80 protein-coding genes and 1 riboswitch (1 of these 81 running past the window's edge) are annotated in these 84,818 nt (G+C 39.7%); of the genes, 49 read left to right on the top strand and 31 right to left on the bottom strand.

Translation table 11 applies throughout. The annotated features are described in order from the left end of the window. Positions 1-765: 765 nt before the first annotated feature. From GR929_RS07040 to GR929_RS07015, 6 genes are all read left to right on the top strand, one after another. Positions 766-1,539, top strand: a complete 774-nt coding sequence (locus tag GR929_RS07040; protein WP_159518232.1) for an RNA polymerase sigma factor — start codon at positions 766-768, stop codon at positions 1,537-1,539. 49 nt (positions 1,540-1,588) lie between these two features. After that, a complete protein-coding gene (locus GR929_RS07035; RefSeq protein ID WP_159518231.1) occupies positions 1,589-2,035 on the top strand; it encodes a hypothetical protein in 447 nt (148 codons plus the stop codon). A gap of 151 nt (positions 2,036-2,186) precedes the next feature. Continuing rightward, positions 2,187-2,870: a hypothetical protein gene (locus GR929_RS07030; protein ID WP_159518230.1), complete on the top strand. Its 684-nt coding sequence runs from the start codon at positions 2,187-2,189 to the stop codon at positions 2,868-2,870. Between the two features lie 230 nt (positions 2,871-3,100). Beyond that, positions 3,101-4,249, top strand: a complete 1,149-nt coding sequence (locus tag GR929_RS07025) for an epoxide hydrolase family protein (RefSeq protein ID WP_159518229.1) — start codon at positions 3,101-3,103, stop codon at positions 4,247-4,249. Positions 4,250-5,049: 800 nt separating this feature from the next. Beyond that, the gene (locus tag GR929_RS07020) at positions 5,050-5,472 is read left to right on the top strand and encodes a VOC family protein (RefSeq protein WP_159518228.1); all 423 of its coding nucleotides are present in this window, start codon (positions 5,050-5,052) and stop codon (positions 5,470-5,472) included. Between the two features lie 630 nt (positions 5,473-6,102). Continuing rightward, positions 6,103-6,651 (top strand): DUF2867 domain-containing protein, encoded by a 549-nt coding sequence (locus GR929_RS07015; RefSeq protein ID WP_159518227.1) that lies wholly within the window; start codon positions 6,103-6,105, stop codon positions 6,649-6,651. A 376-nt stretch (positions 6,652-7,027) separates the two neighbouring features. On the opposite strand, the gene GR929_RS07010 is transcribed toward GR929_RS07015, so the two are convergent. Further along, positions 7,028-8,377 (bottom strand): MATE family efflux transporter, encoded by a 1,350-nt coding sequence (locus GR929_RS07010; protein ID WP_159518226.1) that lies wholly within the window; start codon positions 8,375-8,377, stop codon positions 7,028-7,030. 107 nt (positions 8,378-8,484) lie between these two features. Here GR929_RS07010 and GR929_RS07005 point away from each other — a divergent pair, with 107 nt between their 5' ends. The 3 genes from GR929_RS07005 (at position 8,485) to GR929_RS06995 (ending at position 11,204) form a co-directional block, all read left to right on the top strand. Beyond that, positions 8,485-9,033: a HEAT repeat domain-containing protein gene (locus GR929_RS07005; protein ID WP_159518225.1), complete on the top strand. Its 549-nt coding sequence runs from the start codon at positions 8,485-8,487 to the stop codon at positions 9,031-9,033. A gap of 110 nt (positions 9,034-9,143) precedes the next feature. Continuing rightward, on the top strand, positions 9,144-10,115 hold the full coding sequence (locus tag GR929_RS07000; protein ID WP_159518224.1) for a hypothetical protein: 972 nt from the start codon (positions 9,144-9,146) through the stop codon (positions 10,113-10,115). 114 nt (positions 10,116-10,229) lie between these two features. Next, positions 10,230-11,204: a PorP/SprF family type IX secretion system membrane protein gene (locus GR929_RS06995; protein WP_159518223.1), complete on the top strand. Its 975-nt coding sequence runs from the start codon at positions 10,230-10,232 to the stop codon at positions 11,202-11,204. Here the strand turns inward: GR929_RS06995 and GR929_RS06990 are convergent. From GR929_RS06990 to GR929_RS06980, 3 genes are read right to left on the bottom strand one after another with little or no spacing between them, the layout of a single operon-like run. Then, a complete protein-coding gene (locus GR929_RS06990) occupies positions 11,201-14,380 on the bottom strand; it encodes a PKD domain-containing protein (protein ID WP_159518222.1) in 3,180 nt (1,059 codons plus the stop codon). The two genes, GR929_RS06995 and GR929_RS06990, sit on opposite strands and share 4 nt — an antisense overlap. Positions 14,381-14,394: 14 nt before the next feature. Next, positions 14,395-15,381, bottom strand: a complete 987-nt coding sequence (locus tag GR929_RS06985) for a dihydroorotate dehydrogenase-like protein (protein WP_159518221.1) — start codon at positions 15,379-15,381, stop codon at positions 14,395-14,397. 55 nt (positions 15,382-15,436) lie between these two features. Next, on the bottom strand, positions 15,437-16,108 hold the full coding sequence (locus GR929_RS06980) for a YggS family pyridoxal phosphate-dependent enzyme (RefSeq protein WP_159518220.1): 672 nt from the start codon (positions 16,106-16,108) through the stop codon (positions 15,437-15,439). A gap of 162 nt (positions 16,109-16,270) precedes the next feature. On the opposite strand from GR929_RS06980, the gene GR929_RS06975 reads away from it, so the two are divergent. The 3 genes from GR929_RS06975 to GR929_RS06965 all read left to right on the top strand — a co-directional run bounded on the left by GR929_RS06975 (position 16,271) and on the right by GR929_RS06965 (position 18,350). Beyond that, a complete protein-coding gene (locus tag GR929_RS06975) occupies positions 16,271-17,212 on the top strand; it encodes an aminodeoxychorismate synthase component I (RefSeq protein WP_201300925.1) in 942 nt (313 codons plus the stop codon). Further along, positions 17,205-17,807: an aminotransferase class IV gene (locus tag GR929_RS06970; RefSeq protein WP_159518218.1), complete on the top strand. Its 603-nt coding sequence runs from the start codon at positions 17,205-17,207 to the stop codon at positions 17,805-17,807. Before GR929_RS06975 ends, GR929_RS06970 begins: the two co-directional genes overlap by 8 nt. Before the next feature lie 189 nt (positions 17,808-17,996). Next, positions 17,997-18,350, top strand: coding sequence for a hypothetical protein (locus GR929_RS06965; RefSeq protein WP_159518217.1), 354 nt, complete (start codon positions 17,997-17,999; stop codon positions 18,348-18,350). 39 nt (positions 18,351-18,389) lie between these two features. On the opposite strand, the gene GR929_RS06960 is transcribed toward GR929_RS06965, so the two are convergent. Continuing rightward, positions 18,390-19,562 (bottom strand): App1 family protein, encoded by a 1,173-nt coding sequence (locus tag GR929_RS06960; protein WP_159518216.1) that lies wholly within the window; start codon positions 19,560-19,562, stop codon positions 18,390-18,392. A gap of 57 nt (positions 19,563-19,619) precedes the next feature. Here GR929_RS06960 and GR929_RS06955 point away from each other — a divergent pair, with 57 nt between their 5' ends. The 11 genes from GR929_RS06955 (at position 19,620) to GR929_RS06905 (ending at position 27,882) form a co-directional block, all read left to right on the top strand. Further along, positions 19,620-20,576, top strand: coding sequence for a diacylglycerol/lipid kinase family protein (locus tag GR929_RS06955; protein ID WP_159518215.1), 957 nt, complete (start codon positions 19,620-19,622; stop codon positions 20,574-20,576). Positions 20,577-20,680: 104 nt separating this feature from the next. Next, complete coding sequence (locus GR929_RS06950) at positions 20,681-21,556, top strand: YicC/YloC family endoribonuclease (RefSeq protein WP_159518214.1); 876 nt, start codon at positions 20,681-20,683, stop codon at positions 21,554-21,556. A gap of 40 nt (positions 21,557-21,596) precedes the next feature. Then, a complete protein-coding gene (gene gmk / locus GR929_RS06945; RefSeq protein ID WP_159518213.1) occupies positions 21,597-22,172 on the top strand; it encodes a guanylate kinase in 576 nt (191 codons plus the stop codon). Between the two features lie 2 nt (positions 22,173-22,174). Next, positions 22,175-22,747 (top strand): nicotinate (nicotinamide) nucleotide adenylyltransferase, encoded by a 573-nt coding sequence (gene nadD / locus GR929_RS06940; protein WP_159518212.1) that lies wholly within the window; start codon positions 22,175-22,177, stop codon positions 22,745-22,747. Positions 22,748-22,871: 124 nt separating this feature from the next. Further along, a riboswitch (molybdenum cofactor riboswitch) is annotated at positions 22,872-23,012 on the top strand. Between the two features lie 61 nt (positions 23,013-23,073). After that, positions 23,074-23,613 (top strand): hypothetical protein, encoded by a 540-nt coding sequence (locus GR929_RS06935; RefSeq protein WP_159518211.1) that lies wholly within the window; start codon positions 23,074-23,076, stop codon positions 23,611-23,613. Continuing rightward, positions 23,595-24,785 carry a molybdopterin molybdotransferase MoeA gene (locus GR929_RS06930; RefSeq protein ID WP_159518210.1) on the top strand — a complete coding sequence of 397 codons (1,191 nt, stop codon included), beginning with the start codon at positions 23,595-23,597 and terminating at the stop codon, positions 24,783-24,785. The genes GR929_RS06935 and GR929_RS06930 overlap by 19 nt, the downstream gene beginning before the upstream one ends. Continuing rightward, positions 24,769-25,566, top strand: a complete 798-nt coding sequence (locus tag GR929_RS06925; protein WP_159518209.1) for a GTP 3',8-cyclase MoaA — start codon at positions 24,769-24,771, stop codon at positions 25,564-25,566. The genes GR929_RS06930 and GR929_RS06925 overlap by 17 nt, the downstream gene beginning before the upstream one ends. A gap of 114 nt (positions 25,567-25,680) precedes the next feature. Next, positions 25,681-26,136: a cyclic pyranopterin monophosphate synthase MoaC gene (moaC, locus tag GR929_RS06920; RefSeq protein ID WP_159518208.1), complete on the top strand. Its 456-nt coding sequence runs from the start codon at positions 25,681-25,683 to the stop codon at positions 26,134-26,136. A 2-nt stretch (positions 26,137-26,138) separates the two neighbouring features. Continuing rightward, the gene (locus GR929_RS06915) at positions 26,139-27,083 is read left to right on the top strand and encodes an MOSC domain-containing protein (protein WP_159518207.1); all 945 of its coding nucleotides are present in this window, start codon (positions 26,139-26,141) and stop codon (positions 27,081-27,083) included. Positions 27,084-27,170: 87 nt separating this feature from the next. Further along, on the top strand, positions 27,171-27,683 hold the full coding sequence (locus tag GR929_RS06910; protein WP_159518206.1) for a LysM peptidoglycan-binding domain-containing protein: 513 nt from the start codon (positions 27,171-27,173) through the stop codon (positions 27,681-27,683). Positions 27,684-27,699: 16 nt separating this feature from the next. Continuing rightward, entirely contained in the window at positions 27,700-27,882 is a 183-nt protein-coding gene (locus GR929_RS06905) for a hypothetical protein (protein WP_159518205.1), read from the top strand. A gap of 69 nt (positions 27,883-27,951) precedes the next feature. Here the strand turns inward: GR929_RS06905 and GR929_RS06900 are convergent, their stop codons facing one another. Next, positions 27,952-29,175 carry a S8 family peptidase gene (locus tag GR929_RS06900; RefSeq protein WP_201300924.1) on the bottom strand — a complete coding sequence of 408 codons (1,224 nt, stop codon included), beginning with the start codon at positions 29,173-29,175 and terminating at the stop codon, positions 27,952-27,954. Between the two features lie 280 nt (positions 29,176-29,455). Here GR929_RS06900 and kdsA point away from each other — a divergent pair, with 280 nt between their 5' ends. Next, positions 29,456-30,262 (top strand): 3-deoxy-8-phosphooctulonate synthase, encoded by an 807-nt coding sequence (kdsA, locus tag GR929_RS06895; RefSeq protein ID WP_159518204.1) that lies wholly within the window; start codon positions 29,456-29,458, stop codon positions 30,260-30,262. Between the two features lie 23 nt (positions 30,263-30,285). Continuing rightward, positions 30,286-30,696 (top strand): Dabb family protein, encoded by a 411-nt coding sequence (locus tag GR929_RS06890; RefSeq protein ID WP_159518203.1) that lies wholly within the window; start codon positions 30,286-30,288, stop codon positions 30,694-30,696. Here GR929_RS06890 and GR929_RS06885 read toward each other — a convergent pair. From GR929_RS06885 to kduI, 4 genes are all read right to left on the bottom strand, one after another. After that, a complete protein-coding gene (locus GR929_RS06885; protein ID WP_159518202.1) occupies positions 30,693-31,979 on the bottom strand; it encodes a nucleoside recognition domain-containing protein in 1,287 nt (428 codons plus the stop codon). The two genes, GR929_RS06890 and GR929_RS06885, sit on opposite strands and share 4 nt — an antisense overlap. Positions 31,980-32,146: 167 nt before the next feature. After that, a complete protein-coding gene (locus GR929_RS06880; RefSeq protein WP_159518201.1) occupies positions 32,147-33,421 on the bottom strand; it encodes a DUF4861 domain-containing protein in 1,275 nt (424 codons plus the stop codon). Positions 33,422-33,519: 98 nt separating this feature from the next. Then, a complete protein-coding gene (locus GR929_RS06875; RefSeq protein ID WP_159518200.1) occupies positions 33,520-34,314 on the bottom strand; it encodes a gluconate 5-dehydrogenase in 795 nt (264 codons plus the stop codon). Between the two features lie 22 nt (positions 34,315-34,336). Then, positions 34,337-35,179: a 5-dehydro-4-deoxy-D-glucuronate isomerase gene (gene kduI / locus GR929_RS06870; protein ID WP_159518199.1), complete on the bottom strand. Its 843-nt coding sequence runs from the start codon at positions 35,177-35,179 to the stop codon at positions 34,337-34,339. A 370-nt stretch (positions 35,180-35,549) separates the two neighbouring features. On the opposite strand from kduI, the gene GR929_RS06865 reads away from it, so the two are divergent. Further along, a complete protein-coding gene (locus GR929_RS06865) occupies positions 35,550-36,575 on the top strand; it encodes a LacI family DNA-binding transcriptional regulator (protein ID WP_159518198.1) in 1,026 nt (341 codons plus the stop codon). Between the two features lie 149 nt (positions 36,576-36,724). Here GR929_RS06865 and GR929_RS06860 read toward each other — a convergent pair whose 3' ends face one another. From GR929_RS06860 to GR929_RS06845, 4 genes are all read right to left on the bottom strand, one after another. Then, entirely contained in the window at positions 36,725-38,911 is a 2,187-nt protein-coding gene (locus GR929_RS06860; RefSeq protein WP_159518197.1) for a RelA/SpoT family protein, read from the bottom strand. A 97-nt stretch (positions 38,912-39,008) separates the two neighbouring features. Then, a complete protein-coding gene (locus GR929_RS06855) occupies positions 39,009-39,521 on the bottom strand; it encodes a ferritin (RefSeq protein WP_159518196.1) in 513 nt (170 codons plus the stop codon). Between the two features lie 108 nt (positions 39,522-39,629). Then, entirely contained in the window at positions 39,630-40,232 is a 603-nt protein-coding gene (locus GR929_RS06850; RefSeq protein ID WP_159518195.1) for a hypothetical protein, read from the bottom strand. A 41-nt stretch (positions 40,233-40,273) separates the two neighbouring features. Continuing rightward, positions 40,274-41,377: a DNA polymerase III subunit gamma/tau gene (locus GR929_RS06845; protein WP_159518194.1), complete on the bottom strand. Its 1,104-nt coding sequence runs from the start codon at positions 41,375-41,377 to the stop codon at positions 40,274-40,276. 153 nt (positions 41,378-41,530) lie between these two features. On the opposite strand from GR929_RS06845, the gene GR929_RS06840 reads away from it, so the two are divergent. Further along, entirely contained in the window at positions 41,531-42,073 is a 543-nt protein-coding gene (locus GR929_RS06840; RefSeq protein WP_159518193.1) for a glutathione peroxidase, read from the top strand. Between the two features lie 131 nt (positions 42,074-42,204). Here the strand turns inward: GR929_RS06840 and GR929_RS06835 are convergent, their stop codons facing one another. Next, positions 42,205-43,518 (bottom strand): cryptochrome/photolyase family protein, encoded by a 1,314-nt coding sequence (locus tag GR929_RS06835; RefSeq protein ID WP_159518192.1) that lies wholly within the window; start codon positions 43,516-43,518, stop codon positions 42,205-42,207. A 224-nt stretch (positions 43,519-43,742) separates the two neighbouring features. On the opposite strand from GR929_RS06835, the gene GR929_RS06830 reads away from it, so the two are divergent. The 8 genes from GR929_RS06830 to GR929_RS06795 all read left to right on the top strand — a co-directional run bounded on the left by GR929_RS06830 (position 43,743) and on the right by GR929_RS06795 (position 49,785). Next, complete coding sequence (locus GR929_RS06830) at positions 43,743-44,765, top strand: threonine aldolase family protein (RefSeq protein ID WP_159518191.1); 1,023 nt, start codon at positions 43,743-43,745, stop codon at positions 44,763-44,765. Then, the gene (locus tag GR929_RS06825; RefSeq protein WP_159518190.1) at positions 44,766-45,497 is read left to right on the top strand and encodes a rhomboid family intramembrane serine protease; all 732 of its coding nucleotides are present in this window, start codon (positions 44,766-44,768) and stop codon (positions 45,495-45,497) included. A gap of 67 nt (positions 45,498-45,564) precedes the next feature. Beyond that, on the top strand, positions 45,565-46,539 hold the full coding sequence (gene nusB / locus GR929_RS06820) for a transcription antitermination factor NusB (protein WP_159518189.1): 975 nt from the start codon (positions 45,565-45,567) through the stop codon (positions 46,537-46,539). A 77-nt stretch (positions 46,540-46,616) separates the two neighbouring features. Beyond that, positions 46,617-47,051, top strand: a complete 435-nt coding sequence (locus GR929_RS06815; RefSeq protein ID WP_159518188.1) for a DUF1573 domain-containing protein — start codon at positions 46,617-46,619, stop codon at positions 47,049-47,051. A gap of 11 nt (positions 47,052-47,062) precedes the next feature. Then, positions 47,063-47,380, top strand: coding sequence for a preprotein translocase subunit YajC (yajC, locus tag GR929_RS06810; RefSeq protein ID WP_159518187.1), 318 nt, complete (start codon positions 47,063-47,065; stop codon positions 47,378-47,380). A 138-nt stretch (positions 47,381-47,518) separates the two neighbouring features. After that, positions 47,519-48,445 carry a CdaR family protein gene (locus GR929_RS06805; RefSeq protein ID WP_159518186.1) on the top strand — a complete coding sequence of 309 codons (927 nt, stop codon included), beginning with the start codon at positions 47,519-47,521 and terminating at the stop codon, positions 48,443-48,445. Between the two features lie 4 nt (positions 48,446-48,449). Beyond that, entirely contained in the window at positions 48,450-49,037 is a 588-nt protein-coding gene (gene coaE / locus GR929_RS06800; RefSeq protein WP_159518185.1) for a dephospho-CoA kinase, read from the top strand. Next, a complete protein-coding gene (locus GR929_RS06795) occupies positions 49,030-49,785 on the top strand; it encodes a TerB family tellurite resistance protein (RefSeq protein ID WP_159518184.1) in 756 nt (251 codons plus the stop codon). The genes coaE and GR929_RS06795 overlap by 8 nt, the downstream gene beginning before the upstream one ends. Positions 49,786-49,842: 57 nt before the next feature. Here the strand turns inward: GR929_RS06795 and GR929_RS06790 are convergent, their stop codons facing one another. The 6 genes from GR929_RS06790 to GR929_RS22070 form a co-directional block, all read right to left on the bottom strand. Continuing rightward, positions 49,843-50,226: a DUF3276 family protein gene (locus tag GR929_RS06790; protein WP_159518183.1), complete on the bottom strand. Its 384-nt coding sequence runs from the start codon at positions 50,224-50,226 to the stop codon at positions 49,843-49,845. Between the two features lie 118 nt (positions 50,227-50,344). Beyond that, positions 50,345-51,163: a M48 family metallopeptidase gene (locus tag GR929_RS06785; RefSeq protein WP_159518182.1), complete on the bottom strand. Its 819-nt coding sequence runs from the start codon at positions 51,161-51,163 to the stop codon at positions 50,345-50,347. A gap of 95 nt (positions 51,164-51,258) precedes the next feature. Then, positions 51,259-52,134, bottom strand: a complete 876-nt coding sequence (folD, locus tag GR929_RS06780) for a bifunctional methylenetetrahydrofolate dehydrogenase/methenyltetrahydrofolate cyclohydrolase FolD (protein ID WP_159518181.1) — start codon at positions 52,132-52,134, stop codon at positions 51,259-51,261. 110 nt (positions 52,135-52,244) lie between these two features. After that, a complete protein-coding gene (gene ffh, locus GR929_RS06775; protein WP_159518180.1) occupies positions 52,245-53,573 on the bottom strand; it encodes a signal recognition particle protein in 1,329 nt (442 codons plus the stop codon). Positions 53,574-54,018: 445 nt separating this feature from the next. After that, on the bottom strand, positions 54,019-55,812 hold the full coding sequence (gene argS, locus GR929_RS06770; protein WP_159518179.1) for an arginine--tRNA ligase: 1,794 nt from the start codon (positions 55,810-55,812) through the stop codon (positions 54,019-54,021). A gap of 122 nt (positions 55,813-55,934) precedes the next feature. Continuing rightward, positions 55,935-57,242: an OmpA family protein gene (locus GR929_RS22070; RefSeq protein WP_159518178.1), complete on the bottom strand. Its 1,308-nt coding sequence runs from the start codon at positions 57,240-57,242 to the stop codon at positions 55,935-55,937. A gap of 209 nt (positions 57,243-57,451) precedes the next feature. Between GR929_RS22070 and GR929_RS06760 the strand changes: the two genes are divergently transcribed. The 3 genes from GR929_RS06760 (at position 57,452) to GR929_RS06750 (ending at position 59,554) form a co-directional block, all read left to right on the top strand. Then, positions 57,452-57,991 (top strand): 3'-5' exonuclease, encoded by a 540-nt coding sequence (locus GR929_RS06760; protein ID WP_235934116.1) that lies wholly within the window; start codon positions 57,452-57,454, stop codon positions 57,989-57,991. A 109-nt stretch (positions 57,992-58,100) separates the two neighbouring features. After that, positions 58,101-58,550 carry a cupin domain-containing protein gene (locus tag GR929_RS06755; RefSeq protein WP_159518177.1) on the top strand — a complete coding sequence of 150 codons (450 nt, stop codon included), beginning with the start codon at positions 58,101-58,103 and terminating at the stop codon, positions 58,548-58,550. 8 nt (positions 58,551-58,558) lie between these two features. Continuing rightward, positions 58,559-59,554, top strand: a complete 996-nt coding sequence (locus GR929_RS06750; protein WP_159518176.1) for a Gfo/Idh/MocA family protein — start codon at positions 58,559-58,561, stop codon at positions 59,552-59,554. A 70-nt stretch (positions 59,555-59,624) separates the two neighbouring features. On the opposite strand, the gene rplT is transcribed toward GR929_RS06750, so the two are convergent. The 5 genes from rplT to GR929_RS06725 all read right to left on the bottom strand — a co-directional run bounded on the left by rplT (position 59,625) and on the right by GR929_RS06725 (position 64,071). Next, a complete protein-coding gene (gene rplT / locus GR929_RS06745) occupies positions 59,625-59,969 on the bottom strand; it encodes a 50S ribosomal protein L20 (RefSeq protein ID WP_159518175.1) in 345 nt (114 codons plus the stop codon). 102 nt (positions 59,970-60,071) lie between these two features. After that, positions 60,072-60,269 carry a 50S ribosomal protein L35 gene (gene rpmI / locus GR929_RS06740; RefSeq protein WP_159518174.1) on the bottom strand — a complete coding sequence of 66 codons (198 nt, stop codon included), beginning with the start codon at positions 60,267-60,269 and terminating at the stop codon, positions 60,072-60,074. Between the two features lie 25 nt (positions 60,270-60,294). Next, positions 60,295-60,816 carry a translation initiation factor IF-3 gene (gene infC, locus GR929_RS06735; RefSeq protein ID WP_159518173.1) on the bottom strand — a complete coding sequence of 174 codons (522 nt, stop codon included), beginning with the start codon at positions 60,814-60,816 and terminating at the stop codon, positions 60,295-60,297. 62 nt (positions 60,817-60,878) lie between these two features. Beyond that, positions 60,879-62,828 (bottom strand): threonine--tRNA ligase, encoded by a 1,950-nt coding sequence (thrS, locus tag GR929_RS06730; RefSeq protein ID WP_159518172.1) that lies wholly within the window; start codon positions 62,826-62,828, stop codon positions 60,879-60,881. Between the two features lie 157 nt (positions 62,829-62,985). Further along, entirely contained in the window at positions 62,986-64,071 is a 1,086-nt protein-coding gene (locus GR929_RS06725; RefSeq protein ID WP_159518171.1) for a DUF6588 family protein, read from the bottom strand. Between the two features lie 285 nt (positions 64,072-64,356). Between GR929_RS06725 and GR929_RS06720 the strand changes: the two genes are divergently transcribed. Next, positions 64,357-66,576 (top strand): S9 family peptidase, encoded by a 2,220-nt coding sequence (locus GR929_RS06720; protein ID WP_159518170.1) that lies wholly within the window; start codon positions 64,357-64,359, stop codon positions 66,574-66,576. 14 nt (positions 66,577-66,590) lie between these two features. Here the strand turns inward: GR929_RS06720 and GR929_RS06715 are convergent, their stop codons facing one another. Continuing rightward, positions 66,591-67,847: a class 1 isoprenoid biosynthesis enzyme gene (locus GR929_RS06715; protein WP_159518169.1), complete on the bottom strand. Its 1,257-nt coding sequence runs from the start codon at positions 67,845-67,847 to the stop codon at positions 66,591-66,593. 175 nt (positions 67,848-68,022) lie between these two features. Here GR929_RS06715 and GR929_RS06710 point away from each other — a divergent pair, with 175 nt between their 5' ends. Next, positions 68,023-68,670, top strand: a complete 648-nt coding sequence (locus GR929_RS06710) for a YkgJ family cysteine cluster protein (protein WP_159518168.1) — start codon at positions 68,023-68,025, stop codon at positions 68,668-68,670. A 24-nt stretch (positions 68,671-68,694) separates the two neighbouring features. On the opposite strand, the gene GR929_RS06705 is transcribed toward GR929_RS06710, so the two are convergent. Next, a complete protein-coding gene (locus GR929_RS06705) occupies positions 68,695-69,108 on the bottom strand; it encodes a hypothetical protein (RefSeq protein ID WP_159518167.1) in 414 nt (137 codons plus the stop codon). Between the two features lie 95 nt (positions 69,109-69,203). Between GR929_RS06705 and GR929_RS06700 the strand changes: the two genes are divergently transcribed. The 3 genes from GR929_RS06700 to GR929_RS06690 all read left to right on the top strand — a co-directional run bounded on the left by GR929_RS06700 (position 69,204) and on the right by GR929_RS06690 (position 74,598). Further along, a complete protein-coding gene (locus GR929_RS06700; protein ID WP_159518166.1) occupies positions 69,204-71,621 on the top strand; it encodes a TonB-dependent receptor in 2,418 nt (805 codons plus the stop codon). Between the two features lie 4 nt (positions 71,622-71,625). Beyond that, positions 71,626-72,408 (top strand): PhzF family phenazine biosynthesis protein, encoded by a 783-nt coding sequence (locus GR929_RS06695; RefSeq protein WP_159518165.1) that lies wholly within the window; start codon positions 71,626-71,628, stop codon positions 72,406-72,408. A 159-nt stretch (positions 72,409-72,567) separates the two neighbouring features. Continuing rightward, entirely contained in the window at positions 72,568-74,598 is a 2,031-nt protein-coding gene (locus tag GR929_RS06690) for a thioredoxin domain-containing protein (RefSeq protein ID WP_159518164.1), read from the top strand. Positions 74,599-74,602: 4 nt separating this feature from the next. Here GR929_RS06690 and GR929_RS06685 read toward each other — a convergent pair whose 3' ends face one another. Together GR929_RS06685 and GR929_RS06680 are read right to left on the bottom strand one after the other, a co-directional pair. Continuing rightward, positions 74,603-75,250 carry an MOSC domain-containing protein gene (locus GR929_RS06685; RefSeq protein ID WP_159518163.1) on the bottom strand — a complete coding sequence of 216 codons (648 nt, stop codon included), beginning with the start codon at positions 75,248-75,250 and terminating at the stop codon, positions 74,603-74,605. A gap of 37 nt (positions 75,251-75,287) precedes the next feature. Next, complete coding sequence (locus GR929_RS06680) at positions 75,288-75,488, bottom strand: YwbE family protein (protein ID WP_159518162.1); 201 nt, start codon at positions 75,486-75,488, stop codon at positions 75,288-75,290. Positions 75,489-75,666: 178 nt separating this feature from the next. On the opposite strand from GR929_RS06680, the gene GR929_RS06675 reads away from it, so the two are divergent. The 6 genes from GR929_RS06675 (at position 75,667) to GR929_RS06650 (ending at position 83,866) form a co-directional block, all read left to right on the top strand. Beyond that, positions 75,667-76,080 carry a hypothetical protein gene (locus tag GR929_RS06675; RefSeq protein WP_159518161.1) on the top strand — a complete coding sequence of 138 codons (414 nt, stop codon included), beginning with the start codon at positions 75,667-75,669 and terminating at the stop codon, positions 76,078-76,080. A 343-nt stretch (positions 76,081-76,423) separates the two neighbouring features. Then, positions 76,424-76,831, top strand: a complete 408-nt coding sequence (locus GR929_RS06670; protein WP_159518160.1) for a hypothetical protein — start codon at positions 76,424-76,426, stop codon at positions 76,829-76,831. Between the two features lie 156 nt (positions 76,832-76,987). Continuing rightward, complete coding sequence (locus tag GR929_RS06665) at positions 76,988-77,569, top strand: RNA polymerase sigma-70 factor (protein WP_159518159.1); 582 nt, start codon at positions 76,988-76,990, stop codon at positions 77,567-77,569. A 74-nt stretch (positions 77,570-77,643) separates the two neighbouring features. Beyond that, on the top strand, positions 77,644-78,663 hold the full coding sequence (locus GR929_RS06660; protein WP_159518158.1) for a FecR family protein: 1,020 nt from the start codon (positions 77,644-77,646) through the stop codon (positions 78,661-78,663). A 155-nt stretch (positions 78,664-78,818) separates the two neighbouring features. Then, positions 78,819-82,139, top strand: coding sequence for a TonB-dependent receptor (locus tag GR929_RS06655; RefSeq protein WP_159518157.1), 3,321 nt, complete (start codon positions 78,819-78,821; stop codon positions 82,137-82,139). Between the two features lie 11 nt (positions 82,140-82,150). After that, entirely contained in the window at positions 82,151-83,866 is a 1,716-nt protein-coding gene (locus GR929_RS06650; protein WP_159518156.1) for a RagB/SusD family nutrient uptake outer membrane protein, read from the top strand. 403 nt (positions 83,867-84,269) lie between these two features. Here GR929_RS06650 and GR929_RS06645 read toward each other — a convergent pair whose 3' ends face one another. After that, positions 84,270-84,818, bottom strand: the final stretch of a protein-coding gene (locus GR929_RS06645; protein ID WP_159518155.1) for a glycoside hydrolase family 43 protein. It continues 624 nt past the right edge of the window; 549 of the gene's 1,173 nt are visible here — the last part of the coding sequence; its start codon lies beyond the right edge, outside the window — the gene reads right to left on this strand; the stop codon is at positions 84,270-84,272.

The raw sequence follows: 84,818 nt of genomic DNA, 5'->3' as shown, positions 1-84,818 counted from the left end.
TATTAAACTATATAATAACAAAAGGCTTCATGTATCTTTAGGGTACAAAACACCTAACTCGGTGTTTCAAAACGTAGCTTAAAATAATGATTAACCTGTAGCCGTATTCTAGGACTAGACAAAAAACCTCTTTCCATGAAAGAATTATTTGGGTAGCTGGCTTTAATAAGAATGAAATATTGAAACCTCAATGGCTTAATTTTACTTTTCAGACAGACTGCCGTTATAAGCCATTCCCCACATAAGAACCTCCCTAATAGATTTGAAACTAAATTATCTATTCATACAGTTCTTATTAAATTCGGTTGCTAACGATAAAATTTGCAGCTTTTCTGAGCTTTTTAAGCATCTTGATTCGCGGGGAAGTATTATGAATAAAAAGATAGGTACGATAATTAACTAATTTTACCGTTAGTCAGAATTCCCCTTTTAAAGAGGAGTTTATTTTGATTATTGACTTTTAAAAAATAGTTTTGATAACGAGAATGAGCCAGTTCGAAGCTCGGTGTTTAAAATGGTGTAAAGGTTTAAAATCAACCCGGTCAGAATTCTGGAGCTGGGGACATTTTGGAAAATTGAATGGTGGAGCGAAGCTACCCCGTATACAATAATACCTAATAGAAATGTACAATGTTCCTGTTCTGGCAAATTTTCAATTTCTTGACAACACCCTTATCCTCAGCTTTTATGGGCAAGGGAATTTGTGTTCGAAAATTGATAAATCAGACAATATCCGTGGTTTTCGTTATATACAATTAGCATAGAATGAAACAACTTATTTCAAATATTGATATTTCGCAGATTTATCAGGATAATTTACCTGAACTTAAATCGTATCTATACCGACTGACTTGCAATGAAGAAATGACAAATGATATCTCCCAAGATACTTTTGTAAAAGCTTTGGAGAAACAACGTCAATATAACGGTGAATCAACTTTAAAAACATGGATATTCTCAATTGCAACAAATCTTGCAAAAGATTGGCTTAGAAAGAGAAATAGATGGTCAGAAACAGCACAGGATGATGCAAAAGCATTAGCACAATCTGATCCTGCTCATAGAACCATTTTTTTGAATATTAGTGAAAATTCTGAAAATGGAAAATTTGATTTCAAGGAACATATTAGCTTCTGTTTTACATGCATTTCTAAAACATTGGACATTGAAAAACAAGTTGTACTGATTTTAAAAGACATTTACGATTTTAAAGTCAATGAAATATCTTTAATCCTGGATACGCCAAAAGGAACTATAAAGCATTGGTTATACCGAGCAAGACAAAGTATGATTGAGATATTTGACCGGAGATGTGCTTTGATAAATAAAAACGGTGTTTGTTATCAATGCTCCGAATTGAATGGGCTTTTTAATCCCAAGCAGGAAAAGTTAAAAAATGTTTTTCCTAGGGAAGATAAGAGAAAACTTTATGTTTTACGTACAAAGCTTGTAAAAGAAATAAATCCATTATCTTCAAAAGGATCAGCAATAGAGGATTCAATAATGAAAGTGTTAAGAAAAGCAATTAATGATATATAGTTCGACCATTTTCAATTTCTTATTCGTCTAAGAATAAAAAAGAGATAATATGAAAAAGAAAATTAAAATTATTTACTCAGGACTGATTGCAGGTTTATTTAGTCAAGGAATTTTGGGAGCGTTATTTATGAGTCCCCCTGTTCAGAAAATATTGTATAATCCGAATTGGCAAAGTGAATTATTTCTTGAAATAACACCGACTAGAGAAATTTTCCCTTCGGTTGCTGGGTTAGTTGTATTAAGTATTGTACATAGCTGGCTTTTTAATCTTTTACAAAAGTCTATCCCAGGTCAAACTTGGATTAAAAAAGGACTGTTTTGGGGTTTTACTATTTGGATAATGTATTGGGTGTTTCAGGAATGGTTTGTATATCACACCTTGCTACAAGAGCCAATTTTGTTGACTTTTGTAGAATTGACTATTTTGTTATTTGGAAGTTTAATTGAAGGGTTGATTATTTCAAAATTCTTATTTGAAATTAACAAAGAAGAATAGGTTTAAATGGAGTAAATTGATAGGAATTAAAACGGCTTATAATAATTAAGCGTTCGAGCCGCACGCAACGCAGAGCTTGAACGCTTAATTATTGGCGGTAGTTTTAACGCAACTTAATGGGAATATTTATCATCTAACACAAAAAGAACCAATGAAAAAACATCTTCCTTTCTTGATTTTATTTCCTTTTCTTTTAGCAAGTTGCATTGACGATGGTGAAAATGACAAACTGCAAAGTAGTTGTGATTATATTGATTTTAAATACGACAACGGAGCTGAGGATTATTTGGGGGAATTATCAAATGATTATTTATTAATTGCCTGTGATACAACTTATACAGACAATGAAATTCAAGATTATATTTCTACGGAAAGCTACTTTGACCAAAATTACGACTACACAATTTACACTCAAGCAAATTACAAATACAAAGAAATTCCTTTAAAACTTAAATCTTCAAAAAACTGCGAGGAATTAACTTCAATAATTTCCGATTTACAGCAAAATAGTATAATCTCATATGCACATTACACTATTCAAACCGACAACTGCGAAAACTTAATTTGGGAGCCAATTGGAGATTTATGTGTAAATAGTTACAGTAGTCTTTTTTACGTCAAAGTATCTGATGAAACAGATTTAACAGACTTAAATAATGTTATTACAGAAACAAATACAGAACTGATTGAACAAAATGAATTTATGAAAAAATGGTTTACAATAAGAGCAACAAAAAATTCAAACGGAGACGCTCTAAAAATGGCAAACTATTTTTACGAAACGGGACTTTTTGAATCAAGTGAACCTGATATAACAAAATATCCTGTTGAATAAAAAACTACCGCTAATAAAGTACATATTGCAGGACGGGGTTTGGTGGTACGCCAACTGCGGATTCTCGTTTCACAGTTCCGTGTCCTTCGGACAGGAACGCTCTCCGAAATCCGCCCCGACAACATGTACCAACCGTTAGCGGTAATGGAAGGAAACGTCCGTAAATAAAGCGCTATCAATTTTGCTGGAATCAAAAACAATAGTAGAAAATAGATAAATTCAGGATTAATATGACACTTCAAAAATTTCTAATTCAAATACCGGATAGTGTATTGGAGGAACTTTCTTCCAAATTATCCAATACACGGTGGCCTAAACAACTAAAAGACTCAGACAGTGAAAGAGGAATGGAAAAGAACTATTTACAGTCTCTTGTTGATTATTGGCAGAATGGTTATGACTGGCGTGCTCAGGAAAAAGAGTTGAACAGTCATTCTCAATTTAAATGCAAAATTGACGGAATTAATATTCACTTTATCTGGGAAAAAGGAAAAGGGGAAAATCCGACACCAATCATTTTAACACATGGTTGGCCTGATAGTTTTCTTCGTTATAAAAAAATCATAAACAAGCTTACAGACCCTGCCCGTTTTGGAGGCAACCCAAACGATTCTTTCGATGTAATTATTCCATCTTTACCCGGATTTGGTTTCTCAGATAAGTCGGAACATAGTGGATATAATAATGCTTATGTAGCTGAATTATGGGTGAAACTGATGACTGAAAAATTAGGTTATACCAAATTTGCAGCAGCAGGTGGCGATATAGGTTCAGGTGTTACCCGTTATATGGCTCTAAATCATCCAAACTTATTAATTGGTATCCACCTGACAGACGTTGGTATTATTCGAGACCTTTTAATGGCACCTGATGAAAGCAAACTATCCAAGGAAGAAATGGCCTACAAAAAGACTGCTCAACAATGGATGGCTCAGGAAGCTGGCTATATATCTATTCAATCAACAAAACTACAAACATTATCCTACGGACTTTCGGACTCTCCGGTTGGTACAGCGGCATGGATTCTTGAAAAATTTCGTTCTTGGAGTGATTGCAAAGGTCAGCTTGAAAATTCGTATAGTAAAGATGAACTATTGACCAATGTAATGATTTACTGGTTAACGAATACACTAAGTTCTTCGGTGAATATATACTACGAAAATACACATTCTCTGCCTCCAATGGGTAAAATAGAGGTACCAACTGGTATTGCTTTATTTGCTCAAGATATTTTATTGCCTCCTAAAGAATGGACAATAAAGAATTTGAATGTAATCCATTGGGCAGAGATGCCTCGCGGAGGACATTTTACAGCAATGGAAGAGCCAGACTTGTTTGTTGAAGATATTTGTAAATTTTATCGACAATTGAAAGTTTAATTAACCACTACCGCTAATCGAGTAGGTGGATGACAGCCAAATGACTGCTTCACCTCTCGACACCAGCGTACGTAAGCGAGCTACGCTCCTTCCCTTCGCAATAGCTCGGGAACATATACGGCGGTTCGTTACGTATCAGCCTAAAGCTCTTTTCTCCTTTAGACCTTTGCTGTAGTTTAAGATAGGGCTGGAAAACTCGAGGTTTAAACCTCCCTCTCGAATTTTGAGCAACGTATCGTTCAGCCCTTCAGCTTTTTGGTGAGTCCTCTGCCTTTTCGGTGACGGCTCGTCCTGCTTCCTTCAGTGCTGACCTCACGGTCAACCACCTTGCAGCCTACTTACGGTTCGGGGCGTTACCCCCACCCGTAAGAGACTTACACCCTCTGGAATAATTTCATGCATAACCCTACTATTTAACACAAGAAAATTTGTATTTTCAACATTTATTCAGAGCTTTCAGTAAAGTGTGCACATGCTCATGCTGGGCACACATAAAGTGTAAATGTAATGCGGGTTTCAGCGGGCAATTCAACCGCAGCTCTTCGTTGCAACACCGCCAATTCGTCTTTGACGATTGGCGTAAAAAATGAAAATATGAATAAACGAATTGGCTCCGTGCGTAATTGAAAGTTCATCACTTTCAATCCCGCACTCCACTTACATAAACTGTCAGACTGTCTAAATACCTCTTTCCATGAAAGAATTATTTGGGTAGCTGGCTTTAATAAGAATGAAATATTGAAACCTCAATGGCTTAATTTTACTTTTCAGACAGACTGCCGTTGTGTGTAATTTGAAAAATGACAGATAAAGAGCATAAAATGGAAATTAATTTTTTAGACCATGTCGCAATTCGAGTTGCTGATATGGAAGCTTCTGCAGCTTGGTATGAAAAAGTGTTGGGACTGAAACGATATCAATTACCTGAATGGGGAGACTTTCCAATATTTTTACTTGCAGGAAAATCAGGAATCGCATTGTTTCCAGCCAATACAACTGACACTAAACTTGAACCAACTTCAAAAAATGTAAAGATTGACCATTTTGCATTTAATGTGACAAATGAAAATTTTGAAAAAGCTAAAAAAAGATATATCGAACTAAATTTGGAGTTTAATATTCAAGACCATCATTACTTTGATTCAATATACACAAAGGACATAGATGGACATACAGTTGAATTAACGACAATTAAAGTAGATGAACGAGAATTTTATAAATAAAAGCTATACACAATCGAATAGCCCGCCACGCTAGCAGGGAGAGGCTTTCACACCACTGTACGTAAGCGAGCTACGCTCCTTCCCTTCGCAATAGCTCGGGAACATATACGGCGGTTCGTTACGTATCAGCCTAAAGCTCTTTTCTCCTTTAGACCTTTGCTGTAGTTTAAGATAGGGATGGAAAACTCGAGGTTTAAACCTCCCTCTCGAATTTTGAGCAACGTATCGTTCAGCCCTTCAGCTTTTTGGTGAGTCCTCCGCCTTTTCGGTGACGGCTCATCCTGCTTCCTTCAGTGCTGACCTCACAGTCAACCACCTTGCAGCCTACTTACGGTTCGGGGCGTTACCCCCACCCGTAAGAGACTTACACCCTCTGGAATAATTTCATGCACAACCCTACTGTTTAACACAAGAAAATTTTTATTTTAAACATTTTTTCAGAGCTCAGTAAAGTGTGCACATGCTCATGCTGGGTACACACAAAATGTATAAGTAATGGCAGGCAAAGTACTTAATATCAAAGTTTGTAACCCCGTCAAACAGCTTAGCGGTTTGACGGGAAAGTGCTACACAATCGCCAACTTTGCATATGCGTGCCGTTGGCGGTCATTGCAAAAACATAAATAATAGATGATAATAAAACAGAACAAAATTCCCGATTATTCAATTCTGAAAAAGGATGAGAAATCATTCCACTATATTGATAGTTTTCAGAGTCAGAACTTAATTATCAGGCCTGATAATGATATAATTAGTATCGGAAAATTATTTCTAACCAGTGGTCCTAAATGGGCTGACAGTTTAATATTGATTAGGGATAAAGTTGTTGGTGTATTTGGATTGAAAACTTCTGAACAGCTGACTGATGAAGCAAGGAATCCTGATAATTTTAAATTCCAAGCGGGGGAACAACTCGACATTTTTAAAGTGTATGCAAAAACTGAAAATGAACTTGTTTTAGGCGATGACGACAAACACCTTAGTTTCAGCGTTTCATTATTACTTGACTGCAAAAATAATGACATAGAAAAAAAGAAAATAATGATAACAACAATGATTGAATACAAAAATATTTTTGGGAGAATTTATTTTTTGCCAGTTAAACCAATTCATCAGTTAATCGTAAAAAAGACACTGAAAAAAATGATTAAAAAGATAGAAAATGTAACTACCGAATGAGAACAAACAACGAACCGCCAATCGAATAGCCCGCTGGGTTTTAATTTCCTTTCATAGAACTACTTCATTTTCAATTTTAGCACTGCCTCTTGCATAGGAAAGTTCTACTGCTTTTTTCTTGAACTCTTTGTCAAACTTTTTTCTCATCTGGTTCACAATTGTAAGTAAAGTAAAAATGGTACTTAACTTACCGTACAGTATAATGCAGCACTTCCACTCGATATCTGTCAGGTTTTGACAACAACTGGCATTTCGTCACTTTTCCTTTGCATGGGATCGAAACAGATATAGTCTTGCCTATACGGAGTTTTACTCTTCACAACGCCATAGATTTTCCGTAATAGTTTACCTTGCCCCTTAGAAACAGGAGTCTGTTTTACCTTGTTGCAGTCTGATCAATTTTCCGCCACTCACGGCTAATAAAAAAAGTCACAATTAAGGCTGAGCAAGTATCAGCAATTGGCATTGAAATCCATATTCCTGTTAACCCGAAATACGTTGGAAGGATAAAAAGGAGTGGAATAAGCACAATCACCTGGCGAAGTAAGGTTAACAGAGTGGCTATCTTAGCTTTGCCAACCGATTGGAAGAAATTCCCGACTACAACCTGAAATCCAACAACCGGCAAAGCCAAAAGTCCGATCCTCAACCCCTGCCTACCCAAGCTCAAAAGCTGTGGATCCGAATCATTAAAAAAGCGAACAATAAAACCGGGTATCGACTCAACAGCAATAAAGGAAATGACGGAAATGACGGTGGCTGAGATCATAGCAAGTCGCAAAGTCTCTTTTACCCGACCGCCGGACTGTGCTCCAAAATTAAACCCGATAATTGGTTGCGAGGCCATATTAATGGCTACAATGGACATGATGATCAGCGTGACAACTGAATTTACAATTCCCATTGCCCCAACAGCCAAGTCGCCTCCAAACTGAATAAGCTTTGTGTTAATAAGCGCTTGCACAGCAGAGTTGGCTGTTTGCATAAAAAACGGAGCCATTCCAATCAATAGAATCTCTTTCATAATCTCCGGATCTAACCGGATATATTTCGCCCTCAGCTTAACAACCGAACGCTTACTGTTAAAATGAAGCAGCACCCAAACGGATAGTGACATCATTGAGATGACCGTAGCATAAGCAGCTCCTTTTACTCCAAGGTCAAAAACAAAAATAAATATGGGGTCTAAGATAATGTTTAGGCCAGCACTCAATATCATCGAATACATGGCTATTTTGGCGTTTCCCTCACTTCGAATCACGTTGTTCAACGAAAACCCAACGACCTGAAAAATGACTCCAACTAAAATGATATTCAGATAGTCGTTTGCATACCCGACTGTTTCTGCTGTAGCACCAAACATCTTCAGCATGGGTGCTTTTATCAGAAAGCCGATCAACGAGATCAAGCCGGAAGCCAGAATCATCATCAGAAAGCTATTCCCCAATACGCGCTCTGCCCGGTCCATATCGCGTCGTCCCATATTGATTGACACTAACACACCGGCACCAATACCAATCAACATTCCGAACGCAATCATAATCAGCATAACCGGAAAGATGACCGAAACCGCACTCAATGCGACAGCGCTAACTCCCTGGCCAATAAAAATACGGTCGACTATATTATAAAGCGCATTTACAAATACTCCGATAAATGCAGGAATAAAATATTTTAACATTAACCGAGGAATACGGCCCTCGCCCAACTCTTTTGTTCTATCCATAAAAAAAACTGAGCACAAATGTAAGTATTCGATTCAATAAACCGGGCAACAAACCGTTCCCATTATTCTTTGGGAAATATTAAATTTGCACTCAAAATACAATTGTTATGACCACAGAAAACTCAAATAAAATAGATAAGACAACCTTAAACCGCTTAAAATCGGAGAATACGGACACCGCGATCGAAGCGATTTCGGAATTGAAGGAGAAGGGCCATGCAGGCTATGTTCCTATCTTGATCGAGTTGTTGCATGCTTCAGACAATCCGGAGATCAAAACATGCATTTTTCGGCTGTTGGCTGAGTTAAAACAAAGTGATGCCATCCCCCTGATCATTGAAGCTATCGAAAATAAAAAGTATGCCAACGAACGGCAGCAGTTGGTTAGTGCTTGCTGGGAAAACGGTCTGGATTACAGCCATCATCTTTCCTTGTTTGTTGACCTTGTTATTGAAAATGATTTAGAAATTGCATTTGAAGCGTACACCGTTATTACAAATATGTCGGGTAAAATTTCAAAAGAAATTGCCGATAAGGAAAGTGAAAAGCTAAAGAGAGCAATGTTGGAAGCCGACGATCAACAAAAACAACTGATGCACGATTTACTGGACTTTCTGCCCGCTTTTGAGCGTGGAATTGAACCACTAGCATATTAAAGTAAAAGACTTAAGAAAGAATTAACGGGAAATCCGATACGATTGAAAGAACTGTTCGTTTTGAAATATGTTATATTGCTATATATTCATCTAAGGAAACCGAACAAAACGTGATTATATTCAGGCTCTCAATCGTTTTACTTTTATTCTTACTTACATGCAGGCCGGTTCACTCACAGGAATTTGCCGATATTCAGCAATATCACATTCCAATTCTGTTGAACCCCTCATACGTGGGAGCCACAAAAGGAGATCGATTAATTATATCGCCGGTTAGCACCCGGAGAACAGACACGAAATCATACTTAAGATACCTGAGCCATGACTTTTTTATAAAAAAACGTTCGTTAGGACTTGGCTTCATCGGTGGAGCTCAAATGGACTATACTCAAAATATATTTGTTCCATTTTTTGAAATCGCTGCTGCGAAATACCTTCCCAAGGGGCACGAGACCTTTCTAATTCCATCAGTAACCCTTGGCTTTCATCAACCCTTAAAAGAGTACAGCTTATTTCACCTTGATAATTTAATCGACACCAGAGAGCACACAGCCTATGCTCCGGGAACTTCTCTTTATCGGTCATCCGAATTTATTGTTGGCGGAGGTATTCTACTAACAGACTATCATGGAAGTGTCGGACTATCTGCAAAGTACAGGCAATCCTTTTTTACAAATCCTTACACGGATGAATTTGATGTTAAAGCCTACGACCTGATAATTCATGCCGAGAAGATTTTCACCTACAAGCATCGTGATTTACTATCTAAAGCCTACATGATCCGACCACGTTTGGTCATTCATGTTGGCAACGAAACCAAGCAGTTATTTACCGGAGTAACAGTACAGCGAAAGAAATTTGAAATGGGCATTGGTTTTCTACCGAACTTTGACTCGGGGAACACCCGCTTTTCAATAAATACAGGTATCGATTTTGAATACTTTAAAGTGAATTATCTGGCATCCATCCTTAACGACACCGGCGAATTTGGAACATTTATGCACAGCATCAGCCTTCGGATTATTTTCCCGGAACTTAAGCGATATGGGATTCCGATACCCGGTATTATCCGGAACTTATAAAGGCTTATAAACCAAAATACGGGTGTTTTAAAACAGCCTTCGATTTCTATTCTACAATCTTCAAACTTTAATATTACTTTTACGAGCCAACCAATAAACCAGGACTAATCGCACGTGAAAAAGGCTTCATTTTTAATTCTATTGCTCAGCCTGTTTTCCCATGCCCGGGGACAGGATGCTGAATACTCTCAGTTTTATGCCAATCCGATATACTTAAATCCAGGGTTCACGGGAACTTCGGAGCGACCACGAGTGATTATTAACTATCGCAATCAATGGCCTCAAAAAGGAAATACCTTTGTTAATTACAGTCTGTCCTACGATCAATATTTCAAAAAACTGAATGGTGGTTTAGGAATACAGTTTCATCAAAGTACCGAACTCAACGGACTTGTTCAGACTTCATCCGGGTCATTTTTCTATTCACACCACATCAAGGTGAGTGAACGTCTGTTTTTTGATGTCGGCCTACAGGCTGGCGTGGCCTATAAAAAACTGGATTATGGTCGACTCATTTTCCCTGATATGATTGACCAACTGAACGGACATACTTTCCCGGGAGAACAGGAACAACCTGAAAATTCAAGCATCCTCTATCCTGATTTTGGATTGGGTACATTGGGGCAATACGATTCATTCTTCTTTGGATTTAGTCTATCTCATTTAACTCAACCAAACGAATCGATCATTGAAGGTGACCAAAAAGGCAAACTTCCCATGAAGTTTACATTTCACGCAGGTTCGCGCACGCATAAACTTCACCGGGGGCTTTTATCCCGCGAATTTACACTGTCGCCCAATATTATTTTTCAACAACAAGGGGCATTTTCACAAGTCAGCCTGGGCATGTACATTTTAGAGAAGTCCTTATCCGGGGGAGTGTGGTATCGTCAGAATATAGGCGTTCATCCTGATGCTGTGATTCTGATGTTTGGAGTGATGAAAAATCAGTTTAAAATTGGTTATAGTTACGACTATACCTTGTCAAAACTTGCCAATTACTCCAGCGGCTCCCATGAGTTTTCGCTCACTTTTTTCTTCGGAGAAGCACACAATAGCCGTAAAGCGATACTCATTCCTTCTCTTTAATACACCAAGGTTACCGTCCCGCTTTGTTGATGGCTTCTGTTTAAAAAATCCTGATACGAAACCACCCAGGTGTAAACTCCGGTCGGAGCATTCTGCCCGTTTTTTGTTTTCCCGTCCCATCCTTCAAAACCATTTTGGACTTCAAAAATACGTTCTCCCCAGCGATTAAAAATCTGCAAGTGATAGCCGGCTTCTAAAATACCTTCGGGAGCTAATAAAAACTGTTGATTCAAAGCATTGCTGCTATTCGGACTAAATGCATTGGGAGGAAATATCCGATCAAAAGCAACCAGCACTTCCTGATAGGCAGTATCCGTGCACAAAAATTCATTTTCGGCAATCAGCTCCACATCAAACCATCCCATTTCATCAAAACTGTAAGTCGGTTCAAAATCGGTCGAATACCCGACGCTATCGCCAAAATCCCAATAATAATTCTGAGCATTTTCACTACGGTTTTCAAACTCAAAATTCGGTCTCACGATACTAACTTCAGTTGTATCTGCCCGAAAGGAAGCGGTTGGTTTAGGAAAAACCCGCACTGCTGTATCCAACCAAGCCGTATCTACACAGTTGGTCACCGAAGATTTTGCGATAGCTGAAATATCAAACTCGTGATCTGGCGTACTAAACGTATTCATCAGCTGATCAGCGGCTGGTTGATATCCATTTCCCTGATCAAAGTTCCACGAATAGGTCAGTGCATCAACTGAATCCAAAGGCAGTGCCTGAAAAGAAACATCCAAGGGGGGGCAACCTTCTAACGGATTAGCCACTAGCTGGATCCAGGGTTTACGTTTAAATGAAAATTCCCGTTCGTCACTCTCGCAGCCAAACTCGGTTGTAATTTGCAATGAGATGGTGGATTCCGGCTTATTATTTAGACTTATTTCAAAAGGCCCCTGTCCTGTTCCCGGATCTTCCAGTATTTCATTCGAATCTAAGTCAGATAAATCCCAATGATAGGTGTCTTGTGGATTGGCAGATCCCATGTACCGAACTTCAATCGTATGACCAAAACAAGAATCAGGATCAAGATTTGTTTCAACAGACGGGATTGGCCTGACTTTAATCAACTCCTCAATTAAACCGTAATTCTCACACCCTTCATCTGAAACGATGAGCAAGCCAACATCGTAAGTGTCATCTTCTGCATACGTATATGTTGAAGTCTGTCCACGACCTACGCCACCATCACCATAATCCCAGTAAAACTCAGAAACCGGCTCGGTCGTTTCCGCTGAGAAGTCCACTAAGAAAGGCTCACAGTCTTCATCATCTGCAACAACAATCTTCAAGTTTGGAATCACGTTAATGTGCTGCCAGGTTGTATCACTCAAGCAACCTCCTTCGCTGACCAGCAAACCTAAATCTCGTTTATCGTGGCTTTCAAAACCTAAAGCAACTGTTAAATCGGTTATTCCAACTCCCGAAGCATAAACGGAGTCGAGAAAAAACCAGTTATAAGTTGCATCACCAGTGCCATCTCCCTCGTACATTACCTCCAGGTTGTAGCCATAGCATTCGGTCTCATCAATACTAAATTCACTTGTTGGAATATTGTAAAAGCTTAGGTTTAAAGAATCATTTGTGGTACAGCCGTAGGTGCTTTCGACACTTACTTTTGTTTTATATGTGCCATAGTTTGCTACCTCGGCTACTGACTGGGCTGAATTCAAGGAACCAAAACTTAAGCCAGACGAGATCGGTTGCCATTCGACATTGCCATGGTCAACTTCTATTTTGACTTCGCCCGTTTTTTGATCACAAAACAAGGTATCGGTGTCAGCCAAATCAATTACCGGATAGGGATGAAACGTAATTGCGACTTCTTGCTCTGTAAAACAACTGAAGCTATTTCCCACTTGCACTTTATAAGCTCCTGTTTCTGTAACCGTGATGGAGCGCTGATCATCGCCGGTATTCCAATTATAAAAATCATGACTCCCGGCATCCAATTCAATTATACTTCCTTTACAGATATTTTGGTCGCCTCCTAAGTCCAGCTTAGGACTAGGTTTTACATTCACCTTAAAAACAGCCGAATCAACACAAGTCCCATTTCTCGAAACCACTTTATAAATTGTTGTGTCCGTTGGAGCAGCCAACGGATTTGACTTGTATGGATCATCCAATCCTGTCGTCGGAGTCCATTCATAATTCCCGGCAAACTCATGATTTAACCGGATTTCCTGATTCTGGCAAATTGTAATGTCTTGTTGATCGTCAAAATCTATATTCCAAACATTGATATCTAATACGGCTGATAAACTCACTTCCGGATCATTCGGCATACCTCCAAATTCAACGATATAACCTTGAGGATAATAATACTCAGACGAAGAGCCGTCCCCTTCATTTCTCAGATCGTTCCACGATTTACTTGGCTGACTGGGATTCTGATTGATATGCGCATAATCCTCTCCAAGCCCTCCATTGAGATTGGCGTATGAATTATTAGGCTCACCATTACTCCAAAAAGAAAACCTACCATCAATTCGCGATCCGCCGTTATAAGTTCCGCGCCAAAACAAGATTCCCGGATCGGGACCAGTCACCCATTTCCATTCTCCTTCATTTTCCTCGTCGCTTGCACCAATCCAGCCTACCCCATTTACTTTAGTCCAAACAAAATCATTTTCGACCCGGGAAAGAATGGTAACCAGATAACCTTGAAGTCCGAAGTAATTCCTCTCTTCGGCTTCCTTTTTTGCCTCAGTCCAACTAATTCCCCGGCTACTTACATACTTATAAAAATGCTCTGTTTCAGGCAAATAATCAACATCTTTTAAGGTAATCGAAATCCTGCGAATTCCATTCGTAGGCGAAGAAGCCAAGTTCGTGTATTCAATATTTTGAACCGCATCCTGGTATTCTGACGCTGCTGCACTTCCTGAAAGAATCAAGGTACCTGTTGCATCATCCCAACGCGCTTTAATTTTTGATGTCTCCTGAAAGCTTAACTGATCCTCTCCTACCTGATAATTTGAAATTGAGATTTTCAGACCTCCTTCGATTTCAGGCCCCTGAATACCAACACGTTTACCTAGCTTGACAACTCCCGTACAATAATCAATCGCATCAGGATTTACGGACTGGATCTGTAACACGTCAGTCTGCGCACAGGCAACTGATAGGAAGAAAAGAAAGGTAAAGGTTAGTATCGTCGTTTTCATGAGCAGGTATCCGGCTAACTCCTGCTCGAAAAATATTTCATGAATTGTGACCGTTCGTACATCAGTGGATCCTCAATTTTTGCATAAGATAATCGACCTCTGAAAGCATCGATGGTTTCAAAATTCCACTTATCCATAAAGGATTCCAAATCGGTTAAAATTCCATTAATAACCTGTGCTCCTTCGATATAAACGACCGAACAAATTTGAGTTACCTGAGCACCAGCCAGCAATTGTTTGGCAACAGCTGCGCCATCGTGAATTCCTGTTGAAGCTGCAATCTCCAGCTTCGGCAATGCAGCACTAACTAATCCGACCCAACGCAATGAGCGACGAATATCTGCCGGTGAACTGAATACTTCTGATGAAGAAAGTTCAAGTTTATCGAGGTTGATATCTGGTTCGTAAAAACGATTGAACATGGTTACAGCCGCGGCTCCGTTGGCCATCAGCTTTTCGGTCATAGAAACCAAATTTGAAAAGTAGAAACCAATTTTCACTGAAACCGGAATGCTGACTTCCTTTTTTACCTTGCTCAACACATCAATATATAGCTGCTCTACTTCAGATCCATCCTGCAAGCGACTAGTCGGAACCACAAATAAGTTCAGTTCCAACGCATCGGCACCAGCCTGCTCAAAGTCCTTCGCAAAGCTCATCCACTCCTTTGCCGACACACAATTAATGCTGGCAATAATCGGAATACCAACCTCTTTTTTAGCATCTTTCACCAAATTCAAATGTGCTGATACTGAATTATCACGGGTGTAACCACGAATATAGTCTTCAGCCTCCGGATAGGAATTTTGCGGGTCCTTTTTGATCAGATGCGTTACTTCGCCACTAATTTGCTCTTCGAAAAGCGATTTTAAGATGACCGCTCCGGCACCTGCTTTCTCCAATTCTTTAATCTTTTCAACTGAGTTTGTTAAGCCTGAACTGGCTACGATTATGGGGTTTTTCAACTTCAGCCCCATGTATGTGGTTTCCAAATTTGCCATTCTGTTGTTTTTTTGTTCCGAATATATTAAAAAAATAGTGCCAAAGATATGTTATTTAATGGTATTGACGTTCACCAAAAATTTTGCTACCAACGCGAACCATTGTACTGCCCTCTTCTATAGCCAATTGATAGTCGCCCGACATTCCCATTGATATCTCGGCAAACGAGCTTTGGTTTTGAAAATACGCTTCTTTCAATCTGCTAAAAATGCCCTTTAAGGTTTGAAATTCTTTCCTAACCTGGTTCGAATCATCGGTGTAGGTTGCCATGCCCATCACTCCGCGAATTTCTACAAATTGCAAATCTGCAAACGCCGGACTAGTTAAAATATCGACTGCTTCCTGGTAGTCTAACCCAAACTTGCTTTGTTCTTCTGCAATATGAAACTGCAACAGACAAGAAATTATGCGATCATTTTTACGTCCTTCCTTGTTAAGCACCTTCAACAATTTTAAACTATCGATGCCGTGAATCAAACCAATAAACGGAGCAATGTACTTGACTTTATTCGATTGAAGGTGACCGATAAAATGCCATTCAATATCCTTCGGAAGTTCTTCATACTTGCTTGTTAACTCCTGAACTTTGTTCTCTCCAAAAATCCGGCAACCAGCTTCATAGGCCTCAAGAATATCCTCATTGGGCTTAGTTTTTGAAACAGCAACCAGTTTCACTCCTTCTTTCAGACCAGCATGGATATGTTTATAATTATCAACAATTCCCATAACAATAAAATTGAACCACAAATCTACAAAAGCAGCGCAACATGAGCATGCAAAATCGTAGTTTTTTCACGCTGAAGCAAAAGCCGGCCAGCTTGGAATGCACATCATTTTTCTATCTTTGCATCCTTCATGCAGGAAGCTAAAAAACATACTATTTTCAAAATGAATGAATTGGGAAAATCAAAAACACCCTTTGTTTTCTTAATTGATTTTGATTTTCAAAAACCATTGATTTGGAATTGGGAAGAAAGTAGAACGAATATTCTGTGGCAAACTCCCAAATGGTCGAACTTCACAACAAAGACACAGGAACCAAAAGATTTGAAATGGAAGGTGCACCCTGTTTATTATGGGCGCTACAAAAAAGCGTTTGAGCTTGTTCAAAAGCACTTACACAATGGCGATAGCTACTTGCTCAACCTGACCATGCCAAGCGATATTGAAACCAACCATAGCTTAGATGAAATTTTCAGCATCAGTCATTCGCCATACAAAGTGATGCTGAAAGATCAGTTTGTATGCTTTTCTCCTGAAATCTTTATCCGCATCGAAGAAGGTAAAATTTCATCCTTTCCAATGAAAGGAACCATTGATGCAACGCTAGAGAATGCGGCTTTTATCCTTAAAAACAATACGAAGGAATTGGCTGAACACAATACAATTGTTGACTTGATCCGGAATGATTTAAGCATGGTTGCCGACCATGTTCAGGTGAAGAAATATCGTTATCTGGATCACATTAAGTCCAATCGCAACGAGCTGCTGCAAATGAGTTCTCAAATTACCGGGGAACTACCTGATAACTATTATGAAAATATCGGAAGCATCATCGGTAGTTTGCTGCCTGCCGGATCGGTGAGTGGAGCGCCAAAGAAAAAAACAGTTGAAATTATTAAAGAAGCGGAGAAATATGACCGTGGCTATTATACTGGTATATTTGGCGTTTTTGATGGCTCAAATCTCGACAGCTGTGTCTTAATTCGGTATCTTGAACAAGAAAATAATAAACTAACATTTAAGAGTGGCGGCGGAATTACTTTTCAAAGTAACTGCGAGCAGGAATACGAAGAACTAGTCAAAAAAGTATATGTGCCTTTTGCTTGAGACCATAAAACTTGAAAACGGTCGATTCGCCAATCTGCCGTTCCATAACCGGCGCTTTAACAAAGCCCGCCGGGAGTTATTCAATCTGCCAGAACAAGATTTAGCTGAAATTATTAAGATTCCGGAAGCAAACCAAACAGGCATTTTCCGATGCCGTGTGTTATATGGGGAACAGATTAATCAGATCGAATTTATTCCGCACCAAAACAGACAAATCAACTCCATGCAAGCTGTTCGGGATGACTTGATCAACTATACCTATAAATATGCTGACCGTACAAGATTACAGCTGCTATTTGATCAGCGGAAAGATGCCGACGAAATCATCATTATCAAAAATGGTTTAGTTACGGATTGCTTTATTGGCAACCTGGTGTTTTTTAATGGGCAAAGTTGGTTTACTCCAGACCAGCCTCTTTTACAAGGAACACAGCGCGAAAAATTGCTTGCCGAAGCAAAAATCAAAGCAGTCCGAATAACAGAAGAAATGCTTTTTACTTTTGAAGAAATTGGAGTGATCAATGTTTTTTATGATTTGGAGAACATGCCTCGATTAAAAGCTTCTCAAATCAAAAGCCCGGGACAGTCTAAATAACAATCGATTACAGTCCACCAACACATAAATCATTTCAAATTTCTAGCATGAAGTCTAAAAAAAGTCTCAGGAATGCTATCCAACCTATTTTTTTATTCATTCAATTTTGTATTTTTCGGCAGTATTAGATGTAAAAAAATCGGATAGTAATCGCCTGTTTAAGGAACAAAACATAAGGAGGATAAAACCATGGCTGTCAACAAACCAAGAGTTATCAAAGATTTTGAAAAGTTAGAGAATCGGATCCAAGAGCAAATAAAGTTGGTGCATCCTGAGGGGTTCAGCCAGCACTTAATCACCTTTACCAATAAGGATGGAATGCTCGTTAGTGCACTCCCATTTGAAACGGACGAAAAATACTATTTGGTACGAATGACGGTTCAGCAGGCCGAAGACATCATTAGCGATGATGATGACTATGATGATGACGGTTCACTAAAAGATGAGTCGCGCATCGATTTTGAGGACAAATATGCCGAGTTGGATTACATTGCCGAGAACATTGAAGATAGTTCGGATGGTGATGATGATGACGATGATTAGCTTGTAAACGTAAAAAGATATGGGGAAGGATGATCCGGACTAGGATGATCCTTTCTTCATTAAAGGTGCCCCTGACTTTGCCAAGTCCTCTTTGCTATCAAGAATAATTTGATCGATATCAGCTGATGAAATATAACGACATTGAGCCGCGTGCCTGGCTGCATCTACTGTATCATTAGCCAAAATCATAGGAACATTTAATTTCCTCAATCCGTCAATAATTTCGTTTAACCGTTCGTTGATTCTTTTTTTCTTAATTGTCCGGATATAAATGGCCTTTACCCGATTAGGGAATTCTGATGTTATTCGGTTATAGATTTCCGGATCGTGCTGACCATTATCGCCAATCAGAATGAAAGACATAGTTGGATAGGTTTCGAAAAGCATTTTTATTTTTTCATATTTATGCTCGTGATTTCCACCTCCCGATTTCCAAAATTTCAAAATATTCATTTTCAACTCTCTTAACAGAAAGACCCCTTTCGGAAAATTATTAAAACGACAGAAGTCTTCCAGCAAATCGTACAAATTCCACTCGCTACTGGACACATAGAAAAAAGGATTGGCTTTTTTTCCATTATCCCCCGAATGCAAAGCCCGATAAAATGCGGCTACCCCCGGGAAGGGTTTTCGTGTCCTGGCATTTCGCCATAGCATTAGTCTAAGCTTACGCAGTGTTTGTGTCGCATGACTAACCAAAATGGTGTCGTCAATATCTGAAATGACTCCGAAATCTAAATCGTTCCCGGGAATAAATAATTCGCCTTTTGCACTCACCTCTTGATCTTCTCCTGTGATATCCGAATGCAGTGTTGCCACATACGGCAACCACTCTGAATTCGAGCGTATTGCATGCGAACTATTCGTAAAAGAGGTTTTAAAAAGACCATTGTCTTCGGTAGTCACCTGATGAAATTTTTCATCAATTTCTATTTTGACATCCACTCCGGGAATCTCATCGCTGGAATATCGTTTAATCATGCTAAGCATATTCATCCAAACCGAATTGGTTTCGAGAGGTTTAGCCAGTCCCTTGTCTTCGGTAACATAACCATTCACAAATAACTGACTACTGTTTCCAAAACCCCGGTAGGTAACAATTACAGGAACACCTAACCATCCCAACCGGTGCTTTAAATATAGCTTTATTCGCTTGGAGATACTCTTAGTCTTTCGCTTAAAATAGATGAACGGTTTTACTCCTTTTACCATAAAGTCATATTTTTGGCATAAGTTTTATAGCTTTCGCTATTAAAATATGCATAAGATATGCCAAACATGGAAACAAGCCAGAACCAGAAAATTCTATTCGCTATCAACCCAATATCCGGCGATATTGATAAAAATTACCTCAAAGAAAAGATTCAGGCGGTTTTTGAGGATAAGCATTCAGAATACGAGATCTTTTACACAACTGGTGAAAATGATGTCGAAAAAATTACAACTGTACTTGCTAAATACTCACCTGATCGGGTAGTTTCGGTAGGTGGAGACGGGACTTTCAGGCTTGTTGGGGAAGTCATGCTCAATAAAGATATTCCAATCGCTATATTACCACTAGGTTCGGCAAATGGCATGGCCACTGAATTAGGAATACCCAAAAATATTGATCAAGCTTTAAAGGTAGTTACAAGTACCAAGAAAAAATCAATCGATGCGCTGAGGATCAACGACCAACACATCTCATTTCACCTGAGTGACATTGGACTGAATGCCCAAATCATCAAGCGTTTTGAAAACGATGACACGAGAGGTTTTATCGGCTATGCAAAGCATTTTTTCAAAGAGCTTTTCACTTCAAAACCAAACAAATACCTAATGCATATTGATGGTGAAAAAATTATTCGGAAAGCGCATATGATTGTCCTTGCCAATGCCTCAAAATATGGAACAGGAGCAGTAATCAATCCAAAAGGAATTATCGATGACGGTAAATTTGAAATTATACTGATCAGACCCTACTCAGCCTGGCATCTATTCCATATGATCATCCCCTTCTTTTCTCGAACAATCCATGAGTTGGATTATGTCGATAGTTACAGTTGCAAAAAGGCATCCATCCGAAATTACAAAAAAAAGGAACTTCAAATTGATGGGGAGCTAATTGGACGAATAGAAGAAATAAGCGTGGAAATAATTCCTCATGCATTACAAATATTGGTTCCCGATCAGGAGGCTCAATCTATTTTTTCCAGAAAACTGGATTCGCTGTTCGACAAGAATTGAACTGACAAGCGCAGCCCTGGTCTTGTGTGGTTTAAAAACTTCCCGGCAAATATCAATGAACTCCTTTTAAAATAGTAACTTTGCAGCCAACTAAAAAATACTGCATGATCAAATCGATGACCGGCTACGGAAAGGCCGAATTTGAAACCGGAAATAAAAAAATCACTATTGAGTTAAAAACGCTGAACAGCAAACAACTCGATATTAACTCCCGAATTCCCGCACTTTATCGCGAAAAAGACATTCTAATCCGCAAGGAAATGAACGAGAAGCTGGTGCGAGGCAAAATGGATTTTTCCCTTTATCTTGAAAACCTCGGAACTGAAAGCAATTCAGTAATTAATGAAAATATCGTTACTGCCTATTTTGAACAACTGAGTTCAATTCAGGAAAAAATTGGATTACCGGTTACTCCTGAGGTCATGCAATCTATTTTACGATTACCCGATGCTGTAAAAACCGTATACGAAGAACTGGACGAAAAAGAATGGGAAACCATTCATGCTAATCTGCTAAAAGTAATCGAAGCTGTTGATCAGTTCCGCTGTCAGGAAGGCATTGCCCTCGAAAAAGATATCCGTTCCAATGTCAACGAAATTTTGGATTTACTAAAACAAGTTGAGCCGTTCGAGAAACAACGGTTGGAGAATATTAAAACCCGAATTACCGATGGTTTGAATGAAATCGCTCTCAACGGCAATGTAGATAAAAACCGCTTTGAGCAAGAGCTAATTTACTACATGGAAAAACTGGACATTAATGAAGAAAAAGTCCGGTTAGCCAACCATTGTGAGTATTTCCTGGAAACCATGGAAAGCAGCGAAGTTGTTGGAAAGAAATTGGGGTTTATCGCACAAGAAATTGGCCGCGAAATCAATACATTAGGAAGTAAAGCCAACGAAAGCAATATTCAGCGAATCGTAGTTCAAATGAAAGATTCACTGGAACGAATCAAAGAGCAGATGTTGAACGTATTGTAATTTTTTACGTTTAAACGATTAGTGAATTGATTTTTTGATCATGAAAAAAGGAAAGTTAATCATATTCTCAGCACCCTCTGGAGCCGGAAAAACGACCGTTGTAAAACATTTACTTCAGCAAAATTTCGGTTTAGAATTCTCCATTTCAGCTACCAGTCGGGCACCACGTCATACCGAAACAAATGGCAAAGACTACTATTTCTTAAGCCCGGACGAGTTTATGCAAAAAGTGGACAACAACGAGTTTCTGGAGTGGGAAGAAGTATACAAGGGTACTTGCTACGGAACACTGAAAGAAGAAGTTGAACGCATCCGTAATAAAGGGAACCACGTCATTTTTGATGTCGATGTTGTGGGTGGCATCAATATCAAAAAGTATTATAGCGACGATGCCTTAGCTATTTTCATCCAACCACCTTCGATTGAGGAGTTGCGCAAACGATTAGAAGGACGTTCTACCGATTCGGCTGAAGTGATCGACAAGCGGGTACAAAAAGCGGAATACGAATTGACCTTCGCACCACAATTTGACACCATTTTGCTAAGCGAAGAACTCCGGAAGACATTGGCGAACGCAGAGAAATTGGTTACCGAGTTTATTAATCACCAAAACTAGTTATGAAGGTCGGACTGTATTTTGGAACATACAATCCCATTCACATTGGACATTTAGCCATTGCCAACTACCTGGTCGAGTTTTCCGATATTGATCAACTGTGGTTCGTTGTTAGTCCGCAAAGTCCGTTTAAAACCAAGAAAAAATTGCTCGATAATTACCAGCGACTGGAAATGGTAAACCTGGCAATTGAAGATGATGACCGCTTTAGAGCTTCATCAATTGAGTTTAAACTACCCATCCCATCATACACCATTGACACCCTAACCTATTTGAAAGAAAGACATCCGAAAAATGAGTTTTATCTGATTATGGGAGCTGATAATCTGGCCCATATTGACAAATGGAAAAATACAGAGTTGATCCTGTCTGACTATCACCTCTTGGTTTATCCTCGCCCCGGGGTTAATAAAGAATCCCTGCGAAAACATCCTCATATTCATTTTATTGAAGCTCCGGTAATGGAGATTTCATCTTCATTTATTCGGAAAGCCATTGCCGAAGGTAAAGATGTGTGCCATTTCCTTCCCAAAAAAACATGGAAGTATATAGATGAAATGAGTTTCTACAAATAGCCTTTACAATAAAACACTCTCCCCTCTTTCTTGTTATTGATAACAGCTAATTTAAGAGCAAGCTTTTGGAATCGTTCTAAATTAGCCCTAAACGTTCACACAAATGCAGATATTTATATATTTGCACACAACAATACTCCGAGTTCGGAAAACTAAGTGAGTAATCATAGGTTTTACGAACCGATGGGTTCAGTTGGAAACGATTGAGCCTCCCGATTTCGGCAGTGGCCGGATGACTTTGGAAAGGAGAACAATCTGGCTTTGAATTAGAATAGATAAATTGCTCAAGATTCCCCTTTCCGCTAATTTGGAAAGGGGAATTTTTTATGGTTCAAGAATGGAATAACATCATTTTAATTGCAGGATCAGCCCGTAATGTGGGGAAAACCACATTCGTATGCCGCTTACTTCAAAAAACAAAAGAGCAAAAACCAATTGCTGTAAAAATCTCATCTCACTTTCACCCTCAAACCAAAGGACTAAAACTCATTACTGAAGAATACAATTGCTTTCAATTGTTTGAAGAAACTGACAAAACAACTGAAAAAGATAGCTCGCTTTACTTGAAAAATGGGGCAGCTCGCTCTTTTTATATTCAGGCAAAAGATGAATTTTTACCCGATGCTTTTATGGCGTTGCTTCCATTTTTATCGGCCAGCAGTCCAATCATCATCGAATCGGCCTCATTACACAAATACATTGCCGCCGGCTTGTTTTTGTTTATTTATAATGAAGATGCTGAAAACAAGCCGCACACGAAAGCCCATTTAAAAATCGCTGACTTTGTTGTGCAATCTGATGGAAAATCATTTAGTCTGCAACCCGAACAATTAAATTTTTATACTGAATGGAAAATCATAAACTAATAAGCCTGGATGATGCGCTTCGAATAGCTTTTGAAAATGCGCAAGCGATCGACTCCGAATTAGTCGACTTTACAAAATCCGCCGGACGCATTTTGGCTGAACCGGTTTATTCCGATGTCGATATGCCACCATTCAACAAATCGGCGATGGATGGCTACGCTTGCAAAAAGGAAGATTTGGGAAAATTGTTGCAGGTGCTCGAAGTAATTCCTGCAGGGCAATCCCCCAGCTTCTCAATTGGCAAAGGGCAATGTTCCAAAATTATGACCGGAGCTGAAGTGCCTAAAGGCGCCGATACCGTTTTCATGGTTGAACAAAGCCAACAGATTGACGCTAATCAGGTGCGATTTACCGGCGAAAAAACAAGAAGTAATATTTGCTTGATTGGTGAGGATTTGAAAACCGGCGAGCTGGTATTAAATGCCGGAACAAAACTTGGCGCGCAGCATATTGCCATGTTGGCTGCTGTTGGGTGTGTCACACCAAGAGTATATCGTAAACCCAAAGTTGGAATTATCTCTACCGGATCAGAATTGGTTGAACCGAAAATAAAACCGGCTGCCTCTCAAATACGAAATTCGAATGGCCACCAACTGGCTACCCAGGCAAAAGCGTGTCAATTCGAAGTCAATTACTATGGCATTGTAAAAGACGACCGTCAAATGACGTACGAGGCGATCAAAAAGTCAACCGATGAAAATGATGTCTCCTTAATCTCCGGAGGCGTTTCGGTGGGCGATTTCGATTTTGTGCCTGCCATTATTGAAGAACTCAATTTTCAGATTCTTTTTAGTCAATTAACGGTAAAACCGGGCAAACACACCACCTTTGCGGTCAACCAAAACAAATACATTATTGGACTTCCCGGCAATCCGGTTTCTTCATTTATTCAGTTTGAAGTCTTTGCAAAACCGTTTATTTACAAACTGCTGAATTACGAAGAAATCAAGCTAAGCTTGCCTTTGTCCTTAGCTCAAAACTATAAACGAAAGAAGGCTGACAGAACAGAATATGTGCCCGTCATGATCAATGAACAAAATGAAGCGGTCACAATCGATTATCACGGCTCGGCTCATATTCATGCTTATCATGGAGCTTTTGGTTTCATGACGATTCCGCTTGGCACCAATGAACTTCAAAAAGGAGAAACCGTGTATGTACGACCGCTTTAAACGAAATATCAATTACCTGCGTATTTCGGTAACCGACCGATGTAATCTCCGCTGCACCTACTGTATGCCGGCAGAAGGAGTTCAATTAATGAAACACGATGATATTCTTTCGTTTGAAGAGATTGAAGCATTCACCCGACTAGCAGTTAAAAACGGAATCACAAAAGTGCGGCTAACCGGAGGCGAACCTCTTGTTCGAAATGGGATTGTTGACCTGGTAAAAAAGCTTGCAGAAATTGAGGGACTGGAAGATTTATCGATGACCACCAACGGACAACTTTTAGATCAATATGCAGCTGAATTAAAAGCTGCCGGACTTAACCGGGTGAACATTAGCCTGGATACGATAAACACAGAGCGATACTGCCAAATCACCCGTTCTGGCAACCTACAAAATGTATTTAAAGGAATTGAAGCTGCTCAGCAAGTCGGATTAACTCCTATTAAAATCAATGCAGTGCTGATGGATGAGCCGGATGAGGAAGTCAGGCAACTAAAATCTTACTGCGAGAAAAACGAACTGGACCTTCGTTTCATTCATCAAATGAACTTGCAAACCGGTGAATTTTCGAAAGTCGAGGGTGGCGAAGGCGGAAATTGCAGCCGTTGTAACCGGATTCGTCTACTGGCCAATGGCGACGTAAAACCATGTCTATTCAGCAACTTAGGCTATAATATCCGGAAACTCGGCGCAAAACAGGCAATCAATTTGGCGATAGGGAATAAACCACGATCCGGAACGTATAATCAATCCGGAGAGTTCTACAATATTGGAGGATGAAAAAACGAAAAGATGGAGATAAAACAATATAAGAACACACAAGAGGACAAACGCACAATAAGATGACAATTTGAAATGTCAACCTTGAAACTTTGAACTGGAAAATAAAAAACGATGAGCAAAAAACTAACACATATTGATGAAAATGGACGAGCGAACATGGTAGATGTTGGACATAAAAACCCACAAACACGTACCGCCATTGCCGAAGGATTTATCCGTCTTAAAAAAGAAACGGTGAAACTTATTCGCGAAAACCAGATCGGCAAAGGCGATGTGTTGACCGTTGCAGAAATAGCCGGAATTCAGGCTGCCAAGCGAACCAGCGAGTTGATTCCTCTTTGCCATCAACTTCAGCTCACCAAAGTTGAAGTTGAACTTAACATTCGGGAGAATGGCGTTTATGCCAAGTGTACCAGCCGCTGCATTGGACAAACTGGAGTAGAAATGGAAGCGCTAACAGGAGTGCAAATAGCACTGCTAACGATTTACGACATGTGCAAAGCGGTGGACAAAGCAATGGTTATCGAAAATGTGAAACTCATTGAAAAAACAAAAACCGACCTATAGCGATGAAAAAGAACAACCAAGTTATTCGGGTACTTTCTGTTAATATTTCAGAAAAAAAAGGCACAATAAAAAAGCCTGCCAACAGCATTCAGCTTACCGATATTGGCGTTGTTGGTGATGCCCACTCCGGAAAATGGCACCGTCAGGTGAGCTTGCTAGCCAAAGAAAGCATTGACAAATTCGAGAAGGAAGCAGGCAGAAAAATTAACCATGGCGAGTTTGCTGAAAACATTACCACAGAGGGATTGCTTCTGCACCAAACGAAACCGCTCGACCGGTTTGTCAATGAAAATCTGGAGCTGGAAGTTACTCAAATTGGCAAAAAATGTCATGGCGACAATTGCTCCATCTTTCGTGAAGTTGGAAATTGTGTGATGCCCAAAGAAGGGATTTTTGCACGGGTTGTTCGCCATGGAATCCTCAAACCGGAAGAAACACTAAACTATCATCCCAGGGTGATTAAAATAAAAATCATCACCTTGAGCGACCGCGCCAGTCGTGGTGAATACCAGGATAAAAGCGGGCCTCAAATTAAAAATCTCACTCAAACATATCTGAACAAAATCAACCGCCCGGTCGAATTTCAGCACGTTCTTATTCCCGATGATGAAAGCCAACTTTTAGCCGAGCTTCAAAATGGCGTTAAGCAGCAAGCAGATGTAATTTTTACCACAGGAGGAACAGGAATTGGTCCAAGAGATATTACACCGGAAATTGTCAAACCATTTTTAGACAAAGAAATCCCGGGCATTATGGAACTCATCCGCGTAAAATATGGCATGGAAAAACCTGCTGTCCTGCTAAGTCGGGGAGTTGCCGGCGTGAAAAACCAAACCTTGATTTATTCGTTTCCGGGCAGCGTAAAAGCCGTTACTGAATATTGTAGCGAAATTTTGCCAACATTAGAGCATTCTCTTTACATGATTTACGGAATTGATAGCCATTAAAGCCAAACAACACAACTACCAGATAACCCCTTGCTAATTAGTGCAGTATTTCGTAACTTTTATTTCTAACCTTTAAAGAAATAAATTATGGACTGTCCGATTTGCCAAACCAAAGGGCTAAGTGAAGGCACTCAAATTTGTCCTCAATGCGACTCAGATCTAAAATCGCTTCATCAGATCGATCAAGCTGAAAAAGCCTTTGTCACTCAAAAAAAACAAAAAACTTTATGGATTCTACTCACCTTATTTATGGCAATTGCATTTATTAGTGCGCTATATTTATATACGACAAATGGTGATTCTGCCTCAGAAACTGAATACGCAGAACTAAACCAACAACTTCAAACGGCGCAAGCCAGCATCCAGCAAACGAATCAGGAAAACAAAAGCTTGCAACAAGAGCTGGATGCTTTAAAGAAGGCTGAAGCTGAAGTAAAATGCGAAGAAATAAACTACACTGTTCAATGGGGTGAGAACCTGTTTAGTATTGCATCTGCTGTTTATGGAAATGGTTATGAATACCCCAAAATTGTCGAAGCAAACTCGTTAGACAATCCCAATCATATTCTCGACGGACAGCAATTGGTTATTCCTTTTTAACTTAAACCCCCGAATCATGGCAAACAATAACGACACCTTACAAGCGATAAAAAAAGCAACAATTTCTCATCTTGCAGAAATTAGAGCACTGAAACAAAAATTGATTGACTTTCAAAACCAAGTGGAACAAAAAGATAATGAATTGATTAAAGCGCAAAAAGAAATAACAAAATTGAAAGAGCAGTTAAAGGCTGATTAAACAATGTACTTTCAAGTAAAAAAGCCTGAGACTGTAATAATCTCAGGCTTTTCATTGATAAAAAATATTTTAGTGATGAGCAATCAGGTCAGGACTCCCGTCCGGATCGCCATTGACAGTACCATCTGTTTCAATATTCCCTAGCAATACCAATCCTGCAACATGTGGAGCAGCCATTGAGGTTCCGTTCCATGTAGCATAACCTCCGTCTTTTACCGACGACTTGATGCCAACTCCCGGTGCACAAAAATCAATCGGAGGATTTCCGTAGTTTGAAAAAGAAGCGAAATTGTCATTTTTATCCATGGCTGAAACGGTAATCACATGGGGTCCATTTGCACGCGCCGGTGAATGACTATTGGCATCATCTGATTCGTTGCCAGCGGCCAGAACAAAAACAACACCACTGGATGAAGCGGCTGCTTCAACTGCGTTATCCAGAGCATCTGACGCAGAACCTCCTAAACTCATATTGGCAACATCACCTGAACGTCCGTTAGCAGCAACAAAATCGATTCCGGCTATTACGCCCGAATAACTGCCGCTACCTCTTGAGTTAAGTACTTTCACCGGGACAACTGTTGCACCGGCAGCCACTCCAACAACACCAATATTGTTATCAATGGCAGCAATTGTTCCTGCCACATGAGTCCCATGTCCGTTACCATCGTCAAACCCAGTATCTTTTCCTTTTGTAAATGCAGAAAAACCGATGCCTTTTGCTACGTTCAAGTCCGGATGATCCAAATCAATTCCGGAGTCGATAATCCAGGCCGTTTTTCCTGTTACTGATACGGGTCCTCCAACCCGAGTAATTCCCCAAGGTGTTTCCTGATTGGTAATTCCGCCATCACCATCACCACCTTTATTTGGTCCTTTACCGGGAGGTGGTGCCAGAGCAACCACTTTATCTTTATGGATTGATTTGACTGACTTATCGGACAATAACTTTTTGGCTTGCCCTGGGGCAATCTTAACCGAGAACCCCACAATTGAATTGGAATAAACAAACCCTACATCGCTGTCAGAAATCTGATTTCGCTTTAATAAGCCTAAAGCATTTGCTTTTACAGCACCTTTTCGCTTCTCATAGCCCTTTACTGTTTTCAACTCACTCAACAAATCAGCGTCATTCAACTGAACAATGTATGAGATCTTTCCTACTGCTGCACTTTTCAACGCCACATCATCAACATAATCGCTTTCCTCAACTACTGGCGATTGACAAGAAAACATCACAGTCAAAGCCATTACCCCGATGGCTAAAGATTTTTCCAAAGTAATTTTTTTCATAGTCACGCTTTTTATGATTTTAACATTTTTTTAGCAAGTTAATACTTAAAAGATTAAAAGACAATTATTTCTTTATTGTGCACATCCCCTCTATTAGTCAACTGAATATCAATCTCTACGAAGGAATCGGTACTTGTTTGAAGTTGTTAATGATCGCATACAATTGTTTTCAACAATAATTTGTCAGATTTTATTGCTCCAGAGCCAAAAGCAACAGGATTCTAAAAACTAATTTCCCTTCATACTATGCAATTCGTATATTCGTAGCAAAATTTTGCACATGATTCCAAAACTTAAATATTCGGATAAAAACTTCATACTGCTGGCTGGCCCTTGCGTAATCGAAGGAGAAAAAATGGCCTTTGAAATTGCTGAAAAGCTTGTAGATATCTGCAGTCGCCTTGAGATTCCATTTGTGTTTAAAGGCTCGTACCGGAAAGCGAACCGTTCGCGTATTGATTCATTTACCGGAATTGGGGACGGAAAAGCATTGGGTATCTTAAAAGCAGTTGGTGAGAAATTCAATATTCCAACGGTAACCGATGTCCATTCAGCTGCAGAAGCTACAATCGCCGCTCAATACGTTGATGTACTTCAGATTCCTGCCTTTTTATGCCGGCAAACCGACCTGCTGATTGCAGCTGCCGAAACCGGCAAAGTCGTGAACATTAAGAAAGGTCAATTTTTGTCTGCCGAGTCAATGAAATTTGCCGTCGACAAAGTACGGGATTCCGGTAACGACAAGGTAATGCTAACAGAACGGGGAACAACATTTGGCTACCAGGATTTGGTGGTTGATTACCGCGGAATACCGGTAATGAAAACGAATAACTGCCCAGTGATTCTAGACATCACTCACTCACTGCAACAACCCAATCAAATTTCAGGAGTAACCGGAGGAAAACCGGAACTAATCGAAACGATCGCCAAAGCGGGTATCGCAGTTGGTGCCGACGGTATTTTTATTGAAACCCACCCTGATCCTTCTGTTGCAAAATCAGATGGTGCCAATATGCTTCGTTTGGATCTATTGGAATCGTTGCTAAGCAAACTGGTTCTATTAAAACAAGTCACAGATAGCTTATAGTTAGAATTCAAAATCAAAATACCATGAAAAACCGCAGGAATTTTCTTAAACGATCGATTGCCGGACTGGGCTTCGTTAGCTTTCCCTTTCTATCTAAAAAAGTCAGTGCCAGCGAAATGAAAATAGTGCTTCAGAACAGTTATATTCATCATGTATACTTTTGGCTAAAGCAACCTGAAAGCAAGGAAGCATGCCGACGTTTTGAAGAAGGTCTTCAATTACTGGTTACCATACCGGAAATTAAGCTTTATCATATCGGGAAAGCGGTAGAATCAAGCCGTGACGTTGTTGACGATTCTTTTACCTACTCCTACATGGCAGTATTCAACAATAAAGCTGACCAGGATAACTACCAGGTTCATCCCACGCATTTAAAGTTTATCGAAAACTACGGTGATCTTTGGGAGAACGTAATCGTTTATGATGCACTCTAATGGAAAAACAAGTACGCTATTAAAATGGCTGCTATAATTCCTGTAAGGTCTGCAATCAATCCACATACTACAGCATAACGGGTTCTTGTAATTCCTACTGCGCCAAAGTAAACAGCCAGCGTATAAAAGGTTGTCTCTGTTGATCCCTGAAATACCGACGATAATAAACCGGCAAATGAGTCGGGACCAAAATTGGGATTATTATAAATTTCAAGCATGGCTCCTCTTGCTCCACTCCCACTCAAGGGTTTCATAAATGCAACGGGGAGCGCATCAACAAAATCGGTATTGAATCCAACCAACGAAACAAGTCCTTTTATTCCACCGATCACTATATCCATGGCTCCAGATGCCCGAAATACGCCAATGGCAACAAGCATCGCTACCAGGTAGGGAATAATTTTAATAGCGACATTAAACCCATCTTTTGCTCCGGTAATAAAGGAGTTGTATACATCAATCTTTTTCCTAAATGCCAAAAACAGAAAAGAAATAATTATCAAGAAGATGATTAGATTACCGCCAAAAGAAGAGACTTTCGTTATTTGATCCTGATTCAAGGTAGAAAACCACCACAATAATCCGGCAATGCAGGCTGTTGCTGTACCAATATATGCGATAACCACTTTGTTAAAAAGGTTGATTCGCTGATAAATGGAAACCGAAATTAATCCTGCAAGCGTAGAAAAATAGGTCGCTAATAAAATAGGTAGAAAAATAACGGAAACCATCTGCGACTCAGCAGCAACACGGTAAGCCAGAATACTCACCGGAATAACCGTCAAACCCGAGGTATTCAAAACCAGAAACATAATTTGCGCATTGGATGCTTTTTCTTTTTCAACATTTAGCTCTTGCAAATCTTCCATGGCTTTAAGCCCCAAGGGTGTTGCGGCATTATCCAATCCCAGCATATTGGCCGAAAGGTTCATCATCATAGCCCCAATTGATTTATGATTTTTAGGAAGTTCCGGAAAAAGCTTATTGAAGAAAGGGCCAAAAATACGCGCAATAATATTCACGGCGCCACCATCTTCCCCTACTTTCATGATTCCGAGCCATAAAACCATCACACCAATTAAAGCAATGATAAGATCGACACTGGCGGTTGCCATTGAAAAGGAAGCATCGACCATATCTTTAAAAACATGGAGATCAACTTCTGTAAAAATGATACCTAATGCATCCGCAAAAAAGTCGCGAAATAAATAGCCAAGCACCCGAATAACGGCAACTAAAAAAGCGACCAAAAAAAATCCGACCCATATATAATTTAATACCATACCAGTAAGCTAATTAAAAGTCCAGATAGCACACATCTTCTTTTATCAAAACTAAAAACCGAATCTACAAAAAATGAATGAGAATAGTAGAATCCGCTTTTACTGCTATAAAAAAAGGAGTCGCATACACGACTCCCCTTTACCTAAAATAATAAACTATCCCGTTTTTAAATAACTACTATAGGGCTATTTAATTTTTCAGCTTCATGATTCATGTAAGCTTTAAAGTTTTCAATTTCTTTCCATTTTGGATTTTCTAGTCCCCAAACTGCAAAAAAGTAATGTCGTGCGGGTTTGTTATTTTCAATTTTCTGCGCCACATAGTAAGTTTCAGAAATTACGATGCTAAAGTTTTTCGCTGGCACAGTTTGATAGCCCTTCTCGAAATAGTTGATATCGGTTGTTCTGTCAACTTTCGATAGTTCGTCTTCCGGAACCATAACCGCCATTCCCAGCTCGTCATTATTCAACGATTGCACATCGAGCGTGGCAATTGCCGAAAAATGATCGCCAGCATCAAAGGCATAGGGTTCATTGGTAAGTTTGCTGGTTACAATACCGGTAGCCAACTGCTTTTCGCCCGAAAAGCCTGTAACAGTTACATCAGACTGAAACCAGTATTTTCCCGGGTAAATTGAGATTCGTTCAACGGCCTCTAGTTTCTCGCCGTTCACATCCCATCCATTATATTTTAAATCGAATACCGAACGAACCGGCCCTTCAGCAATTTTTTGATACTCGTAAACATCTGTTGATCCGAGACGAAATAGCGAATCGTTCTCCAGCATTGCTAAGCCACCGGCACCAAGACTATTTCCACAGTGCAACACATCCATTCCCCAATCGGCTAATTCGTGATAGCTCCCCATTTCCGGAGTATGGATTTTATCGATAATTAAACCGGGTTTTAGCTTTCCGAATAAGTCTTTTACATTACGACAATCGAAGTAATTACGAAAACCCATTTTATCATTTTCCCAATTCACACTTTCGCCTTGTGCAATAATCTGAAAACTATCTTTGCAACTAGGTGCTTCATAATAATCAAATTCTTTGTAACTGTGGTCATCCTGAACGATTCCCAAACGCACATTGGTACGTTTTTCAAACTCAGGAAAATCGGCAACAGATACCATTTCCGCGGTTAACGTAATTTCCTCTGAAGCAGCAAAATCCAAGTTAATCACCAACTCATCCCATTCTCCATCTCCATCCAAGTCATCAACTTGCGACGGAACTGTGACATCTTCGTGTTTCAACATTGGCACAAGTCCTGCTTCAATAGCACCCAGTTTTTGCTCTAGTTTATCTCGTTGGATAACAATAGTTTCATCAGGACGATTAACATCCATCGAATTTCTCAACGTTATCTGATTTTCAGGTACAGAACAGGAAAATAATCCTGCTGCCAGCACGAATGAAACATATACCAGTCTTCTCATGTCGAAGATTTTATTTTTATAATAGTTGAAAAGGGACAAAAAAGTAAAGAGATTCTACTGTCTCCGTGGAGAGCAGTAAAATCTCTTTTAATATATTATTATAAATCGTTTTCGCCTTTTACGTAACCGAAGTTGGCTAAAATTCCGCCATCAACATAAAGGACATGTCCGTTTACAAAGTCGGCTGCTTTTGACGACAAGAACATTGCCGCATTGCCGACATCTTCAGGTTCTCCCCAACGTCCGGCGGGAGTACGGGTCATCACCAAGTCGTTGAATGGATGACCGCCTTCGCGAATCTCTGCAGTTTGCGAAGTCGCAATATAACCCGGACCAATACCATTAATCTGAATGTTGTATTTTGCCCACTCGCAGCACATATTTGCTGTTAACAGCTTCAAACCACCTTTTGCCGAGGCATAAGCAGATACTGAGTTACGTCCGTAAACGCTCATCATCGAACACATGTTAATGATTTTTCCGCTGCGCTTTTCAATCATTTTAGGTGCAACACGTTTTGCGACGATCAAAGGAGCTACCAAATCAACATCAATTACTTGCTTGAAATCAGCAACAGGCATATCCAAAATTGGAATACGCTTAATGATTCCGGCATTGTTTACCAAAATATCTACATCGCCAACATTTTTTTCAATTTCACCAATTCCGTAATCAACTTCTTCTTCGCTGGTAACATTAAATTTTACAGTAAAAACGTCGATACCGTCTTTTTTATATTCTTCCTTACAAGCTGCAAGCTTCTCATCTGAAAGGTCGTTTACACAAATTTTAGCTCCGGCTTTACCCAAAACTTTACCAATAGCCATTCCAATACCGTGTGTTCCCCCGGTAACCAAGGCTACTTTCCCTGATAAATCAAATAATTCGTTCATTTTATTTCTTTTGTTGATTATCTTATTTCAATTGGGTTGGTTGAATAATGTCCATATCGGTATAATCGAGGTTCTCGCCAGCCATTCCCCAGATAAATATGTAATTGCTTGTTCCCGCAGCCGAGTGGATTGACCAACTTGGAGAAATTACAGCCTGCTCATTCTTCATCCACAAGTGACGAGTTTCCTGAGGTTGTCCCATAAAATGACATACAGCCTGATCTTCAGGGACATTAAAATAGAAATACACCTCATTTCTACGACTGTGCGTATGCGCTGGCATGGTATTCCAAACACTTCCCGGCTTCAATTCGGTCATTCCCATTTGCAATTGACAAGTGTCAACAACCTTATTAATCAACAACTGGTTGATCTCACGCTCATTTGAAGTTTTCAACGATCCAAGTTGTAGTACATTGGCGTCTTTCAAGGTTACATGTTTTGTTGGAAATTCCTTGTGAGCAGGAGCCGAATTAAAGTAAAAACGTGCAGGTTTTTTACCATCAGCCGATTTAAAAGCAACTTCTTTTGCACCTTTCCCAATGTATAAAGCCTCCTTGAAATCCATCACATATTCAGTACCATCAACAACAACGCTTCCGGTTCCACCGACATTAATAATACCCACTTCACGACGCTCGCAAAAGTAATTTGCTTTAAGTGCATCTACAGTTCCCAGCGTCAGTTCTTTGGTTACAGGAACAGCTCCTCCAACGATGTAACGCTCGATATGTGAATATACCAAATTAATAGCATCGTCTTGCATTACTTTTTCTACCAGAAATTCTTTTCTTATCTTTTCGGTATCATACGATTTAAAATCCTCTGGATGATATGCATACCTTTCTTCAAAATTTATTGCCATAATCTTATTAATTTTATACGGTTTCGCTTTCTTCTGTATTCAGTTATACAACATTTATAAGGCCCAACTAATCTTAGATTTTCAATTCTTATGTTCTATTTTTAGTCGAAGCCACACATCCGTGCATATTTTACATTCATTCCTATATCTTGTCAACCAATAATAATTGCAGAATGTTTAGAACACTGCGAAAATGAAAACCAAACATTCGTTTCCATTCGCTAAAACACCACAAATTTATTACAAAGAAACAAGAAATGCAATCGATTGCATTAATTTTTTATTCTAATTGAAAAATAATTATCATATTTGCATTCAGGTAAAAACTTAACTAAAAAGGCCAGATGATTTCCGGTTTTTAAAATAAAAGATGGACAAGAAAACCTCAATCACAATTCATGACATTGCGAAGGAACTTAACATCTCCGCATCCACTGTTTCAAGGGCTTTAAATGATAATCCGCGTATCAGCAAGGCAACAAAAGCCAAGATCAAGTCGCTTGCACTTAAGCTCGGATATCAGCCAAATACCATCGCATCAAACTTACGTAATCAGCGCACCAACACCATTGGAATTGTGGTTCCACTTGTTAACCGCCATTTTTTCTCGACCTTTATTAGTGGCGTAGAAGATGTCGCTTTTGACGCCGGATATAATGTTATTATTTCTCAGTCGAAAGACCAGTTAGAAAAGGAAAAGCAAATTATCCATTCCCTATTTTCCAACCGGGTTGATGGTTTGATTACTTCGCTAAGTATGCAAACCAACGAATTTGACCATTTTCAATTGTTTACTAACAAAAATATTCCGTTAGTATTCTTCGACCGGATTGCGCCTCAACTTGAAACCAATAAAATTGTTGTTGATGATTTTGCTTGTGGTTTTAAGGCTACGCAACACTTAATTGACCAAGGATATAAAAGAATTGCCCACCTTGCCGGACCAACAGTGTTAAATACCTACCACGAACGTATGGAAGGTTACAAAGATGCACTGAAGAAAAATAGCCTTCCGGCAGAGGATGAACTAATTATTTTTAATAAGCTAACACGTATAGACGGGCAGGAAGCCATAAAGAAACTATTGGCGTTGAAAAATCCACCTGACGCCGTTTTTTGTGGAAATGATACGTCGGCCTTAAGTATGATTGTTTATTTAAAATCGGTTGGCATCCGAGTCCCTGAAGACTTTGGTATCGTAGGTTTTAGTAATGAGCCCTTTTCCGAAGTTGTTACCCCATCTATTTCAACCTTGAAGCAGCCAGCATACGAAATGGGACAAAAAGCGGCTCAGCTGATTCTTAATGAGATTGAAAATAAGCTAACTCCGAGAAGTTATCAAACGATTACCATGCCAACGGAACTGATCGTCAGGGAATCATCGATGAAAAAATAATTCGTTTTAAACCTTGAAATAAAAAATTCTTAAAGCTGACTACTCCTTTGGCAGAGCCCTTTAAGAATTATAAAAAAAAAGCAATTGAGAACGCCCCTACCCGACTGCTCTCAACTGCTTTCGATTTTCTCTTACTACCAGATGTGTTTTTAAGTATCAGCTCTTGACACATTGATTACTCCTTTTATGTTTTGCAGTTTTTTCAATAAGAAATCCAAGTGATCCAGGTTGTTTACAAAGACCCGCAATGTTCCTTCAAATTCACCATTTTCCGCATCAATATTAATGGAACGCATCTGAACGCTTACATCTTTTGAAATGACGTGCGAGATTTGTGTAACAATACCGGCATCATCGGTTCCTGAAACACGAATAGTAGCCTGAAATGAGGAACGCTTTTCCGAATCGCGCCACTTTGCAGGGATCACCCGATAAGGATATCGTTCAATCAATTGTTTTGCATTTGGACAAGAGCGACGATGAATTTTTATACCCTCTTTAATGGTTACAAATCCAAAAATCAGATCCCCAAAAATCGGATTACAACAAGGAGCTAACTTATGATTTACATTTTTCAAATTGTTGTCAATCACCAGGTAATCATCACCACCTGAAAAACTCAACTCCTTCAAATCATCGGCGGCTAAAACATCCTCAATCTTCTGTTTTACGGTTGGTTCTGTTTCCTTTTCTACAACCAATTCCTTAATGGCTAACGGATCAATCTTTCCTACTGAAATATTATAATACAAATCCTGCGCTAATTTCAGATTGTAATGCTTCAGAAGCATCCGGATTAACTCATCGTTATAATCTATCTTCCAGTTTTTTAATTTACGTAATAAAATCTCCTTCCCGTTCTCCGCTTCAATTTTCCGCTCCTCGTTGACACTGGATTTGATGCGTGTTTTTGCACGGGTGGTTTTCACAAAATCCAACCAATCCAGTTTCGGTTTTTGCTTTACCGAAGTATCAATCGAGATCTGATCACCGTTCTTTACTTTATATCTCAAGGTAACCTTCTTGCCATTCAGCATTCCTCCAACGCAGTGGTCTCCAACTTCAGAGTGAATCTCATAAGCAAAATCGAGCAGAGTTGCGCCGGCCGGCAATCGTTTTAAATCGCCTTTAGGGGTAAAAACAAAAATTTCATCCGAATAAATATTGGTATTGAAATCGTCAATAAAATCAACCACATTCAACTCTGGATTCTCCAAAATATCGCGCACATTGGCCAGCCAGTTTTCCATTTCGGTACTGGCAGTTCCTCCTTTGTATTTCCAGTGAGCCGCCAAGCCCTTCTCGGCAATCTCATCCATTCGTTTTGTCCGGATCTGAATTTCAACCCACTTTTTATGAGGGCCTAAAACCGTAGCATGCAAACTTTCATAACCATTTGATTTGGGTAACGTAATCCAATCGCGCATCCGTTCCGGGTTGGATTGATACTCATCGGTAACAATGGAATAAACCTGCCAGCAATCCGATTTTTCCAATTCGGGCTTCGAATCCAGAATCACCCGAATCGCAAACAAATCATACACCTCGTCGAAGCTAACCTTGCTGTTTTGCATCTTTTTCCAAATGGAATTGATCGCTTTTGTTCTAGCTTTCATCTCAAACTGGAACCCACGTGCTTTCAATTTTTCCTCAATGGGCTTTACAAATTCGGCGACAAAGTTTTTCCGCTCTTCACGACTTTCGTCCAAACGTTTAGACACGTAATTGTAGCTATCTGGGTTGCTGTATTTCAGGCATAAATCCAGCATCTCCGAATTGATGTAATACAAGCCCAAACGGTGAGCCAGCGGAGCGTAAAGATGCGCTGTCTCCAACGATATTTTTTGACGAACCGCTTCCGGATAAATATCCAAATTGCGCATCACTTGCATGCGGTCGGAAATTTTAACCAAAATAACACGAACATCACCGGCCATGGTCAGTAAAAGCTTGCGATAGTTTTCAGAGTGCAAATCTACCGTATCTGTTCCCAGAGCATTGATTTTTGCCATTCCACCCAAAATACTGGCCACTACCGATCCGAACTCCGTTTCAATATCATGCACCGTAGGGCGATTGCCAATTTCCTCGTAAGTTACATTGTGCAGCAGCCCGGCCACAATGGAGCTCACGCCCAGGCCAACCTCTTCTGCAACAACCTGCGCTACTCCTACAGAATGAGCAACAATGACTTCGCCTGTTGGCCAAACATTGTCGCCAAGCGAGTTATAGGCATACTGAAATGCTCGTTCAATTTCAGACATATCGTCAACTGAAGGCGATGATTCGCAAACAGCTTTAAGCTTCTGCCAGGCGCTTTCAATTTGTTTGTTCATAATTCGGTGGTTTATATATTTAACCTTCAAGTTAAATTAGGTCAAAAAAAAGGCCACCATTCCGGCAGCCTTTTCAATAAAATATTGTGTATTCGTTCTATTCTGCCTGCGTGGTATCCACAAATTTACGTCCTTGTAATTCACGATTGAGCATGAAGACACCGTTGCCCTGTCCGTCGATCAATTTTAAATTATCCAATAACTCATTGACCGTTGCTTCTTCTTCTACTTGCTCATCAACAAACCACTTTAAAAAGCTTTGAGTTGCATGATCGCTTGCTTTTACGGCAACGTCCATTAATTGATCAATCATTCCCGTCACTTTCTGCTCATGAGCTAATGTTTTTTCAAAAACATCAATTATTCCGTCAAAATCTGTAGGAACTCCGTCAATTGGTTCAAGAATGACCCGACCATTGCGTTCGTTCACAAAATCAAAAAATTTCAACGAGTGTGCCAATTCCTCCTGATATTGAACTTTCATCCAGTTTGCAAAACCAGACAAGCCTTTATCTTCAAAATAGGCCGACATTGATAGGTACAAGTATGCAGAATGCATTTCCGCATTAATCTGATTATTGAGCGCTTTTAAAACTTCTTCTTTAAGCATGTTGATTTTGTTTTTACGTTTCACTCAAAAATACTAAAAAAATACTGTTAACAAACCATCTTCGGTGAATTTATGTACCGATTAACAAAGGCTTAAAATGAAAAACTACTATTCTCCAAAATCCAGGTTAAACCGTTGTTTCAAAAGAGCGAGATTCGGATTTCTCTTCATCATTTCATTGAGTTTCTCCGTTTCAGAGTAGGGTTTGTATTCAACCTCCTGAGCAACAATATCGGTTATCAATTCAATACTCGTATTCCGAAGTTCCTTACGTAACCAGGAAACCAAATCCGGCTTTATTTTATTGATCTCTTCCAGTTGAACCGAGTTATCAATTTTTAAATCGAGTTTGTGCTGATCAATAACTTTAGGTATTCTCGAAAGTGTGGCCTTCAGGTTGGGACGATCATCCAGGCGTGTTAAATACTCTTTCCACTTTGCTTCAAACTGCTCTTGCGTAAATGCTTCTGTTAATTGTTCGCCGGCATAATACTTTAGTTTTTCCTGAGCATCCTCCTCATCTTTATCGCCTAGCTTGCCGGACATGGCATCTCTAATTGATGGAGTATAACCACTCCCCCTCTTTTTAATAACACGTTTTGTCTGGGTACGAGCCGGAGCTTCGGGCTCTTTAACCGAATTTATAGTTGTGCTTTCTTTTCCTGGCGAAGTTTTTGATTCTGGTTGCGCTGAGCCATTGGACTTTTGCACCGTAAATATTGGTTCCAGCTCAAACGGATCAGATTCGTCAGCTATTTTTTTTTTAAGGTGAGTTGAGCCATTTTAATTAAGCTCAATTCCACTAGCAAGCGTTTATTCTGGCTGAGCTTATATTGCATGTCACACTCGTTGCTAATTTTGAGCGCTTCCAATAAGAAATCAGAATCACAAGAAACTGCCTGAACCTTGTATTTTTCCTTAATCTCTCCTCCTACTTCCAGCAGCTGAACGGTGACCGCATCCTTGCAAACCAGCAGATCACGAATGTGGCTACTTAGTCCGTTGATGAAATGATGCCCGTCGAATCCATGATCCAACACCTCATTAAAAAGCAGTAATGAGTTTGGCACCTCGTTTTTCAGGAACAAATCAATCAACCTGAAGTAGTAATCGTAATCCAGCACATTCAGGTTTGAAATGACATCTTTATATGAAATGGTTTTGCCGGAAAAACTAACGATCTGGTCAAAAATAGAAAGGGCATCGCGCATGGCACCATCTGCTTTTTGAGCAATGACATTCAGCGCTTCGGCTTCAATTTCAACTTTTTCGCTACTGGCTACGTATCCCAAATGACCTGAAATATCACTAATCTTAATTCGGTTAAAATCAAAAATCTGGCAACGCGATAAAATGGTTGGAATGATTTTATGTTTTTCGGTAGTTGCCAAAATAAAGATGGCATGCTTTGGCGGTTCTTCCAAGGTCTTCAGAAAAGCATTAAATGCAGCTTGCGACAACATGTGAACCTCATCGATAATATAGATGCTGTAAGTTCCAATTTGTGGCGGAATACGCACCTGATCAGTCAAGTTTCGAATATCATCAACCGAGTTGTTTGAAGCGGCATCCAGCTCGTGAATATTGTAAGAGCGATTACTATTAAAGGCCTTACAGGATTCGCATTCGTTACACGGTTCGGTTTCTGCTGTTAAATTCTGGCAATTAATTGTTTTAGCAAAAATACGTGCGCAGGTTGTTTTCCCAACACCACGCGGGCCACAAAACAAATAAGCATGAGCTAACTGCTTGTTTGTTATGGCATTTTTCAAGGTTGAAGTGATAGAAACCTGTCCAACAACTGATTGAAAAGTATCGGGTCTGTATTTTCTTGCGGAAACAATAAAATTCTCCATAATTGCTCTTAATAGAAGCTCAAAGATAAACATTTTAACAGGAAATTCAGGGAGAATTTATTAACAAGCATTAAGAAGATAGTGACCTACTGAAAACAAACTTTTTACGCTTACCGATGTTTATGATCTTATTAAATTAATACAATTGAAGTCATGAAGATATTTGCAATTTTATTTTCGCTTGCCCTATTATCAACAGTTAGTTATGGTCAAAAAAGCTTTCACGACTACACCGTAAAAGACATTGAAGGAAGTAATTTCGATTTAAGCCAACTACAAGGCAAAAAAGTACTGGTGGTTAATACGGCATCAAAATGCGGTTTCACCCCACAATACGAAGGTTTACAAGAGCTATACGAGCAATATGGTGGCGAAAATTTCACCATTATCGGGTTCCCTGCCAACAACTTTATGGGTCAAGAGCCCGGATCCAATGAGGAAATAGCAACCTTCTGTGAAAGAAATTATGGAGTGACCTTTCCAATGATGTCAAAAATATCGGTCAAGGGTGATGACATGGCTCCAGTTTACCATTGGTTAACAGAAAAGGCTCAAAATGGCGTGATGGATTCTAAAGTAGGCTGGAATTTTCAGAAATACATGATTGACGAAGATGGCCATTTAGTAGACTACGCAGCTTCAAAAGTAAAACCGAATGATGAAAAAATTGTCAATTGGATTAAAGGGGATTCGTAAAACATAGCTAAAACAGATAAATTGGTTTGAATGGATAAGGTCACTGAATAGGTGGCCTTATTTTTTTTGCATCGATTGTTCCGAGATGCCCCCCCATTCGATAAGTTCACAGGTAAAAATCCAATAAAACATCATCTCTTCTTTACTTCGTCTAATGCCTTTTTGTAGGTATCAATTGCCCGCTGACGAGCCATTTTATGATCAACCATGGGATGTGGATAAGTGAGTTCGTCAAACTCGGGAACCCACTGCCGGATATATTCCAAGTCAGGATCAAATTTCTGAGTTTGCAAGGTCGGATTAAAAACCCGGAAATAAGGAGCAGCATCACATCCTGTTCCGGCAGCCCACTGCCAGCCGCCATTATTGCTGGCCAATTCGTAGTCCAATAATTTTTCAGCAAAGTATGCTTCGCCCCATCGCCAATCGATTAACAGGTGCTTGCACAAAAAACTGGCGGTCACCATCCGAATACGATTGTGCATGTAGCCGGTTTCGTTCAATTGCCGCATGCCCGCATCAACCAGCGGATATCCGGTAGTTCCGTTGCACCAGCGAGCAAAATCTTTTTCCGAGTTGATCCAGGGAATATGATCGTAAGCAGGTTTAAACGACCGCTTTTCAACGTGCGGAAAATGATACAAAATATCGGCATAAAAATTTCGCCAAATTAATTCATTCAAAAAAACGGGTGAATATTTCAGAGCCTTTCGAACCAGCTTCCGAATACTGATGGTTCCAAACCGCAGATGAATACCCAACCGGGAAGTCCCCTCTTTGGCCGGGAAATCGCGATCTTTTTCATAATTTTTCAAGATGCTTTTGTCTATTTTCTTTTCCGGTAAGGCAATGCTTCCCCTTCGAAAACCCAAGTCGCGAAGCTTAACCGGTTGCAATGGCTCCATTTTTAGTAAACAATTCAAATGGCTCTCCGAAGGAAAACTTTTCAAGTCTCCATCAGTCAGCTTTTTCTTCCACATCTTGCTGTACGGAGTAAATATTGTGTATGGCTTCCCGTCTGCTTTCAGCACATCATTTTTATGAAAGATCTGTTGATCCTTAAACTGATAAAACCGAACCTTGCTTGAGTTCAAAAACTGTCTGATTTTTTCATCTCTTTCACGGGTTTCCGGTTCGTAATCTTCATTGGCATAGACACCTTCAATGTCATATTCAACCCAGAGCCGCTTAAAGGCATTTATTGGCTTTCCCTGATAAATCCAAAATGAACTATTGAAACGCTCAAACTCCTGCTTTAAGCGGTCAACCTCTTGAGTAATGAACTCCACTCGGCTATCATCGTCATTTAAATCGCCAATAATGTGCATATCGAAAATAAAAATGGGCAACACCGGTTTTCCTGCACAAAGAGCCTCAAACAATCCGTGATTATCCTCGATCCGCAGATCGCGCCGAAACCAGAACAAGTTAACTTTCTCTTTCATCGTTAGGTGTTTTCTATCGATTATACCAACTAGCTTTCTATTAATTTAAAGTGTTAGCTGAACACAAAAATCAATCAAATAACGATTTTGTTCAGACTAAATTTTTCATTTCTTTTATACATCAATCTGCTTTCTTTCACTTTTTTTTCTGAAAACAGAAAACAGACGACAATAATAAAACACGAATACTTTTAAATTGTTAGCAACCCAATAAAAACAAACGCATGAGTAGAGGCTTTGCAAGCGACAATAACGCAGGAGTACACCCTGAAATTCTGGAAGCAATTAATACGGCAAACAAGGGGCACATGAAAGGATATGGAGACGACCCGATTACCACCGATGCCATTCAGTTATTTAAGAAAGAATTTGGGAGCGACACCGAAGTATTTTTCGTTTTTAACGGAACTGGCGCCAATGTGTTGGGCTTGTCTACAGTCACAAACTCGTTCAATTCCATCATTTGTGCCGACACCGCTCATATTCAGGTAGACGAATGTGGTGCTCCCGAAAAATTTACCGGATGCAAGTTATTGCCTTGTCCTTCTGAAAAAGGAAAAATAACCCCAAAAGAAATTCGCAAGCACCTTCATGGGTTTGACTTCGAACATCACTCGCAACCTAAAGTTATTTCTATTTCTCAAGTTACTGAGCTGGGTACTGTTTATACAGTTGAGGAAATAAAAGCAATTAGTGAATTGGCACATGAATTTGGGATGTTTCTGCACATGGATGGTGCTCGAATTGCAAATGCAGCGACTGCTCTGGATCTTCCGTTTAAAACATTCACCAAAGATGCCGGCGTTGACCTGCTTTCATTTGGGGGCACTAAAAATGGCATGCTGATGGGCGAGGCCGTTTTATTTTTCAATCCCGAACTTACAGCAAACACAAAATATATTCGAAAACAAAGCATGCAGCTTTTTTCGAAAATGCGCTTTGTGAGTGCCCAGTTTTTAGCCTACTTCGAAAATGAGTTATGGAAGAAAAATGCGCAGCACGCTAATAAAATGGCTAAATTGCTGGAGCAGAAAGTATTGAAAACCGGCAAAATAAAGCTGACACAAAAGACAGAAGCCAATGGTGTTTTCGCCATTCTACCCAAGGAAGTGATTCCTAAATTGCAAGAGAAATACTTCTTCTATATTTGGGATCAATCCACATCGGAAGTACGATGGATGACCTCTTTCGATACAACCGAAGAAGACATCAACGGTTTTGTGAATCTAATTAACAAACTACTTTAAATGGGCTTATTCCACTATTTTCCACCAAAGCATGAAACCACAGATCCTGAACTAGAAAAGAGAATATTTAAACACAGTCTGGTGTTTCCAAGTCTTTTCCTTCTCGCCTTTTGGCTGATATTTTTAGTTGAATCCACCATCGATATCGAACTTGCTGTTTATGGTATCTTCCCCCTCAAACTGGAAGGATTGAAAGGGATTCTTTTTTCGCCGTTTATTCACAGTGGATACAAACACCTGGCAGCCAACTCCATCCCATTTTTTGTACTCTCGCTTGCCTTGTTCTATTTTTATCGGAAACTGGCCTACCGTATTTTTATATTAATTTACATTCTTTCCGGGCTCTGCGTTTGGCTTGGCGGTCGCGAAGCCTGGCACATTGGAGCTAGTGGGGTAATTTATGGACTGGCCTCCTTCCTGTTTTTTAGCGGTATTTTTCGCAACGATGTCAAGCTGCTGACAATTGCCATTATTGTCGTGTTTCTTTATGGCGGGATGTTTTGGGGAATCTTTCCCTTAAAACCCGATGTTTCCTGGGAAAGCCATTTATGGGGAAGTGTCAGCGGACTGCTGCTAAGTATTTATTATCGTAAACAAGGGCCACAGCGCCCACACTTCGACTGGGAAGATGAACCCGATGAAGAAGACGAAACCGTAGAGAACGACGCAACAATTTACACCACTAGCAACACCAACGAGTATTTCGGTCAGAAAATTGAAAAAAAAGAGTAGATGTTGAACAGCAGAAAAGAAATTGTGTAACTTTGCCCCTTCCAAAGAAAAAACTAGTTCTAAGACAATGATTAGCAGAAGAATTATTCGCATAAAAGTTTTACAGGTTTTGTACGCCTTTTACACTTCGCCTGAAAAATCGATCAACAACACGGAGAAAGAGTTATTCTTCAGTCTCCAGAAAACATACGACCTTTACCATTATTTATTTGACTTAGTCATTGAAATCAGCAAACATGCTGAAGCAGTGATTGAGCTCAGGAAGAAAAAACACTTCCCGACCGAGGAAGATCTGAATCCCAATACACGACTTGTTAGAAATCAACTAATCAATCAGTTAAAGAACAATGAACAACTGAATAAATACCTGACACAATCTAAATTGAGCTGGGTTAACGAGCCGGAGTTCGTCAAAAAAATATATACACAACTAATTAACACTGACTTTTTCAAGGAGTACATGACAACTCCTGAAACTTCGTATCAAGCGGATAAGAAGTTCGTGGAACAGCTTTTTGCTGAGGTTATACTTCAATCCGAAGATTTGGTTAGTATTTTGGAAGAGCAGAGTATCTACTGGAATGATGATCTGGATTTTGTTGTTAGTATGATTTTAAAAACCATCAAAAAATTCAAAGATTTTTCGGGTGAACGCCAAGCATTATTGCCAATGTTTAAAGATGAAGAGGATCGTCAATTTGCCAAAGACCTCTACCGAAAAACAGTAATCAATCATGATGAACTGAAACAAGTAGTGACCGCATACACGGTAAACTGGGATGTCGAGCGAATTGCATTCATTGATGAATTGATTTTGGAGATGGCCATTTCAGAATTTCTGTATTTTCCATCTATTCCAACAAAAGTTACACTGAACGAGTATATTGAGCTTTCGAAATATTACAGCACGAAAAAGAGCCGGAATTTTATTAACGGAATTCTGGATAAAGCCCTGAAAGCACTTAAAACCGAGAATAAAATATTAAAAGCCGGGCGTGGACTGATTGGCGAAAATGATCAGCCGAAAGACAAAAAACAGTGATTTTGAATGGAACTTTTGAAATCATACAGCAGACAGCTCTGAGAAAACAAGCGGCATCCAAGCTAATAATTAAAGGGATGACAAGATATCTAGTGATGCTCTGCCTGACAGCACTCGTTTCCTGTCAGAATACAGGGAATAAGGCAGCGAACAAACGATCTTCAAACTTAGGGAATCCAAAGTTTGAGTTTCAGGAAGAATTCCATAATTTTGGAAGTCTTCAAGCTGGAGAAGTCGTCGCTTACAATTTTAGGTTTTCGAATTCCGGAGATGGTCCTTTGATTATCGACAAGATTGAAAAAGATTGTGGCTGCCTTGAAGTTTATTTCCCACAGCAAGCAATTGCAGCCGGAACTTCCGATTTTATTGAAGTTGTTTTTAACAGCTCAGGCGAAACCGGACGGGTTTACAAAGAAATTGTAGTCTATTCGAACACAGGGAATAAAAAAAGCAAAATAGCAATTGCAGCGACAGTTGAAAATGAGATTATAAATTTATACAGTAAAAACTAAAGAATTAAAAGATGAATTACTTATTAATGGCTCCTCAACCCGGAGCAGAAGGTGGTAACCCAATTACAACCTTCTTGCCTTTGATCCTGATCATTGTTGTGTTTTATTTCTTCATGATCAGACCACAGATGAAAAAACAAAAAGAGCTGAGAAAATTCCGCGAGAGTCTTGCCAAAGGAGATAAAGTTGTAACAACAGGTGGTATTTACGGTAAAATTGTTGAAATTAAAGACAATTATATTCTTCTTCAGGTTGACGACAACGTGAAAATTCGTGTAGACAAAAGTGCAGTTGTAAAAGATATGGCAGATGTGCCTGCTCAAAAGTAATTGCATTTTTTGAAAAAGACTAAGAGGGTCGGCTGCTACTAGTCAACCCTTTTTTTTATCTTTGATTGCGTGGAAAACAAATGGATACATAAGCTTCAGAACTTTGCAAAAAAGTTTACGATTAAAAATGATCGCAAATTGGTCATTTATCTAATTTGTGTTGGCATTGCATCCATTCTTTGGTTGCTAAATGCTTTGGAGAAAGAATATACCGTTGAGCTTTCGTTTCCGGTAAGTTATACCAATCTCCCCAAAAACAAAATCCTAATTAATGAGCCGCCCAATCACTTCACGTTAGATGTTCAATCTTATGGATTCACCTTGCTTCGTTATAAATTGAGCGTAGCTTTTTCTCCACTCATCTTCAACATCAATGATTATGGCGGTAAGATAATGGCTGACAGCAGTCGGTCAGACTATGCATTTTCGAGCAGACAATTTCGAAGCAAGATAGCAAACCAATTGAGTAACGAATTAAATATTACTGGCATTCACCCCGACACCATCTATTTTAAGTTCGATCAAATTGTAACTCAAACCAAAAAGGTTGTCCCTGATGTCAACCTGCAACTAAAAAAGCAACACTACCTTTACGATAAAATAAAGGTAAAACCCGACTCGGTCAGAGTACACGGCCCGAAGTCAATTTTGGATACACTAGAAGCAGTTGAGACAATAGCACAAAAATACAAAGCATTAGACCAGCTAACCCAGCGCAATGTTTCGCTAAAGACCATTAAAAAGGTTGATTTTTCGCCCAAACGCGTAGTCGTTCAAATTCCGGTGGAAGAATACACCGAAAAAGAATTGTCAGTTCCAATCTCTATTGACGGTTTGCCTGACGGCGTAAAAGTAAACTTGTTCCCTTCAGAAGTGAAACTTAGCTTTCTGGTTGGTCTGAGTCGATTCGCCGAAATTTCGCCGAAAGATTTTCATGCTAGTGTTTCCTACGAAAACATTAAGAATAAAGACGATTACCTACCGGTAGCTCTGACGACAATACCACCAAATTTAAAATCAACCAGTTATTTGCCTTTAAGAATTGAATACCTCATTGAAAAATAAGAACATGTACAAAGTTGGTATTACCGGCGGAATTGGCAGTGGAAAAACAACGATCTGTAACTTTTTTAAAACAATTGGTATTCCTGTTTTTAGCGCCGATCTGGAAGCCAAACGAATTTTGAATGAGTCATCTCAGGTTCGTAGTCAAATGATTTTTCATTTTGGGAAAGACATTTACCTTTCAAATCATACCATTGACCGAAAAAAACTGGCTGGCATCATCTTTAATTCGCCATCTTTATTGGAAAAGGTCAACTCCATCATCCACCCTGAAGTACGAAAGTTCTTTTTTGAATGGTGTAATCGTCAAAACTCAGCTTACGTTGTACACGAAGCTGCCATTTTGTTTGAGAGTGGTTTTTATGAAATGATGGACTTCAATATTCTGGTTACCGCTCCAGAAGAACAGCGAATTGAATGGGTGATGAAAAGAGATAATAGCACAGCAGAACAAATCAAAGAAAGAATCTCAATGCAGTGGCCGGATGAAAAGAAGAATCAACTGGCCAATATGACTATTGATAATAATAATCGGGAGCTTATCGTTCCTACATTACTTGAATTAGATAAAAAATTTAGATTACATGGGTAAATTTGCAAAATGGGTTGCCGGGGGATTAGGATGGGCATTTTTCGGTCCAATTGGAGGAATTGTTGGTTTTGTTGTTGGAAGCATGGTCGACAGCGAAGCAACTACTCCTCAAAACAATAACTTTTCAGGAAGTAGAACTCAATCGCCTTACGGGCAAAGAGCGACAACCACGGGAGGCTATGTGATGAGCTTGCTAGTCTTAGTCGCTGCCGTTATGAAAGCCGATGGAAAGGTCTTAAAGTCAGAACTTGACTACGTTAAACAGTTTTTTGTACGATCATTTGGAGCCAGCTCGGCACAGGAAGCAATAAAAATGCTTCGCAACCTGCTAAATCAGAATATCCCGGTTGCTGATGTTTGTCAACAGATCCAAAAGAATATGGATTATTCTTCGCGGTTACAACTCTTGCACTTTCTATTTGGTATCGCACAAGCCGATGGCAAAGTAGACACCAGCGAACTCAATATGATTGAGCAAATTGCGAACAACATGGGGATTAGTTCGAAAGACCTGGACTCAATCAAATCGATGTTTGTGCCAAATACGGATGCCGCATATAAGATTTTAGAGATTGATCAGGGAGCAACTGATGAGGAAGTTAAAAAAGCTTATCGTAAAATGGCGATGAAATACCATCCTGATAAAGTCAGCTATTTAGGCGAAGATTTCCAGAATGCGGCCAAAGAAAAATTCCAGAAAGTGAATGAAGCCTACGAAAACTTAAAAAAAGAACGCAATTTTTCATAAAAAAAGGCTCGTCAATCGAATAATTGACGAGCCTTTTTTATTTTCTTAGTAAATTATCTAAATATCATCAAAATCTACGTTGGTATAATCTTTCGCTTTTACAGCTTGCTCATCCCCTTGTGCTGTCATATCAACTTCAATTCCTTCATCCTGCATCGACTGACTTGCCTTAATGAAGTCAATAACCTCACCTAATCCGTCAGAAAACTTGTCAAAATCTTCTTTGTATAAGAAAACTTTATGCTTCTCAAAGTAATACTTGCCGTCTTGATCGTAGCGCTTCTTACTCTCAGTAATTGTTAGGTAGTACTCCTCTTTGCGAGTTGATTTCACATCGAAGAAATAGGTTCTTTTTCCGGCTCTTACAGCTTTTGAATAAATCTCTTGTCTGAAATTACTGTCGCCCTCTTGCTTTCCATCATTGTTATCAAAGCCATCCATCTTACTCGATTTTAAATTATTACCATAATTGATTTATCAAAAATAAAAAATAATTTCGAATATAGTTCAAAATTGTTAATAAACAGGTTATTATTTCAAAAAGAAACGAATGTTCACATTAATTATTTTTGTGATAGTATTCCATCGCAGTGGGCATAATTTCTTGCAAAGCCGCTATCCGCTTACCATCTACGGGGTGAGTGCTTAAAAACTCGGGTGGTTTTTGTCCTGCGTTTTCAGACATACGCTGCCAAAAAGCAACTGACTCTTGCGGATTATATCCGGCAATAGCCATGAAAATCAGCCCCATTTTATCGGCCTCGTACTCGTGTTGGCGCGAAAAAGGCAACATTACACCAACTTGAGATCCTACTCCGTAAGCCGCCGAAAAAATTGCCTGAGTCTCATCCGGTTTCTCTTTGATAGCTTCACCCAAGGCTATTCCGCCCATTTGAACTAACATGCTATGACTCATTCTTTCGTTACCATGACGAGCAACCGCATGGGCAATTTCATGCCCCATAACCACTGCCAAGCCAGCTTCTGTTTTTGTTAAAGGCAAAAGTCCTGTGTAAACAACAACTTTTCCACCGGGCATGCACCATGCATTGGGGACATCGCTTTCGATCAAGTTAAATTCCCATTTAAAATAATCTAAATAGCTTTCATATCCATTTTCCTTTAAATATTGCTCAACAGCTATCGAAATATCCTTTCCAACCCGTTTAACGAGTGCCACCTGATTTTGATTACTGGAAACCTTATTCGTATCAAGAAACTGCTCGTAACTAGTCAAACTCATTTCCACCATATTTGACTCTGGTAATAAATTAATTTGATTACGGCCTGTTAGTGGCACCGTGCTACAAGACTGTAGCAATGACATAACTGCAATAATTGCAACCATGACCAGAATCCTGTTTTCCAATTTTTTCATTTCGCAAAATATTTAGTTTTCATAAAACTAAACAAAAGAGATTAAAAAAAGGTAAACAAACTAGTCACCTTTTATTAATCTCTTTTAAGAAACATTTATTTATAAATTTCCTTTTTAGCTGCCAACAAGGTATTCTTCAACAAGGCAACTCTTGTCATTGGCCCTACTCCTCCGGGGACCGGAGTTATGTATGAACATTTTCCGGCTACTTCATCAAAAGCAACATCACCTTTCAATTTAAAGCCAGATTTTGTTTTGTCTGATTTTACGCGAGTAGTTCCAACATCAATGACAACTGCTCCATCTTTTACCATATTCCCCTTAACAAATTCAGGGGAACCTATCGCTGCGATTAAAATATCGGCATTTGCACAAAGCTCAACCAAGTTTTTAGTCCTGCTATGGGCTACTGTAACGGTGGCATTCATTTCCTTTTGAGACATCAGCACACTCATCGGACGGCCGACAATATTACTGCGACCAACGACTACACAGTCCTTTCCGGATGTTTCAATATGATACCTCTTCAACAACTCAACAATGCCATCAGGAGTTGCAGAGACGAAACATGGCAAACCGATCACCATTCGCCCTACATTTATCGGATGAAAACCATCTACATCTTTCCTAGGATCGATTGCTTCAATGATCTTCTGCTCTGAGATCTGTTTGGGCAGCGGAAGTTGAACGATAAATCCGTCAACATCAGCATCCCTATTTAACTCATCAACTTTTGCAAGCAATTCTTCCTCAGTCACGTCATCTTCAAAGCGGATCAAGCTTGATTTAAACCCCACCTCTTCGCAATCCTTAATTTTGAATGCGACGTAGGTTTCACTGCCTCCGTCGTGACCAACTAAAATTGCAGCTAAATGCGGTTGCTTTGCTCCAGCGTCAACCATTGCCTTAACATCGATGGCAATTTCCTTTTTGATCTCTGTAGCAGTTTGTTTACCGTCAATTAATCTCATGTATTATAATTGTTTATTATTATTTGCAACACATGGAACTCGTCTACGATCATCTTGCTCCAGTGTGTGCGTATATTTACATGCCAGTTTCGTCATTCTAATTTTAGAATTTATCTCGCACGCATATTTCCCATCATACGTCCCATATTTTTACCTTGCGAAACCATTTTCATCATCTTACGTGTTTCTGCAAATTGTTTGATTAAACGGTTGACTTCCTGAATATCGGTTCCAGAACCGTTCGCAATCCGTTTTCTTCTCGATCCGTTCAATAACGAAGGGTCATCTCTTTCAGCTGTAGTCATTGAGTGAATAATCGCTTCAATATGCTTAAAGGCATCATCATCAATATCCATATTTTTCATCGCCTTTCCCATGCCCGGTATCATAGCTGCCAAATCTTTAATGTTACCCATTTTTTTGATTTGCTGAATTTGTTTCAGAAAATCATCAAAATTGAATTGGTTTTTAGCCAGTTTCTTTTGCATTTTACGGGCTTCTTCAACATCAAATTGTTCCTGGGCTTTTTCAACCAGAGAAACAATGTCACCCATACCTAAAATACGGTCAGCCATACGTTCGGGATGGAAAACATCCAGAGCCTCCATTTTTTCGCCCGTACCAACATATTTAATTGGCTTCTCAACAACAGTACGAATGGAAAGTGCAGCACCACCTCGTGTATCTCCATCCAATTTTGTTAGAACGACTCCATCAAAATCCAGCCGGTCGTTAAATTCCTTGGCTGTATTTACGGCATCCTGACCGGTCATTGAATCGACCACGAATAAAATCTCGTGTGGTGAAACTGCTTTTTTTACGGCCGCAATTTCATTCATCATTTGCTCATCAATAGCCAAACGTCCTGCTGTATCAATAATAACGACATCGTTACCATTCGCTTTGGCATGCTTAATGGCTGCCTGAGCAATTTTAACGGGTTCTTTATTCCCCTCTTCAGTATAAACAGGTACATTAATTTGTTCACCCAACACTTTCAACTGATCGATTGCAGCCGGACGATAGACATCACCAGCAACCAACAAGGGATGCTTGCCTCGCTTACTTTTAATTAATTTTGAAAGTTTACCGGAAAAAGTCGTTTTACCAGAACCTTGTAATCCAGCAATTAAAATTACGGTAGGATTTCCTCCAAGATTGATATCCACAGACTTACCACCCATCAATTCGGCTAGCTCATCATGGACAATTTTAACCATCATTTCACCTGGTTTCACAGCCGAAAGTACATCTGCACCCAAAGCCTTATCCTTGACAGTTTCGGTAAATGTTTTGGCTATTTTAAAGTTGACATCGGCATCAAGCAATGCTCGCCGCACCTCCTTTAGCGTTTCAGCTATATTAATCTCGGTTATTCTTCCCTGCCCTTTTAGCAACTGAAACGACCGTTCTAATTTTTCATTAAGATTTTCAAACATATTGGTAATGATATTGATTTATTTTCAAGCTCGTGCAAAAATACAAAAATATATAGAATGAGAATTTTAAACAATCAGATAAAAAAAAATGTAATTACAGGGTTACCTTTCTTTATAAAACAGAATAAAGAAGTGTAAGTACTTATAGTGTTGAACGGATAAATGAGGGATGAAAGAAGAAGTATCATATTATTACGGACTTGTATTTAGTTGTCCGATGAATAAAGAACTTGATACTTGTGTTTATAAGGAGATTAGAGAGCTGAGTTTATCCGAACGAATAAAGTATATTAATTCGCTCACAAGTAATGACAGAGCAACACTTATACAGAAACATAAAAACTGTATCTGTCAACGAGAAAATAAAGTCCCTTTTTCACGAATCGCAATTTTGTAGAAAAAAAGGGGGTCAGTTCTGGCCCCCCTTTTTCTTTTCATGCCCTTTTTACATCCGTTCAGGAACTTCAATTCCCAGTAATCCCATTCCAGATTTTACGACATCCGCAATAGTTTGTGATAGTACCAGTCTGAAATTACGAACCGATTCATTTTCTTCACCTAAAATTGTATGGTCGTGATAAAACTGGTTAAACTCTTTTACCAGGCTATAAATATAATTGGCTATCAATGCAGGGCTGTATATATCGCCTGCTTCTTTAACAACTGTTGGATAAAGAGATAATGACTTAATTAACTCCTGCTCTTTTTCTGAAAGATTGAGAGTTGAGTCCAAATCAAAACTCAACTGAATTCCTTTTTTTGTAGCTTTTCGAATGACAGAGCGAATCCTTGCATGTGTGTATTGAATAAATGGTCCCGTATTCCCGTTGAAATCAATTGACTCTTCCGGATTGAAAAGCATATTCTTTTTAGGGTCAACTTTCAACATGAAGTACTTTAAGGCACCAAGAGCAATTATTTTATATGTTCTGTTCAACTCTTCATCAGTATAGCCCTCCAACTTTCCTAATTCTTCCGATGTTTTACGAGCCACTTCAATCATTTCAGCCATTAAATCATCGGCATCAACAACTGTTCCTTCACGTGATTTCATTTTTCCGTGAGGCAATTCAACCATGCCGTATGAAAAATGATGCAGACCTTTACCCCAGTCATAGCCAAGTTTATCTAACAAGACTGACAACACTTGGAAATGATAATTTTGCTCGTTGCCAACAACATAAATCATCTTGTCGATTTTGTAATCGTCGAAGCGCAATTTTGCCGTGCCAATATCCTGGGTCATATAAACTGAAGTACCATCGCTACGAAGAAGGATTTTTTCATCCAATCCGTCTTTTGTCAAATCAGCCCACACCGACTGATCCTCTCGCTGATAAAAAACGCCTTCTTTCAATCCTCTAAAGACCTCATCTTTACCAACCAGATAGGTATCTGACTCATGATATATTTTATCAAAATCAACTCCAAGTTCTTTATACGTCAGGTCAAATCCAGCATATACCCATTGATTCATTGTCTGCCACAACTCAATAACCTCTGGATCTTTAGCCTCCCACTTCCTCAACATATCACGAGCCGCAACAATGGAAGGAGCCTTTTGCTCAGCATCTTCTTTGCTCATTCCCTGCTCGACCAATTCGTTAATTTCTTGTTTGTAATGCTTATCAAACAGCACATAAAAGTCACCAACCAAATGATCTCCTTTTATTCCGGTACTTTGCGGAGTTTTTCCTTCACCCCATTGTTGCCAGGCATACATCGACTTGCAAATGTGAATTCCGCGATCGTTAACAATATTCGTCTTTACTAATTTGTTCCCATTGGCCTTAATTATTTCGCCAATAGAGTACCCTAACAAATTATTACGAATATGCCCTAAATGTAAAGGTTTATTTGTGTTTGGAGATGAATACTCAACCATCACCAACGGAGAATCTTTCTGAGGCTGTGCAAAACCAAAAGTATCGTCAGTAGCCGCGCTTTCTAATACTGACAACCAGTAGTTTTGAGCGATCATCAAATTCAGAAAACCTTTGATAACTGAAAAGTTCTCAACCAGATCGACATTATCGGTCAAATATTTACCCAGTTCCTCGCCTGTTTGCTCCGGTGCTTTCTTTGAAAAACGCAAGAAAGGAAAAACAACGACTGTCATATCTCCTTCAACATCTTTACGTGTATTTTGAATTTGAACAGCGCTAGTGTCAACCGTCTGTCCGTAAAGTGAGCCTATCGCCTCAACAACTTTCTCTTTTACGATTTGGTCAATATGCATAATCTATTTTTTTTGAACCGCAAAGATAATAGATTATCCCTTATTTACAGGATCATTAAACAAGCAAAAAGAGCCCTGCATATGCAGAGCTCTTTTCTAACTTCTATGTTATTTGTCATTCATTATTCAGCGGCTTTAATCTCTACTCGTCTGTTTTTAGCTCTTCCTTCCTCTGTATCGTTAGGGGCGACCGGATTAGTTTGCCCGAGAGGAACAACTTTAACGATTCTCTCAGCAGCCACACCTTTATTCACAAGATAGTTACGAGCGGCATCTGCTCTTTTTTCCGATAGATCCATATTATATTTAGCCGAACCAATTTCATCAGCGTAACCATATAGCTCAATCTCCACTGATTCATCTTCATTCATTATTTCAGCGATATCATCCAGTTCTTTTTGAGCAGATGATTTCAAATCATACTTATCAAATTCAAAATGAATGGAACTGAATTCAAATGTTGCAATTGGGCATCCTTTATTATCGATCGGTCCTGCTTCATTCGGGCAATCATCTTCTTCATCAACCAATCCATCACCATCGGTATCAATTGGGCATCCTTTTTCGTCTACTTTATAACCTTTTGGTGTATCAGGACATTCATCTTCTTTATCAATTACACCGTCACCGTCAGTATCCGGACAACCATCAAACTCTTTTAGTCCCGGTGTATCAGGACAGTCATCATCTTTGTCAGCAACTCCATCTCCATCCCGGTCTGGACATCCATTCAGGGCAAGTTCACCCGGTTCGGTTGGGCAATCGTCTTTATAATCAGGCAATCCATCGCCATCGGTATCCACAGGACATCCATTTTCATCAACAACGACTCCTTGAGGAGTATCCGGACAATCGTCTTTACGATCTGTAACACCGTCTCCATCAGAATCTTTCTTCTTCCCGAAGCTAATTTCGATTCCTGCAACTCCTTTAAAAAAGCTTTCAGGCAATACATTTTCTTCATCCGCTTTATCCTCACTTAGGCCATTAATATATCCGCCTTCAACAAATAAAGCGATACTTGAACTTAACGGAAATTTAAAGCCTGCGCCTGCATCGAAGTTAAATCCGGAAACCTCATTATCCTGAATCAGACCTGGGCCCCCATAAAGGTATGGCTGAATGCCACTGTTTTCATTCAGAATATAGCCATTGTTCAACTTATACCTTAAATTAAGGAATGTTCCGCTAATATCAAGCGTGTTATCAACTTCTGAATTTGACAAGCCCAAATTGTTTAAAAGCATCAAATCAAATGACGAGTTCAAGTACCTGCTCAAATAAAACTCGGTCATAATGCCGGTACCCTCAAGCGTGTTACCGTAATAGGCTCCACCACCAAGTCCAACAGCCCACTTTTTATCAGCTGTTTGTGCTTGAAGCAATAATCCCATGCTTATAAAAAAGGAAAGTAAAAATATTCTTTTCATAGTGTACTAATTAAATGAATGGTTTTTAATAAATATTTCAAATTTTCTGTTATTGTTAATAACAACAAGCTTAATGAAAATATGTTTTAACACAATACTAAAATGCTCAAACCTGAATTCAATTCAGCACCAATCAGCACCACCATGCATTTTTCGTTTAATAAAACTAAAGCATTTTTATTACTTTCACCAAATAAAAAATAAAAAATTTGTTCAGTATTATCGATATAGAAACAACAGGACAGCGTGCGCAGCAAGAAAAAATCACTGAAATTGCCATCTACGTGCACAATGGAACCAAGGTTATTGACTCCTATAGCACCTTGGTTAACCCGGAATGTCACATCCCCTATTTCATCACAAAACTTACCGGGATTGACAATCAAATGGTTGCCAACGCCCCCAAATTTTTTGAGATTGCCAAAAAGGTTGTGGAGATAACCCAAGGAACAACTTTCGTAGCGCACAATGTTAGTTTCGATTACAAATTTATTCAGCAGGAATATTTACGGTTAGGATACGAGTATAAGCGTAAAACAATGTGTACTGTAAAACTTAGTCGCAAATATCTACCAGGCCATTCTTCGTACTCGCTCGGAAAATTATGCGATGATCTTAGTATAAAGATTGATGGAAGACACCGCGCCGGAGGAGATGCCTTGGCCACTGTAAAGCTTTTTGAAATTATTTTACAAAAGCATGTTAATCCCTCACTGAATGGTCAGCCTGTTCAAAGAAAATTATTCTAAGTCAGATCGCGATGTTTGTTGAGTTTAATTACCAACAGTTTTTTTACTAACTTAACAATTCAAAATTGAGATTTTCCGATCATTCAATAACTTAACTCTCTAACTAAAGATGAAAAAGCTTAACTACTTACCAATTCTAGCACTTCTGCTATTATCCGTATTGTCAATTGAGTCCGACGCCCAACAAAATACGGAAGGCAAACCTCTTGTAGAAAATCAATTTACCATTGAAAATTGCGTGAATAAGTTCGACATGAATAAAATTGATAAAACAAGTGTTGGATATCAGTATTGGTTTGTTGATAAAGAATTTCTCGATGGGCGAACGTTAAAAATGAGCGTTGTTGCTCCTCATCAGGCAACTCATGCCCCACACAGACACGCAGAGGATGAGTTCTTCTTTGTTCTGGAAGGTGAGGCTCAATTCTATCTGGATGGGAAAACGACAAAAGCCGCTGCTTACTCAAGCTTCTATTGTCCATCGGGAGTTGAACATGGCATTGAGAATATTGGTGACACAGAGCTCAAATATTTAGTGATTAAAAAATATCAGAAATAGAAAAGGATATGCAAGCAAAAATTAAATGGGGAATACTGAGTACAGCCAAAATTGGAGTTACCAAAGTCATTCCGGCAATGCAAAAAGGCCAGTATTGTGAAGTAACCGCAATAGCTTCTCGCAATATCGAAAAGGCAAACCAGGCAGCAGATCAACTTGACATTCCAAAGCGCTACGCCTCATATGAAGATTTGTTGGCTGATCCTGAGATTGATGCCATCTACAACCCCCTGCCCAACCACATGCATGTTTACTGGACCATGAAAGCACTCGAGGCCGGAAAAAATGTGTTATGTGAAAAACCGATTGGCATGAATGCCGATGAGGCTAAGGCATTAGCTGATGCAGTTAAGAAATATCCTGAGTTAAAAGTGATGGAAGCATTTATGTACCGGTTTCATCCACAGTGGGAAAAAACTTACGAGCTCATACAAAGTGGCGCAATCGGGAACGTAATAACAGTTCAATCCTTCTTTTCCTATTACAATGTTGATCCCCACAACATTCGTAACAAACCTGATGTTGGAGGTGGTGCATTAATGGATATTGGTTGTTACTGTATCTCTTTCCCTCGTTTTTTATTTGACGAAGAGCCTTCAGAAGTTACTGGCCAAATGGATTTTGATCCGGCTTTAAAGACGGATCGTTTAACTTCCGGCCTACTATCTTTCCCGTCCGGGAAAACCAGCAGCTTTACTTGTGCTACTCAACTCATGCCACATCAGCAGACCAATATTTTAGGAAATCAGGGCCATATTGTTGTTGAAATTCCGGTGAACGCCCCACCTGAAGAAAAAACCAGAATAACACTGCGCACAAAGGAAAAGACCGAAACGTTTACATTCGAACCAATCGACCAGTACACAATACAAGGTGATGCATTTTCGAATGCGATTCTTCGCAACGAACCAGTTCCAACACCGTTAACCGATGCTATCGGAAACATGCAAGTTATTGATGCAATTATTGAAAGTTCGAAGAAAAAGCAGACTATTTCATTGTAAAATATAGGGCATAAAAAAACCTCGCAAATTGCGAGGTTTTCTATATCTATCACACCTGATGATTGTTAATCTATTTTACTTTTTCAACTACAGCTTTAAAAGCCGCAGGCTGGTTCAAAGCTAAGTCTGCTAAAACCTTACGGTTAATCTCAATGTTGCTCTTTTTCATCAAACCAATTAATTGAGAATAACTTAACCCTTCCTGACGTGCTGCAGCGTTAATACGTTGAATCCACAAAGCGCGGAAGTTTCTCTTTTTTGTTTTTCTGTCACGGTAAGCGTATGTTAACGCTTTTTCGTGTGCATTTTTTGCAACTGTCCAAACATTTTTACGGGCACCCCAGTATCCTTTAGTTTGCTTGAGGATTTTTTTTCTCCGAGCCCGAGATGCTACATGATTTACTGATCTTGGCATAATCTTTAATTTGTGAGTGGCTAGCGTCCCGACTTTTACGGAATCTTTACAGCTATACCCTCTGTTTTTTTACTTAAATTACTTTCGAAAAGGAATTATTCGTTACTTCATGTTAAGCATCAGCTTCACATTTTTCTCATCAGCTTTATCAACCGAACCCCAATAGGTTAGGTTTCTTTTTTGCTTGGTGCTTTTTTTAGTCAAAATATGACTTTTAAAAGCATGCTTCCTTTTCAGTTTTCCAGAGCCGGTTAATTTAAACCGTTTTTTTGCGCTGGATTTCGTCTTCATTTTTGGCATCTTGTCTTAATTTTATATCGAAGAATTACTTCTTCTTTTTAGGTGCAATAAACATCGTCATTCGTTTCCCTTCCAGGCGGGGCATTTGCTCTACCTTTCCAAGATCTTCCAATTCGGTTGCAAAACGCAAAAGCAAAATTTCACCTTGTTCTTTAAACAAGATTGAGCGCCCTTTAAAGAACACGTAAGCTTTCACTTTAGCTCCCTCTTTTAAAAACTTCTCAGCATGCCTTAACTTAAATTCAAAATCGTGATCATCCGTATTCGGTCCGAAACGAATTTCTTTAACCACAACCTTAACTGCTTTGGCTTTCATTTCCTTCTGTTTCTTTTTTTGTTGATAAAGAAACTTCTGGTAATCTATAACTTTACAAACCGGAGGATCAGCGTTTGGTGAGATTTCAACAAGGTCAAGTTCCATTGAATCCGCAATTTTTAATGCTTCAGACAATGAATAAACTCCTTGTTCTTCAATATTCTCTCCAACTAAACGTACCTGCTGAGCACGTATACGTTGATTAATGTTGTGCTGTGGACCCGTGTCCACTCTTCGTCCTCCTCGATATGGGCGTTTTTTTATTGCGATATGAAAAACCTCCTATTTCTTTTTTAGTTATAAAATGATGCTAATTGTTCTTTAACTTCTTTTTGGATGAATTCAGCAAACTCTTCTTTGGTCATTGTGCCCTGATCTCCTTCTCCTTGTTTTCTCACGGCAACCGCTCCCGACTCTGCTTCTTTCTCTCCAACTATCAATAAATACGGGATACGTTTCAACTCATTATCCCGGATTTTACGGCCGATTTTCTCATTCCGGTCGTCAATTAGGGTGCGAATATCGGAATTATTTAGAAAATTTGAAAGATTTTCTGCGTATTCATTGTACTTTTCGCTGATTGGTAAGATAACAACCTGCTCTGGAGTTAACCACAATGGGAATTTTCCGGCAGTATGTTCAATTAACACAGCCACAAAACGTTCCATCGATCCAAACGGTGCACGGTGAATCATAACCGGACGGTGACGATTATCATCAGCGCCAATATACTCCAATTTAAAACGCTCGGGCAAGTTATAATCAACCTGAATGGTTCCCAGCTGCCAGCTTCTACCTAATGCATCTTTGATCATGAAATCAAGCTTCGGACCATAAAAAGCGGCTTCTCCCAATTCAGTAACTGTGTTTAATCCTTTTTCTTCAGCGGCTTCAATAATCGCCTGCTCCGCTTTATCCCAATTTTCAGAAGAACCGATATACTTTTCAGGTTTTTCAGGATCACGCAATGATATCTGTGCTGTGAAATTTTCGAAGTCCAATGCCTTAAAAATAATAAAGATGATATCAATTACCTTTTTAAACTCGTCTTTCAACTGATCCGGCCGGCAATAAATATGTGCATCATCCTGAGTGAAGCCGCGAACGCGGGTTAATCCGTGCAACTCGCCACTTTGTTCGTAACGGTAAACAGTGCCAAACTCGGCCATACGAACCGGCAAATCCTTGTACGATCGCGGTTTAAATTTATATAATTCACAGTGATGAGGACAGTTCATTGGTTTCAACATGTATTCCTCGCCTTCTGCCGGAGTTTTTATCGTTTGAAATGAATCAGCTCCGTACTTGGCATAGTGCCCCGAAGTTTTATATAAGTTGATATCTCCAATATGCGGAGTAATTACCTGTTCGTAACCAAATTTCTTTTGTACTTTTTTCAAAAAGTCTTCCAATTGCTGGCGGAGCATTGCGCCCTTAGGCAACCACATTGGCAAACCCTGTCCCACTTCCTGCGAGAAAGTAAACAGTTCCATTTCTTTACCAATTTTCCGGTGATCTCGTTTCTTTGCCTCTTCAAGCATAACCAGGTACTCTTCCAAAAACTTCTGCTTTGGGAAAGTCACACCATATACCCGAGTAAGCATTTGGTTCTTCTCATCACCACGCCAGTATGCTCCAGCAATAGAGGTTAGCTTTACCGCTTTGATATAACTGGTATTTGGCAAGTGAGGGCCACGGCACAAATCAGTAAAATTTCCTTGATTATATAATGTGATTGTTCCGTCTTCCAGCTCACTGATCAACTCCTGTTTCAGTTCATCGTCTTTTTCGGTGAACATCTGAATGGCTGCATCTTTCGATATATCCTGACGGACAATCTCATTTTTTTGACGCGCCAGCTCAATCATTTTTTTCTCAATCTTTTCCAGATCTTTTTCTGAAAGTTGTTTTCCCTCAGGAAGATCCACATCATAATAAAATCCTGTATCTACTGTGGGACCAATACCAAATTTCGTTCCGGGAAAATAGCTTTCTATAGCTTCTGCCATTAAGTGAGCCGAAGAGTGCCAAAAGGTTTCTTTTCCTTCGCGGTCATCCCAAGTATGCAATTTAATACGGGCATCTTCTGTAACCGGACGGTTTAAATCCCACACAGAACCATTTACAGTAATTGCTAAAACCTCTTTTGCCAAGCGGTTACTAATCGATTTGGCGATCTCAATTCCGGTAACTCCACTTTCATATTCCCTAACACTGTTATCAGGTAATGTTATTTTAATCATCAGTATCGAATTATGGATTTTATTTTCAGGGTGCAAAGATAATTATTATTAACTGATAGCGACAAGGGTTAGCCAATAATTTAAAAGTCAATAAAAACACAAGAGGCGCATCAAAGCACCTCCCGATCTATTTTACACATCAATCTAATTAAAATTATTATCGCACACTTAATGAAACTCCTGCATTTAACGAAGTATACTCCGCTTTATTAATAGAGCCAAAAACGTTGAAAAAGCCTAGTTTCATTCTCAAACCTGCATCCAAACTTATACGCGACGACTCAAAGCTGAGATTAATCGGATCAACTTCTTCCTTGACTTCAGTAATTTGATTTCCTTCTATTTCGACAGCAACAGGATAGCGTCCCCGCAAGTCGACAGTTGTTTTACTTGAACTATTTCCAATACCTCCGAAGAAAGTAATAAAAGCGATCTTTTTCGAAACAATTAAACCTATTTTCATCGTATTGGTGTTGATATCCAACTCCTGATTTTCATCAGGCTGGTATCCGTCAGGAGTGCTAAATGACTTGTTCACCAGATAATCTTCTAACTGAAAATCGACGCCGGTACTCGCATCAATATGAGAATAAGCAGCAAAGACTGCAGCATCAAAAGGCAAATTCTTTAAAACGGGCATCCAATCCCTGAAACTATTCTTCACTCCAATTCCAATCAAACCAACGCGAACGTCTTCTTCTTCATCACCCTTTTGGTTGAAATGCAGATTTGGAACATAGCGAAACATAAAATCAGTATGGGGTAAAAGCCCAAAACTCAACTGAGCCATCGGAATTGGAACATTGTCCATATCAATTCCCGGAGGGCTGTGAAACGACCCCAATGTATCACCTGGGTTAGTTGCGTTCTGATCAAGAATATTAATCTTGGGGCCCCACTCTTCTGCACCAGCAACGGTTTGTGCTATACTATTTGCAGGATCATCCAAATACACATTTTGCAAACTGATTTTTCCAAGATCAAACGTTTTCGCCGATTCGGGAATACGAACCGCAGTTATACTCATCGAAAAATCGAATCCAAACCGCTCATGGGTTTCGGCAGTGTAATACCAACCATTATTCAGTCCATCGCCAAGTGAATATGCAAAAGGTTTCAGATAACCCTGAATCATTTTACTGGCATCAACCGATCCCGCTTTAATAAATTCAGTTACATCAGATTGGGCAGAGGCTATTTGTCCGCTAAATGCAATAATTAATAGAACTACAATTTTTTTCATCCAATTAAAATTAAAAGATTTCAAAGCTACTGTATATAACTCCCTCATTTTAATTATGCTTGTTTGTGAAGCATTCTTGCATGGTCGTTTCATATCGCTGAAATCCGTTTTCGGTTCATATTTTGTTCATCCACTTTCAAAATCACATTTTACTTGCAATGAAAATAACTGATTTTGCGTGTAATGTTCCGCAAAAATACGGACGTATTTCGAGAATTTTTATTGTAATCAACTTTCATTTTTGAAAAAAAAAACAAAGCTTTGAAGACTAAAATAAGTTTTATCATGCATAACATCCTCATAACAGTATTCCTTTTTATCGCAATAGGAAACCCTTCAATAGCACAAAAGAAATTAACAATTGCTGATTTCCAACAAAAGAACACGTTCAGCCAACAGGAGGTGGCCGGGCTTCAATCATCAGCGAATGGACTGTATTACACAACGTTGGAAGACGGAAAACGCATTGTGAAATACAGCTACAAAGATGGGGAAAAGATAGAGACGGTTTTCGACCTGGACAAAATAGAAAATGCACCAATCAGTTATTTTTCAGCGTATTCATTTAGCTCCGACGAAAGTAAAATTCTTTTAACAACGGAAAAGGAGAAAATTTATCGCCATTCATACACCGCTAACTATTTTGTTTGGAATTCAACGACCGAAGAAATCAATGAACTTTCGTCGAAAGGAAACCAGCGCGAGGCAACTTTTTCGCCGGATGGTGAACGGATTGCATTTGTTCGCGACAACAACATCTTTGTAAAAACATTACGTTTTGGAACTGAAAGCCAGGTAACTCACGATGGTAAAAAAAATGAAATAATAAATGGAGTCCCTGATTGGGTTTATGAAGAAGAATTCTTTGATTTTCAAGAAAATGACAAGCCCTTCTCGACCAAAGCTTTTGCCTGGTCGCCCGACAGTAAATTTTTAGCTTACGTTCGGTTTGACGAAACGGAAGTGAAAAATTTCAAGCTACAAACGTATAAAGGGAAAGATTCTTCATTTTCAGAAAAAGCCCAATATCCGGGAGAATATAATTACAAATATCCGAAAGCAGGTGAAAAAAACGCTACCGTTTCGGTATTTGCCTACGAGATCAAATCGAAAACTAAAGTTGAAGTCGATCTGGGTGAAGAAACAGACATTTACGTTCCTCGTCTGAAATGGACGGCTGACGCTAATGATTTAGCGGTTTTCAGATTAAATCGCCGTCAAAATAAACTCGACGTATTATTTGCAAATCCGTTCACGGGAGATACCCGCTTGTTTTTTACCGAAAAAAACGACCGTTACCTTGCTGTGGAATTTCTTGATGACTTTATCTTTTTGCCCAACAATGATTATTTTGTGGTAAACAGTGAGCGTGATGGTTATTCGCATCTTTATTTATACGACCGTCAAGGCTTTGAGGTGCGACAATTAACCGAAGGGAAATACGATGTAACCGACTTTTACGGTTTCGACTCAAAAAAGAAAATCTTCTATTATCAGGCTGCTAAAAAATCTCCAATGCAGCGAGAAGTTTATTACACCAGCCTGGATGGCAAGAAACAAGGAATTTTAACTCCAACAGAAGGAATAAATGAAGCTGTTTTCAGCAATGGATTTCAATACTTTATTAATGAATTTACAAATTTAACAACACCAAAAACCTTTAGCTTGTACGACAATGATGGCGATTTGGTGCGCGTTTTAGAGGATAACAGCGAATTGAAAGATAAACTGGCTAATTATTCCATTCCTGAAAAATCCTTTTTCAGTTTTGAAACCTCAGAAGGAATCAGTTTGAATGGATGGATGATCAAACCACTCAATTTCGACAAAACTAAAGAATATCCGGTGGTAATGACCCAGTACAGCGGCCCTAACTCACAAGAAGTACTAGACAAATGGGGCGTAGATTGGTACAACTACCTGGCACAAGAAGGCTACCTGGTAGCATGTGTTGATCCAAGAGGGACAGGCGCCCGGGGCGAAGATTTTCGCAAAGTAACCTACATGCAATTGGGAAAATACGAATCAGATGACCAGATTGAAGCCGCAAAATACCTGGGGTCACTACCGTATGTTGATGCCTCTAATATTTCAATTTGGGGATGGAGTTATGGCGGCCAAATGACACTGCTTTGCATGGAAAAAGGTGGAGATATTTTCAAAGCCGGAGTTTCTATTGCTCCGGTTACCCATTATAAATTTTACGACACTGTTTATACCGAACGATACATGCGCACGCCTCTTGAAAACCCGGATGGCTATAACGACAATGCCCCTCTAAACCACCCTGAAGGGATTACCGGGCGCTTGCTATTAATTCATGGCTCGGCTGACGATAATGTCCATCTTCAAAATACATTGAAAATGGCTGAAGCATTAGTACAAGCCAATATTCAATTTGACATGGCCATATACACGACCGCCAATCATGGAATTCACGGAGGAAACACCCGCATGCACTTGTATACGAAAATAACAGATTTTCTAAATAACAATTTGAAATAATTGAAAATGCTGGACTAACTGTTCAGCATTTCTTCTTTGCAATTGTCTTGTTCTTTTACTGAAAAAGCATGCTTCTCTATTTTTTCAAGCAAAATATGCTTTTGAGGGATGAAGAATTTCCGTCGACGCTCAACATAGTCGAATGACAAAGGAGCCACCGTTTCCAGCTCTTGCTGAAACGACTTACTGTAATACTGAGCATCAACAACGACCGACTCAACAAAAAACAACAGAATACTTTTTTGCAGCAGTCCTTTAAAATCGAGATCCACCCGATCCAATATTTCTTTGGAATAATCCAGCACCTGCTCACCAAAATTATAGGTTTTATAAACTATGGCATCCAGCTTTTGATCTTTTGCCAGAAGAGAGAAGGTGGTCATCAATCCTCCTTCCAAATCTTCTTTCACATCCTGAATATCGTCCAGCAACTGCAAGTAAGCACCATAGCCAAACAGAAAATCCTTCTCCTCAGCAGTAAGCTTTCCGGCCACTAAATAGCCGTCAGCTAACACGGATGCTCCTCCTTTTGCCAAACAAATATTCAATGCTTGCTCTGGTGTCACTGCGTCATGCTGCAACTGCATACTATCGGTTTGTGCCCGATGAATTCCCAACAGCGATTCGAACACCTCCGGATAATCATTACGATCAAACTGCCCTTCAATCAATTCAATCATGTGATAAATCTTCCGCTCCTGCTCGCTTTTTGCTTTAACCGGCTTTCCTGCAATGCGATTAGCAAACCGCTGACTAAATTCATATTTATCGAACGTTGAAATACTCGGATCGTCCACATAATTATCGGTATACGGATACAACATACTGTAAGCAAAAACAGAGGGGGTCAACTCAACCGGATAACCTAAAATCAACTGCAGGCCGTTCATAATCCAAACGTTCCGGCAGGCTTGAAATACACTTTCTACGGGCAACTCCGGATCAAGATCACGTACTTGTTTCGAAAATGCCTTTGTAGATTTCATCATTTCAGCAGAAAACATCAAATTGATCTCGTTGTGTTCATACGAAAATGCATCTTGAAATAAGGCGCGCAACTGCGTCAATACAAATTCGTCGAACCAGTCGGATTCTGCAAGAGCAGAAATTTCATCGTCGTCCAATTTCTTCATCGACATAAAGAACCGATCAACAAAAGCTTCCTTACTCTTCTTTTCGCAACCACCAATGGGATTTCCAAAATTGGCATTCGAATCATTAGTCTGATACCAAATGTTAGCAAACTTATTAGTTAATTGCAGCACTTCCATGGTTTTCTAGTTTTGGATAATGCTAACAAATAAAAACAATCCAAACTTTAAGCACGCTAGTTTTCCGACAAACTCATGCCATTTATCGATAAACAAGCTGAAGGATAAAAAACGTTGTCGATCGATTCCGACTAAAAAATACAGTTCAATTTTATACCTTGCGAAAAAAATTACCATGGCAGAAGGGTTATCAGAACACGAACAGCTTTTTTACAACGATGGCTACCAACTGGGGTTGCAGGCGGCAAAAAACAATTATGCCGAGGACGATTTATTCCAAGCCATGGCACAAATGTACCACGCAATCGATCAACTGATAGAATCGTTATCGGCAATGGCTCAAAAGCAAGGCATAGCCATTCATTGCAGAAAGGGGTGCGATTACTGCTGCCGTCAGGCGGTATTTGCCAACTCCTACGAGTTGCACTATCTCCATCATTTTATCAAAAAGAACTTCAGCAGCGACCAAAAAAATCAGGCTCGGGAAAAAGCAATTGCAAAGAATAAACAAACTTCGGCATTAGAAGAAAAGGACATGTTGAATTTTAAAAGCCCATGCCCATTATTGAAAGATGGTTCGTGCACCGCTTACGAGGCTCGACCAATGGCATGCCGCATCTATCTTTCGACCAATGTTATCAGTTGTATTGAGTTTTATCAAAATCCGGAGAATGAAAATAACTACCCGGCACTATTAGATTTTCCATTAATGGCCGGCCGAATGATGAATGAAGGGTTCATAGCAGCTCTTAAAGAAAACGGCATTGATATAGCCGAATTTCGTTTAGAAGAAGGACTACTGAAAAATGTACTTAACGGATAGAACAACAGGCTCAATAAAAAAAAATCATCCTTTGAGTTTCAAGCGAAGGCTGGCTATTCGATCTTGCCGTTCCATCGAAAAACTTTGGCTTTCCTGTTCAGCAAAATCCAGCAGCACAATTGCTTTATGATAATACAGTTGCTGGCGTAAGAAGGTTTCATCAACCAAGGCCACATCTCCCAATTGCTCCAATAAACTGGCAAACTGCTCCATATTTTCCAGCGATATTAATTTCTCTTGCAACAGTTCAACAAAAGCCTCATCTTCCAAAAAAAGCAAATCTTTCAAAACCAAATCCAGTTCATCTTCCAATTCAGATGACACTTTTTGAATAGCAGCAGCCGGCTGATGTTCTTTCTTCTTCAATCGTAAGATCAGCCGGGCTAAAAATGCGCCCATTTCCTGAATCTGGTGCAGCAAGTAATCTCGACGTTCCATAATCACTATTGGTGTTTAACGAAATATAAAGATAAGCACAATTAATCAAAATAAAATGAGTTTATATAGATCAAAGAATTATTACTTTTGTCCGCATGAATTCCAGACACCTAATACTCTTCGTACTACTTTGTATTTTTACTTCGTCCCGGGTACTTGCACAAAGTAATAATGCAACGATCTATGGAGTGGTCACCGGCGAAAAAGGACAAGCCGTTGAATTAGCCAATATTTCAATTAAAAACTACCCGATTGGCACGGTAACCGATCGAAAAGGTGAATACCTGCTTCGCGTCCCCGCTGAAAAACAAGTCACCATCGTATTTTCGCTTTTAGGCTATTTGCCGCAAGAAAAAACAATTGAGGCAAATGCTGAGGAACGAATCGAACTAAACCTGCAACTGCAAATAAATTCGGAGGAAATTGGAGAAGTTCAGGTTTCAAGAAGTCGGAAAGGAAATGGGAATATTAGCCGCATTGATCCAAAATTTACCAATATTATGCCCGATGCTTCGTCCAGTGGAGTTGAAGCACTGATAAAAACATTACCGGGAGTTTCGTCCAACAATGAGCTCAGTTCTCAATATTCCGTTCGCGGAGGTAATTTCGACGAAAACCTGGTTTATGTGAACGATATTGAGATTTACCGTCCGTTTTTGGTTCGCTCCGGCCGCCAGGAAGGCTTGAGCTTTATTAACTCCGACATGGTTTCCAGTATTGAGTTTTCGGCTGGTGGCTTTGATGCCAAGTATGGCGATAAAATGGCGTCTGTTCTGGACATCAAATACCGCAAACCGACAGAATTTAACGGTAGTGTCGCTATTAGTATGCTGGGTGGAAATTTGCACGTAGAAGATATCAGCAAAAACAAAAAGTTAAGTTATACCGGAGGCGTACGCTACAAAACAAATCGTTATCTACTTGGCAGTCTGGATGAGAAAGGAGAATACAATCCTAATTTTGTTGACCTTCAAACTTACGTGACTTATCGTTTTTCTGATCAGTTTGATTTGTCGTTTCTGGGAAATGTCTCTCAAAACAACTACAATTTCATTCCTCAAACCCGCGAAACATCTTTTGGAACTTTTGAAACTGCTTACAACACCAAGGTCTACTTTGAGGGACAGGAAAAAGATAAGTTTCAAACATTGCTTGGTGCATTGTCTGCAAACTATCATCCTTCAAATGATCTGAACCTGAAATTTATTGCTTCAGCATTTCAAACCAAAGAAGAAGTGAACTATGATATTTTAGGAGATTACTACCTCAACGAGTTAGAGCGAGACCTGGCATCCGCGTCAGTTGGTGATAGTATTCTAAACCTGGGAATCGGGACTTTTTTAAATCACGCACGCAACAAATTAGAAGCGCACGTTTATAGCTTTTCGCACAAAGGGGCATACAACACCACCGATCACCTGCTAAACTGGGGCGTGAAATTTCAATTGGAAGATATTAACGACCGAATTAATGAATGGGAACTTCGCGACTCAACAGGTTACAGCGTGCCATATTCTGATGAAGAAGTGACGCTTGCAAGATTTGTTACAACAGACAACCAGATGCAAAACATGCGAATTACGGGGCACGTTCAAGACACCTACGCTATTCCAATCAACAGGGGCGAGCTTTATGTAACCGGTGGACTTCGATTTCATTATTGGGATTTCAGTAATGAGTTTTTGTTAAGCCCGCGTTTCGCATTTAATTACTACCCCGATTGGGAAACCAACATTTCGTTTCGAATTGCCGGCGGTAGTTACCAGCAACCTGCCTTTTTTAAAGAACTAAAAGATCGTGACGGTAATATAAATTCCGATGTGAAAGCACAGAAATCAACCCAGTTTGTTCTCGGCTCCGATTATTTATTCAGAGCCTGGGACCGGCCGTTTAAACTGACTTCAGAGGTCTTCTACAAAAACTTTTCGCACCTGGTCCCCTATCAGGTTGAGAATGTTCAAATTCGTTATTTAGGCGACCAAGAGTCTACCGGATATGCAACCGGCATGGACTTTAAAGTTAATGGAGAGTTCGTTAGTGGTGTGCAGTCATGGGCCAGCGTTTCGTTACTTCAAACCAAGGAAGATGTTGTTGGCGATGGTCATGGTTGGATACGACGACCAACTGATCAAAGAGTAAATGTGAGCTTATTTTTTCAGGACTACTTTCCGGGCAACCCAAGCTACAAAATGCACATGGCAGCCTTTTATGGGGCAAGGCTACCTACCGGACCACCAAATTCGGAACGTTATATGGACACCTTTAAAATGCCACCTTATCGTCGTTTGGACATTGGCTTTTCAAAAATACTTATCGGCCCGGAAACACAACACGGCAGCAAGTTACTCAGCAAAGTAAAAAACATGTGGGTTAGCCTGGAAGTACTCAATTTACTCGGCATCAACAACACCGTTTCCTATTTTTGGGTGTCCAGCAACACCGGCGATATGTATGCTGTACCAAACTACCTGACCAATCGAAAACTAAATTTGAAATTATCAATTAAATTTTAATGAGATGAAGCTTCCTATTTTTCAAGTTGATGCTTTTGCTGAAGAACTGTTTCAAGGAAATCCGGCAGCCGTAGTTCCTCTTGAAAACTGGTTACCCGATCAGTTGATGCAATCCATCGCGCTGGAAAATAACTTGTCTGAAACGGCCTTTTTTGTTCCAACGAAAGCCGGTTTCGAAATTCGATGGTTTACTCCAAAAGCCGAAGTTGACTTATGCGGACATGCGACCTTGGCCACGGCACACACCATTTTTCACGAAGCCAGTTACCCGTCTAACAAAATCACCTTTGGAAGCCGAAGTGGTGAACTTACAGTGGTGAAAAAAGATGAATTGTTGGAATTAAATTTCCCCGCTGATCATATCAATGAAATAGCTGAACCAACCGATTTAACCCATGCTATTGGATTGAAACCCCAAAAGTGCTTTCTAGGCAAAACAGATTATCTATTTATTTACGAAAAGCAAGAAGACATCGAGCAAGTGAATCCCGATTTTGGAACTTTATCAAAAACCGGAGCTCGCGGAATTATCATCACTGCCCCCGGAAAAGAGGTTGACTTTGTGAGCCGTTTCTTTGCGCCCGGAGTTGGCATCGATGAAGACCCGGTTACCGGATCAGCGCACACAACACTCACTCCATACTGGGCTGACAGACTGGATAAAAAGGAATTGTCGGCAAAGCAAATTTCTGAACGCGGAGGAAAACTTCAGTGCATCGTAAAAGGCGATCGCGTTTTAATCGCCGGCAAAGCCAAAACTTACCTCCGGGGCGAAATCTTTGTTTAAGCAGAGATTCTAAAAACTTCGTCTTCTTTCATCCTAACACATAAAGGAAAACTTTCCTATTCCGTTCTTGTTTCACTAGTTATAAGATCAAATCTGAAATGGCTCGTCGTGCTATTTACATGGAGCACAACAAGTTGTCATTCACAAAATCGGAAAAGGATGAAAAAACATCAATATACCAACCAACTAATTCACGAAACTTCGCCCTATCTGCTACAACATGCTCGCAATCCGGTAAACTGGATGCCATGGGGAGACGAAGCACTTGAAAAGGCAAAAAAAGAAAACAAACTGCTGCTCATCAGTATTGGCTATGCCGCCTGCCATTGGTGCCATGTCATGGAGCACGAATCGTTCGAAGATACAGCTATTGCTCAGGTAATGAACGATTATTTCGTTTGCATTAAAGTTGACCGGGAGGAACGGCCTGACATTGACCAGATTTATATGACAGCCGTGCAGCTAATGACGCAACGTGGCGGCTGGCCACTCAATGTCATTGCTCTGCCTGATGGACGACCATTTTGGGGCGGTACTTATTTCATGAAGGATGTCTGGATGAATACACTGCTGCAAGTGCACAACTTCCATCAGGAAAATCCTGATAAAACAGTTGAATACGCCGAACGACTAAAACAAGGAATAAGCGATAGCAATCTAATTCCGATTAGCAAAGAAGGTCAAGACATTACTATTGAGCACTTAAAACAAGCTGTTCAACATTGGCAGTCGAACCTTGATTATCAGGAAGGAGGCAGTGCCGGAGCTCCTAAATTTATGATGCCCAATAACCTTAGTTTTCTATTGCGATGGGCACATCAAGCCAATGATGCTGATATATTGGAATACGTCGAAACGACCTTGAGTAAAATGGCAATGGGCGGAATCTATGACCAAGTTGGAGGAGGATTTGCCCGTTATTCAACTGATGCCAATTGGAAAGTCCCTCATTTTGAAAAAATGCTCTACGACAATGGCCAGCTGCTTAGCGTGTATGCTCAGGCATTCAAAAAGACGAAAAATCCATTATATGCTGAAGTAATCAATCAAACCATTGACTTTCTAAAACGGGAAATGCGTTCGCCTGAACATGGTTTTTACTCTTCGTTGGATGCTGATAGCGAAGGTGAGGAAGGCAAGTTTTATGTGTGGAAGAAGCAGGAATTGCAACAACTGCTGAAGGACGAATTCGAGCTGTTTAGTAAGTATTACAATATCAATGCAACCGGTTATTGGGAAGACGGCAATTACATTTTGTTACGTCGTCATACAGATGAGACTTTTGCCAACGAAAACATGCTAAGTTTAAGCGACTTAAAAGATAAAGTAAAAAGCTGGCAAACAACCTTGTTAAAAGAACGTGAATCACGCATCAGGCCGGGGCTGGATGATAAGATATTAAGCTCGTGGAATGCGCTGGCAATATCTGGCTTGGTTGATTCGCATCAGGCATTGGGCAATACCGAGTTTTTGGAGCTGGCCGAAAAAAACATGCAATTTTTGAAAGAGAAACAAATGAGTAGCGATGGCACTCTAAAGCATTCTTATAAAAATGACATCAGTAAAATAGATGGTTTTCTGGAGGATTACGCGTTGATGATTCAGGCCTTGCTTGACCTGGTTGAAACGACTGGAAACATTCCCTATTTGGAAGACGCCAAACTACTGATGAATAAAACCTTTGAGCAGTTTTACGACTCCGAAAAATCGATTTTCTACTTTACACCAAAATCTCAAACAGATGTCATTAACCGAAGTATAGAAGTACACGACAATGTTATTCCGGCTTCAAATTCGGTCATGGCCAACAACCTGATTCGTTTGGGGCACTTAACGGCCAATCAGGATTATTTGAAAATAGCCGAACGTACGGTTTCAAAAATGATAGATGATTTCAAAAACTACCCGGGAGGTTATTCCAACTGGCTTCATGTAGCACTCGATTTTACCGACAAGCATTTTGAGGTCGTAATAGCCGGCGAGGATGCGATTGAAAAACTGAAAAAGCTACAGGAAAATTATCTTCCAAATTGCCTCTTTTGTGCGGGCACTACGGATAAGCAGCTTCCGTTATTGGAAAACCGGATTGTAAACGGGAAAACACTGATTTACATTTGTCAGAATAACACGTGCCAGCTCCCGGTTGAAAGCACAAAGGAGGCTTTACAAATAACCGCTACCAACGAATAAACCACTATTCTTTGGCAAATGACAAAAGCTTTTTCAAATCCTTGCGACAGGCTGTTGCCAGTTCAGGAATTTCAATGGCCTGTTGCAACTTTTTCACGTTATCAATTTCGTGGGTAAAAAGGGCAAATACCTCACTCAAACTCATATTATCTGGTGCCGACTGTTCAATAATCATTTCATCACCGACAGCAACCAGGCCACTTTCCAGAACACGAACATAAACGCCCGGATACGGAGATTCGAAAAATTCACGAACAGCCTTCTGACTTTCCATCCGAACACCCAGTTTAAAACATGGTTGACGCGGCTGGCTCACTTGCACCAACGCGCCTCCAAGTCGGTAAATATCTCCAATATGTATATTCGACTCGTCAATTCCTTCAATCGTCAAATTTTCACCAAACATCCCCCACTGCCAGTCGACATTCGGGTAACGCTCTTGCCAAAACGGATAGTTATTTGATCCATAAATGTAGCAGGCCTTATCCACTCCGCCATGGTAACGGCGATCAATCACATGGTCATCTTTTACATCTTCATGCTCCAATAATAGAGCTGAGTTCGTCGGATATTTATAAATTCCTGTTCTTACTTTTTTGCCGCGCCACTCGATTTCTACAGGCTGGCCAATGTTGGTAGATCGTACTATCATCGTATGTTTAGTTGTAATATTTAGTGCAGCTCACCCGTTAATCATCTTCGAGAATATTTTTCACCCGACCGACTTCTCCGGTCTCCAGCCTTACCTTTATTCCATGTGGATGATTCGGTGATTTCGTTAGAATCTGTGCCACGTATCCATCGGTCAACTCGCCTGTTCGTTGATGATGCTTTTGCACGATTTCAACATGACTCTCTAGCTGTATATTGCTCCGTTTTGTACCTTCCATCTTTTTTATTTTCGAAGAAACAATTATTTCGTGATATTAAAAAATTACTATGAATTAGAGGCAAAGAATATTACAGATATAGAAAAGCTGATATTCTTTTCCCATTTTCACAAAAACAAATATCAGAGTTTTTTGTCTTTATCTAAAAAAATGAAAGTATCTACAAAATTCGGGAGTTATGACGAATAAAAGAGACTGGGAATTTTCTTCTTTAAAAAAGAATGGTGGTCAGAGTACAAATGAAAATAACCCTATTCATCTGGAAAATTGTCCGCGCGGAGGGAATCGCTGTATCGATCAGCGATCAGAAATCAATAAGAGTATCAAAAGCTCCCACGAACTCTTTCAAGATCGTCAGTATAATCATTCCATTGATGAACTAAAGGCTGCCTTTCACAAAACACTTGATCTGCAAGATAGTCCATGCAATCAATGCGCAAACTTATTTCGGCATCGGATTTTAGAATCTATGGAGCAAGTAAATCAGGAATTGCGAAAAATGACAACAGGCTTATTCGGTTCCAGGCGTTACAAACCCAGTTACCAATATGCTGTTTTGGTGATGGAAGAACTCAAACAACTTAACAAATGAACTTGCAGTCAAAACGAAATCAGGCTATCACATTCACCCTCAGCTTTTAAAAATCATAAGTTCACCAAACTTCCACTCCTGTAATTAATGCTAATTGACCTAAGCGACCACATTCGACACAACATTCTTACTATAAATCGATAAAATGTTAAAAATCATTAAAACAAAATTGGGTGCCCCTTACCACTTCTATAAACATCTTGTATAACATACCGCTTTATATTTCCCAAATATTTAATTAGTTTTAAGCGTATATTAAAAATAGCAAAAGGGATTTCTATATTTTTTCGATTCGTGAAAAGGATAAGCAGTGTGTGCTAGTGATAATTTTAGTATAGAAATAATGAAAGAAACGAAGGGATGGATTTTTTCACGGCTAAGTGGAAAACGTGAAAGAATATTAAAAAGTGAACCGATACAATTTGTCAGCTGTCAATATAACGGACGTAAGTGCGCGAAAAAACGATCTGCAATAAATCAATGTCTGCTAAATTCTCAAGATTTTTTTGCTGACCGACAATATGATGACTCCATTGATGAGTTGAAATCGGCATTTAACGAAACGATCGATATCCAAGGATCTCCATGTACCAATTGTGCCAGTTTGTTCCGATCGCGTATTACGCAATCCATGGAGCAAATTCATGGAGAACTTCACCGCATGACTACCGGATTCTTCCGTTTAGATGACTACAAACCGAGTTATGAACTGGCAGATTCAACCATTAACGAATTTAAGAGTATCGATTAAAAAAGTAATTTATAATTTATTGCAAACAGGTTTCTATTTTATCAGATTTAGAAGACCTGTTTTTTTGTGCCTATATCGATCATGTTTCTTCCTACTCAAAAATTAGCTTTATTTGTAATTCAAATTAATTGACCCAACTCGTATAGTAGTTACTTGATGGTAAACAAATTCATAGAGAATGATGCATTTCTAATTCTGGCTTTAAAAGAAGGTCAGGAAAAAGCTTACGATTTTATCTTCAGAAAGTATTACAAAGCCCTGTGTGCTCAAGCAAACATTTACCTTAATGATCTTGACCTTGCGCAAAGCCTTGTACAGGATTGCTTTATAAAATTTTGGGAAAAACGAAATCAAGTCGATACTATTGAGAATTTATCTTCATATCTATCATTTATGGTTCGCAATAAATGCATCGACCATATACGTAAAGAGCCACATCATCATGAATTGAATAAGATTATAGCCAATAAGTCCAACGATCGTCAAGCTGATGCACAATTACTCTCTCATGAGTTTGAAGAGAAACTGGTGCAGGCACTTACCCAACTGCCCGACCGTTGCAGAATTGCCTTTGAATACAGCAGGTTTGAAAACCTGACCTATCCGGAGATAGCAAAAAAAATGGGCATCTCAGTAAAAGCAGTGGAAGGATTAATGAGTCGATCATTAAAAATGCTTCGTTCGAAACTACAAGACTACCTGCCGATTGTCATTTTAATTTATCGGATAACTCACTAAAAAATAAAAAAACAAGAATTAATCTAGGGTACTCCACCTATTTCAACGTCCTTAAGAAAAACAAAGGAATAGCCGTGGAGAAATTGCAGATCGAATCATTAATAATTAAAGACTTTTCTGGTCATTCAACCCCAGAAGAGAAACGAAAGATAACCAACTGGATCAATCAATCATCAGCCAATAAAAAATCATTTGAGGCTTACCGGAAACTATGGAAAGACTCCAGACTGCTGACTTTAAACGATAAGATTGATACAGAACTTGCCTTAAAAGAATCAAAAAAGGATATTCCTGAGTTCAACCGAAAAACACATTGGCTAACTTATTGGAAGCAGGCCGCAGCGGTTTTGGTTTTATCGGTATTCATAGCCTCTGCCTTCCATTTTCTCACCCGGCTGGATCAAAACGAAGACGAAGCTATTTACCAGGAAGTGAAAGCGGCTTATGGGACACAAACCCAACTTCAACTAGCCGATGGAACGACGGTCTGGCTAAACGCTGGCAGCCGACTGAGTTTCCCAACTTCATTTGAAAATCAGCAACAACGCAAAGTAACGCTGGTGGGTGAAGGATTCTTTGAGGTCACCAAGGACAGCAAGCACCCGTTCATCGTTTCTACCTCCCGCTTGGATGTTAGAGTACTGGGAACCTCGTTCAATGTCAATGCTTATGAAAATGAAGATGAAATAACGGTTGCTCTGAAAGAAGGAAAAGTCAGCCTGTTAAAAACGACCAATGGCAGTTCGAAACATGTACTCGACCTTGATCCCTTAGAGGTGGCCACTTACCAACGAAATACCAACAAAATTCTACACTTGAAAGAAACAGACCTTGATCGATACACAGCTTGGCGTGAAGGATTAATCGTTTTTTTTGATGATCCGATCGAAAAGGTCGTTTCCCGCTTAGGAAACTGGTATAATATAAAAATCGAAGTAAAAGATAAAGAACTATTGAAGGAACACATTACAGGCACGTTCCGGGATAATTCCTTAGAACAGGTGTTGCATCTCCTGAGCCTGATGTCACCGATAGACTATTACTTTGTTAAATCCGATGAGAACAAACAGAAAGTCGTTTTATCAAGAAAATAAACTCAATTGCTATAACTATTAATGAACTTGCCTATGTAAACTAATTGATAAAAAAAAACAGGAAAGTGTTGGCGCACTCCCCTGCTTCAGATCTTTAACCTGAACCACAAATTCAGGTCAGTTTAAAATTGTATTAACTAATACGTTACAAATCTATGGAAAAAAATGTAAATGTGCGGGGCTTCTTGCAAAAGATCGTCCGCTTAAGAGTTTTTATTATTATGAAACTAACCGTGTTTTTTATATGCTTCTCTGTCTTGAGTAGCATCGCTTCCGGAACCTACTCGCAAAGTTCAAAGATTTCTTTGGACCTTAATCAGACTTCGATTAAATATGCTCTGAAAGAAATTGAAAACACAACAAACTACTACTTTCTTTACAACAACGACTTGGTTGACGTTGACAAAACCGTAAGTGTTAAAATTTCAAACAAGAGTATTGAAGAGGTACTCGACAAACTCTTTCAGGGAGAAGATGTCAAATACATGGTGATGGATCGCCAAATTATTATTACTCCCGAAAAATCTCAGGAACAAACAGTTACAAAACAAGCTAAAATTACGGGTAAAGTAACTGATTCAGAAGGCAATTCTCTCCCCGGAGTTACAGTTGTTATTAAAGGAACCACTGTTGGAACAATTACTGACTTTGATGGAAACTACTCGATTGAAGCGGCTTCTAACGATGTGTTAATCTTCTCATTTGTCGGAATGGCCAGCCAGGAAATTCTGGTAGGAGACAAACAGAATGTTTCCGTAACTCTGAACGAAGAAGCAATTGGGGTTGATGAGATTGTTGTCGTGGGGTACGGTACCCAGAAAAAATCAGACATCACCGGATCAGTAACTTCAGTTTCGAAAGAACGCCTGCAAAAAATACCAGTATCTAATGTGATGCAAGCAGTGCAAGGTTCTGTTTCCGGGGTTAACATTCAGCAAGTGTCTTCTATACCCGGTGAAGCCCCTTCGATCTTGGTTCGGGGCGGAGGATCTCTTACTGCCAAAACCGATCCTTATGTTGTCGTTGACGGTATCCCTATCTCAAAAATGGGTGGCTCAATCAACGACATTAACCCAAATGATATTGAATCGATCGAAATTCTGAAAGATGCATCAGCAACTGCGATCTATGGGATGAACGGAGCAAACGGAGTTATTCTTGTTACAACAAAAAGCGGAGGGACGACTGAACCTCAGATTAGGTATTCAGGATATTTCGGTGTTGAAGAATTTGCCCATGTCCCCGAGATGGTGTCACCGGAAGGGTTGCTTGAGCGCTATGCAGAGGGAAACCGGATCAATGGTTCTCCGTTATACGAAGCGCCTGTTAAATATCAATACGAAGTGGAAAATTACGCAAACGGTCATACGATTGACTGGATTGATGAAGTCTCCCGAACAGGTATTCAGCAAAATCACAATGTCAGCATTTCAGGAGGTAACGAAGACATCAACTACTATGTTTCAGGAGACATTTTAGACCAGAAAGGTGTTGTAAAAGGCTATAATTACAAACGCTATTCTTTTAGAACAAACATTGACGCTCAGGTTACCAATTATCTAAAGGTAGGAACAAATTCTTCAGTTGTCGCACACAACAGAGATGGAGGCCGGGCCAATCTATTAAACGCGGAAGCCATGAGTCCATACGGCAGAATGTACGAAGAAGACGGATCGTATACGATTTACCCAATGTTTGGCGAAACCTTGTGGGCAAACCCTTTGCTTCCCACAACCAGAGACCCTGAACGCCGCGAGTTCAATGTCAATTTGAATGGTTTTGCCAACGTAACGTTTGGTGATATCTGGAAACCATTAAAAGGATTAACTTATAAACTGAATGCAGGCTATACTTTCAACCCCAGACGTACCAACACCTATAGTGGGCAATCACAAAACGACCTACTAGGAACAGCCGAGATTCACCATTATGAGACTCAGGCTTATACGATTGAAAACATCTTGCAATACAACCGCGACATCAATAAGCATCATTTTGACATCACCGCTGTTTACTCTTCTCAGGAACGTAATTACCAGGATAACTGGGCCCAGGCACGCGATTTTGTTAACGACGAGTTGGAGTGGAACAGAATGCAGGCTGGTGCAAGTTCGGCTGTAAGTTCTTATGCCGACCGGTATGCTGCGGTATCACAAATGGGACGTTTGAATTACTCATTTGATAGCCGTTACCTGTTTACCTTTACCGTTCGCCGTGATGGTTCATCTGTATTTTCACAAGATCTAAAGTATGGTGTCTTTCCATCAGTAGCACTGGGATGGAATATGCGAAATGAAAATTTCCTCAGTAACGCAAACAATATCACTAACCTAAAACTCAGACTATCATACGGGAAGGCTGGTAACGAGGCTGTTCAAGTATACCGGACATTTACAACCATGCGCGACGTGCAAATACCGTTTGGCGGAGCAACCAACATAGCCATGGTTACTGACCGACTAGGTAACAGCGACTTAAGTTGGGAAACAAAAGAAAGCTTCAACCTTGGATTGGATTTCGGTTTCTTCAATAACCGCATTAACGGAACACTTGATGTATATTCTGCCACAAACACGGATCTGCTACTGTCTCGAAAACTACCTGCGGCTTCAGGTTTTCCTGAGGTAACCGCCAATATTGGTGAAACTTCGACTAAGGGTATTGAACTTACTTTGAACACGGTTAATGTCAATTCAAATGATTTTCGCTGGAACAGTTCCATCGTCTTTTCTACCAATAGATCTGAGATCGTCGAGCTATATGGAGATGGAGAAGATGACTTAGGTAGTGGTTGGTTTATCGGTGAACCTATTGGGGTGATCCGCGATTATAAAATGTCAGGTATCTGGCAGGAAGACGAAATTGCCAACGGTGACCACTTAGATTGGGATCCGATCGCCAAGCCTGGTGATGTAAAAGTAGAAGACATTAGCGGTCCTGATGGAGTACCAGATGGCGTTATCACAGATGACGACCGTGCAATTCTTGGGCAAACTGCTCCAAAATGGACAGGCGGATTAACCAATACCTTTACTTACAAAAACTTCACTTTAAATGTTTTTATACAGACCGTGCAAGGCGCCATGCGTAACAATGCCCATATTGGTATGGCTTCAGACGAAATAGAACGCAGGAACAGTTTTGTTGAAATCGGATACTGGACTCCGGAAAATCAAAGCAACGAATGGCGTTCATTGAATAAGAATTCCAATCCTCATGGATATCGATTCCCTGTAAAAAACAACTTTACCCGGATAAAAGATATAACACTTAATTATGATGTTCCTGAAAGGATACTAGACAGAGCAGGATTGAACGCTTTAAGTTTGTATGTTAGCGGACGTAACCTCTACACTTTCACCGACTGGATTGGATGGGACCCTGAAGAAAGAAGCATTGGACGTGGTTCTGATAACTGGGAAATCAATTACCCGAGTGTGAGAACAATAGTATTCGGAATTAATCTAACATTATAAAGCTTACAACGATGAAGACAAATAAAATTCACATCTTATTATTATTGATGGCATTTACGCTGATTGCCGTCTCATGTAGCGAAGATTTCTTAGATGAGACACCAATGTCGTCGTATGCACCAGAAACGTTATCTGATGAAGCTGGTATAGAAGCCGCATTAAAAGGATTACATTATAATTTTGGAACAATATGGACCTGGGCAGGGCGCCAGGGCTGGAATGCTGTCTGGCAGGAAGGAACCGACGTAGCTTCGCCGGGGGGAATAGAAGGAGTTGAAATTCCTTTCTTTAAATATGAAGAACTAAACTCGGAGAATCAAGCCGTTAGCCGGATGTGGGAAAGGTGCTTTTTAATCATCAACAACGCCAACACCGCTTTAAAAGCAATTGGAGAAGATGGCGATCCCGCAAAAATTGGCGAAGCATTGTTCTTCCGGGGGTACTGCTACAATATTTTGGCCACGCTTTACGGAGATGTTCCGCTGCTTACTGAGCCAACATCCTCAGCACGAACCGACCTTGTTCGTACACCTGTTGAACAAGTCAATGATCAAATCATTGAAGATTTGAAATATGCTGCCGATAACCTACCGGGTATTGATGAAGCTGTTAACGAAAGCCGTGCGAACAAATACATGGCTATGCAATGTTTAGGTGAAGCTTATTTGCGAATAGATAAACCAGAATTAGCAGAACCGATACTAAGCGAAATTATTACTAGTGAAGCTTTTTCACTTGTTGAGGAACGCTATGGCGTTGCGTTAGGCGTCAATGGCGATTATTTCAGCGACATGTTCAAATTCGGTAACCAACGACGTTCTCAGGGAAATACTGAAACAATCTGGACTTTTGAATTGGAATACAACAAGGGTGGTATTTCCGGTGGTTTTACCGAAGCTCCTCAGCAACGACGTAATTGGGTGCCTGCATACCATAATTTGCCTGGCATGACTTATGTTTACGATGGTGTAGGTGATGATTTTGTACATCCTTATGGCGGTCGGGGTAACGGTCGGATGAGACCAAGTAATTGGGTAAAATACCAGTTGTACGAAGACGGTGATATCCGTAATTCAGAAAATAACATAACAAGAACCTTTTATTATAACGCGCCGGGCTTTAGTGCAACAGTTGGTATTGATGCCAACGGATTTAGAGTTGCTGCTGACTCTCCTGACGCTGTTAAAGTGATAGAGGTTCAGGAAGGTGATACAGCTATTATTGCCGCTAGTGATACTTTGGAAGTCGCGTACCCTTATACACGCAAATGGGATTCATTCGATCCTACTGACCAGTGGGGTTGGACGAATATCAAAGATTTCCCAATGATGCGTTTGGGTGAAACTTACCTGCTTCGGGCCGAAGCTCGTTTCAAGCAAAGTAATTCATCTGGTGCTGCAGACGATATTAACGTATTGCGCGACAGGGCATTTAAAATGTCTCGTCAGGAAAGTGGAAACGCTGACCTGGGGAAAGTGACCTCATCTGATATTACAATGGACTTTATCCTCGACGAACGCGCACGTGAGCTATTCGCTGAAGAAAACCGTCGGATAACACTGATGCGTACCGGAACGTTGATTGAACGTGCTAAATTAAATACCGATAGTTCAATTAAGGGAGAAATCAGCGGACTTGATCCAAAACTTCTGTTGTTACCGATTCCATTAAGCGAAATACAGCGCAACAAAGATGTACAATGGGAACAAAACCCGGGATACAATTAATGATTTTGAGAAACGAGCTGATTGCATGAACTTGCAGAAAAGCATTATCAAAATAAATTAGAGAAAAGAAAGGCTATCTGCGTGTCGGATAGCCTTTCTTTCGTTGCCGTTTTGGCTTAATTATTCCAATTTTGGAAGTTAAGCAAACCTCTGTCCGTTTCCTTGTACATGTCCTATTTTGCTACCAGCAAAGAGTCTGGGAAATCAGGTATTCTGAGAAATAATTCTTACGCTTCAGAGAACGATTCAACAGGCTGTCAGATAATCTCCGGAGTTTCGGACTCGAAGAACAAATACCAATCCGTATCAATGAAACTGATGAGATCAAAAAAAACTCCCAAAGCCCGTCGGCGATGAGAGTTCGTAAATGATTATATGTGAAATCTAACTAAACAATCAGCTTTTAATTATCAAAGATGGATAAATTCCATTCATCGTACCAATTGACAACTGGCTTTCCGCTTTCATCGAACTGAATGGGTAGCCAAATATAACGGCCGTCAATCGGATTTTCCGGAGTCCATCGGTCACCCATATAAATGAAAGCGTCTTCTTTACCTTGAACAGGCAAAATATAAGTGCTTTGCGAATGAAAGGTCAGATGAGCATCTTCGCCAACACATGGGTTACCCAAAGAATCCCATGGCCCCCATATTGATCTTGCTTCGAACATGCGGGCTTCATTCGGCTCCCAACCAGTACAACCAGAAGCCATTAGATAATAGATGTCATCTTTTTTGAAAAGTGCAGGAGCTTCGTTATGTCCCGCAGGAAAGATGCGGGTATATCTGCCTGTAAACCCCTGGAAATCATCCGTGAGTTCCGAAATATGTAAAGTCAGATTGTCTTCCGATGAGTGAATGTGATATGCTTTTCCGTCATCATCCACAAAAAGCTGCATATCGCGCGACATTTGTCCTCCTTCAAAGTCCCGCTGTAAAAACATACCTTG

This window comes from Sunxiuqinia indica (genome assembly GCF_009847015.1).
Taxonomy (GTDB): domain Bacteria; phylum Bacteroidota; class Bacteroidia; order Bacteroidales; family Prolixibacteraceae; genus Sunxiuqinia; species Sunxiuqinia indica.
Note: the sequence above shows the minus strand (reverse complement) of the source record. Positions and strands in the feature narration are given on the sequence as shown.

Excerpts from the sequence above, each read along its gene's own strand:
- GR929_RS06910 (WP_159518206.1), top strand. The coding sequence starts at position 27,171 with ATGGACTGTCCGATTTGCCAAACCAAAGGGCTAAGTGAAGGCACTCAA.
- yajC (WP_159518187.1), top strand. The coding sequence starts at position 47,063 with ATGAATTACTTATTAATGGCTCCTCAACCCGGAGCAGAAGGTGGTAAC.
- GR929_RS06720 (WP_159518170.1), top strand. The coding sequence starts at position 64,357 with ATGCATAACATCCTCATAACAGTATTCCTTTTTATCGCAATAGGAAAC.
- GR929_RS07015 (WP_159518227.1), top strand. The coding sequence starts at position 6,103 with ATGATAATAAAACAGAACAAAATTCCCGATTATTCAATTCTGAAAAAG.
- GR929_RS06675 (WP_159518161.1), top strand. The coding sequence starts at position 75,667 with ATGACGAATAAAAGAGACTGGGAATTTTCTTCTTTAAAAAAGAATGGT.
- moaC (WP_159518208.1), top strand. The coding sequence starts at position 25,681 with ATGAGCAAAAAACTAACACATATTGATGAAAATGGACGAGCGAACATG.
- GR929_RS06845 (WP_159518194.1), bottom strand. The coding sequence starts at position 41,377 with ATGGAGAATTTTATTGTTTCCGCAAGAAAATACAGACCCGATACTTTT.
- GR929_RS06665 (WP_159518159.1), top strand. The coding sequence starts at position 76,988 with ATGGTAAACAAATTCATAGAGAATGATGCATTTCTAATTCTGGCTTTA.
- GR929_RS06835 (WP_159518192.1), bottom strand. The coding sequence starts at position 43,518 with ATGAAAGAGAAAGTTAACTTGTTCTGGTTTCGGCGCGATCTGCGGATC.
- GR929_RS06900 (WP_201300924.1), bottom strand. The coding sequence starts at position 29,175 with ATGAAAAAAATTACTTTGGAAAAATCTTTAGCCATCGGGGTAATGGCT.
- GR929_RS06990 (WP_159518222.1), bottom strand. The coding sequence starts at position 14,380 with ATGAAAACGACGATACTAACCTTTACCTTTCTTTTCTTCCTATCAGTT.
- GR929_RS07035 (WP_159518231.1), top strand. The coding sequence starts at position 1,589 with ATGAAAAAGAAAATTAAAATTATTTACTCAGGACTGATTGCAGGTTTA.
- GR929_RS06815 (WP_159518188.1), top strand. The coding sequence starts at position 46,617 with ATGACAAGATATCTAGTGATGCTCTGCCTGACAGCACTCGTTTCCTGT.
- GR929_RS06790 (WP_159518183.1), bottom strand. The coding sequence starts at position 50,226 with ATGGATGGCTTTGATAACAATGATGGAAAGCAAGAGGGCGACAGTAAT.
- GR929_RS06795 (WP_159518184.1), top strand. The coding sequence starts at position 49,030 with ATGGGTAAATTTGCAAAATGGGTTGCCGGGGGATTAGGATGGGCATTT.
- GR929_RS07020 (WP_159518228.1), top strand. The coding sequence starts at position 5,050 with ATGACAGATAAAGAGCATAAAATGGAAATTAATTTTTTAGACCATGTC.
- GR929_RS06715 (WP_159518169.1), bottom strand. The coding sequence starts at position 67,847 with ATGGAAGTGCTGCAATTAACTAATAAGTTTGCTAACATTTGGTATCAG.
- nusB (WP_159518189.1), top strand. The coding sequence starts at position 45,565 with ATGATTAGCAGAAGAATTATTCGCATAAAAGTTTTACAGGTTTTGTAC.
- folD (WP_159518181.1), bottom strand. The coding sequence starts at position 52,134 with ATGAGATTAATTGACGGTAAACAAACTGCTACAGAGATCAAAAAGGAA.
- GR929_RS06655 (WP_159518157.1), top strand. The coding sequence starts at position 78,819 with ATGGAAAAAAATGTAAATGTGCGGGGCTTCTTGCAAAAGATCGTCCGC.
- GR929_RS06705 (WP_159518167.1), bottom strand. The coding sequence starts at position 69,108 with ATGGAACGTCGAGATTACTTGCTGCACCAGATTCAGGAAATGGGCGCA.
- GR929_RS07010 (WP_159518226.1), bottom strand. The coding sequence starts at position 8,377 with ATGGATAGAACAAAAGAGTTGGGCGAGGGCCGTATTCCTCGGTTAATG.
- GR929_RS07030 (WP_159518230.1), top strand. The coding sequence starts at position 2,187 with ATGAAAAAACATCTTCCTTTCTTGATTTTATTTCCTTTTCTTTTAGCA.
- GR929_RS06875 (WP_159518200.1), bottom strand. The coding sequence starts at position 34,314 with ATGAACGAATTATTTGATTTATCAGGGAAAGTAGCCTTGGTTACCGGG.
- GR929_RS06690 (WP_159518164.1), top strand. The coding sequence starts at position 72,568 with ATGAAAAAACATCAATATACCAACCAACTAATTCACGAAACTTCGCCC.
- GR929_RS06725 (WP_159518171.1), bottom strand. The coding sequence starts at position 64,071 with ATGAAAAAAATTGTAGTTCTATTAATTATTGCATTTAGCGGACAAATA.
- GR929_RS06935 (WP_159518211.1), top strand. The coding sequence starts at position 23,074 with ATGGTTCAAGAATGGAATAACATCATTTTAATTGCAGGATCAGCCCGT.
- coaE (WP_159518185.1), top strand. The coding sequence starts at position 48,450 with ATGTACAAAGTTGGTATTACCGGCGGAATTGGCAGTGGAAAAACAACG.
- GR929_RS06965 (WP_159518217.1), top strand. The coding sequence starts at position 17,997 with ATGGCTGTCAACAAACCAAGAGTTATCAAAGATTTTGAAAAGTTAGAG.
- GR929_RS06670 (WP_159518160.1), top strand. The coding sequence starts at position 76,424 with ATGAAAGAAACGAAGGGATGGATTTTTTCACGGCTAAGTGGAAAACGT.
- GR929_RS07040 (WP_159518232.1), top strand. The coding sequence starts at position 766 with ATGAAACAACTTATTTCAAATATTGATATTTCGCAGATTTATCAGGAT.
- GR929_RS06890 (WP_159518203.1), top strand. The coding sequence starts at position 30,286 with ATGAAAAACCGCAGGAATTTTCTTAAACGATCGATTGCCGGACTGGGC.
- GR929_RS06865 (WP_159518198.1), top strand. The coding sequence starts at position 35,550 with ATGGACAAGAAAACCTCAATCACAATTCATGACATTGCGAAGGAACTT.
- GR929_RS06880 (WP_159518201.1), bottom strand. The coding sequence starts at position 33,421 with ATGAGAAGACTGGTATATGTTTCATTCGTGCTGGCAGCAGGATTATTT.
- GR929_RS07005 (WP_159518225.1), top strand. The coding sequence starts at position 8,485 with ATGACCACAGAAAACTCAAATAAAATAGATAAGACAACCTTAAACCGC.
- GR929_RS06975 (WP_201300925.1), top strand. The coding sequence starts at position 16,271 with ATGAATGAATTGGGAAAATCAAAAACACCCTTTGTTTTCTTAATTGAT.
- GR929_RS06750 (WP_159518176.1), top strand. The coding sequence starts at position 58,559 with ATGCAAGCAAAAATTAAATGGGGAATACTGAGTACAGCCAAAATTGGA.
- GR929_RS06985 (WP_159518221.1), bottom strand. The coding sequence starts at position 15,381 with ATGGCAAATTTGGAAACCACATACATGGGGCTGAAGTTGAAAAACCCC.
- GR929_RS06915 (WP_159518207.1), top strand. The coding sequence starts at position 26,139 with ATGAAAAAGAACAACCAAGTTATTCGGGTACTTTCTGTTAATATTTCA.
- GR929_RS06950 (WP_159518214.1), top strand. The coding sequence starts at position 20,681 with ATGATCAAATCGATGACCGGCTACGGAAAGGCCGAATTTGAAACCGGA.
- nadD (WP_159518212.1), top strand. The coding sequence starts at position 22,175 with ATGAAGGTCGGACTGTATTTTGGAACATACAATCCCATTCACATTGGA.
- argS (WP_159518179.1), bottom strand. The coding sequence starts at position 55,812 with ATGCATATTGACCAAATCGTAAAAGAGAAAGTTGTTGAGGCGATAGGC.
- GR929_RS06680 (WP_159518162.1), bottom strand. The coding sequence starts at position 75,488 with ATGGAAGGTACAAAACGGAGCAATATACAGCTAGAGAGTCATGTTGAA.
- GR929_RS06885 (WP_159518202.1), bottom strand. The coding sequence starts at position 31,979 with ATGGTATTAAATTATATATGGGTCGGATTTTTTTTGGTCGCTTTTTTA.
- GR929_RS06930 (WP_159518210.1), top strand. The coding sequence starts at position 23,595 with ATGGAAAATCATAAACTAATAAGCCTGGATGATGCGCTTCGAATAGCT.
- GR929_RS06980 (WP_159518220.1), bottom strand. The coding sequence starts at position 16,108 with ATGGGAATTGTTGATAATTATAAACATATCCATGCTGGTCTGAAAGAA.
- GR929_RS06840 (WP_159518193.1), top strand. The coding sequence starts at position 41,531 with ATGAAGATATTTGCAATTTTATTTTCGCTTGCCCTATTATCAACAGTT.
- GR929_RS06960 (WP_159518216.1), bottom strand. The coding sequence starts at position 19,562 with ATGGTAAAAGGAGTAAAACCGTTCATCTATTTTAAGCGAAAGACTAAG.
- GR929_RS06710 (WP_159518168.1), top strand. The coding sequence starts at position 68,023 with ATGGCAGAAGGGTTATCAGAACACGAACAGCTTTTTTACAACGATGGC.
- GR929_RS06860 (WP_159518197.1), bottom strand. The coding sequence starts at position 38,911 with ATGAACAAACAAATTGAAAGCGCCTGGCAGAAGCTTAAAGCTGTTTGC.
- rplT (WP_159518175.1), bottom strand. The coding sequence starts at position 59,969 with ATGCCAAGATCAGTAAATCATGTAGCATCTCGGGCTCGGAGAAAAAAA.
- GR929_RS06695 (WP_159518165.1), top strand. The coding sequence starts at position 71,626 with ATGAAGCTTCCTATTTTTCAAGTTGATGCTTTTGCTGAAGAACTGTTT.
- GR929_RS06925 (WP_159518209.1), top strand. The coding sequence starts at position 24,769 with ATGTACGACCGCTTTAAACGAAATATCAATTACCTGCGTATTTCGGTA.
- kduI (WP_159518199.1), bottom strand. The coding sequence starts at position 35,179 with ATGGCAATAAATTTTGAAGAAAGGTATGCATATCATCCAGAGGATTTT.
- kdsA (WP_159518204.1), top strand. The coding sequence starts at position 29,456 with ATGATTCCAAAACTTAAATATTCGGATAAAAACTTCATACTGCTGGCT.
- GR929_RS22070 (WP_159518178.1), bottom strand. The coding sequence starts at position 57,242 with ATGAAAAGAATATTTTTACTTTCCTTTTTTATAAGCATGGGATTATTG.
- GR929_RS06955 (WP_159518215.1), top strand. The coding sequence starts at position 19,620 with ATGCCAAACATGGAAACAAGCCAGAACCAGAAAATTCTATTCGCTATC.
- GR929_RS06905 (WP_159518205.1), top strand. The coding sequence starts at position 27,700 with ATGGCAAACAATAACGACACCTTACAAGCGATAAAAAAAGCAACAATT.
- GR929_RS06825 (WP_159518190.1), top strand. The coding sequence starts at position 44,766 with ATGGGCTTATTCCACTATTTTCCACCAAAGCATGAAACCACAGATCCT.
- ffh (WP_159518180.1), bottom strand. The coding sequence starts at position 53,573 with ATGTTTGAAAATCTTAATGAAAAATTAGAACGGTCGTTTCAGTTGCTA.
- GR929_RS06650 (WP_159518156.1), top strand. The coding sequence starts at position 82,151 with ATGAAGACAAATAAAATTCACATCTTATTATTATTGATGGCATTTACG.
- GR929_RS06685 (WP_159518163.1), bottom strand. The coding sequence starts at position 75,250 with ATGATAGTACGATCTACCAACATTGGCCAGCCTGTAGAAATCGAGTGG.
- GR929_RS06700 (WP_159518166.1), top strand. The coding sequence starts at position 69,204 with ATGAATTCCAGACACCTAATACTCTTCGTACTACTTTGTATTTTTACT.
- gmk (WP_159518213.1), top strand. The coding sequence starts at position 21,597 with ATGAAAAAAGGAAAGTTAATCATATTCTCAGCACCCTCTGGAGCCGGA.
- GR929_RS06830 (WP_159518191.1), top strand. The coding sequence starts at position 43,743 with ATGAGTAGAGGCTTTGCAAGCGACAATAACGCAGGAGTACACCCTGAA.
- GR929_RS06855 (WP_159518196.1), bottom strand. The coding sequence starts at position 39,521 with ATGCTTAAAGAAGAAGTTTTAAAAGCGCTCAATAATCAGATTAATGCG.
- GR929_RS06755 (WP_159518177.1), top strand. The coding sequence starts at position 58,101 with ATGAAAAAGCTTAACTACTTACCAATTCTAGCACTTCTGCTATTATCC.
- rpmI (WP_159518174.1), bottom strand. The coding sequence starts at position 60,269 with ATGCCAAAAATGAAGACGAAATCCAGCGCAAAAAAACGGTTTAAATTA.
- thrS (WP_159518172.1), bottom strand. The coding sequence starts at position 62,828 with ATGATTAAAATAACATTACCTGATAACAGTGTTAGGGAATATGAAAGT.
- GR929_RS06785 (WP_159518182.1), bottom strand. The coding sequence starts at position 51,163 with ATGAAAAAATTGGAAAACAGGATTCTGGTCATGGTTGCAATTATTGCA.
- GR929_RS07025 (WP_159518229.1), top strand. The coding sequence starts at position 3,101 with ATGACACTTCAAAAATTTCTAATTCAAATACCGGATAGTGTATTGGAG.